Here is a 97,995-nt window from a genome sequence, read left to right as displayed (position 1 = left end):
AAGCTCCGGAGGAAGCCGTCCACGTTGGCGACGCAGTCTCGGTCGTCGTCATCGACGTCGACCGGCAGCGGCGCAGGCTGTCCTTGTCCCGACGCCAGGACTCGCCCGACCGCCGCTGAACCCTGCACATGGCTCCACGACGGGAGTTCACCGGGATCAGCGTGACCCTTCGTCCGACTGCGGCGCCTGCCCCTCACCGAGCGGCTGACCGCCGTACGCTCCGGGGACCTGGATGCCGCCCTCGTCCGAGCCCTCCCGCCGCGCCGAAGCTGAACTCCTGCCGGTATGGACTGGCCCGCTGTACGTGCACCAACTTCCAGGAGACCTCACCGCGATCGGGACCAGCCCGCCCTCCTGGACGGTCTTCTACGAAGTGGCCGGCTTGCCCCCGTCCCACTCGCCCATACCGACCCAGGTGCCTGGGCCAGGTTCGGTGAGACTGGCCAACCTTCGCTGAGACGGTCGTGCTCGCAGGCGATGCGCGAAGCCGTGTTGAGGACTGGAGCAGGGGGGTGCTAACGCCGTTAGCACCCCCCTGAGTGCTAACGGCGTTAGCACTCAGGCAGGAACTACCGCCGAAAATCGGCAAAACGAACCTTATGGATCACCGGAATCACGCGTGGCGGCAGTATGCTGCCGTCCATGTCATCTCCGAACCCGGGAGCGGAGCGGGAGAAGCTCGTCTCCAAGCTGCCCGCTCACCTCCAGCAGGCCCTCAAGGTCCGTGCAGCGCAGCTCCAGACCGACATGCAGGACGCCGTCGCCCATGGCATCCAGGCTTGGCGTGACTGCACGGACGAGCTGCCCGTAGTCAACACCGCCGGCGCTGATTCGTTCGGCACCTACCTTCCTGAAGGCCTCTACGAGGACTTCAAGACCGATTGCCGAGAGCGCGGTGTCTCCTACATCCAGGGGCTGGCGCAGTCCGTGGTCCTCTGGCTGGCCGACAACCCCGCCGGCGTTAATCCGAGCACCCGAAGAATCGTCATCTGTAACCAGAAGGGCGGCGTGGGCAAGACCGCCGTATCCGCGGGCCTCGCCCAGGCCTTCGCAGAGGACCCGGCTGCCATCGGGGCGGCAGCCGACGCGGCGATCAGTGGGCTGCGAGTCCTCCTCGTCGACTACGACCCCCAGGGCCACCTCACCCACCAGCTCGGCCTCACCGCCATTCCCGCTGGCGCGGAAAGCCTCATCACGCACATGCTCGACCGTCAGAAGGCCCAGCAGCCGCTACTCGACCTGACGGTTGCCATAAGCGGTGACCGGTTCGGCGGCCGGCTGCGCATTCTGCCCGCCGCGTTCGACGCGTTCCTTCTCGACTCAGGGCTCACTACGTTCCGCGGCCCGCGTGAAGCAACGCTCGAGCGCGCCCTCGCCCCGCTTGAGGAACACTTCGACGTCATCGTGGTGGACTCGCCCCCCAGCCTCGGCCTCGCCATGGACGCAGCCCTCAACTACGCCCGCCAGCGGACCGATGAGAAGCCCGGCTCGTCCGGCCTCGTCATTCCCGTGGAAGCAGAGGACACCTCAGCGCAGGCGTACGGGATGCTCATCCAGCAGATCGATTCCCTCTCGCGGGACTATGACATCGCCATCGAGCAGCTCGGCCTCGTCGTGAACAAATTCGACAGTCGGCGCGGCTACATCGCGACCTCGTCGCTCGACAAGTGGAAGTCGCTGGGTACTCCCCCGGTCTTGGCCGTGGTGCCCGACGTCAAGGAACAGCGTGAGGCCGTCCGCAAGCAGCGCGCGCTGCTGGACTATGCGCCCGACTGTGAGCAGTCCCACCAGATGAGGCAGATCGCCCGGGGAGTGAGGACGGCGTGAGCAAGGCCGACATGCTGGGGGACTCTCCCACTTTCAACGCCGTGGCCCAGCCGATGAGCAGCCGCGCGGCATCCTTCGCACGCTTCGCCGGACAGGACGGAACCCCCGCAGAGCCCGCTGCCGCCGGCCACACCGGGACGCTGCGCGCTGCGCTGGACCAGCTGGCGCACAACCCCTACAACCCGCGTGAGGAACTCAAGTCTGTCGAGGACCTCGCCGACAGCCTCACCTCCCGAGGCGTCATCCAACCCCTGGCGGTCGTCACCCGACAAGCCTTCCTCGCTGCGCACCCCGGCCATGACGACCAGCTGGGCACGGCAGCGTACGTCGTTGTCGATGGCAACCGCCGCCTCGCTGCCGCGAACCTCGCCGGCTTGGACGATGTCCCCGTCCATGTCGACGACTCCCTCGCCCAGGACGCCGACACACTCCTGGAAACAGCCCTGACCGCTGCTGTCCAGCACGAGAACCTCGACCCGCTCGACGAGGCGAAGGCCCTTGAGCGGCTCGTCCATGTTCACGGGTCCCAGCGAGCCGTGGCTCGGGCGCTGGGCAAATCCAGTCCCTGGGTAACCCAGCGCATTGCCCTGCTGAAGCTCACGCCAGAACTCCAGGAAGCGGTCGAAGACCGGAGCCTTCCGGTGGAGATCGCCCGTAACGTCGGGCAGCTCCCCGCGCAGCAACAGCAGAGCGCTGTCGACGAGGCCCTTGCCAAGCGCGCCGAGACCAAACGACGCAAGCGGACCACCCAGGGTGCTAACGCCGTTAGCACCCCGCAGCCCGAGGCCGCACCCGCACCCGCACCCCCACCCGCACCTGTCGTCGGCTCGGCCGCGTCTATCAGCGTCGAACCTGATGGGGCCGATGTCAGCGACGCCGACAATCGCGAGGAGCAGGAGCAGCCCACCGAATCGTCCTCACAGCCCACCCCCCACCTCGTTGACATCCGCTCCCTTCCCCGCGTGCCGTGGCATGACGGCAACGGGGTTGCCGACCTCATCTTCGAGAAGATGGACGAGACACAGCGGGAAGTGCTTCTGGAGCGGCTCCTGGCCGCACACGGCGACGGATAGCCCGCACCAACTTGATCGAGCCCGACCGGCTTACCGGTCGGGCTCGTCACGTTTCGTCGGGGTGCTAACGCCGTTAGCACCCCCCGTGCTCCAGCTTGTCCTGCCGACCCCCTGGGACGCAGCCCTCAGGCAGTGCATCAACGCCTTTCAGTGTTCGGCCTCGGAGGTGAGGTCTTCAGCGAGGAGTTCCCCATGGTGGCCTTCACCGCACCGGCCGACGCGGACTTCGCCGCAATCAAGGCGCTCCTGGTGCAAAGGGGAAGAGCAAGGATGGTGGCACTACGCAGTCGGCGGTGGCACCGACGAGTGGTGGAACGCCTGAGCTCGGGCGAGGTCTCAGGTCTTCGAGACCCACCTTCGATCGCGCGGATGCCTGGACAAGTACCGGTGGACGGTGGCGTAAGCGGCCGTTGTGCCGTGTTCGTCCCGCAGCTTCTCCCAGACCAGTCCCATGGCGGGGACCTGGCCGTCGTTCATCGCAGCGTGATCGTCGAGGATGGGATCGATTAGTGACCAATGCCTTCCTTCGCCGGGCCTTCGATGGCTGGGTGCGTCTTGCGGCTTGACGATGTTGGTGAGGGAAGGGCCTGGCGGACCATGTAACAGCTGACGCGATACTTCCTCGCTAGCTGTCGGAGAGACCGGTTCACCTGCCCCGTGATCCCCGCCGCATGAACACAACGGCGGCAGACACGACGCTCCAGGGACCACATCCGTTGAGCGAGGGGCCTAACCAAACAGGTTGACCCCGGCTCGCGTCCGCCGCGGGTTCCGGAACCTCCAAGCGCGGCTGCCCTCGCCAGCGGCTGTCCTCAAACCCCCCGCCCAGGTCCCGGACGGCCGCCCGGCTCGAAGAACCAACGGCCAGCAACACGCCACGACGTCGGCCTCGAACTTGTCACCGGCCAGCCCACCACAAAACCGGCACCAAAACCCACCGCGGCACCTGAGTCACGACCCAACACCGGGGCTGTCTGCCCCGCCATGTTGGATGGCCCCGTGGCGAGACGACAGAAGGAGAGACGGCCGCCCTTCGGCCTGCCCAAGGGGATCGTTTTGCTGGCGACGCCGGACGGCTGGCGCCACAGCGTCCTCACTGCGGAAGGCAGCATGCTCTGCGGACGCCTCAGCGACGAGTTGCTCGACCCGGAGGCGGCGTTGAGCGCTGCCGGCACGATGGTGACGGACCTCGCACGCGACTTCCATGACACCAAGGTGGAAGTGACCTGGGATCCACGTCAGGAACCCTGGACGTGGACCGGTCAAGTCACCCCTCTCATGGACGACGAGAAGGACCCCAGTCCCGGCGGGAAGCGACAAGCTTAAGAGACTCGGCGCTCAGCCGGTGCGATCAGCGCGTACGGTCCGGAGATGAACATAGTCAGCGGTGTCGTCAGCATCGCGTACTCGCACTTCTACATCGCCGAGTACATCGAGCAGGGGTTCGAGAGTGTCGACGTTGTGCCGGACTTTCATACCGACGAGCCCGTGATCGTCACACCCGGCAAGCTCACCATCGTCAGTTGCGTCCAGGAGCACAGGGCCTGGGTGACTCTCATGCTCGCCGAGGCTCAGCCTGTGCAGCAGGCAGAGCAGTGGCAATCGCTCGGTTCCTGGCCGTACCGGCCGGTCTACAGGGGCCGGATGGGAATCTCCGGCCCCACCACCGGTCCTGCCGTGCCGGCCGCGGACTGGCTTCCGGGGAGCCAGGGGTATGCCCCCACGCTGACACTCCCCCCAACGGCGATCTACACGGTCCACGTCTACGCCAGAGGCCGCAAGGACTCCCGAGCCCGGTACGAAGCCGCAATGACCCGTGAGGAATGGGGACTCCATGAGGGGTTCGAAGACTATGTAGCCATCTTCATCCCGGCCGGAGAGCAGGCCGGCCCTCAGGCCACAGGTTGAACGACAACCTCAGGGGGTGCTAACGGCGTTAGCACCCCCGTGCTCCAGTCGTGCCGTCGATGATGAGGTCGCGAAGGTCGCGAGCGCACCGGTCGATGTCCTTCGCCGACGTAGGCACCGGTTGAGGGGCCGGAACCGCAAGCTCGTACCGCGGGGCGTAGGCCGCGTACGCGGTGAGACGGGGCTCCCCCTTCCCGACTTCCCGACGGCACCTTTCCCGGATCGCCCAGGCGCACGCTCCAGAAGGGGCAGCCCTGGTTCTCCTTGCGGAAGCACAACACACCCTCGAGGTTCTCGTGCACGAAAATGTCTGACGGAGCAGCATCGGAGTCTGATGCTCGAACAACTCCGGACGCCGACCGACGAGCAGGCATGCCTCATGCAGAGCGGTAGGGAGCGACAGAGCTGACTTTCGATCTGCTTGAGCTCCTCCTCGCCGATGCCGTCGCCATCCGTGAGCTGGCCGAGTGCCGGTACGCGGCTGCGGTTGGATGACGCGAAGCGGCTGCTGGGTCACAAGGTCGACATCTCGGTCACTGTCGAGGAGAAATCAGGGCAGTCACCGATCTGACCAGGGACGGCAAGTCGAGGCCGTAGTCACGGCGGACCTTCTGCTCAGGCCGACCCCGGCGGCTCAGGTCAGTTTCTGATCATGTGGAGAGAGACGGCCCTGCAGGCCTTTCCTGGCGTCGGCTTCCGGGAGCCAGCTCATGACTCCGAACTCGCTGAGGCCGAGCGGCGGCTTGGGTGTGAGATTCCTCCAGAGCTGAAGCACATGCTCCTAGAGAGCAACGGGGTGATCGGACAGACCTCGGTGGACACCGTCTGGGCACTCGACCAGATCGTCGAGCAGAACCGTCTCTTCTGGTCCGACCCGTCCTTCGCGCAGTTGTATATGCCGTTCGATGCCCTGTTGTTCTTCGGAGACAACGGAGGCGGTAATCATTTCGCTTTCGTGCAGAGACCGCAGCGTCCCGACATCTTCGTGTGGGAGCACGAGACCGACAGCAGGCGGTGGGTGGCCAGCGACCTGCGGAACTACCTCATGCGCTCCCTTCGCGAAGGTGGCGACGACTGGTATCAGCTGTAGTCCGCTGCCTCAACTCGTGCTCTGTGCTTCGCGGATGCTGTATCTGGTCCAGTGTGAGGCGGCGAACGTTCCAGATGAGGCCGGTCACGTCGACGGCGACCTCAGACGCCGACGCCGTCCGGTCTTGCAGCGTGACGCCGGTAAGTGCGGCTAGGTCGTCGGCGCTGATGCCGAGCACGATGGCGGAGTCGGCCAGGAGATCGGGTGTCAGCTCCGTGCGACTGTGGCCGGTCTGCCCGTACGTTGCCGCAGACCAGTACCGTCCGGTCAGGGGCAGGAATGTCTGCGTTGCCGCCAACCACCCGAGGTTCCGGTTGGTGAGCAAGCGCAAAAGCAGTCCACCAGGACCCGGCAGGTACTGCAGATACGCGCGGTTTGGGACCGGCTGGGTGCGGCGCTCCTGCTGGAGCGACTCCGCGAGCCGACGCAATTGGTCTGAGGCGGACTCCGCCTACGCGGGCCAGCTCGTCGGCTGGGCCCGCGACTTCCTCAACATCACCTTCGGACCGTCTCCCGACCTAAGGCAACGAAAAGGTTCGTCGTCCTTCTCCGGCGCTGGCGCGTGGAGCGAACCATCAGCTGGATCATGAACGCCCGCCGCAACGCGAGAGACTACGAACGCCTGAACCCAGCACAGTGAAGCCCACCTGAACTGATCACTCATCCCCCTCATGACCAGGCGACTCACCCACAAAGCCGCCCGGTGGACCAAGAAGGCCCCAGCAACCGACGGGCCTTGACCGGCCAGACTTCGTCGGCAAGGAACTGCCATGGGCCATTCAGTCCCACCAGAACGTCCAGTGGGTGTTGCCCACCAGAGCTTCCTCTGCGTATACCCGGATGCTCTCGTACCCCTGCCAGATGTTGTCGGGGCAGAACGCGAAGTGCTCCGCGGCGACCGCGAGAGCTTCGTCCAGCGTCTGCGGAGGGGCTGCTACGGACAGGTCCAGCCGCGCGTACGACAGAGCAACCACACGGACTCCGAAGCGGTCCTCCCAGGAACGGAGAACGGCACATAGCCGGGCCACATCGTTTTCATAGTTGACCGGCCCCGACCAGCCGATCGCCGCGGGAAGATCCGCAGCCCGACCCACTGGAACCAACGCCAGCCGAGGGCTCTTGAGTGAGTTCGTGGCCGGATCTGCCGCCGGCCGGCCTGGCGACGCAAGCCCAGGCCAGGTGCCGGTGAACGGGGCTATGGTCTCTCCCGCGTTCTCTTCGTCTTCGTTCTCCTCGGTTTCCGAGGCCGCGGAATCCCAAAAATCTTTGAGAACCTCCTCGACCTGATGGTCGCCGGGGTCCGACATCATGCCGGGATCCAGCTCGCCGTCCCACCACTCCTCGATACCGGATTCGTCCTGGAGAAGTACGGGCTGCAGTCCCACCTCCCGGGCCGGCAGGTAATCGGCCCACGCACCAGGTGCTGCGACCCCGTCGGCCACCCAGAGCAGCGGCTCAGGCCAAGGACCATCGTTGGTCTCGGTCACTAGCGAGCCCGGCGGCAGGCCAAGACCCAGGGTTCCGCCCATGGGGTCGGTCAACAGCACCGTAAGCGGCTGAGAATGTGTCGTCATGACGGTGAAAGTAACGGCCCCCACTGACAGACCTCAGCTGGGCTCACGCTCCAGGTTCAAACCAACCACTAGTCTCAACCGGCAGCTGAGCCGTGCAGTGTGCTTGGGATCAGGTGCTCAGGAGAAGAAAAGCCGTGTGTGGCCCGCAGGAGGGCTTTCAGGAGAAGGAACGTCCCATCACACAGGCAGGCTGGAGATCGGCGGCTAGAGGTGCCGTTCTGTGGGTCGGTTTTCAGCCCGTATGCCGGAAATTCAGGGTTGAGCCGCTGTCGCCCGCTCTCATTCCATCGCGCCTGGCGGGCTTCGTAGATGTGTTCGCGGTCTTCACAATGGGCCTCTCGCCTAGGGTCGGTAGCTCCTCAGCCCTGGCGGGCTTGCGGTGCCCCGCCGGGGTGATGGCGCGGTGTTGGCGACTGCGGGCCGGGCATGCAGTGAAGACCTGAAGCGTGGTTGAGGTCGGTGGGTGGTGCGGCTGGCCACTGGTCGTACTCAGTCGTCGCACCCGCCACTGGGGCTGACTTTCGAGGGCACAGGTAGCAGACCTCCGGGGAAGCAGCAGTCGCGGGTCGTCCCGTTGGAACACAAGTGAGCCGGTGAGCACAAAAAGTACAGCTCCGGTGAAGTGACGGGGAGTCGGCTCGAGCATCAGTGGGGGAGAAGCAGGGCAACCATGTCCTGCGGGACCGTCAGGAGGTGGGATGTGCCTGTCAGGGGCCCAGACAACGACGGGGCCGGTGCTTGCTGATGCCGGTGGGTCAAGTTGCTCTTTTAGTAAGAGGGCGCGGCTACCGAAGGGCCTCTGACCTGCAGGTTTGCCGGAGTGAGTGTGTCCGCCAGGGCACATTTGGACCTCTGAAATGTATACCTGGCGAGCACATTTCAGAGGAAACTCAAGCACCGCTTTACTTTCGTGAGACGTCAACAGGCGCTGGATCGCCGCAGGTCAGAGCGTTGTCCACAGGGGAACGCGGAGCCGTTGGGCACGCGCAGACCCTCTGAGATGTGCTGCCATTGCGACAACCGAAGTCAAGCAGCCGTGTACTTTCGGGGCTTGACCGCAAAATAACTTCACGTACCGTGTACTTTTGGCGCCGCGTTCGAACAGGCCCGGATCAGAAGCAACTTTTGGCGCGTCGACAGCCCGAAAGACAAGCACACGTTGATTTTTTGGATAGTCTCGGACCGCCTGAGTAACAAGGAGGTCCTGTGACATCTGATCCGCCCGCACGTCGCCGACAGCGCGGGCCCCGACCTGTACCCGTCCCCACCGCCGCGGGGAACGAAGCCGAGTACGGAGACATCCTGGCCGTCCTCGGCCAGCAGCTCGGGGAGAAGGTGGCCGATGCCGCCGACCCCAGCGGCCGACGTCGGCTCAAGGGAGTGCACTTCGAGTACGCCGCCGACCCGCGCTCCGTCCACGACATGGCCGGGGGCGCCGGCTACAGCCTGGCCAGCAACTGGTTCACGCAGCTGCTGGCGCAGCTCGCCGTCGCGAACAGCATCACCAAGTCCCAGCTCTGCGTCTTCCTCTTCGTGGCCGGGGGACAGGTGCCGGGGACCGGCATCACCCAGTACACGCAGCAGGAGATCACGGACGGGCTCAACAAGATTGCCGCACAGAAGGGCGGCAAGATGATCACGCGTTCCACGGTCAATCGTGCAGTCCAGGCACTGTGCGACTACAACTGGGTGGAGAAGGCCGGCAACGGCCGGATCCAGATCAACGTGCGGCTGTGGTTCCACGGCAACAGCACGGCCCAGCACGAGGTGCTCGCCGAGATCGCGGACCGACACGACCACGACACCGAGGCGTTCCCGTACGCCGTGGGGCCGGAAGGCGCCCATCAGGAGGAGTTGGACCTCGACTTCGGGACCCAGACCGAAGTTCGCGGAAGGAGACGTACCGGGTGATAGTGCTGCCAGGCCCCTGCACGGGCGACCGTTCTCGAGGAAGGCTGTCCCATGGCTAACGTCATGTCTCCGATCGTTGCGGAGCGCATTTGGGCCCTGCCGCTGTCAGGGTCCGCCGTCAAGTTCCTCCAGTACCTCGTTGCGCGCAGCGACTTCGGGGGAGCGCTGCCGGTACGGCAGAAGGACATGGCGGCCGAGTACGGGGTCACGCCCCAGGCCGTCAGCGGCCTGATGGCGCCTCTGTGCGACTTGAACATCGTGCTCAGGCCGCGCAGCGAGGAGCGCAACGGCAACTCCTACCGGCTCCATCCGCTCGCGGCGAAGTACGAGAGCCCCGAGGTCATGGAGGCGGCGTTCCGCGCGGCCCTGGTCCGTATCCAGGGCGGGGAGCTTCCCAACCTGAAGCTGCCGACGTACCACCAGGCCCCGCCTGCCCCGACGGGCCGCCCGAAGCTCCAGGTCGCCTGACCGGGGTGCGGGAGCCCGTACATGACAGAAGGCCCTCCACCTAGGTGGAGGGCCTTCCGCGCCTGAGTAACTTGGTGCTCCCACTATATCCGCTCAGCCCCGGCCACGGACAGCTGGATTGCGCCGCGCTACCCGACCGTGTCCCGCGCCGTGCGCTGCACGCAGCCCTCAGACCGACGGACGCCTGCATCCGCCACTCCCGGTGTGCTGATCACACCGCCCCGCCTCCACTGAGCCACATGGCGGTCAGGTTCGTCGCAGCCAACTGCGGTGAGGGGTGCTGCCACGCGCTGGCCGACGAGGGGGGTTGAGGAGGAGGGCGTGGTTCAGGTATCCGGCGGTGTTGCGCTCGACGGTCACGGCGATGTCAGAGACACCCAGGAGGTGCTGGCACCGGCTATGGCAAGGGCGATTGTGGCGAGGGCGGCGGCGAGCGTGGTGTCCCAGCGGTGTACGGGCCGTACGGCGGTGGCTTCGGCGGCTGTGGTGGCACGCCCTGTGCCGTTCAGCCACATGGCGGCGGGCAGGACCGTGAGGACGTCCGCCAGGAGGAGTGCGCCGACCTGGCCCACGAGCACGGATATGGGGAGTTCGGCCTTCCCGAAGACAGCCCGCCACGGCCGTCAGCGTGGTACTGGCGGCCAGAACCGACAGGGCGCGTGAGCGGAGCCACGACGTCACTGTGCCGCTCCGGTCGGGGTCGAGGCGCGGAGACTGGTCGCATGTCGTCAGGGCATGGTGGTTTCATTCGTACCAGACGCGGCGTGTCTCGCGGGGCTGCTGCAGCACCTTCTGGGCCAGGGCCGCTTCATCGGGAGTGAATCGCCCCGGCCGGGGTGGGGACTGGCTGGCAATGGACATGACGTCGACCCACACGTAGACGTAGTCCGTGCCGGACAGGTCGCGCTCCTGGAACGCCTGGTGCTCTGCTTGCCACTGGGCGGACAGTGGGGTCACGGTGGCCGGCGACAACCCGGGCGGTGGAGGCACCGGGGAACTGCTCCATCGCCGGGACGATGTCGCCGGTGGACAGACCGTGCAGATAGAGCAGTGGCACCACCTCGGCGATCTTCGGGAACTTCCCAGCCTACGGCGGCAAGATCGCCGACGAGCACCGCTTGCGCTCTCCGGTGTCCGCGTCCACACGTTTGTCGTTGATCGGCGGAGCCCGGACCTCGACCGGTCCAGCGCGGCGGTGGTGACCTTCCTTGGGTGGTAGCCATTGCGCACGACCAGCTGGCGGCCGTTCTCATCCCGCTGATCGGATAGCTCGGCTATGTAGGAGTTGACCTCGGCCTCCAGCGAGGCGGCCCACATCCGGCGTGCGCCCTCCCGGGCGATCTCGTCCAGCAGCGATGCCCCGCCAGGGGTGGTGCCGTCAGTGTTGACTGCGGTGAGCACGGACGTGCCTTCCCGGCCGACGCGCCAAGGTCGGCATTGCCCGGAGACCTATCGATCGATCACCAGGGAAGGTACGTCCTCCCCGGACCGATCCACAGGTTCTGAGCATTGCTCCACTGGGGTGACGTCTGCCTGCCGTCCGCGGCGGTAGGCAGTATCGATATAAGTTGAATGCCGGTTTCGGTGAAAGTGCTCGAGAACGGCACGCCGAGGGCATAGAGTCCCAGGTCAAGAAGCATGCTCCCCGCGCCCGCGGGGATGACCCCCGAAATCGAGCGCTTGTGACGGGACCGCTGAGATGCTCCCCGCGCCCGCGGGGATGACCCCTCCATCCCCTGGCCCTTGTCGTCCTGGTCGGCATGCTCCCCGCGCCCGCGGGGATGACCCCCGGCTGACCGCGGCTGACTTCGACCTGGCGCAATGCTCCCCGCGCCCGCGGGGATGACCCCGCTGCTGTCGAACTCGGCCCGTTTCCCGTGATGCTCCCCGCGCCTGCGGGGAAAGCGGCGACTCTCATGATCCGGTTGGCGGGCCAGGCCAGCGGCCCAGTGGCACGGCCGATTGCGGCAGCAGTAATCGCGTTTCAACCTCCGCGGCCGCCGCGCCGGCCGTTGCCGCCCTCCGTGCCATCGAACACGGTTGCGGGAGCTAGGTGAGATCCTCCATGAATGAACGATCTCGGCGACGCGCACCTGCGCACCTGGACGCTGCACTTTATGGCCCTCCTGGCAGCCGACACCCAGGATCAACTTGCCTGGGCTGGGCAAACGTGAGCTGGAGACGAGGGACGTTGTTGAAGAGGTGGAGCTCCTGTGCCGCGTCTCCGAAGGACTCGCGGCGCGCGGAGTCTTCGAGTCCGAGGATCTGCGCGGTCTTCGGCCCATCGGCCGTCGACTCCGCGAGATCGATGTCACCTGCCGCGTCGGACTCTGGCACAACGCCCTGGCCACGGACTCGGCGTGGAACGATATACGTTCTCTCGCCCGCCGGTTCCTCCTCACGAGACTGGGCGACTGGCGTCAGCCACTGCCACGTCCCGTGCGCCCACACACGGGCGATCACTGAGCCGGCCAGGCCGCCTGTACGACTCTGACGCGGTCGGCGCCGCACACAGCCTGCCAGACCTCGGCAGCCGCCTCTCGGGTCAAAACCCAAGCAGCGCGCGAATCATCGGTGTGCTCTGGCCCTCCCGAAGTCGTGGAACATCTGCTGTCCGTTCTCAGGCTCTGGCTCAGCTTCTGTGGAACCTGCTGTTCTAGGAGGCCGATGCCCGTTTGTCAGCCTCGATCTTCCAAGGCAGCGAGGTCGTGTCGGTTGCCGACGACCGCTCGACCGCAGTTCGGAGGCAGATGGCCGGCCACCATCTCCACAGCCGCCTCAGCCGTGTCGGCCTCACCGACGGACTCCACCCTGGACGGTCCTGCCACGATGAAGCCCCCACCTTGCCGTGGGGCGATATAGGGCACGTCCCACGTGCAGGGATGCTCGGTACACCGACTGAAGTGCAGCTCCCACATACCAACCCAGGGGAAGAGCTGCCGCAGCCGGGGCTCGGCATGGGCAGCGCGCACCACGTCAACGTCCACACGGTCCGAACCGAGGAGCCTTGTCCACTCGGCCTCAATGATCTCTGCCGCAGCACCCGTCGTGTTCATGGGGAGAGAGTGTCAGAGCGTTCATCCACCGGTGCAGCCGGTGACGACTGCCTCGCCTCCGCAGGCGCAGTACCCGCGACTCCACAGAACTTGAGCCAGAGCCCGTTCTCATGAACAAAGCCAGCGGGCGGACGCTCGGGGCGATCAGCGATGTCGTGCTGACAAGCGACCGAGCCAGCCTCCACGCGCCGCAGAAGGATGAGGGCGGTGCGCCTGGCGACGCCCCGGCCGTGCGGCAGGGCCTGCGAAAGCTGGTGGCGCGCGGCCGTCCGCGAGCGACATGATGCGGACATGCACCATCCTTACGCGTTCGTCGGCAGGCAGTGACGTGCTGCCCCACGTTTACCGCATCACCAAGCACGATCCTGCCGATCGCGATCAGCGCGGTCACTACACAGGTACCGAAGAGGTGCACAGCGACCATGGGCCGGTCGAAGGTGCCTATCTGGAGGCTGTTGCCGTCTTCGCGGCGGAGACCGGAATCGACTGCCTTGTCGTACGCGAACCGGAGGTCGCGGCGGGCTTCGTCGGTTTCGGGGCGGAATCGGCTGTCGAGGGTCACGGCCTGGGCGGTCTCTTCCCGCCCGGCCGTGCGGGCTACCACGATGGCGCGCAGGTCTCGCTCGGCGTCGCCCTGGAACTGGTCCGGGCGATGCTGCGCGGCAGTGGCGGCTGGTGCCGTCTGGAAGTGGAGGGCAGGTTCACGATTCACGTCGGATGGGACCAGTACGTCTACGTCGGCAGTAGTGATCCCTGTCCGGTGGCGGTGGCACGTACCCGCGCACTGGGACTGTTCCCCGAGCGTCTGGACGCCTCTCCCTACGAAGCGGAGGTCGATGGGCCGGGGGTACAGCGGCCCGCCGATGACGTCTTCTGGGCCCGCGTGCGCTGGTGCGTCGCGACGCGCCAGGCGGCGCTTCTCGAGGAGAACCACGTGGGCAACGCCGCTCGCTGGCACCGACTCGAGGCCGACTCGCTGGACGCGGTTCGCGCCCGGCTGGCTCCTCGCTCCCGTTTGGCCGTCTGGCCCGACCTTTCCGCCGATGTGGGCGCCGTCCTCGCCGATCTGCCGGAGGAAGGTTTGATCGAGTTCGTCTGGGAGGACGAGGACGGCCGGATCGCGAGCATCGTCGCTGACGAGAGCCAGTTCGCGGAACTGGCGGCGCATGTCTGCGGCGCCCGTGCAGCATCGGCCCTGTCCCTCTGCATCGTCGGAAGGCAACCGCTCATGACGGCCGTCCTGCCCGACGAGGACGGCGTCCTGCGGGCGCGCTGGAGGACCGAGGCGACCTCTGACGACCGCAACTGGGCGTTCCTCACCACCTTGCACCGAGGACAGATCTGCACCGGCACCGTCGTCGCCATGCCCGAGTTCGGCGTCACCTTCGTCGACATCGGTAGCTTCACCGCGATGATCAATCTGCCCGAGGTGTCCTGGCGCCACATCGACCACCCCTCCGACGTACTGACGGTGGGCCAAGAGGTCACCGCTGAGATCCTCGACGTCGACCTCGTCCGGCAGCGGGTGCCGTTGTCGCTCAAGGCGCTGGAGGAAGACCCGTTGTCGGTGCTTGCGCAGCAGGTCGGCCGGATCGTCAGGGGACCGGTCACGCGGCTCACCCCGTCCGGTGCCTTGGTCCGCATCGAGGACCGGGACCACGGCTTGGAGGGACTGCTGCACCGCACCGAACCGGCCGAGATGTCGGTGGACGAGCCCGAGGAGGGAATCCAGGTCGGCGACATCCTTACCGTCGAGATCATCGATGTCGATCCGGGGAACCGTCGCATCAAGCTGTCGCGTGTTCAGGCCCGGTCGGCAGACGCTCAGTAGCTGGCCCCTGCGACATGGAAGGGGCGTGCTACTGGAGGTTCAGGCGGAGCGGGTGCGAGGCGTCCACGGGGCATGTGAAGATGCGCAGTTCACCGAACCGGCCGACATTGAGATCCGGATCACGGCCGCTGTCGACGGTGAGGAACAGACGGGTCGTCGCACCGCAGGCGCAGTCGATCGGGACCAGGTCCGTGAGGTGCCAGCTCGGCCAGCCTCCGGCCTTCCATCCCTCCAGGCAGGCCAGAGTGCGGTGGTACTCGATACCGTGCTGCTCGGCCCAGGCCTCTGCTTCGCCGAAGAGGTCCGCGGGCAGTTCGTCCTGGGCCGGGAGCTCCGTCACCTCGAGCGGATCGAGCAGGCAGGGCCGGGGCACGTACGAGGCCACGGCGTCGACCGGCACGGGAACATCCCGTACGGCGGCAAGCGAAGCGGCCCAACGGTAGTGCACCTCGACGGCGGGTCCCCAGTAGTGCGCCTGCCCCGGCAGTTCGGCATGCTCCTGGGGGCACCACAGAACCTGCAGCACGTCCATGCCCTCCGGCCAATCGGCCACGGGTACGTCCTGCTTGAGGAGCTGCAGGACCCCGATCAGCGGTACGCCGGGGACGCTGGACACCGGCACCCGCCGGATCCGCTCCCACGTGACCTTGTCGAGCCCCTCGGCACCGTCCATGATCCGGGAACGGATTTCGGCTTCCTCCCGAATGGTTTCGTACGCATCATGGGCCTTCCCAGCCCGCCGGGCTCGCCAGTCCCGGTCGATCCGCTGCAAAGTCTCCCGATCCGCATCGGAGAGCCTTTCCCGCACCTCGACCATGTGCGGCCCCTGACACCGGGGCCACTCCTCATCGCCGGGCCACAGCATCGGACCACCGATATGACTGGCATCCGATGATGGCTCACCCGCCTTGGGACGCAGCAGCACGGCCTTGCGGGCGTACGGGGCAAGGGCGGGTATGCCGGCGAGCAGCGCCTCGACGGTCGGATCCACGGCTGTCATACGGACGACGGTAGTAGCTGTTGCCGGCACCCCGTTCGAACCGGGCAGGGCGGGTGGTGTCGCACAACGGCGGGAGCGCCTTGTTCGGCAACCCCCTGGGGCACCGGAATCCACGGCAGGGCCGATTCGGCCTGAGGCGGGTCTGAAGGTTCTCGCCTACCCGCCTCGACAGTACTCGCGATATGGGTTGAATGCCGGTTACGGTGAAAGTGCTCGAGAACGGCTCGTCGACGGCATAGAGTCCCAGGTCAAGAAGCCTGCTCCCCGCGCACGCGGGGATGACCCCATCGGGCTGTTCTCCCTGTCCGTGGCCCAGCGCTGCTCCCCGCGCACGCGGGGATGACCCGTGGACCAACGGCGTCAAGCCTGCCTTTGACGGCTGCTCCCCGCGCACGCGGGGATGACCCCAAGCCGGCCCCGACCACGCAGGCCCCCGCCGACTGCTCCCCGCGCACGCGGGGATGACCCGCGATCACAGCCGTGTCAGCCCCCGCCGCGACTGCTCCCCACCCGGATTGGAAGCCTCCCGAGGGTCTGAACCCGCGATCGCCGGATTCCGCGAAAGTGCTCGAGAGCGGCGCGTTGGCCCCATAGAGTCCCTGGTCACAAAGACTGCTCCCCGCACATGCGGGGATGAACCCCGGGACGAGATGCAGTTCCGCATGGACCAGGTCTGCGCGCCGCGCATGCGGGGATGAACCCCCGGAGCGCTACGGCGTCCGGGACGGCGACTGCTGCTCCCCGCGCATGCGGGGATGAACCCGCCATTCTGTGGGGTAACAGCGGCTCCACATCCTGCTCCCCGCGCATGCGGGGATGAACCCGTCCAGACCATCGTGTCGGACTTCGGCACGCTCTGCTCCCCGCGCATGCGGGGATGAACCCACCCGCGGCAACCGGCCGATCGACCCGAAGACCTGCTCCCCGCGCATGCGGGGATGAACCCCGGTACACGATCGCGCAGGGCGAGGTCGACGACTGCTCCCCGCGCACGCGGGGATGAACCCGCTGCCCGGAAGCTGCGCGCAAAGACTGGTCGCTGCTCCCCGCGCATGCGGGGATGAACCCACCGCCGTCAGCACCGTGTTGGGTTGGACGGCCTGCTCCCCGCGCATGCTGGGATGAACCCAACCGGCCCATCCGGCGCGGCCGCGCGCCCGGCTGCTCCCCGCGCATGCGGGGATGAACCCGTCTGTCGTCCGCGGCGTACGCGGCGATGTCTGCTTCCCGCGCTGCGGGGATGACCCCGACGGCCGGCCGGGTGGCATCGTCGGCATCGACTGCTCCGCGCGCATGCGGGGATGAGCCCCGAATGTCGAGGCCGCCCTCCAGGAAGCGCGGCGGGTGGTGTCTGCGCGGGCGGCCCGGATGAAGTCGCCCTCGCCGGCGCCGATGTCGTCCGGCCGCATCCACGCCGACTCGGTCCGGACACTCGCTCCCGCCGAAGGGCACCGCCGGCGGAAGCCCCCGACGCCACTGCTCCGCCCGCTGCCGCCAACGCGCCCATCTGCGACGCACCATCGGCGCCCCCGACCTGCGGATACTGCGGGATCGAACTGCCCAGGACCCCGGGGAAGAGCACGCCGTCCTGGTGTTCCCCACGCTGCCGCCGGATGGCGCACCGCCAAGGAGTCGAGCGGCCCCCCGAGCCACCGGCCCCGACCGCCTCCCCGGCGAAACTCTGCACGAAGTGCGGCGAGATCATCCACTGCATCTCCATGAGCCGCCGCGGCCCGGCCGACTACTGCCAGCGATGCCGAGACCAGGACTACCTCCAGCGCCAGCAGAACCCCGCCCAACCCCTCGCCGGCCACAGCGTCCCCACAGGCCCGACATGCGGCTTCTGTCGCACCTCCATGCAGCCGGCCTCAGCAGCCCGACGGTGGTGCTCGCACGCCTGCCGACAGGCCGCCTACCGAGCACGGAAACTCGGTGAGCTCCCGGCGACAGCTCTCTCCCGTCAGAACCGAGCGACCTGAGGCACCAGCGCCCGGTTCGACGAAGAAGCCTGCGTTTCGCTGGACCTGCTCAGTGTGTGGCGGACCATTCGGCACTGACCTGATCCGCTACGGAGAAGCCGGTTTCGCAGTCCGGACACGTCGCATCGCCGAAGACGTAGGTCATCGCGCTGGCGACGTCTTGGTGCCCGTCGGCGAGGGCGATGTCGTGGAGCCGGCGGCCGATGCCATCCATGGCTGCGGGGCTGGCGGGACGCAGGGGCGTCGTCTCAACGTCATCCTCCGACAGCGCGTAGTCACCGCTCGTGGAGAAGAATCCGCGCTCGCCGATGACGATGAACAGGTTGGCTTGGCAGCCAGGACAGGAGACCTCGTACTCCTCGTGCACGAGGCCCCAGGCGAGGTCTTCGCCCCAGCTCACGACGCCTTCGAAGCTCAGCATGGATTCCAGGAGATAGGCGTACTCGTTCCGATCGGACGATGTCCGGAGGTGTTCGTTTACCACTACCAGCAGGGTCTCGACCTCCGCAGCGTGCTGGGCGCGGACGTCGCCGGCCCCGTGCGGCTGGTCAGAGCCCGCCAAGATCGCACCCGCCAGGTTCAAGGCGCTGACCGCCTGCTCCCGGTCATCGCGGCCGGCTACGTCGGCCAGCCATGGCAAGGCCGCGAAGCTGGCCGAGTAGACACTGCCTTGATGGCAGAGCGCCGACCACAGATCGTTCCAACGCTCGGGGCTCGGCTCCGAAGCGATCTGATCCAGCAGCACCGGTATGTCTTCCGCCGAGCCGTAGGCATGGCTGAGTTGCGCCCAATCCGTCATGCCGGAATCCAAGCACGTCGGTCCTATCCGCCGCGACTCCGGCCCTCGGACAGGGAATGCTCCTGACCTGCACGGTTAAGGTTCGATTTCCCGAAACCGGTAGTCATCACGCTTCGATGGCAAACGAGCAAGATCCGATGGCAGAGGACAACTGAAACGGACATAGTGGACGTATTCGAGGCGGCGTGGCGCATTCCGGGTGGCCGTGACGGCCGGTGTCACGCGCACGCTCCGTCAGCGTGACACCGGCTGGTGCCCGGTCAGAGGGCCTCGGGGCGGGCGCGGGTGAGGAAGGTGGCGAGTGCGTCGACGGCTTCGGGCTCGGTTGCGGCGAGCCGGGTCGCGAACGCCAGCTCGCCGGCGCTGGCGCCGGGGACCAGGTGGAGGAGTTCGCCGAGCAGTGCGACGTGGGCGAGGACCGGCGGGGTCAGGAGGCTGTCGACGGCTTTGTGGGCGGCCGGGTCGCGGTAGTGCCCGAGGTGCCCAGGGCGTGGGCGAGCCAGGCGTCGACGTCCGCCTGGACGTAGCCGCCCGCGCGGCGGGCGTACGGCTTCGTCGCTCGGCTGGCTCGGCCTGGTCCAGGGTGCCGAGGTCGCGTAGCACTTGGAGGTGGTTGGCGCGGGCTGCGATCCGGACGGCTTCGCGCAGCTCGGCCTCCCGGGCGGCCGCCGCCGCGGCGTCGGCGGTGAGCTCGGCCTGGACGACGTCGTCGACGTCCGGGTCGTAGACGGTGCCCGGCCCGGCGGCAGCGAGCAGCTGGGCGATGCGCGCCCCGTCGGCGAGCAGCTGGGCGAGGCGTTCCCACTCCGCGTTGTTGTAGAAGCGGCTGGCTTTGCGCTCGTAGCGGGGGCTCAGGCGCCAGCAGCCGGGACAGCCAGGACATCGTCCGCTCAATGACCCAACGGCGGCGCTGGGCCAGCGGCGCGGGGGTCGCCGAGTTCTGCCAGGATCTCGGCGGCCTGCGCGCGGTAGCGCCTTTCCAGGGTGGTGTCGTGAGCCAGACCATGAAGGAGGTCGGCGGCACGTGGGTCGCCGAGTTCCGCCAGAGACCCAGCGGCGTCCACGCGGCCGCCCCAGTTCAGGGTGGTGTCGTGGGCAAAGGCGTAGAGAGGGTCAGCGGCGCGGGGGTCGCCGAATTCGGCCAGGGCCTCGGCGGCCTGCATACGGTCGTCGCTCTCCAGGGTGGTGTCGTGAGCCAGACCATGAAGGAGGTCGGCGGCACGCGGGTCGCCGAGTTCCGCCAGAGACTCAGCGGCGTCCACGCGGTCGTCGCCCTCCAGGAGAGTGTTTTGGGCGAGGCGATACAGGCGGTTCGCGGTGAAGCGGATGGTCTCGTCCGGGAGAGCGGTACCCAGGTTGGCGAGCTCGATGATGAAGTCGCAGCCTTCGAGTCCGGAGCGGGCCAGACGGCTGAGGTACCGGCGGCCTGCGGTGAGGCCGCTGTGGTGTGCGGCGTCGAGGAGGAACCCGACGTAGGAGGGATTCTCACGCGGGGGCATCCAGTACCTACTCCCCCATATTCGCGGCGCGATGCCGAGTCCGCGGTCGGAGGGCCAGTATCTGTATGGCTCGTGAAAGACACGGCGGAGGACTTGGGCTCCGGTGCGCCGGTTGTTCATGAGGTGGCGGGCGGCGAGGTGTTCCTGAATGGTCTGGTGGAGGAAGACGAGGTCGCCGGCTTGGGCGATAAGCTGGCCGCTGCCGCGCAGAGCAGTGCTGAGGAACGCGTTCCAGTCGTCGGCGGGTACCCGGTCCGGCCGCTTGGCACTGGGGTGGGACTGCACGATGTCCACGGCGGGCCGGCTGTTTCCGGCCTGTTGACGTTCGGCTGCGAGATGGCCGGTGATGTCCTCGAGCTGGTCCAGGATGATCTCGGCCTGTGCGGAGGCGGCGGGTCCGTAGCGGTCCACACCTGCGAGCAGGCGGGAGGGGCTGCCTGACGCGTCGGCGGTGTAGTGGCGTTTGTGCAGCAATGTGGTGAAGCTGTCGTAGATGCCCGCGCGTCCGGCGGGCAGGGGCTGCTCGGGGGCGGCGGCGTGGAGCTGGCAGAGCATCGCGGCCATAAGCGGTACCCGGGCGAGCGCCAAAAGGCGGCTGCGGTCCAGTGCCAGGACGAAGCCCTCGGCGGCAGCGTCAGGGTCCGGCAGGCCTGCGGCCCGGAACCAGCCGCTGGCAACCTGCGGCAGGTCGTCGTCGCTGAAGGGCTGAAGGTAGTAACGAGGCACGTCGGCGCCGAGCGTGTCCAGTGTGCCGTCCGGCAAGGGGCGGGTGGCGATCACGAACCGGTACAGGTCCTTGTCGTCGCCGTCGGAGACGCTGGCGATCCTCGTCAGGACTCGGTAACGCGCCGCCGGGTCGGTGACCTCGTCCAACCCGTCGATGAGTACCAGCCAGCGCATGCCCGGCTGTGGGGCGGCAGCGAAAAGCTCCGGAGGGATGCCGTCGCGCAGACCGTGGTGGGTGAGAGCGGCTGTCACGGCTTTTGCCAGTGCGCGCTGCAGGGGCAGTTCAGCGGTCAGGGCGGCGGCGGGAACCAGGATCGGGAGGGCCGCTCCGCCGGAGCCGTTGAGAAAGCGTGCGGCGCCCTCGGCCATACGGGTGCGCAGCAGGCTGGACTTGCCGCCCCCCGGCCCGGCCACAACCACACAGGTCGGCGGGTCGGCTAGGACAACGTCGGCTCCCGTTGCCCTCGCGGTGACGGCGGCATGGGCTTCGCGGTCGCTGTCGGCAGCGTCGTTATCCAGTCGGCGGACTTCCTGACGCAGGTAGACCGTGGCCAGCGGGGGCGCGGCGCCAGGCAGGACACCGGCATAGGGGTGCTCGCTGGCGGCGCGGTGCGCAGCGGCCAGATAGTCCGCCAGATGCCGGGCTGCCGGACTGGCGTGTTCCAGCCGCAGGCCGACCCCATGCGCGGCCAGGGTTTCACGGAAGCCCGGCAGCTCGGCCAGGGCCGTCATGGGGACCGCTCCCAGCACACTGGCGTCCTGCGCGACAGGGCGATCGGTGGCCAGTACCCCGACGAGCAGGGACCCGCAGAACACCGCCGTGCCCGAACTGCCCGCCCAGCCCGACTCGCCGGCGAGGCGGCGGGGCACGACACCCTCGTCGACGTGCACGGTCAGCATTCCCGATCTGCGCGCGTGCAGGGCGTCCACGTGGCCGCGCACCGGCATGGTGTCGCGTCGGCTGCCGGGACGTGCCTCTGCGTCGGGGAAGCCCAATCCCATGCAGGGGACCTTGTCCTGGCCGGTGATCCGCCCGAAGCGGACCGCCCCGGCCGATGGGCACGCCCGGTCCGGGCCGTCGATCACCAGCAACGCAGCATCATGGTTCGGTGCGGCATCCAGGTCTACCGGCTCGTGCGGCCAACACCACGCCGCTGCCAGCCACCCGGTGCGCTGCGGGACTTCCAGAGGCCGGACCTCGACCCGCCCGCCCGGCGCCACGTCCTGCACCACGTGGTAGGACGTCAGCACCAGACGGGCGGTCAGTAGATACCCCGTACCTACCCGCCCGGTGCCCGCCTGCCCGGCGCCGGGAGCCCATACCTCAACGACCCGGGCCTGATCCATCCCTACCCCTTACGGTCAGTGAGCCCGACGGCTGCGTCGCTCACAAGGGCCGCTGTGCGGCCTGGGCGTGGATGCGCGCGTCCACGCCCGCATCATCGACCGGCTGCAGCGTGAGCTTGATCCGGTGAACCATGCCGGAGCCGGCCGTACCACGGGCCTCCGCCGACCACGGCAGCACGAACACCTTCGCCGTGGCCCCGGCCTCCTTGCGGACCTCGACGCTGAACTCCAGCTCCACCGGCCCCGCACGGAACGCCAATGCCTTGCCGGCACCCTCCTCCATGGCCTGCTGCAACTGAGCACGGATCGCACCGACCGCCTCACCCAGCTCCGCCCACGGCTCCGACACCATCAACCACCCCTCAACCTCATTGATAACGCTGCGGAGTTCACCGTAGGGCAACCGCCACACGCAAGGAGGCCGCAACCGCCAGTTTGCCCACCCGCCGGAAACCGGCGGCCGCGTTACGCGAGGTTCTGGTACTGGCCCGGGCGCTGGTCCCGCGGCTAGCAAGGCGGCGGCGCAGCCGCCGTCCGTGCCAGGACGCGGTCAGCTCACTCAGCGGAACGTGGCAGCTCGGATGAGACCGGGTGCGAATCCGCCAGCTGGACTGCGACAGGACATGAACGGTGACCGCCACCACCACGCGCCGAGGATCTTGGTGACAACAAGCCTGCCTTGGTGACAGCTATCGTGCTTCGGCTCACGAATACGGTTTATAGCAGCCCCGGAATTCGGTCGTGTCAGAACCGGAATTCTATGGACACAACGTGTGTGAAATCCGCACGCAGGCCCTTGGCTCGGGTGCCCCATTCCGTGAAATAGGACTCGGTGATGGCCTCGGCGACGAGCGGATGGAGGTCCTCCTCCGTCGCTCCGGCTGCCTGCAGCTCCAGGATCTGCTTGGCGTAGGTGGGTGAGATGTCCGTGGTGATGGAGCGCTCGCGGCCGTCGTCCGAGCTGCCCTTGCCGACGAATCCGAAGTACGCCGTGACGTCCACCATCATGCCGCTGGTGGTGGACGCCTGTTCGCGGACCTGGGCCCTGACCTGCGGTTGCCACTCGGATTCGGTCTCCTCCACCAGGGCGGCCTGGAGCCTCTTCTGCGGGGTCGTCAGGGTCCCGGCGCGGTAGCGCTCCACCGTGCGGCGGGAGACGCCCAGACGCTCCGCCAGGGTCCTGGTCGAGCCCTTCGCCCGCGTGAGGAGGAATTTGATCTGGGCCTTTGCGGATTTCGGCGCGGGCCGGGTGAAGACCTTCCGCTCCGCCCGCGCGAGGGCCGCCAGGACCGTGCCGCGGCCCGGGGCCGGCTGCTGTGCGTCATTGATCGTCATAACCGCAGGGTGTGGGACCGGGCCTGTGGACAGAGTCCGCGTTCGTGCAGGTCAGTGCGGGTTCTGTCGGGGTCGGCGCCTACGGTGGAGGCATGACGTCGTCCTCCGCCCCCTCCGAGCCGGTTCCGGTCCCTATCCGGGTTCTGCTGCCTGGGGACCAGGACGTCGTCGGACGCCTGTGGTCCAAGCGCCAGGTCCGCGACGGCTGGCTGTACGAGGTGGGCCTGCCCGCGTACCGGAACGGTCCCGGGGACACGGTGGAGCCGGCCGAGTACCGGGTCTGGGTGCGCGCGCCGCAGCACGTACGGCCCCTGGACGGCGTCTCGTACGACGACGTGCCCGTCGAGTACCTGGAGCAGCCGTCGGTCGTGGAGCGGGAGCTGGGGCCGCGCCGCCCGTCTGGCTGGGTGCTGGCGAAGGCCGGCGGCCGCGGGCCCGGCCGGGGCACCGTCCATGCCGTCGATTGCGCGGAGGCGCCAGCCGGGGCGCCGGTGCTTACCCTGGAGCACGCCCTGGACGTGGCGCAGCACCCGGGGACGAGGCTGTGTTCGCTGTGCGGAGCTGCGGCCGAACTCGACCCGGTCCTCAAGGGCTTCGACCGTGGCTTCGACGGCGAGGACTGAAGCCCGAGCGGGCCGCGCACAACGGCGTAGGGCGGCAGGCGGTCCCCGTCTAGTCTTCGATCAGTTCCTTGAACTGCGGGCACCCGACGGCGTGCCACTCCCTTTCCGTGTCAAGTTCCGGCGTGTTGCCGGAGTGTGGAGGCAGCGTAAGCGTGCGCCTACTAAGTCCTGCAATCAGCTCTCACCATGTTCTGGATCCGAGTCGTGGACCATCGAACCTTCGAGGTCAAGGTCCTCGTTGTTCAGGCTCTCGGCTCCCAGGCGTCGGAGCATCGCGTCGAGTCGTTCCTGCCCCTGCTTGAGAGTGACGCGGAGCTTTTGGGCGACGGTGGCAGTCAGGTCCGTGGCAGGCGACATGGCCGCCAGTTTGCCGTCCGCAGTCTGCTGCCCAAGCCGTGCAGGCCGCCTGGGTCTCAGCAGGCCTCTCCGGAGCTCTGTGCAGCTCTGATTGCCCGCGCCAGGGCTCCCCCCAGTCTGACGTGGCCGACAGGCGGGCCAGCACCGCCGGTGAGATCATGGAAGGACACACGCGCACCCCCACCGCGGAGGTCCGCCATGTCTAAGAGTGCGTATATCTATACGACGGGCCGCGACGGGCAGCTGGACCGGACGAAGTCCGCCCCGGTGAAGCAAATCGGCGACGCGGTCAAAGCCGGGCAGTGCATCGTAATTCATCTGCACGGCGGCCTCGTCAATGAGGAGGGCGGCACCCGCAACGCCCTTCGACTGACTGACGAATACACCAAGACGGGCGCCCACCCCGTGCTCGTCGTCTGGCGCAGCGGGCTGCTGGAGATCATGCGCGGCAACCTCAAGGAAATTTTCAACGAGGACGTCTTCCAGCGCATGCTCAAGTGGGTCATACAGTTCACCGTCGGCAAGCTGAGGCAGGAGGCTGGCGAGCGCGCCGTGGGCGGTATCACGCTGCCCATGGACGATGAGGTCGACAGCGAACTTGCCCGACGCGACAGGGAGATGGAGCCGTTCGCCGCCACCGTCGCCCCAGCCGACCGAGCCGACCTGGAGGTCACCAGGCTCGAAGAGGACGAGCTTGTGCTTTCCATCACGGAGGACCAGGACCTGCGGGCCGATCTGGATGCGATCCTGGCGGCTCGGCACCCGGAGTCCGTTGTCGAAGGCGCACGAGGAATCGTCGTCCGCAGAAGCGTGTCCGGCGTCAGTTTAATGGACCCTGATGCTCTGGAGCCCGTAGACGAAAACGGAACGCGCGGACTTCTCACCCTGGTCGGCCTCGCTCTGAAGTGCGCGAGCGTGCTACGGCGGGTTCTCAAGCGCTTCCGCGACGAGAAGGACCACGGGGTCTATTGCACTGTCGTCGAGGAGCTGCTGCGCGAGTTCTACCTCGCCAACGCTGGTGGCGCGATCTGGTCTGCCATGAAGAAGGAGACCCAGGACACCTTCGAGGAGGGTACCGACCGCTTCGGCCGGGCCCTGCTGGACGAGCTGAGCGATGCCCTCCGCGACGCCCACGCGGCAGGAGCCTCTCCCCGGATCACCCTGGTCGGGCACAGCACGGGCGCCATCTACATCAACCACCTGCTCGGGGAGATTGCCCGCCGCCGCGCCGAGAACGACCGGCCCTGGCCCGACGATGCCCGCGTCCAGGTTGTGTTCCTGGCGCCGGCTTGTACGTACGAAAACTTCGCGGCGGCCCTAGACAAGGGCGAGAGCCTTATCTCGGACCTGCGGATGTTCACTATGGACCGTGAGACGGAAGAGGCCGATCGTCTCGTCGGGGCGCTCTACCCGCGCTCCCTGCTCCACCTCATCTCCGGAGTCCTCGAACGGAGTACGGCTGGAGGTTCCGAATGGGCACCCCTGGTGGGCATGGCCCGCTACCGGGAAGCCGTCTACAGAGACAGCAAATACCAGAACATCGCCGGTCTGGCGGCCGGCCAGCAGTACTTGACTGACGAACGAGTGGTCCTCTCACCCAGCGGCGACGGCGCTGCCCCCGGCCGAGCCGCCGGAGCCACGAGCCACACCACCTTCGACGAGGATCGGCAGGTACTCGAAAGCATCGCCACCATGCTCCGAGGCTACTGATGAACAGCCTTCACTTCGCTCTGGTCATCGGGATAAGGCGGTACCCCGGCATCGGAGACCTCGCAGCGCCAGTGCAGGACGCACAGATGTTCCGCGATTGGCTGGTCCACCCCACAGGGGGGCAGGTTCCCCAGGGCCAGGTCACGCTGATCACGACGTCGGCCGCCGCAGCTCTTGCCACCGAGGCCTACGACGCCAGGCCCATCAAGCGTGAGATCGACAATGCACTTGAAGAGATCAACGACACGGTCACGGCGGCGGTCCAGGCGGCAGCCGCGGCCGGGTGTCCGGAGCCCTGGAAGCAGACCCGCCTCTACATCTATGTGGCTGGCCACGGGATCATGCCCGGCGGGGGCGAGACGGCACTGCTGCTCGCGGACGCCCGGGCGGGCCGGTACGAAAACCTCGAACTCAGTAACTATGTCAAGTGGTACCGCAGGTGCGGAGTCGTTCGCGAGCTGGTTGTGTTCGCCGACTGCTGCCGTCAGCACCTCCGGTTGGTCGAGCCGTCGATCGTGGGCTTCGACCTCTGTGCCAATCCGACAGCCGAGGTACACACCCTGGTGGGCTACGCGGCGGGCGAAGGCAACCTCGCCTACGAGGAAACAGAGGAAACCATTCCGCCCGACGAGCGCCGTGGATACTTCACACGCGCCCTCGTGGCGGGGCTGCGACAGGCGCGCAAGGACCCCGCCCACGGGGCCGTCACCGCAGTCACCCTCGCCGAGTACGTTGCCCCCGCTTTGGAGGAGGCGACTCAAGGGAAGCCGTTTCCGCAGCGCTCGCAGATGCCCTCCGACCCCGGCCGCCCCATCGTCTTCGGCACTGCCCTTGAGGCCTGCAGTGTGACCCTCCACTTCCCGCAAGGCTGGACCGGCGGTCCGGTGGAGCTACTGCTCCAGGACGGTACGCGTGCGTCGCATGATCCGGCGGCGGGGCCCTGGTCGCTGTCGCTACCGCCGGGGGCGTACGGGGTCGTACTTCCTGGCACATACGACGGGACTCCGTTCCAAGGCCGGGGGCTGTTCATGGCTGTCGGAGACACCTATGCCGTCAAACTTTGAGAACTCCGCCACGGCGAGGCTGCGGTTGGACAGCCGTGTCCCGACTGAGCTGCTCAGCGTGTTCGACAGCACGCTGAAGTTGGTCCGGGCCACGGAGGGGAGTCTCGACGTGATGCTGGCGCCTGGGGTCTACCGGATCCAGGGCAGGGTGGGCGTCACGGAGGAGACTCAGCTGATCATGCTGGCCCCCGGCGCGGATGAAAGGCGGGACCTCTCGGTCGAGTTCGCCGGTGGCGCCCCGGTATACGGCACCCGCACGATGAACGAGACCCACGGAGCACTAGCCCATCACCTGAGCACCAATGTCGGGTACCGCTCCCAAGAGGAGTCGGGTGCCGTACTGGTCCTGCGAACACTTCGCGACAGCCCATCCTCCTCCGCGTACGCCGACGCCGACCGGGTGCGCCTGCTCAACGCGGATCTGCGGCAAGTCTCCCCACCCGGCGTGGACTGGACCATCGCCGATTCCGGCACCCTCGGCTGGGGCGGGCGTTTGGCTCCTGGAGCCTACGTCCTACGCACCGACCGCGGCACGGAAGAAGGGTCCGCGGCGTGGGCCGAATCCGGGCCGACCGACCAGACCATCTGGCTCTGCCCAGGCTGGCAGACCCTTGTGTTCGTACCGAACACCCCCTTCGGCCCGGATGCCCGCGGGATCTCAGTTCATATGGTGCCGCTCTTCGAGCCCTGGGAGCCGACGGATCCCACCGCGCTGGCCGTGGAGGCCTCGCTAGCCGGGCTGCGGGATGGCGTTCCGCCCTCGCCGAACTCAATACTCGACCTGAACCATGAGGAGAAGGCCAACCCCATGCTGGCCATCCTCGCGCTACACAGGGAGCCGCAGCACACCCTCCTGAAGAGCTCTTGGGTGGCCTACAGCGACGTCATCAGGAGGCTGGAGGGGCGGCTGCGGACAGCGCACCCGGATGTGCTTGCCGCGGCCACGCGGCTGCCAGGACGGGCCCGGGAACTGCCGGAGGTACGGTGGCCGCCCATGCTCGCGACGTCTTACCGGCACTGCCTGCTGCCCGCCGATGCTGAGGATAGCCGGGTCCTTCTAGCAGGCAGCCCCGCAGAACGGGTGGCCGCTTTCCTCCGCCCCTCGCAGCCATGGCTCCAATGGGTCGCGACCCGGGAACTGCTGGCAGGGAGGTACACCACGAGCGAGGACAGGCAGCTGTTCATGCCACCGAGACGCGCCCCTGGTGCGGCGGTGGACCGGGTGCAACGCGCGGTGAGCGAAATCGCAAGTTTCCAGGAGGTGGACCACCGACAGGTCGTCGACCGGCTGGGCAGCTCGGAACTCGCCCGCCGGTGCGAGCTCCCCGAGACGCTTGTGGCCGAAGCGCTGCGCGACCCCCGTCTACAGCGGTTCCTCGACCTGCCGGGCGAGCCGGGCGGGAAGTGGTCACGTGATCGTCCGGACAGGCCCCAGTAGCGTCACAATGCTGGAGATCTATCCCTGTCTGCCACTTGCCGTTCGCGTCGCGTACGCGTTGCCCTCATCGTCGAATGCCCGAAGGTCCACGCAGCCGACTGGCGCCCGGTAGGTGACGTCCCGGTCCGAGCCTGAACCGTCAGCCATCTGCGCTGCTCCTTGCCCTGATCAGCTCGTTGGTGAGCTCCACGGTGCCCAAGTACCACCAGAAGATCCAGTCGAGGAACGCCTCGTCGTACTCACCGCGCTGGTCGGCCCGGCGGTGACGAAGGTCGAAGCGGTTGGCGATCTCGAAGAGGGCGCCCTCGTCCTTGCCGAGCTGGTCCTTGATCAGGGCGCGGCGCTCTTCGAGGACGCGGCCCAGGTTGAAGATGGCCGACCGCTTGCTCTCGGGAGAGGCGTCCCGGCTCCGGTAGAGCGCGATGGCGTGGCGGACGCCAGCGGTGACGTCGGGTGGGCTGTCGTTGATGGCGCGGTGCACGAGCTGGCTGCGGGCGTCGTCGGTGACGGCAACCAGGCGCCCGAGGTCTTCCCCCTCCATGGCGAGCGCGTAGTGGATGCCGGCCGCTTCGAGGAGCTCGTTGACCTTCGCCCGGTACAGGGTGCGGGCCGGCCCGTTGTGGAACTCCGAGTGATGCCAGCCGCAGCTGTTATACGGGTGGTAGCGCCGCATCCGGGGGCGGCTGACGAGGTCGTGGAGGACCTCGATCAGGCCGTAGAAGGTGTCTTCGTCCCAGGTCTCCGGGGCCAGGGGCCACAGGCTCGGAATGCCAAGGCGTCGTTCGATCAGGGCGGAGGCGTCGGGCAGCGCGTTCGGGTCGTCGATGCACTCCTCGCCGAAGTGCTCGACCAGGTAGCCGTTGTCTACGAAGTCGCCGATGATCCTGGCGAAGTCGCGTCGGGCATCGCGCGCGGTGCTGCCGTCGGTGGAAAGGCCCCGGCCCTGCCGCTGCGGCCAATACGGCCTGGGCGCGGCTGCGGGCCGGATCTCCGAGGCACGGCTGATGAGCTCGGAGAACCATTCGTGCTTCGTCATTACCGCGGGCGTGGACCGGCCCCATCCTGAGGCCGTGCCGGCCCAGGGATCTACCTCGTTGTGGTTCGGCATCTCGTCGAAGTCCGCCACGGCCGTCGACCCCGACAGGGCCTCGGTCATGAGCCATTCGGCGCGGTCCGTCCAGGACGATCCGTTCGACGCGATGATGCGCTCACCTTCGGACACGAACAGAGATACGGGCCAGGTCAGCTCGTAGTTGCTCAGATCCAGACTCACCGCGTCATCATCACCCATTTGCCTGCCCGCCGGGACGGCATCGGTCAACATGCCCCGCCCTGTCCTCAAACGGTCGTACGACGATCCGTTCAGGTGTGCGGGAGCTGAGCTGGCGCTGTCAGAGCCCGCTGTCACCATCCAGGCATGCCCAGATCAGCCCCAGGCTCGCCCGCACATACTTCGCGGAGATCGCCGCCGGATCCGCCGTCCCGCTCGACCTGGACGACCTCGTGAGCATGGCGTGGCTGCGCGAGCACGGCCACGTCGTCCTCGGCGACATCGCGGTCCGCTGCTACAAGTTCAGGTCGAAGTGGACCTACGACGAACGCGACATCTGCCGCGCCGCCCAGGTGTTCGCCGACTTCGTTCTGGACCCCGGCGACATCGTCGAGGTCCAGGTGCCGCCCTACTGCGAGCGCGACGACCAGGACCCGGAGGATTGGGGCCGGGCCGACTGGCGGGGGCGGATCGCCTCCTGGATGTACTGGGACGCCCGGAACAAGCACCGGCAGGAGCGGCCGTACGAAGAATGGGACGACAGCTGGCAGCGCATCGGCGCCGGCGGGCTGCCGGGCGAGCTGAGCTGGAAGGAGTTCATCACGGCGTCCAGCGGGAGCCGGTGCAGCATCGGCAACACGAGGCCGCTGGAGTTGATGACCAGCTCGGAAAGCGGCCTCTTCCTGCCGAGGGCCTACGCCGACCTGCTCGACCGCTGGGAACAGGTGACAGAGGAACTCGTCGGCCGGGCCCGGATCTGCAGCCGCTGCCGTGCCCAGGGCCCCCGGTCGGGCGCCTGGCGCACACCAGGCCCGCTCGGCTACGTCACCCTGTGCCCGCCGTGCTCGGGCGCCACCTTCCAGCGGTACACCGGTCACCTGCGCGGTGTGCTCTACGCGTCGGCCCGCACGCGCAGCACCCGCGCCGACGGCTACCTGTGCCGCATGTGCGCGGAGACCCGGGCCTCGGTCTGGGACCACTGCCGCGACCACGGCTACGTGCGCGGCCCGCTGTGCGCCAGCTGCAACACCTACGAGGGGAAGAGCACCGCCCACTCCTTCCTGCGGGACAAGGAAGGCTCCGCGCTGCACCTGCTGGAGTGCCGCGGCTGCCTGGAGCGGCGCACCCTGCCCGGCCGCTACCACGCCGCCCTCGCCCGGATGCATCTGGAGGCGACCGAGCGCCACGTCATCCGTTCTCGCCGCTGCAGGCGTGAGCCGTGGTTCGAAGACGTCGAACTCGACCACGGCGCGTACCGCTTCGATCTGTCCTGCTGGTGGCACGACGCACGGTGGACGAAGACCGTCACGGTGATGGAGGCCGCGATGCTGGTGCGGGAGTTCGTCGACCGGGCGCTCGCGGCCGCGCAGCCGACCGCCGTGGTGCCGGCCCCGCGCGCAGCATCGGACACACGTCCCCTGCGTGACCGCGGGAAACGGAGCGAGCCCGGACCGTCGGTCCGGGCTCGCTCTCGTTCGGGGTACGGCCCTACAGGTCGAACTCCAGGTCCAGCACGTCGTTGATCTCGACTTCCTCGAGGGAGCCGGCGCGGCGGCCGCCGTCCTGGAAGTAGACCTCCTTGAGGGCCTCGGCGGTGAGCTGGCGCAGCGTGTTCTCGCTTGCTCCCTGCTGCTGGGCGTCGAAGAGCCGGGCGGCGTGCTGCGGGGGCAGGGCGACGGTCAGGTGCCGGATGCGGTCCTCGTCCGTCGTGTCGATCGGCGCCCCGGCGTACCCAAGGCGGGCGTGGACGTCGATGACGATGCCGCCGGTGGTCGCCGCCTTCTCCCGGGCCTTGGCCCGGATCTGCGGCTGCCAGCGCTTCTTCACCTCGCGCTCCAGGCGCGCGGCGAGGTCGGCCCGCGGCTTCTTGGCCTTGCCCGCCACGTACCGCTCCACCTGCCGCTGGGAGATCCCGAGCACTTCGGCGGCCGACTTCGTGCCCTTGAGCTGCTTGACCAGGTACCGCATCTGCGTGCCCGCGCCCTTGGGCGCGGGGCGGGTGAACGCCTTCTGCACCGCCTGGTCCAGGCCGTCCCCGAACTCCTTGGCCATCGCCTGTCCGCTCCCCTACTCGCCGTTGTCGTCGTCGGTGACGTTGCCGTCCTTGATGTAACGGGCGAGGTTGAGCTCCGGGGCGTTGAACCGCTCACGGACCTCCTCGCCCCACAGCACGCTCTGGGTGCCCTCCCACTTGACCAGGCCGGGGTTGACCCCGAGCTTGAACCCGCCCGGGAGCGGCTTGCCCTCCCGGTGTGGCAGGAAGTCCAGCGGGGTTTCGCCGCCTGCGGCGTAGACAACGCAGTCGGACAGGATCGCGATCGGGTACTGCCCGGTGAACGCCGCGTGCTTGACGATCTTGCGGTGCAGGTTGATCCGGGTACGGGAGATGACCGCCGCGCGGATGTCCGGCCGCCACGTCGGGCGGGCCAGCGCCCGCCACGGCTCGCCCGGCCGCCAGCCCTCGCCCCGGGGCCGCTCGCGCAGCTTCCCCAGGCCGCCCTTGACGGTCGCCTTGATGGCCGAGGCGACGATCGCCATCTGCGGGTCGCGGCCCTTGTAGCCGTCCATCGCTGCCAGGAAGTCCTCCGGCGACAGGTCGGCGTCGACGCCGAGGTCGGCCATGGTGGCGAGGTAGGCGTCGCGCAGGCGGTTGTACCAGCCGTCCAGGTAGCGGCCGTTGTCGTACCGGACGTACGCCTCGGTCGGCGCGACGTCGTAGCCGAGCTCCACCGCGTACGCCACCGTCGGCGTCGCGTACCAGGCCGGCCCCGTCGGGGCCTCGCCCTTCGGAGTGAACGGGGAGGGCAGCAGGCTGCCGTCCAGCTGCACCCAGTCCTTGCCGACCTTCACCTTCGACATGTCGACGTGGCTCAGGTCCACCAGCCAGCTGCCGGGCATCTTCGGGTCGAAGACCGGGTTCTTGACGTGCGTGGGCGCACCCAGGCCGACGGGCAGGCCGTTGGCGCCCGCGGCGAAGGCCATGTTGACGTCCAGGCCGACGAGGTGGCGCAGGGTGCACTCGGCGTCGGTCATGGGCCGGGCCCAGTCGTACGCCTCCTCGAAGAGCTTCTCGGCCGGGCCGCGGACGTGGAAGCGCGGCAGGTCCGCCAGGAGCGGGTGGCCGTCGGGGGCCTCGCACGGCGCGCAGTCCACGGGGTGCTTGCCCAGGGAGCCGGGGGTCGCAGCAAAGGATGAGCGCTTCTCACTGAAAGTGGAGCGCCGGACCGAGCGGCCGGCAGTTCCTGGGCCCTGGTCGCCGATGAACTGGTACTGACCGGCAGCACACGGCTTCCTCCGACACTCATCCCGGACGGGATCGTTGGTGAGGTATGTACCCCCCCGACTCAGGCCCTCAAGTCATCCGGGTTCCGTCCCCGACTGACCCTGGTGACGCGATGCACGTTGGCGGGCGTCCGGCCTCAGGAGAACCTGCCTGCGACGACGCAGGAACCGCCCGCGCCTTGGCCCGCCAGGCGTACGTTGCCTGGACCCAGGGTGACCGTGCTGCCGCCCGTGCCTTGGCTGACGTCGCACGCGTCTACGCCTGCCTTGCCGAACGAGCGGACCACACGGCCGCACGCCTGGACCTGGCCACCGCCCAACTGAGGGCGGACGCCGCACATGCCGAGGCTGCAGCTGAGGCCGCCGATGACTATGCCCGGCTCACCCCGCGTCAGCGCTCGGCACGCCGGGTGGCGCGCATGCTGCTGGCCGCACAACCGGACACGCCGGTCGACAAGATCGATCACGAGGCCGTGCCGCTGACCACGGTCATGGAGCGGCTAGATGTCGCTCAGAGCACCGCCAGTGAGATCCGCAAGGAGGCCACAGCGCTGCTGCTGTCCGGCTATGGCCACCAGGACGCCGCCGTCGATGCGGCCTATGAGCCTGCGGGTAAGGGTTGATCAACCGCAGCACCCATTGAAGGGCGGGCCCTGATCCGGCGCGGGGAAAGGGCGGCGGGGCCGTCACCGATCTTCCGCGGACAGGGCCTCCAGCGCCTTGCCGAGTTCCCCGGCGGTGGGCCGGTTGGCTGGGTCGTCCAGGAGCACGGGCAGCAGGACCTCCTGGAGTTCAGGCCAGGGCAGGTTGGCCGGGACGGGAACGCGGCCGGTGGCGATGTGCTGGCGGAGCTCGTGGGGTGTGCAGGTCTGCGGGTCGATCGCGGCGGCCTGGTAGTCCAGCGGCCATGTGCCAGTGGCGCAGGCCCAGAGGGTTCCAGCGAGCGCGTAGACATCGGCGGCCGGGGTGACGACGACGGGCTTGTCCCCGGTGATGATGGCGGCCGCGAGCTCGGGCGAGAGCAGGTGCGTCATGCCGCCGTTGAAGTTATTGCCCTGGTCCCAGCCAGGCCGCCAGGCCCAGGCGAGGTCGATGAGCTTGACCCCATCCGGTGTGTGGATGCCGTGGGAGGGCTGGAGGTCGGCGTGCACCCAGCCGGCCGCGTGGAGGACAGCGACGGCAGAGCACAGGTCTGCGGCTGCGGCCAGGGCGTGCTGCCGGTCGGCACCACCAGCACGGACGGGCGCGAAGACTTCCCATGTCGAGGGTCCTTCGAGCCAGTCGGTCAGCAGCCAGGCCGCGCCGTGGGTGACGCCGCCACCCACGAAGTAGTCCACCTCCAGGGCTGCGAGAGCGGCGGCCTCGCGGGCGGTGACCTCGACGCCGTCGCCGCGGCCAACCTTCAGGGCGGCGGTGCCCTCGGGGCCGGCGGCCTTCCAGACGGCGGAGCCGCGCCGGTCGGTGACCTCGGTGAGGACCAGGTCGCGGCCGCAGTGCTCGGCGGTGGCGGCCTGCGCGGCGGCCGGGATGGGGGAGGGAGTGCTCAAGGGGTGCTCTCCTTCGAGGGTTTCGGCAGTCTGGCGGCCCAGGAGCGGACCGTGGCCCAGTCGCGGTCCAGGCCGTCGAAGACGTTGCGGCCGTCGTCCTGGGCCTCGCGGACGGTGTCGGCCAGTACGGGCGTGTTGTGCAGGAACTGCGGGTCGCGCGGCCGCACGGCGGGCCGGATCGACAGGAACGTGACTGGGGGAACGGGGAGGTCGGCGCCGAGGCGGCTGGTGTCTTCCTCGCCCTCCCAGAACTTGCCGAACATCAGCCCGACGGGTCCGTAGAGGTTCTTCAGGGCCCAGTGTGGCCAGTCCAGGTGACGGCGTGAGGCCCCGCGCACGACCAGGTTCTCGCACACCAGGTGCCCGCGCTGCCCTTTGGACAGAATCCGCACCCGCTCGGCGCAGACGGCCGCGGCTGCGAAGAGGGCGCCCTCGATGTCGAACAGCTCGGCGCCCGGCGCGATGTCGTACGTCGTCCAGTACGTGAGCCCGTTCCTCACGGACGGGCCGAGGTACGGGCAGTGCGCGGTGGTGGCCTCCACGTACCCGGCGAAGACGGGAGTGCTGGTGCGGCCGGTGGCGACGCGCAAAGCCCCCGCCCGGGCGGGCGAGGGCTCCATGGGCGCGGTGCTGGTCACTCCGCGGTCTCCTCGGCGAACTCGGGCCCGCAGTTCCACGACGCCTCGACCCGGCCGCTCTCCCGGTACGCCGCGAACGCCTCGCCGTCGAGGCGGCCGCGCTCGTCGGTGAACCAGACCGCCGGGAGCGGACCGTACGCCTCCTCGTACGCGGCCACCCACTCGATTGCGCCGGACCCGGAGGTCGGGTTGTGGCCGACTACCGCGCCCGCGTGCTCGGTGGAGAACGCGTCGTAGGTGGGGGCGTCGAGCTGTTCGTGCCAGAAGGCGTCGATGGCGCCGGAGAACATCTCGGGCAGTTTGTACCCGGCCCGGTGGCGCTGGCCGGCGATGGTCAGGAAGCGGGCGAGCTCGGTCCGCTCGACGGTGGCGGTGCTCATGGCGGTGCCCCTCTCGGTCGTCGGTGAGTCCTTGGGTGCCGCCCAGGGCCCCAGGGCGGACTAGTTGAGGTCCGCGTTCCCCGGGCGGCTGTCATCGAGTCAACTCCCGCAGGCCCGTGCGAGGTATGTCCGGCCGAAGGGCTGCACAGGATGTGCGTGGATCGGCACACTCTGTGCATGGGCGAAACGCTGGGGAGCGTGCTGAGACGGGCCCGTACGGGCCGCAGGCTCTCGCAAGGCGCCGTGGGCGATCAGGTGGGCTACTCCGCGTCGTGGGTGTCCAGGGTGGAAGCGGACCGGATCCTCCCGGACAACGCCGCACTCGACGCGTTATGTGGTGTGCTGGGCCTGGCCGCTGACGATGTTGGACGCGAAGGAGATGACGTGCTGCACCGCCGAACCATGCTCGGCCTGGGCCTCGGGGTCGGCCTCGGCGCTGTGCTCCCCACCCCGGCCGCTGCGTCCCCCGTCGACCCGAAGGAGCTTGTCGAGCGGAGCCTGTTCCGGCTCCCAGACGCTCGCCCGGCCACCCGCGAGTCCCTGGCCGCCGCGCTCACCACGGCCCGCACCGTCTTCCACGAGGCGCAGTACGCCCAGCTCGGCCGGACCCTGCCGGGCCTGATCTCCGGCTCCCTGGCCTCGAACGCGCACGACATCGCAGCCCGCGCCTACGTGCTGCTCGCACAGCTCGCCATCAAGAACTACCAGGGCATGGCCTGGGTCGCCGCCGAACGGGCCCGTATGCAGGCCGAACTGACAGGCAACCCGGTGGTGATGGGCGAGGCCGCGCACTCCATGGGCGTCACCATGCGCCGCAGCGGCGACTATCAGGCATCCATCGACCACCTGCAGCAGGCCGCCGCCCGGCTCGGCCAGCGGCCGGAAGAACTCGCGATGCGCGGCACCCTCTTGCTGACCGCCTCCTACTCCGCTGCCCAGGCCGGATGGCGAGGGCCGGCCATGGAGTTCATCGGCGAGGCCGAGGAGACGGCCAAGCGCCAGGAGACTGCCGCCCAGCGGCTCTACATCCCCGGAGTCTTCGGCGAGGACCAGACCCGCGTGTTCCGCATCTCGGTCCACCACGCGCTCGGCCAGGACGACCAGGCCCTCACCTACGCCGCGAAACTCGACCCCCGCCGGCTGCCAAACGCCGAACGCCGAGGCCGGATGTGCATGGACGTCGCCCGCGTCTGGCAGAGCCTCGACGAACCCGAGAAAGCCTTCCGCACCCTGCGGGTCCTGGCCCAGTACGCCCCCGAAGAAGCCACCCGACCCAAGGTCCGCGCCATCACCGCCGAGCTGCTGACATCCAACCCCGACATGCCGGGCCTGCGCCGCTTCGCCCAGCGGACCGGCGCCCCGGTCTAGCCGCCCAGCCCTCGCACTAACGTCCGTCTGGGGCGAGATGGTCAGGCTGCGGCGGCAGCCGATGAGGTAGCGGCCAGACGGACAGTGCCCCGGGCGGTGATGTGGGCGGGTCCGGTCAGGATCATCGATCCATCAGCGGTGACGTCAACGAGGAGGCGGCCGCCGGCAGCGTCGACGGTGTACCGGACGGGACCGCCGCGCTGGGGGCCGTGGTGGAGGGCGGCGGTGACGGCAGCGCAGGCGCCGGTCCCGCAGGAGGGAGTTTCACCGACGCCCCGTTCGTGAACCCGGAGTACCAGATGGTTGGAGCCGAGGTCGCGGACGAACTCCACCGTCACGCCGTGGGGGTAAGCGCTGGCCGGTGTCACCGACGGGGCAACCATGAGGTCACCGGCTTCAGCAAGGTCGTCGACAAAGACGACAGCGTGCGGGTTCCCGACGTCAACATGGAGCGCTGGCCAGCTCCCCTGCCCCATGCTCACGGTGATGCGCTCCGGCCCGGGGAGGGTCGGGCGGCCCATGTGGACACTGACCTCGCCTTCCAGGTCGTCGTGTCCGGCGTGGACATGGAGATGACGCAGGCCCGCGCGGGTGGCGAGGGTAAGGCGGCCTGGCGGGCAATGTCCGGCGGCGACGAGGTAGCGCGCCAGGAGGCGGGCGCCGTTGCCGCACATCGCGCCGAGGGAGCCGTCGGCGTTGCGGTAGTCCATGAACCACTCGGCTTGCCCTGCCATCGAGCGGGCTTCGACAACGGCGGTGGTGCGTACGGCGCGCAGCAGTCCGTCGGCACCTATCCCCAGGCGGCGGTCGCAGAGCTGGACCACGTTGGCGGAGGTGAGCCCGAGGCTGTCGGCGGGGTCGTCCAGGATGACGAAGTCGTTGCCAGTGCCGTGCCCCTTGGCGAAGGGGATGTCGATGAGGGTGGTCATGGGCGGGGCTGGTCTCCCGACTCGAAGCGCAGCCAGACCAGCTGGCCGGCTGCGGTGGTGGTCATGCCGTAGGAGGTGCCTAATTCGAGGACGTCGACCAAGCGCTGCCACTGGCCGGTCAGCGCGGGGGTGACGTCTGCCTGGATGGATAAGCCGCTCTGGTCTTCCGTGACGTGCGGCTGGGTGCCGGTGAGCTCGGCGAGTTGGGCGACAGCGTGCTGGACGGTGTCGCTGTGCTGTGCGCTGGTCACGGTCACTCACCCGTCAGCCGAAACAGTTTCACCCAGGGTATTTCTAGTGCACTAGTTTTTATCTAGTGCACTAGATTTGTCAAACTGCACGTGCAATTCAAAGTGCAGATCGAAGTGCACTGACCAGCAGTCAGCACCACAGCGGGCGAGGGAGAACCATGGCCGGCAGCACCCCAGCCCTCTACCAGCGCGTCGCCGACGCCTTCCGGGCGCGCATCACCGACGGCACCTGGCCGCCCGGTCACCGCCTGCCTTCGCGTGCCGAGCTCGGAGCCGAGTTCGGCGGTGGCGACAACGTGATCAGGAAGGCCCAGGAGCTCCTCATCAGCGAGGGCCTCTTGGAGGGCCGGCCCGGCTCCGGTACCTACGTCCTCGCGCCCCAGGAACGCCTGCACATGCTGCGCAGCCCGGCACCCGGCCACCCCAGCGCAAGCCTCGCTCCCGCTGGCATCTCCACCTGGGACGCCCAGAGCACCGCCAAAGTGCCCGCCCCCGCGGCCATCGCCGCACGCCTCGGCATCACGGCCGGCGACCTGTGCGTGCGGACCGAGTACGAGTTCCTCGACACCGGCCGCCGCCCGGTGATGACCTCCACCAGCTGGGAGCCGATGGCCATCACTGGCCAGTCCGCCGTTGTTTTGCCCGACGGCGGCCCGCTCGGCGGCCGCAGCGTCATCGACCGCATGGCCCACCTGGGCATCGCCGTCGTGCGCACCGTGGAGCGGCCGCGCCCCGTCCAAGCCGACCGCGACCAGGCGCAGCGGCTCAACATCCCCGCCGGCTCTCTCGCCCTGCTGATCGAGCGCACCTTCTACGACGACGGCGACCGGCCCGTGGAGACTGCGGACCTTCTCCTTCCCGCCGACCGGTGGGACATCGACTACGACATCCCCCTCGCCTCCGCCGGGCCCAGGTCCTGACCGCTCCCCGCGTTCGCAGGTGTCACCAGAGCTGCTGCTGGACGGCCTCGGCGCCGATCAGGCTGGGACGCGGGAGCGGCACCGAGGCGGGCGGGGATCCGGCGGGGCGGCGTTCGGAGATCAGCCGTTTCGCCAGTTCCTGACCGAGGGCCCGGCCCCCGGCGGTGTACGCGCGGGCCCGGGCGCGTGTGGCGGCCGGCCAGGGCAGCTGTGCCATCAGGTGGTCGAGAACCACGCTGGCCGCGGTGAACGGGTCCGCGAGAAACGGGAGAGCCACGTCGCTGGGTCGGAGCAGCTCCAGCGGGTCCTCCCGGACCCTCACCACCATCCAGCCCTCCTGGTGCTCTTCAATGTCGTCAGCCTTCCGCCGATCACGGGCGGCGGTGTCGCGATGCCAGTAGGAGCCATCGAACTCCACCACGACCCTGCGACCCTCATCGGCGGGGAAGACCATGTCCAGCCGGTACCTGGCGAGCGTGGTCCGCAGCGGGTACTGCTGTTCCCCGCCGGTCAGTACGTGCTCCAGTTCGGCGAAGAGCGCGATCTCCTGGCGTGAGGCATACGTGTGCTTTCGGCACCTCGGGCATTCCTGGTAGCCGAGATAGACCTGCGCGACGTGCGCCGACCACGGCTCGTGGCCGGCTGGGCAGAGCCACCACACGGTGATGTTGGCCCCGGCCTTGACCTGGGCGGGGGTGAGCGTGCCGTTGAGGTCGGGATGCCACAGCGCGGCGACCTGGGGGCTCTCGGTGGCCAGGTCCTGGTAGCGGACACGCTCCGAGCAACCAGGGCATCGTGCGAGACCGCGGACGCGGTGAAACACCTTGGCCCGGTACTCGGCCCCGCAGCTGCAGCACTGCCACCAGACGACGCGGTGAGAACCTGCGGTGACAGCGGCCAAGTCCAGACCCGTGTTGCGGGTCGGATGCCACTCGGCGGCAAGGTCCGGGTGGGCGGCGCGAAGAGCGGGGCTGCGGCGCTTGCCTGCGCACTGCGGACAGCCCGAGCCGGATATCGCGCGGTGCCGGACCCGGGCTTGCCACCGGTGGCCTTGCGGGCAGATCCATCCCAGGCGTTCGCGTGCGTTCGACAGCAGCTGCGACGCCTCGGAGGCGCCGTCGGTGTCGGGGTCGACCTGTCTAAGGAGTTCGGGCAGGTCGGCGAGCAGCACCGGTTCGGAGGTTCGTCCTGCCCGCGCGCACTCTGGACAGCCGGTGCCGCGGCTGCGGTTGGCTATCCGGGCCTGGTACTCGTGGCCGTCCGGACACTGCCACCACACCTTTCGCTGAGACCCCGGACCGAGGCCGTCCGGGGACAGCTCGTTGCGCGGGTGCCACTCGGCCAGCAGGTGCGGCGCCCGCTCCGCCAGGCTGCTCTGCCCCTTCGGCACGTACCCCGCGCACTGAGGACAACCAGAGCCGGCGACACGGGAGTGCACCTGCGCCTTCCAGACATGCCCCGCCTCGCACAGCCAGAAGGGGGCCTTGTGGGAACCCGGACCGATCACCGCTAGGACCAAGTCCTCGTTGAGCGTCGGATGCCACTGAGCAGCGATGACCGGGTGCTCATCGACTAGAAAACGTGTACGACGCGTCATGGGCACGAACCGTAAGCCGAAGCACTGACATGACCACAGCACCATCGACCGTCAGCCGTCGGCCGCGATGAACAGGCCGATGGCGCAGACGAATCCGCCGAATCCTTGGACCCGGCGCAGCCCCTCGTGAATCATGGCTTCCACGGCCTGACCAGGCCGACATGGGGGAGGAACAGGGATGTCCGACGTACGCCCGAGCCCGATCAGCCGGGCCACCGCAGCCCTGGGTTCACCCGCGCTCGGAGCCGCAGTCGGCATCGCCGGCCTCGTCGTCCCCGTCATCGGCTGGGCCGCCGACAAGGTCAACCTGAAACTGCTCCTCATCATCCAGGCCGCGCTCATCCTCGTCCTGGTCGCCGGCCACTACTGGATGCGAAAGACCTTCATCCACCTGCGCCGGGTCACTAACCTTCGGGCCATGGATGACGCCCAGTACTACGACCGGGTCCGCTCCCAGCTCGAGGCAGAGCTGATCTCCGACTACGGCGAGATCGCCGACGGCCACCTGCGCGTGTACGCCTCCGAAGTCCCGCGCCTGTCCACCCTGCTCGTCAACACGGTCACGGAGTCGCAGGCCCAGCCCCAGCGGATCCTGGCCGCCGACCTGACCACCAACCCGACGCTGCTCACCGGGCGTCGCGAGTACATCGCCGCCAACCGCCGCTTCACCGAGGCCGGCGGCGCCATCAACAGGCTCTTCATCGTCTACGCCTCCGACCTCGCGAAGCAGGACTTCGCCCGCTCCCTGCTCGACCTCGTCGGCCAGCACCGAGACCTCGGTGTCACCTGCGGTCTCGCCGTCCGCGACCGGCTGCGCGCGGACCAGGCCGTCGACGTCGTCGTCTTCGCCCAGGCCGCCGCCCTCGTCGAAGAAGAGCAGGGCGACGCCGACTACAACCGCGGCCGCTCCAGCGTGTACTTCAAGGGCATTGGACGCTGGACCGGCCGCTTCGAATCCGTCTGGGGCCACGGCGCCGACTCCGCGCCCCGCATCCTCCAGGCGTACGAAGCCGCAGCCCGCCCCCAGCTCGACGGCGGCACCTGGGACGAGGACCGCATCAGCACCGCCGTCGCCGCCCTGTAGGCGCTGCAGCTCAATCCTGCTGTCTAGAGGCGGCCCTTCATGATGAGGGGCCGCCTTTCGAATTTCTCGTGATCTGGGTCCGCGGTCGGCTACTGCGCTGCAGCTGCCTGCGAGTCGGCCGGGTCCTCCTCACCGAACCACTTCGCCCAGGCCGATGCGGCGCGCGGGGTCTGCGGGCCGGCCCAACGAAGTGCATGGAGCTGCTTGTACGCCAGCTGGCCATGCCTGATCTGGTCGTTCTCACCGCAGGCAGCCAGCAGCTGCTCAAGGTCTTCATCAGTGAGCACGGCTGCGATGTGGACGATGAAACGCAGTACGGATGCAGCAGCTTCGTATGAACCACCGCCCTTGTCCTTCGCAGTCAGGTCGATCAGCGGGGCAATCAGCCGACGATCCGGGTCGTCTCCCAGAAAAATGGGGAGACCGGCTTCGAGCTTGCGCAACGCGCCGGGCCTGGTGACATCCCCCAGCCGGTTCAGCAGCATCTGATCCACAGGAGTACGCGGCAGCGGTCCGTGGAAGAGCATGTGCGTCTCCACGAGGTCCAACGGCGTCACCGTCTGGAGCAGCTCCTCCACGCGTGCTTGGGTCCCCTTGTGGAGCAGGTCCCAGGTACCCGGGACGTAGCACAGACCCGAGACCAAGGCGAGGAGGCCGGCATCGGTCAGCCCGTTCTGCTGGGTATCCAGAACGCCGCGCAGCTGCTCCTCGAACTCGCTGGGCGCGATCTTCTGTAGTTCGCGGGCGGTTCGTGTGCACCTCCAGCGGTGGCGGAGGTCGAGATCAGGCTTGAGGGTTTCCTTGCAGATCACCTTGATCAGGTTGGCGCGCAGCGCCTTCGTGCTGCGATCCATGTATCCGGCCCGCAGGTGGTCGTTGAGTCGCTGGTCGTTGCGGGGGAATGAGTCGGAGGCGACTTCCAGCCCGAACCTCTCGATCGCCTTACGGCCGGTGACAGCCGGCTGGGAGAGCAGCGCGTCTACCGCGGTCGTCAGGTGGGCTCGTACGAGCTCGGGTGACGGGTCGAAGAGGTCTTCACCTCCGGCGACGAAGGCCGGGTGCGCGCAGAGGTTCCGGTCCTTGTAGAGGCGGGTGAGCTCCTCGGCCTCGCGCCGGCCGATCAGCTCCAGGTCCGCTTGCGCTTTCGCGATCAGGCTCGTCTCGAACCTCTGCAAGGCGGGGACATCGTTGGACGCTATCGCTTTGTCCAGCGCATCACGCAGGCTGACGGCCGCGCCCTCCCCCTCGTCCGCCAGCAGGCGGATCTTGCCGATGATGTCCGCGGCCACGGCGATCCAGGTCGACATCAGCGCGGAGCGGTACGCGGACGCGCCGTACGCGGCGATTGCCTCTTCCACGTAGCGGCGGGAGGTCAGAGACCTCACCTGGTTCTTTATGTCTTCCAAGGCGCGCACGCAGCTGCTCCCCCTATGAGATGAGGATCAGAAGGGTAGTGCGGTGCAGCGCACGGAAGGCCCCCAATAACTAGTGCACTAGATGTACGGTGTGTGACAGTCGGTGGGGTGGTGCCCACCCCCTGCCTCCGGGGACCACTTGATGCTGCTCGCCTTATCCCTGCTCGCCCTCGGCATCGGCCTGCGCCAGGCCGACCGCGTCCACTTCACCCGACACCGGCCCCTCACCGCCACTGCGGGCGAGCTCATAGCCCTCCAAAGGGCCCGCGCCAACGACATCACCCCCGCACTGCTGCTAGCCGGGCAGTGGGTGCAGATCATCGGATGGTGGCTACTCGCCGGCCAGGGCCCACTGGGCGCCACGACAGCCGCCCTCGGCATCGCCGTGCAGTTCCGGCATCTCCAGGAGATCAGCCACCATGCCGTCCACGGGGTCCTCGCCCGCACCCGCCGGGCCAACACACTCCTCGCCGAGGTCTTCGCGCACTTGCCACTCGGCCTGGTCCCCGTTCCCGTCCGCAAGCAACGGCACGTGCGCGACCACCACCCTCACGCCACCCAGGCCACCGACCCCAACCTCGCCGACCTGGCCGACGCGGGACTACGCCCGGGCATCAGCCCCCGCCGGTTCGCCCTCGCCCTGGTCCACCCGCTCACCCCGGCCGGTCTGACCGCCACCGTCGCAGCACTCGTGAACGCACTACGACCTGACGCCGGCCGGTACGGACGCCTCCTGATCTTCTTCTGCGTCCCGGCCGCCGCCTACCTCACGGCAGGATGGACGGCAGCCCTCTTCGGCTGGCTGATCCCGCGGCTGCTGCTTTACCCACTGCTCGCCTGGCTCTCCCTGGTCGTCGAACACACCTGGTTCGACCCCGAGCACCGCACCGGCACCACCGCAGAGGTCGAGGCGGGCCGCTGCCTGCGCCTCTACCCACGCAGCCGCTTCCTCGCCGCCTTCGCCACCTCCACCTGGCTCCCCTACGGCGACCTGCACCACTACGCGCACTCCGCCCACTCGAGCCTGCGATGGAACTACCTCCCCGCACTCGAGCGCCACCTGGCGCCCCCGCATTTCACGCCAGCCGGTCTGTTCTTCAGATTGGACTCAGTCGCCCGCCGCCACCACGCTGCCCTGGTTGCCGTCGACCGCCGACCCTTGGCGCGCCGCGTCGGGTAGTCGCTCGGCAGTCGGCCCACGCAGATGCAGGCCCGGACCATCTGGTCCGGGCCTGCATCGTTACCGTTCCTTGGGCGCCGCGTGCTCGTCGTACAAGGCGGGGTCGGGGGCCTCACCCACCAGGCTGGACAGCAGCTCGACCAGCATCGCGTTCACGGTGCGCTGCTCAGCACGGACGCATTACGGCCCCGAACCAGAGCGCTGGTTTCGGGGCCGTGGTACGTAGAGGCAGGTCCGGGGACAGACGCCGACCGGGATCGTCAGCCGGCGTCAGGGCGCCGGCCGACCAGCTGTGTCAGCAGCTCGATGATCTGGGCCTGATTGCGGTCGATCTTCTGGTCGAGAGCCTCGACCTTCTGGTCCAGGCCGTTCAGGCGCTGGTCCATGCCGCTCATCTGGCCGCTGAGGTTGTCGACCTTCTGGTCCAGGTTGCTGACCTTGAGCTGGAGGGTGGTGAGCTCGCTCTTGATGATCCCGAACTCGCGGACGTTCTGGTCCTGGGCCTGCTCGTGGCGTCGAGTCAGCGCGGCAAGCTCGCCGTGAGCGATGGGATCTTCAGGCACCGGTGTCTCCGATCAGGTCAGGCGAAGCCGCAGCCTCGATTGTCGCAGGCCCGGCCGGCTTTCCGGTAGTCGGTCTGATCCAGGCCGTGCAGCTCGCATGGGCCCCGACTCCCACCCCTGTACAGATTTCCGTAGGGCAGGGCGGCCCCGAACCAGAACTCTGGTTCGGGGCCCCCTCGTACGTGCAAAACCTGGCGGATGGTCTACGGGGCGCTTGCGGCGTCCACGGCGCCGGCGGACCGGAGGAAATCGCGGGCCTGAGTGAGGTCCAGCAGTTGTCAGGTCTCCGGGTCACGGGGCTGGCGAATCGATACCTCTGCTGAGGGACACAGATAGGCCGAACTGGTGACGGACACATCGATGCCCACGCGGTGGGGTGGAGGGTGACCCCCGGCAGCGAACCGGATACAGCGGCAGGGAGCGGTCCATGGCGTACGAGGTGATCAGGGTGGAGTTCCGTACGGAGCTCCACGCGCGTTGGTCGGTGTTCTTCGACCACCTTCGGGTGCCGTGGGCGTACGAACCGGTGACCTTCTACGACAGCCAGGGCTCGCCGCGCACGCCGGCGTTCTGGCTGCCGGAGCAGCGGATCTGGTTCACGGCCGAGGTGGAGGCCCCAGCGTGGTGGGGCCGGTTCGCCATGGCGGCCGAGGGCCGCGACCAATGGCTCGGCGGTTGGGGTGAGGAGGCCGACAGCGTTCTGCCAGTGGAGGTCCCGGAGGAGTGGCGCGGTGGAACGTTGCTGGCCGAGGGGCCCTTCTTCCCCGACGACGAGCCCGGTGACATCTGGGATGGGCCCTGGCGGTTCCATGAGCTAAGCGGGATGCGCACCTACGACGACTCGCCCTACCAGTGGACGATGTGTCCGCAGTGCGGGGCCCTCGGCGCCGAGTTCTGCGGGTACGCCGAACGGCTGCGCTGCGACTGCCTCGATGACCGCGAGCACCACAAGGTGGCCAACGGCAGCGACAAGCGCCTGCTGGCCGCTTACCGGGCCGCGCAGTTCGAGGAATGGCATGACGACGATTTCGCCGAGCCCTACGCGACCGTGCTGTGGCCCACCGTGCGCGAGGCCCTGGTCCTGCAGCCCGGCGCCGCAGCCGCCGCCGAGAACTGCGTGGGCGAGTGCCGGTCGGTCGCCGAGCAACTGCGCCAGGACCTGTCCCCGCCCGCACCCGGGGAGAGTGAGGATCTCGAGACGCTGTGCTCGGCGTGCCCGGGATTCGTCTGCGGGCAGTGCGGTGAACAGCCGGCGCCCGCAGCCGATGTCCCATGCCGGACGTGCGAGCCGGTCGTACTGCTCACCGAGAACCAGGCCAGGCAGCGACTCAACTGGAAGGTGGAGCAGCTCTCCGCCGCCACGGGCATCCATGGGCGCCGGGTCAACGGCATCGTCAACGACTCGATCAGGGTGAAGAAGAGGACAGGGGTCTCACTGGCCCAGCTCGGCGCCGCCCTCACCAATGTCGAGCGGTGGCTGGCCGACCCGTCGTCCATGCCGGCCGGGCTCCCTGCCCCCTCCTACGACGATCTCGACAAGCTGCACGGGGCTGAGCTGCGCAAACTCCTCACCACCTACGTGGGGCCGCTGTCGGGCGCGCTCCGCGAACCGATTCCCTTCGTCCAAAGGCAGCTGAACGACTGGATGGGCGCGCCCAGCCGGGCCGAGGCGACGGACGAGCAGCTGCGGGACGCCATCATCCAGGCGCGGGCCTGGGTGGAGGACCCGGACTCGTACCGCACGTACACCCACCCGGAGCCGGCGGAGCCCGGTGGCCTAGTCGCGCCGATGCGAACGAAGGAGGCCGTCTCGGACTCCTCCTGCAACCTGTGTGCCGCCCCGGTGGTGGCCGGCGAACTCATCGGCCGGATGCCCCACCCGCGCCTGCCGTACGTCCCCATGGCCTGGCTGTGCGCCCACTGCCTGGTCGACCGGCGGGCCAAGCCCCGCCTCACCGATGTGCTCCTGCGGATCTTCCACCACACCTTCAGCGGCAGCAAAACCACACCGCTGAACACCACCGAGGCCGCCGTACTCCTCGAAGCGCTTCTGATGATTCCTCCCACGGAACAGGACGAGCACCTCCACGAGGCGATCACCGCGCTCCGGCAGGGCATCGAAGCACCGGACCCCGTGATGCAGCTGAGCTACTACCCCTCCCACGCCGCCGTGGCCGCTCTCCACGCGGCGGCGAAGCCGCAGGAGACGACCTCCGGTGACGCCGTCCTCACCGCCGTCGCCCAGCACCTGGCCGAGTGGCAGCACAACCCCCAGGACATCGACAAGGACCACTACAAGAACCGCACCCTGTGGCGGCAAGCCATCCTCAAGAACACCCTCACCCCCACCGTTCTGTCCCAGCGTGGTGGCCCCTTCTGGGTCTGACAGCCCGTCGGCACCCCTCCCGCATCCGTTCGGGCCGCCGCGGCGCTGTCGTTTCCATTGGAAACGCCCGGCCACAACGTCGGCGCGGATGCCGAGGGGTGCCTGTGCCTTGGTCGACGGCCAGGCTGTTTCTGGCGGGGTGAAGTAGAGCCACTGGGGCGGTGGGTTCGAGAGCCACGTTGCTCCATCCGAGGTGAGGATGGACATAGGCATAGGTCCCATGATCGGCGGCAGGAATGAGAGCCGCCCTGATCGAGTGACGTCACGGTGGGAGTGTCTGCGGTGGCAACGGCTTTGGGGCCAGTAGCTTGCTGATCGGGCCCGACCGGTCCGTGTCCCTGACAGGCGCGGCGTGGAAGAGCCTTCCTTATTCCGTGATCGGTGGCAGCGCGCCTTGTTCAGGTTTGATTCTGACGCCGGAGCGGTAGGCGTAGGAAACGGTTTCGAGGGGGAGCCTGGGGCACTTTTCGTTTGTCATACTCGCCGAGCGATCGTCGATCCCGAAGGGGCTTGTGGCCGAGTAGGACCCGGAAACTACGCTCCAGGTTCATGCGCGCATCCGTGGCGATCTTTTCGAGTGCACGACAATGTGCGGCTTCGCCCTGCTTCCCGAGCTCCAGCATATGGCTGAGCACATACCGCAGCCCACGCGCCTCTTCCCACATCTGATTGGATGCATCAAGGTTGAGGCGGTGATACGTCTCGATGAACTCGTCGTGAGCCAGCTGCGCCTTCTCCTCCAAGTCCTCATCTGTCGAGCGGGTGGCGGCCGACACCCTGCGCACTCGACACTGACGACGCCCCGCGCGAAAGTCGGCCAGCCGGACGGACGCCTCACGGGATCTTCGTTGGGCGACGAGCAGTCGCGCATAGGTCTCACGTAGAGCTGTCCGAGTTTGATGTCTCAGGTCGTACCTCTTGATTGCGAAAGTGGCGGCCCCTCCGACCAGGATCGCTGTGAAGGCTGCGTTAGCTGCCGCCACACCCACTGACTCAGTCAAGTTAAGTTGTGCAAGAAACATCGCACGGTCCTCTAGGAATGATTCGCTGCGGAGTCATTGCTTGCAGGGCCTCGCTGAACCTCAGGCAAGTGCCGGGTCAGGGCGTCCGTCGCCGCTTGTCCCAGCGGATCCGCTCAGAGATCCACTCACGCGACCTGTACACACCGGTCTCCTGACACGACCGTGATCAACAGGCACAGAATGAGCGCCCAAACAGCCCAAAGGGCCCATTACGCCAACAGCGGCATGTCACACACCATCACACTGGGCGGCTCCCAAACTCACCGCCCGAACCAGTGGCTAAGCCCGCCGTCCTGGCTCTACTTCACCCCGCTAGAAACAGCCAGGCCGTCGCGTCGGCGCGGAGCCGTCAATTGCTCTGGTCAGCAGGCCCGTCGAGAGCCTCACGCTCGGGCGGGTGCAGCCTCATGCGGGTATACTCCTTCGCCCTCTCCACCCGCGCGTAGTGAGGGCCACCCGGCGTCGCACAGCGCTCGCCGGGCTCCCGACCACAGTCAGGGCAGGCAAGGTCGTACACCCGCCAGGGACGGGGGCGCTGTTGCTGCTTGGCCTTGCGCTCGTCCACGATCGGCTGGAGCCGCTCGTCGTGAGGGATCCGGCGGACTTTACCGGTGCCGCTCTGATCGTCGTCGCGGCACTCCACACCTTGGCCTGCGTGACAGAGCGGGCAGTCCCTCTTGATCCAGAAACGCCGCGCCACCTGCTTGTGCAGGAGCCGTGGCTTCAGCGGCGCCTCTTCGGCGGCGGCCTCCTCCTTGTTCTTCTCTCGCTGCGCGGCCGCCGCCCGCGCCTCGGCCAACCGCGGCGACGGGACGGCAGCCGGTTTCTCGAAGCCCGCCGACGCCATCCAGAACGCCATCTGCCGTGTCTCCCAGCCGTGGAGCAGACTCCCGGCGCCGGCCGCCACCTCGACCAGCTCCTCCACCATGGGGAGCAGCAGCGTTCGTGGAGCATCCCAGGGTGCGCGGCGGAGATCGGCCAGGAGGGCGCGGGCCCGTTCCGCCGCGGCGGACGCGAGAGCGGCCAGGTAGGCGGCAGCCGCGTCCGCGATCTCGTGTTCTGCCGTGGTGCGGTCGTGACTGGCGTGCGCGTTGACGCGGACCAGGAGCTCGCGGACCTTCGTCTTGGTGCGGGGGCCGGCCAGCTCCTCTTCCAGGCGGGAGAAGAGTTCGCGCCTGACTTCGGCCTGCTGCTCCAGCCAGCGGTGCGCATCCTCGACCGCGGCGACCAGCTGTGCTTGAGTCTCCGGCTCTCCCCCGGTCACGGCAGTGATCTCGTCGCACACCCGGCTGACCACGACCACGGCCTCGACGCGGCGGGCTTCTGCCAGACGTCGCAGCAGGACCGGTGCCTGCGCCTGCGCATCCGGTGCCTTCCTGGCCTTTCCGATCGGCCACCGGGATGGAGGGGGCGTGCGGCGAGAGCTGACAATCCGCTGGACCGCAGGCGTCGACAGGCCGCGATCGGTCATCTCGCACTCGTCCAACTTGAACCACTCGGTGGGACGCGCGAACGCTTCGGTACCGATCCGGACCCGGCGAGTGGTGCCCTCGCGCCGGAGCGACCGCCTGGTCCAGGTGCACGCGCAAGCCGCCGAGCTTCCACTGGATGTCCACCACGGAGCCGATCGGTACCCCGTCCGGCCGCGCGAAGTCGAAGCGGGCCTGCTCGCCCTGGTCCTGTAGCCAGGACGAGGCCGCGGACTTCACGTACAGGTGGTCGGCGCTGGCCACACCCCGCGCGTGGCGACCGCATTCGTGAACCAGGCCGTCCGCGCCCGGATGGTGCGCGAAGTGGCAGACCCGGTCGGTGTACAGCTTCGTCGTCAGCCGGCCCCCGCAGCCGCCGAGCAGCAGCCCGCACCAGAAGGTGTCGTCCCCGTGCCGCCGGCGGAAGGCGTCCAGCTCGATCGCCTCCAGCGGCAGCATCAACGGATCTTCCGACTCCGCGCCGCCCAGCACCGCCGTCTGGATCTGTCGCCTGTCACTCCGCACGGACATCCCGACCCTTCGCTACCAGTACCGCAGGTCCTGGGCCAGCTGCTTGTACCACTCCGCACGGCGCCCCGTACGCCCGGCCGGCTTGTCCCCGAGAGCCACCACGGAGTCCCTGATGCCGTAGACCAGCCGGTAGAGCAGCAGCCCGGTAGCCGTCTCCACCCACTTCTGGGTCCTGGCGGCCGGAGGAACCGATCCGAGGACCGTCGCGAACCACACCGGCGGCAGAGCCCGCGCGCTGATCGCGTCCGTCAGTCGGCTGCGCAGCGCCAGCGTCAGCTTCTGTTCGGCCTTCTCCCCCGCCGTGATCACGCCCTGCTTCTCCGCGCGGACCTTCGCATCGGCCGCCAGGGCCCGCTTCGCCTCCGCCGCCGGATCGGTCTGCCGGTCCAGGTCCTGGCTCAAGCGCCGCTCCTGCCCCAGGGCCTGCCCGAGCTCCGTCACCGCCGCCGCATGCTCGCGGGCGGCACCGGTAGCGACCAGCTTTCCTACCGCGGCGATCACCTCGGCGCGGTGCTCCTGGTGCTGAGCGATCGAAGCCCCGAATCTCTGCACCCGCTGGCGATATGCCGACTGTTCGTAGTCGCTGAGCAGAGCGTCGCAGGCGTCCCAGCCGAGGCTGACCGCCCGGGCCAGCTTCCGCTGCTCGGCGGTGAAGGAGTCCAGATCAGCGGGCTGAGCCCCGCCCGCGGCCAGCAGCTGTCCCTCCAAGAGCCGTACTTGCCCCACCAGCCGCTTCATCGCCCGATCGGTTTCCCCGACGTGGTCGTTCAGCTCGGTTTCGAGTTCCTCGAGCTTGCTCTCCGCGCTGCTGACATCGCTGCGGATGTCGCGAAGCTCGTAGTCGAGATCATCGGTATCGCCGAACTTCCCACTGAGGCTGCTCAGGTCACTTTCCAGGGAGTCGATCCTGTGATCCAGGTCCCGGATCTGGTGGTCGTAGTCGCCGGTCACAGGGTCCGTCCCTTGGCAGCCTCGGTGCCGTCCGATGCCACACCGATCACGAACCAGCCGGCCAGGATGGCGATGATGAACCACGCGGAGAGCACGCCCAGACTCACGAGCGCGACCAGCAGGCACAGCGCGTGCAGGGAGGCCGCGACCTTGGCCTGGGTGGCATGCCGCGCGGCGGTGACCTTGAGCGTGCAGCCGCCCAGGGTGGCCAGCAGATGCGGAACAAGGACCACCAGCCACCACGCCGTGTTCCCCAGGAGAAACACAGCAGCGATCAAGACGGTGGACACCGCCGCCTCCGCGCGCCACGACCACCGCACGAACCGCTCGCTGCGCTCGCGCTTCGGCTCGACAAGCCGGGCCGGCAACTGGTTCTCAAAGTCGATGAGCCGCGCGGCCTCCGCCACCAGCCGCTCGTACTCCGCATCGAACTCGAGGTCATCCTGGTCCAGCCGGACCACTCGCGCGTGCCGCTCGCTGAGCGTCCGACGCAAGACCTCATGTTCTTGGTTGAGCTCGCGCTCCGTACTGCCCACAGCTCCCCCACCCGCGCTACCAGCCCATCCGCCACCGTGAGCGGAGGTCTCAAATCGGACCGAAATTACCGGCCACCGTCGCGCCCTGCTGGATCTTCCTGAACAGTGGCCGGATCCGGCCGATCACTGTCCACGAATACGCGTAGGCACCGGACCAGCGCTGTTACACGAGGGACCTGGGCGTCAGCCCACCCACGCATAGTTCCCTCGGACGTGCCGAAGAGAGAGCGCCTGGCAGCGCGGCTCCGTGGAGGGCGCACGGCAGAATCCGAGGGCATGGCGAAGAAGCGCAAGGACAACAAGGGCGGGCCGAACAAGCAGGCGGCCCGGGTGGCCAAGCAACGCCGGGAGCAGCGGCTGCTGGAGATGGACCCCCTGTTCCACGGCAAGCCTCCCTACGACGGGTACAGGGAATGGCTCACCCCGAATCCGCTGACCGGCAGGTTCGATCTGCAGGCGACAGCACCCATGGACAGCCGGATCTTCTTCGCGCGGATCGAGGAGCTTCTGCTGCCGATCTACCAGGGCAGGGTTCCGATGGCGGCCACCTACCTGGACGACCGGATCAAGGCAGGCTTCATCGTGTACGCCCAGGGCGACAACCCGGACGATGCGGTGAGCGTGGTGCCAGTCGCGGAGTTCGCCGAGAAAGTCGGGGATCACGACGGGGCCGGGCACCAGGACGTGTGCCCACGGCTGAACTGCAGCGGCAAGCAGCACGTGGCCGCCGAGCACAGGATCTGGGTCCACCTGCACCACCTGCACGCCAGCGGCCGGCTCCTGATGAACAACCGCGACGCGATCCGCCTCACGATCCCTCCTCAGTCCCCCGGAGAGAACTGGCAGTTCGTCTCCGCCAGTCACAGCAAAGATCACGTGAGTTGAACGGATGACGGCGGGGGCAGTCCGCCAGAACGCGATCGTTCAGGCATAGGGCGCGAAAGTTCGGCGGTGCCTCGTGCTGCCAGGCATTCGTAGACCGGACGGGCTGATCGCCTTCGCCGGAGCCTGGGTTCAGCGTACGGTCGGAGCAGAGTTGGTGACCGTCCGAGTACGCATGGTCACAAGATCGACCACCGCCTTGAAGGAGAGACTCCGTGGGCATCCTGGGCAAGCTGCTCGGCAACGATGGCTCCGCCACCACGCCTACATCGGAACCGATCGCGGTGGCTTCCTGGCCCCAGGGGCGAGGGGCCGTGTCAACGAAGTGGCTAAGGCTGCCGGGGTCGGAGTGGCACGTGTTCGCTGTCACCACACCACCTGGGACTACCTGCAGGAACAGGCACACGAAGAGCACTGGAGGCGCGGATCCTTCCGTCCCGGGGCGTTCCGCCCGTCGACGAACGGCGATGAGGTCACCACCGGGGCCGACGGCATCGTCACCGTCCCGCTCGGAGGCTCATCCCTCGCGGCGGTCCTGGACTGGTGTTATGAAGTGCAGGAATTCTCAGCACTGATTTGGATCGGGCCATCGGACGGCGGGTCGGCCAGGCCATCTCCAACGCCCTTCAGAACCTGACCCCCTCCGACGCGCAGGGAGACTCGTCCGCTGTCATCTGGCTGGACGACAGGATCGCTGTCGAGAGCCCCGCGCCCATCCCGTAGAGCCGGGCCTCCTGCGCGGCCTGCATCCTCAGCCAAGGGACCGCCACCCGCCCAACTGCGCGTGGGACGAACAGGTCGCAACCCTCGCCACCGAGCTGGCATCCAAGGACGCGGCCGCCGTCTCCCACAGGTAGGACCGCCATGTTCGACGCCCCCGCCCCCGCGACCGCCGACCGGATGCTGGCCGCCCAGCAGCACGCCGCCGACCAGTTCGGCCTGCGAGCCACCGGCCGCCGGGTGTGGGGGTACCGGGGCCGGACCCTGTCGGCAGCCGCCAGCCCACACTGGCTCCGCGTGGTCTGCGCCGAGGCCGGCACCGAGGGCGGCAAACTGTGGAACGGCCCCTCCACCTCCCGCGCCCTACCCGCTTCGGTGCCACGCCCCGACCTGTTCCGTATCCGGGACTGGACCACCAAGGCGTACGCGTACCGGGCGGAGCTGTACGCCTTCGCACCGGACCCGATCGTCTCCCCGCGGCCCGTCCTCGACGAGGACCCCGACCTTCCCGAGGCGTGGTGGAAGGAGATGACGGCCGCTCTGAAGTCCCTGACCGACGTCCCGCCGCCGACGGACCGCGAGGCGGTACGCGAGGAGTACCTGCGCCGGGTGATCCCCGAGTTCACCGGCCACCAGGTCGACGCCGTCACCTGGACCACCGCCCACGGCGACCTCCACTACGGGAACATCACCCGCGGCCCGCATATCGTGGACTGGGAAGGGTGGGGCCGCGCCCCGTATGGCTACGACGCCGCCACCTTGTACGTGTACGCGCTGCTGACCCCCGAAGCGGCTGCCCGCATCCGGACCGAGCTGGCTCCCATCCTGGACCGGCCCGAGGCCCGCACCGGCCTGCTGACCGTGTGCGCCCAGGTCCTCCAGGCCCAGGACCGCGTCGACTTCTACGCCGAGCTCGCCGGCCCCGTCCGTGAGCACCTGGCCCACCTTTGACTTCCGCTGCGCTGGAGCCTCGCGGCCGCCGATGCCGAGCGCCAGGCGCGGTGGGGGTCTTGCCGACTCCTGGCTCATGGTCGACCATTTGTCACCCAACGTAGTTGCTGGCGGTGGGGGTGGGCAGTGTCGAGTGGCACGAGCGGGAGTTACTGGCAGGGCAGGGCACTGCCGAGTGTGCTGAAACATGAGCTGTTAAGGCGATATCTCCCGCCGTTCGGCGGGATGACCGGCACCCAGGCGCAGGACGGGCGGGTGGTCTACCTCGACGGGTACGCGGGCGAGGGTCGGTATGAGAACGGGGAACCCGGATCGGCCGAGATCGCCTTGCGGGTGGCTGCACACCACAGGAGCCGGGGGCTGAACCTGTCGTGCTTCTTCGTGGAGCAGGACGCGAAGTCTTTTGCCCGGCTGGAGGAGGTCGTGGCTGGCTACCGGGCCCGCGGGGTGAGGGCGCAGGCCCGCAAAGGCGGCGTCGATGACGTCCTGGACGAAGTTGTCGACAGCGCGGTGGGGGTGCCGTTCTTCCTGTTCCTCGATCCGTGCGGCTTGTCGCTGCCGATGGACCGGCTGGTGGAGGTCCTGGCGAAGCGCCGCCCGGGCAAGCGGCCGGCCACCGAGCTACTCATGAACTTCAGCATGATGGCGGTCCAGCGACTGGGCGGGCATGTGCGCTCGCCGAAGGGCAACGAGCGGTCCCTGGAGCGGTTCGACGAGGTCTGCGGCGGCCGTTGGTGGCGTGCGTACTTCGCCGACCCAAAGCCTGGTGTGCTGCCCGCTCAAGCTGTGGCGGCCGAGTACGCGCGGCGTCTGGCGGAGCGGACCGGCATGTTCGTTCAGTCTGTTCCGGTGGCGAAGTCCCCCACCGTCCAGCCCGTCTACCACCTGGTGTTTGCCACCAGGAGCCCCTACGGACTGTGGGTGTTCGGAGACGCCCTTGCCCGCGCCCGGGATGAGTGGTGGAAGACACTCGACCTGCAGGAGGAAGACACGCTGTTCTCGACAGCGTCGGTGCTGCGGCCTGACCCGGTGGAAGTCGAGAAGAAGGCGGTCCCGGCCATGGCCGAGAACCTTGAAGGACTGCTGCGACGCTTCCGGCACCCGGTCAAGCTCGTCGATCACACCCTGGAGCTGTTCGGGGAGTACTACGGGCAGGTCACCGAGCCCGTGGCCCGAAAGGCGGTGAAGCACCTCCACGGTCTTGGCCGGACTCCAAGCAGCGGTGTCGGCGAGAAGAAGATCCGCGAGATCACGGTGCATCCCGGCCCCGCGGCGTAGCCCCGACCCCTGGTCCAGCGGCTGCTCCGCCGCTGGACCAGCGAGCCTCAGGCGAGGGCTGGCAGAGGCATCTGGTCCCAGGTTCGGCCCTGCAGAGTCCGGCCGCCGGCCTTGGGCGTGTGGCCACCCCATTGCTTGAAGAAGAAGGCGACCTGTTCCTCGACGCACTGGTCACGGATGTCTGTCACCCACGCCTCTTCCACAGGACGATGCCCCGCCCCGGACTCGCCACCGGCGATCACCCAGTGAATGTCTTCCAGGTTCAGTCCATCGAGCGGCCCGAGCAGCGGCTCGCAGGAGAGGAACCGCACTGCGGCAGGCACCTGCCGCAAGTCGTCCACGCGGGGAAGTTCCTTGCCGGTCTCCACCGATACACCCATCCAGACGTTCGCCGGCCAGTCCAACCGGTCCGCGACTTGCCGCAGACGCCGGGCTCGCTTCGTCAGCACCTGATAGGTGTGCTGCGGCGTATCCGCCATCACCTCGAACACCCGCCGCACGAAGTCCAACGGCACGCGCGCGTGGAACAGATCGGACATCGAGTTTACGAACACGGTCCGCGGACTCTTCCACCCGTACGGAACGCCGAGCGCATCCGGATGAACCGTCAAGTCGAAACCAGGCCCGGAAGTCCTCGGGTCACCATCGTTCTGATACTTCGCTGCTCCCATCGACTTCAAGCGCTTGGCCAGCGTTAACGCGTAGCAGTTGTCGCACCCGGACGAGACGCGATCGCACCCGGTCGTCGGGTTCCATGTCGCCTCAGTCCACTCGATTGAACTGCGGTCACTCATCTCCCACTCCCATCACCCTGTGCCTCGCTGCCCCGGCGAAGCCGTCACCCTCAACTCCCTTGCCAGGAAGGGCGCACCCGCCCATCCAAGCAGCCCCAGCCCCACGCCTCAGCCCAACCGCTCGGTCGAACGCCCGAGAGAGCCGTGTACACGCAACCGGACGCGTGCGTCTGGAGTTACCCATGGCATGGCACGTAAGCAAAATGACCTCACCCGACGCCGGGCCCGGGAGGCAGCGCGCCGGGCTGCGGCCGCCGAGCGGATCGGCCCGCGGCCCAAGCGAACCCCGCGTCCCCGCAACACGGCCACGCTGTACAGCCTCAACCCGCCTGGCGCCTTCTATCAAGAGTGGGCCAGCCCGGCGCTGCCCCACGGCACGGACGCCACAAGCCCCCTCGAGGCGGTGGTGGCCCAGTTCGGACCTGACTCCGGGCAGGCCGACACGATGAGAACTCTTCTCAAGTACGGCGACCTCTACGGCACGCCGATTCCTGTTGTTGCGGCCCGCCATCTGGAGAGGCTGGCACGACTGTCCGGTCTGGCCGCGGACGCGGCCGACAACCAAGGGATCACTGAAGATGAAGCCATTGAGTCGCTGCACTCTCTGCACGCCGAAGGGCTTCTGCTGGTCGACGATGACGGCTCGGTGTGGATGACGGTCCCGCCCGGGACGCCGTATTCGGCACCTGACGGCGTGTGGGCCTTTATGGAGAAGCGACTGGAAGCTCCGAAAGGTGCTGTCGCCGCTCTGAACGACCGCTGACGCCATCCTGGCCTGGCTCTTTCCGCGCCTCACGCGGTCCGTCCCAGCTTCAGGACGTCCCGGGCAGTGCCAGCACGTTCGGCACGGGCGTGGCTCGAGAGCGGGGGCAGCGCCTGGCCCCCGCACACGCATCCGCAGTCGCGCCCAGTCACGCCGAGAGGTCCAGGCGCCGGGGCCCGGTGGCCACGGGCAACGAGGTGAGCCCGGCCTTCTCAGCCCGGGCCCGGGCCACGGCGAGGGCGTACGACGAGCTCCTCGCGCACTCACGGTCGGCCTGCTCCCGCAGGCGGGCGAACTCGGCCAGGCCATCCGCGAACAGGTGCTCGGGCTCGCGCAAGGCGTTGCGGATCTGCCCCTCGGCCGCGGCCTGGTACGCAGGGTTCACCGTCCTGGTAACCCTGGCCTGGCGGTGCGCGGCGATGGCCTCGCGGTACCCGGCGGGAGCCTCGTAGGGCTCATCGGGCACCGGGCCGGCCGTCGGCGGAGTGCCGGAGGCTTCTGGGGCCAGGGGTGGTGCGGCGGGGGCGGTCCCGGGCGGCAGGATCCGGATGGTGCGGACGGCGGTGGCGGAGCCCAGGACCTGGTTGGCGGCGTCGATGAGTTGGCGGGTGCGCAGCCGGACGGCGGTGGCGTATGGGGAGGAGACAGGGCGCACCGCGAGTTCGCCGGTGGCCGGGTCGTATCCGGTGAGAGCGACGTGCCCGGTGAGGTCGGTGGCAATGGTCGGCCAGTCGTCGACCAGGGAGCCGGCGGCCGAGGGGAGTTCCCAGGCACGGTCGGTGACCAGGTTGGCGAGGAGGGCGGCGAAGCCGATGGGTTCGCGGCCGTCCGGCTGCCGCAAGGTGCGGGCACGGTGGGCCTTGCGGGAGCCGCTGGGGCGGTCGCCTCGCTGCCGGGCCGCGGCGCGAGCAGCGGCCAGGGCCTGGCGGGCGAGGTCGACACCGGATGCCGGGGCCTGCGGAAGGTTGATCGCTTCGGTCATCAAAGGCTCCTTATCAGCGGTTCGCAGTGGCCATGTGGCGGGTGGGGCGGGGGATGTTTAGGGCGCGGTGGACGAGCTCGGCGCCGAAGATGACCTCGGCGGCGCCCCGGCCGGAGCCGGTGATGATGACGCGGACCAGGTCGTTCTGGCCGTTGCTGTACTCCGCCTTGGCCTGGGCCCGCATCTCCTCGACCTCGTGGGCGCTCATCGCGTGGCCGACGTTCTGGTCGGCGACGGTGCCGGAGGTCTTGTCGTAGTCGGCGGGCAGCGGCTGGCCAGCGGTGACGTAGGGCATCCACTCGGCCTTCGCGGCCTGGCTGCGCGGGCCCTGGGGTACGGCCTCGAGTTCTTGGTGGCGGCGGGCGGCCGCGCTGCGAGAGTCGCGCCAGTCGGAGACCATCCCGGCCCTGGCTTCGGGGGTGCGGACGATCTCGTGGGCGCCGCGCAGCAGTGTCGCGAGGAGTCCCGAGGCGCGGTGGACTGTGTCGACCTCTCCTCGGGCGTGCAGCCATGCCTGTACCTCTGCGGAGCTCCAGCCCGCATCAGCGACGTGCCGGACCACCCAGGCGATCCGGGGCGTCGATGCCCGGCCCAGCCAGGGGATCTCCCGGATCAGCTCAGCGGCCAGCTGGTGGCGGCGCCCCACGCTGTTGATCCCCCGACGAGCCTTCTCGCCGGACTTCTTCCTGGTGGACGACTCGCTCTTCCCGCTGGCGACGTCTGTCGTCTCAGAGGGAAGCGAGGTAGTAGCTGCAGTAGAAAGTCCTGAGCAACTACCCCCCATTGGGGTGCAACGGGCCTCATCAGAAACAGCCGCCCCAGAGGCCGCGACAGACCCCTCCGGGGACGGCTTCGGCTGGCCCTTCGCGGTCGCCTTCCGGGGCCTGCGGATCTGCCGAGCGGCCTTCTTCGCCAGCTGCGCGATCAGCTCCCGGCTGGCCTCCGCGATCCCGGTCACAGCGCGCGTGTACGTGGGCGCCGACTCATCGCGCTGGACCGTACGGATCCGCAGCGCGGCATCGAACTCGATCGGGATCACCAGCGCGAACTCGCTGGCTTTGCCGCCCTCCCCGGCAATTCGGGTGCCCTTGACGATGTAGGCGAGCAGGCCGGCCTCGCGCAGCATCCCCAGGTGGTACTCCACCGTCCGCTCGCCCAGACCGGTACGCCGCATCAGGTACGCGGTGCCCGGACGGCACGGGGACAGGTGAGCGAGCTCCTGGGCGACACGGACTGTCGTGCAGCCGAAACTGCGCGGGCCGTGCGCCTTGTGGCGCCGCGGATCGTAGACCCCGGCCCCGGCAACCCAGTGGACCGCCTGCATCCACGAGTAGCCGTCGCCCGCGACCCGGCCCGTCGAGGCCGCCAGCCACTGCTGTGCCTCCGGAACGTATAAGGAGGGGAGCACGGACGCCCCGTCGGCGTCGACCGACGAGACGGAACGGCGCGGAGCAGGAATCAGCACAGCGGACAGTGCCGCCGTGCCGTTCATCGGCCCGCCCGGAAGTGCGAGATGTAGATCATCTCGACACCCTTGGGCAGGACCCCTGTGGACAAGGGACGTGCAGCAGCGAGCACCCTGAGCGCTCCCGCCGGGCGGGCAGCAATCTTGGATCCCGCCCCGCCCCACGGGACGGAGCTGCGGATGACCACGGCAGCCTCTGCCGCCAGGGCAGACACCCGGGCCTTCTCGGAAGCCGCGTACTTGTGGGGTTCTACGGGAAATCTAATTTCCGGGACGAACCGTAAAAACCGGTGTGAACAGGACGCCGATCCCGTCACACGGGAAGCCCGAGGAGTTCGAACCGGGGTGAAACGGACAGGGCTGAGCTGACAGGGGACACCACTCTCGTGCACTATGAGAAACGACCTTGCCTTCCGTGTAACTGGACCGATCGAGCCCCTCGGGGCCGGCCGAGCCGGGTGTGCGGATGTGCCGGGTAGCCCCCTTTGTGAGAAGCGGGCGGACGCCGATCGGGCGGGGGGGAGATTTCTCCTCTCCTCTTGGTTCCGCGGAAGCGCGAAGCCCCTGTGGTGGGGGCTTGCGGTGAAGCGGACTGGTTCTGCTGTGGCTGTGGTGGCCGTGGTTAGGGGCCGGTGGTGCAGTGGCCCTGATGAGGGGCCGACTTGGAAATGAGCGGCTTGATAAGCCGCAGCTCAGGACCAGCTACGAACTGGGACTTGAGCGGCCGACACGGGTTAAGAGCCCGGTCGGTAGACGGGCCGCGCGAGGCCAGCGGGAGGTTAGTCCGCTTCTTGGTACGCGCGGTCGATGGCCTTAGGTCATCCCGATCCCCTCTTGGAGACCGGCGTCGGCATGCCCTCATCCAGCTGTGCGGCCTCGGGGAAACGCTCCGCGAGTCGCTTGAGCAGGTGGATGTAGACGGCCCGGTGAGGCCGGCGCGGCTGAACCTGCCCCAGCTCCCAACGGGCAATAGCGAGACGTTGGACGCCCACGGCCTCGGCGACCTCCAGCTGGGTGAGCCCCGCGGCGAGGCGCAGCTGCTGCCGCACACGCGGCGGCGGCAGGACGTCGTCCAATAGGGCGTTCACCCGCTGCAAGGGGTCCGCGTCGGTCATGGCCCAGCCTCTCATGATCGATGTTTCCCCGAAAGATACACCACGGGAGCGGCCTGGGTGGGCGTCAAACGATCCCTCGATAGGGTCGGTTGCATGCTCGCCCTCTTTGACCTGGACGGCACGCTGATCGACCGTCAGGCGGCGCTCAGCGATGCCGTGACCGCCCTCTGTCGCGCCCACGCCTTCAAAGCCCCCATCGAGCAGTGGTTGCGCGCCGCTCTGGCCGACCGCGCGAACCCCAGCGACTTCGCCCGGCTGCGCACCGACTTCGGACTGACGGAGCCCGCCGAGCAACTGTGGAAGGAGTACGTCGACCTGATCGCCGAGGCTGCCACCTGCCGACCTGAGGTTCTCGAGGGCCTGCGCCAACTTCGCGCGGCAGCCTGGACCATCGGCATCGCCACCAACGGGGCCAGCGACATCCAGCGGGCCAAGCTCGACGCAGCCGGCCTCACCGACCTCGTCGACGGCATCGCGGCCTCCGGGGATGTGGAGATCCGCAAACCAGCTCGCGAACTCTTTGAACTCGCGGCGAGCCGCTGCGGCCGGTCCCTGGCCGACGGCGGCTGGATGATCGGCGACAACCCGGCCGGAGACATCGGCGGCGGGCGTCAGGCGGGCCTGCGCACCATCTGGCTCCGTGGCCAGCCCTGGCCCGACGGCCTTCACTCCGCAGACCACACCGTCGATGCCGCCACCGACGCCATCACCATCCTGCTCAACGAGACCTCGGAGTAGCACCGTGGACCAGCCCACCGTCGGCATCCTCCACCCAGGCAGCATGGGTGCGGCCGTCGCCGCCTGCGCTGCGACCAACGCGACCGCCGTCCTCTGGTGCGCGGCCGGGCGTAGCACTGCGTCCGCGGCGCGCGCTGAGCAGTTCGGCCTGACGCCGGTGGGCACGCTGCCCGGGCTGTTGTACCCCAGCGACATCGTCATCAGCCTCTGCCCGCCGGCGGCCGCTGAGGACCTGGCCCGCGACGTTGCCGCGCACGGCTTCACCGGGGTGTACGTGGAGGCGAACGCCATCAGCCCCGAGCGGGCGTCTCGGATTGCCGAGCTGCTCGAACCGGCCGCGACCGTAGTGGACGGCGGCGTCGTCGGCTCCCCGCCCGTGCGCGGCAAAACGCCGACGCTGTACCTGTCGGGCCCGGCCGATGCGACCGCGCGGATCGAGGCGCTCTTCGTAGGCACCTCCGTGAAGACGAGGACGCTGGGCCCGGAAGTCGGGAAGGCGTCTGCGCTGAAGCTGTCGTACGCGTCGTTCCAGAAGACGAGTCGCGTGCTGGTGGCGCTCGCGGTTGGCATGGCGCGTGAGCACGGCGTCGACCAGGAGCTCATCGACATCGCTTCCCGGCGCACCGACTCGTACCTCGCGGAGCCGGAGTACGTCGCTAAGACGGCGGCCCGGGCTTGGCGATGGGGCCCAGAGCTGGAGGAAGCTGCCGACACGCTCGCGGCCACCGGACTGCCGCCCGAAATGCTGCACGCTGCCGCGTCCACGCTGGCACGGTGGAATGACGTCAAGGACGACAGCGAGCTCACGCTCGCCGACGCCCTGGATCGCCTCGCGCGGCCGTAACCCGCGCTCATGCCGTCGCTGCCCCAGCCCGCTGCGCCAGCAGCCGGTCGATGAGCCGTGCCGCGTCCTGCGGAGACGACGCCTGGGTGTCCACAGTCAGGTCCCAGACCATGTTCGGGTGAGCGTCCAGGTCTTCTCTGGTCGCCGCCCACGCCGACAATCGCGCCGTGGTGTCACTGTCGCCCCGGCCCGCAGATCGCTGCGCGGTCACCTCGCGGGGGCACCACAGCAGGACCACGGTCCAGTCGGCTGCGTAGCCATTGACTAGGGCCCGGATGCCGTCGACCTGCCCCAGGTGCACCACCGGCACCCCGGCGGCGAACGCGACATCCAGGCCCGGCGCGTCGATGACGTAGGTGTTGCCGTACCTGGAGTTTGCGTAGACGACGGCGTCTGTGGCCTCCAGTGCGCGCAGCTGCTCCGCCGTGCCCATCCGGTAGCCGGTGGACTTACCCGATCCGACTTTGAGTCGCTCGAACTGCGTGTACGTCGAGCGCAGCTCGGTAAGCGCGTTGGTGACGGTGTCCTTGCCCGCCGCCGGCGGGCCGTAGAGGATGACTCCCTGCTTCGCGGTCATGCGTACATCGCACCCATCGCCTGGCGGGCCTGGTCGGCGAGCGTCACCGCGGTCCCTAAACGGTTGTCGACGACCAGGTGCGGCACCGCTGGCCGCAAGTCCAAGTCGATCGTTTTCATGTACTCGTCCCAGCGCTGGAGCTTCCATGCGTCCCGGGCAGCGGATCGGAAGCCGATGTATTCGCGCATCGACTCCTCATCGCAGCGGACCCACACCGGGAAGACGTCGACACCCATCGAGCCAGCGCGGTTGGTCAGGCGCTGCATCCAGGCCGGGTCGGTCATCTCCGCGATGAACGGCGCGGTCAACACCGTGGAGATGCCGCACTTGATGTTGGCCATGGCCGACTGCATCAGGCAGTCGTACTCGACCGCCCGGACTTTCTCCCGGTAGAGATCAGTGTGCCGGTCATTCGGATCACCACCCAGCGCGGCCAAGAGACGCTCCACCAGCGGGCGGGTGAGCGGGTCTTTGTCGAGCAGCGGCCAGCCCGTGAGCTGGACGAAGAACCTCGCCAGTTCAGTCTTGCCGCTGCCTGCGTAACCGCCGACCAGGAGCAGAACGGGGCGGTGAGGATCGCCTCCGGTGTGCCTACGCTTCCAGGCGTCGATGATGCGCTGCTGGAGATTGAAGTGACCGGCGTCGTCGGTGCCGGGCGAGATGTGGTGGATCGCCCGTTCGACGGCCAGAACATGCGCGCCGTTGAGGCGGTCGTCCATCGGGGTGAGCTTGAAAGACGTCTCCTCCCCTGGAAGGGCGGCCCGAAAGCCAAGGTCCGGCTCGGTCGCGCGGTACAGGAGGCAGTAGGCGCGCCGGTAGTGCGGGCCCGGGTAGACCTCGCCCTGCTCGTGCTGCCACAGAGTCTGCGGGTTCGCGGCCGGGATGCCCTTGAGCTTGGCCTTCTCGGCGACTTCACGGAGACGCTCGCCAGCCTTTTCAAGGGTCAGTCCATGGGCCTCGCGCTGCTCGCGCAGCTTGTCCGGTCGCCACCCTGAACGGTGCTTCCCCACCCTGGTCCCCTCCGTCATCGTCATGGCCGCGAGCCTAGGGCTAGGCCCCGAAATCCCGTGTGTATGCAGATGTTGAAAACCCGTGAATGAAGCTGCTCACGGCGCTGTGGTGGTCTGTTTCCTCCGTCGAGAGTGGGATGGCCCACGTGAATAGCCGCTCGTGGGAGGTCGAAAATCAATGAGGGTCGCCATCCATGGAAGGGCGTGCACGGCGCAGCTCCGCCAGGACGTGCTCGGGGACACCGTCGTACACGATGTGCGGCTCTTCCTCCGTCGGCGGGACGAAGCGGCCCGCGTGGCGCAGCAGGTCCTCCTCGCTGAACTCGATCGCGTTGGCGTCGACCAGCGACTGCTCGTTTCGCTGCCGGATCCGGTCCCAGCGCACCTCGTGTGGCACCGGCAGGTAGATCAGGACAGGCGCGCCGCCGGCCTCCATCACTATCGCAGCCCAGTGGGCCCGCTCTTCGTGAGTCCAGAACCCGTGATCGACCACGACGTCGTGTCCGGTCTCCAGGAGCTCCTGGAGCTCAAGAGCGATGTCCTTCAGCACAGGGGCCTCCCGGACCTTGAACTCGCCCCGGGGGAAATCCCTGCCGTAGTGGCCGTACCGGCGGAACATCTCTTCGTCTGGGCAGAGGCGCCGGAACCCGGTCTGCTCCAGAGCGCGGGCGAGGGTCGTCTTGCCGGATCCCTGCAGACCGGACAGAAGGATCGCCCGTGGTACGGGTCCCGGCCGGCCGGACAGGGCTGCGGAGATGCGTCGGATCTCGAATCGTCCTTCCAGAGGCAGGGTGTCGGTGCGCTGCGCGTGCAGGAGCACGTCGAGCCGGTGCTCAAGGCACCCGACGAGGGTGTCGTCCAGAAGCCCGGAGCTGTGTGGGGTCACCGCACGACCTCCGACGTCGTCCTTCGCGTGCGACCCGGAGCGCCCAGGTCCACGCCGTACTCCAGCACCTCGCCATCGTCGTCCATGAAGCGGGCGGTGAGGACCAGGATCGCCGCGGTGGTACCGGCCTCCAGCTCCAGGAGCTCGAGGTCGTCCGCGGTGGCGATCCGCGCCGACTCCTCGTCGATCCGCCTATCAACCTGGCGCCCGGTGGCCCGAGCGATCAAGTCGAGCGACAGCCCGCCCTTGAGTCGCGCGCTGCGTGCCAGATCCGGCAGCACCCGAGCGAACTCGGCGGGGATCCAGGACGTGGAGTGGGAGACGATGCCGTGATCGTCCCGGTAGACACGGCTGCGGCGAATCACGTCGTCACCAGGCGAAATACCAAGCGCTTGCGCAACGTCCTCAGGAGCTTCGACTATGCCGGCGGTGTGGCCGGAGGATTTCTCGCCCACACCCCAGGAGGACTGGGTCTTGCTGCTGCGGTCGTGACGCTCCGATCCGGAGGACAGCGAGATGGGGCGGCCCATCACTTCTGTGCCCACGCCCGGGATGCCCTGTACGAGTTTCTCCTCGCGCAGCAGCCTCATCGCACGATCTGCGGTAGCGGTGCTGACGTTCCACTCGGTGGCCAGCGTCTTGATGCTGGGCAGGAGGTCGCCGGGCGCGAGGTCGCCAGAGCTGATCAGGTCGCGGTAGTGGCCCGCGATGCGCGCGTACGGCGGCCGGTTGTCGGCTCGGGGTGGCCCGGACATGTGCCTTCGCCTCCTTCAGGTTCATCTGGTTGCCTCACTATACCGCTTGACACATGAGGGTACCTGAGGCAACCTGATGTATGTAAGGCGGTGGTCCTCCGGGAGCACCGAGTCAGCACCACCGCAGTTTCTGCAGCTCGTCTCTTCGGAGGCGGGCAGGTGGCCGGAGGCGGTAGCCAAGACCAAACCCCCCGGCCTGGCAGGACTGCTTGCACGACCTCAGCGTTGATGCGCTGTCTATCCGCCGGGACGCGGGCCGATGGCTCGTGGACCTGGTGGGTGGAGAGAGCATCCGCCCCCGCGAACCCCCTCCCTCTTCCTGCCGAGGAGTCGCCATGCCCGAGCTCGCCATGCCCAAGGCCGCCAAGCGCCGGGGCCGCACCCGTACCTCCCGCGTCAGCCCCCTCGACGCGATCGTCCTCTCGACCCTGTCGCCCGGACACATCGACATGCGGACCGTGGAAACCACGCAGACCCGCCGCATCTCGGTGGTGTGCCCGGACTGCGGTACCTGGGTGGCCGTGACCCCCCACCGCGGCACCTACCTGCTCAAGACGGTCCCGCACCACACCGGCAAGGCCGGCGTCGCCGACGCGATCCGCTGCCGCTCCAGCAACCGCCTCGTCAACGTGGACATCAGCGGCGACACCTGGCGCCGCCAGTACAGCGACTGGGCGCGCGAGGAGCGCCTCGCCGTCGACGTCACCAGCCACCGCCGCGCCACCGTCCAGACCCTCAAGGTCGCCCGGCCGCAGCAGCGGCCCGCCGACCGACGAGCCCAGTGGGAGCGTGCGGTGCCCGCCGCCCGCCGGGCCGACGACGCCCGCACGGTGCCCGCCGACGCGATCCCCACCACGCGCGGTCGGGCTGTCGACGGACCCGCCGGCGCCCCGCTGGCCATGACCCCCCAGACCGCTGGGGACCGCCGCTCCGTCAGCGCCCTGGCCACCGGCACCCTCCGCGCCCTGGCCGACGCCACCCAGGACCGCTCCGCGAGCGACGTCCTTGAGGAGCACCTCACCCTCGCCGCCTACACGCACCTGGCCACGGTCTGGCGCCGCCCCCTGACCCCGGCGGACCAGCCTGCGCACACCGCGCTGGTGGCTGCGGTCAGGGCCGCGCTGCCCGCCCCGGCCCCGGGCGAGACCGCCGCCGCGTACACCGCCCGCTGCAACAGGTCAGCGCTCGCCGCCTGACCAGCACGACCGCCCACGGCCCCGGCCCCGACTCCCGCTCCGCGCGGGGGACGAGGTCGGGGCCTTCTGCTCCCGTCCCGCCTGACGCACCGCGACCTGGAGGCCCTGATGCCCGCCACCTCGACCTGACGTCCCACCGGCCCAGCACCCGCGAGGTGTTCGACGCCGAGACGCTCGCGCTCCTGGACGCGCTCGACGTCCCGCTCTCCGCCGACTTCGACGTCGACCTCGACATCGCCTTCGGCACACCGCTGGAGATGCACGAGCCCGCGGGCACCGCCCGGGAGATGCGCCGGTACGCGGCCGCGGTCCTGACCGTCCCGCCCGACCACCGCCAGGAGCTCGCCCTCACGTACGGCGCCGAGATCACCGCCCGCGTCGACGCGTCCCGCGACATCCTCGCCGCCGACCCGGCCATCACCGCCCGCGTCCGCGAGCGCCTGGTCGACGTCCTGCTCCCCTACGCCGACCGCCTGCGCAGGACGGTCCGCTCCGGATGCCGCCCCGAATACACCGCCGCCTGACCAGGTGGCCCTGGACGGACGCCCGCGATCACCGGCCACCCCCTACTGCACCACGGGGATGGCCGCTGGTCGCGGCCGGTCGTACGACCCGCCAACACGACGACAGCCCCGGTGACTTGGAACCCCCCGGGGCTGTCCAGGACCTACGTGGAGGACCTGATGCAGGACAGCATCGCACGGAACAACGGCGACTCCGACACGGACATGGACGAGGCCCTGCGCCGCGTCCGGCAGGGGAAGTGATCGGCATGGACTGGCGCCACAACGCGGTCTGCCGCGAAGAGGACCCCGAGCTGTTCTTCCCCATCGGCAACACCGGCCCGGCGCTCCTGCAGATCGAGGAGGCCAAGGCCGTCTGCCGTCGTTGCCCGGTCATGGAGCAGTGCCTGCAGTGGGCGCTGGAGTCCGGCCAGGACGAGGGCGTCTGGGGCGGCCTGTCCGAGGAGGAGCGGCGGGCGATGAAGCGCCGCGCCGCCCGCAACCGGGCCCGGAACGCGAAGGCCGGGTCGGCGGCATGAGCGAGGCCGACCAGAAGCGCCTGGAGGACAACCTCCGCCGCACGAACGAGAACCACGACCTGGGCCGACGCCTGCACGGCTGACGCCCCGTACGACTGACCGCGGTGCGGGACGGAAACCCAACTCCGCTCCCGCACCGCGCTGCTCACCCAGGCCGGACGCCCGCCAGACGGGCAGCCGGCCTTTCGCACGCCTCCAGCCCGGGAGAGTCTCGGGCCCGCATCCCCGCAGGAGAGCCCATGCGTACCAGCACCGACACCGCGACGGCCGCCGGCACCACCCGGCTGCCGGACTCGCTCTGCACGCACACCCCGACCTGCCCGACGGCCGACAGCCCGGACCGGGAGGCCGCGAAGGTCGTGGCCGCCCACCCGGAACAGGGCTGGAGCCTGCTCTGCAACGCGTTGGTGGTCTTCGACGACACCGGCGAGCTGCTCCCCGACGGCCGGATCGTCGCCCCGCACCGGCCCACCGGCGCCGTGGACACCGCGCTCCCCCTCTTCGCGGACACCCACCCGCTCATCGGCGGCACGGCGCGCAGCGGGAAGACCAGCGCGGCCGCGTTCCACGCGGCGGCGTCCCTGGCCAACAGCAGCGCGTGGTCGGCCTGACGGCTGCCTGATCCGCCCGCACCGGCCCGCCGAACCTCGGCGAGCCGGGTCGGGCGGTGACTGGGAGCCGGACAGTCCGGACCACTGATCCAGGGAGCCCGTATGCACGCCTTCTCCGAGCCCGCGACCACCAAGGGCAAGGCCGTCGCGTACCAGCGCGACGACTTCGTGCTCTACCGAGACCCGGAGCGGTTCTGGCGCGGCGAGCCGAACCACACGTTCGTCTGCCGGGTCAGCCGGGTCAACACCTACGTCTCCGGCGGCATCCGCTACACCCTGCTGCCCGTCAAGGGCGGCGTGATCAACGACGCGCAGGGCGACTACATGCGTCTGCTGCCGCCGGCCGACGCGATGCGCGACATCGACACCGCCCCGCTCAACACCGCAGGCGCGGCGGACGAGATGACGGCGGCCGCGATGGCCTGGCTCACCCAGCAGCACCAGACGGCCAACCGCTGCCCGGAGCTGCCCGCCAGCGACTGACCCACCAGCCCCCGCAGCACAGCGGTCCCCCGAGCCCCCGGCATTGAAGCTGCCGGGGGCTCGGAGGACCTGGTCCCGACCCTACCGACCGACGCTGCCCCCGCGGTGCCCTTCTCACGGAGGCGCCGGAACGTACGAGAGGACATCCCCGTGGCCACCAAGACCACCGCCCGCCGCCGGGGCCAGCCCAAGCGGCAGCCCCGCACCGCCGCCGCCCGGCCGTCGACGCCGCCGACCACCGTCCCGGACCAGGCCGCCGCCCCGGCCGCCGAGAACACCGTGCCGCTGGTGCACGAGGAGGCCGACCCGGTCCTGGCCGACGCCCCCGACCGCGCCGCCGACCTCCGCGACCAGGCCGCCGCCGACGCCGCCCGGATCGTCGCCGAGGGCGAGGCCCGCGCCGCCGAACTGCTGGACGGCGCCCGCACCGAGGCGGCCACCCTGACCGAGGAGGCCACCGCCGAGAAGTCCCGCCTCCTGGCCGACGCCGCCACGGCCGCCGGCCAGGCCCGCACGGCCGCCGAGACCACGGCGGAGCAGCTGCTCGCCACCGCCCGGGAGCAGGCCGAGGCCCTCACCACCGAGGCCACCGGCAAGGCCGACGAGCTCCTGGCCGACGCGGCCAAGGCCGCCGACCGGCTCCACGAGGACGCCGCGACCACCGCGGCCGCCGACGCCCAGCAGGTCCGCACCGACGCCGAGACGACGGCGGAGCAGCTGCTCGCCGCCGCACGCGGCGAGGCCGACGCCCTCACCACGGCCGCGGCCGGGAAGGCCGAGGAGGTCCTGGCCGACGCGCGCCGCCGGGCGCAGGAGGCCCAGAACGCGGCGGCCGCCGACGCCGAGCAGGCCCGTACGGAGGCCGGCCGGGCGGCGGAGCGGGTTCTCGCCGAGGTGAAGGAGAAGGGCGCCGAGCTCCTCGCTGAGGCCGAGCGCACCGCCGCCGACACCCGTACGGGCGCGGCCAAGGACGCTGAACAGGTCCTGGAGCAGGCCCGGTCCGACGCGGAGCGGACTCGCCGGAGTGCGGACGAGCAGGCCGCGCAGGTGCGGGCCGGGGCGGAGAAGCTGGCCGCCGGCCTTCGCGCCGACGCCGACCGCGCCCTGGGCGACGCCCGCAAGGCCGCCGAGGAGCTGCGGGCCGCCACCGACACGGACGTCGCCCGGCTGCGGGAGCGGGCCGAGACGGACGCGAAGACGGCCCGGGAGGCGGCGGCCAAGGCCACCACCGACCAGGCCGCGGCCACGCAGGCCCTGGCCGAGGCCGAACGGATCCTCGAGGCCGCGACGCAGCGCACCGTGCGCAGGGCGCGGCGCCGGGAGATCCGGGCCGAATCCCGCGCCAAGCGGCGCAAGGTCCGCGACGAGGCCCGGCCCGCCGGTGGCGTCCCGCCGCTGTCCGGGCAGGAGCTGCTCCTGGTCGTCGGGATCGTCCTGGCGGCCGCGGCCGTGTCCACCCTCGGCCTGCTCTCCTCCTACACCGCCCTGGAGGCCAAGGCCGCCGCGTGGGGCTGGGAATGGCCGTGGCTGCTGCCAGTCGGCATCGACGTCGCGATCCCCGCGTTCACCGGCGCCAACCTGATCCTGATCCGGATGGGGATGGAGCTGCGCTGGATCCGCTGGGTGCCGCGGGTGCTGACGGCGGTGACGGTGTACCTGAACTGGAACGCCTCGGACTCCGCCTCGGGCCGCATCGGGCACGCCGCCCTCACGCTGCTGTGGGTGGTGTTCTCGGAGATCGCCTCCCACGTGTACGCGACGCGGATCGGCGCGGTCACCGGCAAGGTGCGGATGGAGACGGTGCGCCGCAGCCGCTGGCTGCTCGCTCCGATCCCCACCGCCCGGCTTCGCCGCCGGATGATCCTGTGGGAGATCCACTCCTACGAGGAGGCGCTCACCCGCCTCCAGCAGGAGACCTGGCTGCGAGCGCGGCTGCGTGAGGAGCACGGTCTGCTGTGGCGGTGGAAGGCTCCGTTGGAGCAGCGGATGGCGCTCAAGCTCGGCAGCGCGCCCGCCGCGCTCGCCGACACGCTCACCCCCGAGGACGCTCACACCGTGGAGCGCGCGGACATGAGCGCCGACGCTCACCCGGCACCGGGCGACGCTCACCCCGAGGTGAGCGCGCTCACCTTCGGCAACGGGGAGGGTGAGCGTGAGCGCCCGGCGCTCACCGTAGGCGCTCACCCCGGTGAGCGCTCCGTGGAGGACGACGACGCTCACCGAGCGGAGAGCGTCCGGACGCGCAGCGAGCAGGGTGCGCTCACCGAGCGCCGCCACGAACGGATCCGGCTCCTCTACACCGAGCTTGGGCGCCGCCCGCAGTGGACCGAGATCCGCGACGCGCTCACCCAGGCGGGCCTGTCCGACGAGCCCGTCTCCCGCCCGACCGCCCAGCGCCTGCGCGAGCAGGTCGAGGAGGGCACCCCGAGCGCCCCGGCGAGCGCGAGCGTGAGCGCCGGGGCGAGCGTCCCGGTCAACGCCTGAGCGCCCACCCGGCGCTCACCCTCCCTGCCGCTCATGGTCGCCCCCCGGCCCGCGCCCACGCTCACACGCGTGAGCGCGGACCGGTGACGGCCACGGCCGGCAGGCCCGCTGTCCGCACCCGCCCCGCGCGGGGCGCGGACCGCCCGCCCGAACCGAGCACCACCCCGGCCCCGCACGCACGCCTCGGGGACACGGACCCACGAACCCTTCCCCCTCCCCACCCCCGAGACCTGGAGGTCTTCTGCCATGCCCGAGAACAGCAACCGGTGGACCTCAGACCACCTGATGAAGCCCGGCGGCACCGCCCTGTACGCCGCCCAGCAGCGCGAGCGGCTGCGGCAGATGGCCGACGAGGTCAGGGCGCTGCTCGGCGAGTACCGGGCCGACCTGGAGAACATCAAGTTCGACGGGGACAAGCCCTACGAGGCCCGAATCCGGGCCTATCTCGCCTCCCGCCCGCTGGCGCAGCTCGAAAAGGACCTGCGGGACGCCGTAAACCACGCCGGAAAGCTCGACGCCGAATTCCAGCGGCGCTACGTCGAGCTGCCCGAGAAGCGCGAGAGGAAAGCGGAAAAGAAGGAGCTGGAGAAGGCCCAGAAGAAGGGCCTGGCCACCGCCCGCGCGGTCAACACCGCCGGTCACCTGAACGGCCTCACGAGCGCCCTGGATGAGCCGAGCGGCGACGGGAAGGGAGTCGTGCAGAAGACCGGCACGGGCGGCGGTCAGAACACCTTCCTGGACTTCCTGGAAAAGAGGGCCTGATAAGTGACCGGTCGCCTTTCCAAGGGTCAGACGGCGCGCTGGAACAAGCGCCTGGCGGAGACCACCACGAACAAGGCGCGGGCGACCGCGCTGTGGGACCTGGCCCGCCTCCTGGCGGGCACCGACGACAAGGCGTGGGCCGACTTGGTCCTGCTGCTCCAGCGCTGGACGACGGAGCAGCAGGGCCGGCCGACCTCGCCGTAACGCTCCGCGCTCATCACAGCTCATCATCACCGCTTCACCCCGTGAATCCGGGGGGCCCAACATGCGCGCCTATAAGCGCGCGTGAGGCCCCCTGGCTTCGTGACCCGGAGTGACTGATCGAATGGAGACGGCCGATGGCCGACGACGACGCCGGGGGGACCGTCCTCGGCTTCCCCGGCGGGCTGACGATCCCGGGGCCGGTGGGCAGCGGCCCGCCGGCCCCCGGGGCCGACGCCCCTACCCTGACCGCCCTGCCCACCCTGGCGCCCCCGCCCTCCCTTCTGGTGGCCGGGAATTCCGACGTCGGCGCAGGCGGTGACACCACGACCGCACACGCGGACCCCGGGATCCCGGACAGCCCGCACGGGACCGGAATCGCCGCCATGTCGGTGGTGATGATGGCCGGAATTACCGTCGCCGCAATGCGCGGTGCATGGAATGCCGCCGCCTATTTGAAAGCCCGGCACGAACACCACCGGGCCATTGCAGATCAGCAGCGGGCGGCGGCCGATAAAGCCGAGATCGCAGTGGAAGCGGCCCGCCAGAAAAACCGCTTGCAGCCCGGTCCGGAATTCGGGCGCAGCACCCGCACGTCGGGCGGCGGAGGCGGCCGGACAAACTCCGGAAAGAATTCCGCGCCCAGCACGTTCCGCTCCCCCAGCGGCTCCAAGTCGCCGGGCGGCTCCGGATCCAAGACGCCCACGAAGGCCCCTGGCGGCGCCTCTGGCGGCCGTACACCCTCGCTGGGCATCGGCGGGCGCGGAGGCGGCGGCGGAGGCCGCAGGGGCGCCCTGGAGCCCTCCGGGACAAAGGGCGGCGTAAAGCCCGGAGTTGGGGGCGGGAAGACCCCGACAACCGGCACAAAGAATAGCTCCGGCAGCCTCTCCGGAGCCGTCCGCGACCGGGCCGCCGACCGGATCCGCAACGGCCCCAAGCCGAAGAACGGCACCGGCACGACCGGCACCTCCGGCAAGTCCGGCGGGGGCGGCGGCGCCACGCCGTCCTCCGGCTCGAAGCCGGGCCGCGGGCCCGGGGCGAAGACCAGCCCGACCGGGTCCAAGCCCGGCACGGGCACGAAGCCGGGCTCCTCCGGCACGAAGCCCGGTACCTCGGGTACCAAGCCTGGCCCGTCCGGGACGAAGCCCGGCTCGTCCGGGACGGGTTCGAAGCCGGGCCGCAAGCGGCCGTCCTCGCCCGCTCCGTCCACGGGCCGCAAGGGCAAGGGCAAGAAGGGCGGAGGGAAGCCGGGCGCCGCCGGCCCCCCGAAGCGCAAGGGCAAGGGCCGGGTCACGCTCCCGGCGGCCATCGCGGCGGAATCGGCGCGGCGGCTGAAGAAGCGCCGTAAGCACCTGACGCCGGTCCTGACCACGTTCCCTAAGGGCAAGAAGAAGAAGCCGGCCCCGGCCGGGACGGCGACACCGGGCACGCCGAAGGTCGACCTGACCAAGAAGCCCAAGCCCAGCACGACCACGGCGAAGCCGAAGGTCAGCCTCACGAAGAAGCCCAAGCCCGCCACCACCACGGCCCCGAAGGTGAACCTGCGCAAGAAGGTCCGGCTCACCAAAAAGCCCCGCAAGCCGGGACCGGGCGCACCCGCTGGCCCCACCGGGACGGCGTCGAAGGTGAACCTACGCAAGAAGGTCAAGCTCACCAAGAAGCCCCGCAAGCCGGGACCGGGCCCGGCCGCCGGCCCCACCGGCAGTACGGGCCCGACCGGTTCGGCCTCCAAGCGGAAGGGCGACAGGCGCCGTTCCCTGCGCGGCTGGTGGGAGCGGGCGGGTGCGCGCCGCTCCGGGCGGCCGGATCCCGAGCCGTCCAGCTCCACCAGCTCCACCACGACGTCCGGACCGGACGCGGCACCGGCCGGAGGGTTCGGCCCTCCCCCGGGCTGGGGCTACGCCGAGGGCACCACGATCACCGTCGAACAGACCGGCGGCCAGGTCTGGGAGGCACGCCAGCGCGAGGCACGCCGCCGAGCCAGTGTTCCCGCCGGAGCGATTCCCGCAGCAAGAACAGGAGGAACCGTAGTGACCGTGCCCATCCCGACGAAGGCACCGAGCACCCAGTACGCCGACAGCGACCTGACGATCTACGACGTCATCGACTCCGACGCCGACATGGCCGAGGAGATCATGGCGGGCGTCGACGAGGCCCGCGCCGCCGCAGACGGCTGCGAGCAGATGATGACGCGGCTGGAAGCCCTCCACGCGAAGATCGTCGAACTCAAGGTGCCCGGCGTCCTGGAGGGCTGGGTCCTGATCCTCGCCGAGAAGGCCGTCAGCGTGAAGGCGAAGGCGGAGGCCCTGGCGGAGAAGCTGCCCGCCGCCTCCGAGGCCATCTGGACCGCCGGCGAGAACGCCGAGCGCCGTCACAAGCCGCTCGCCGACGCTGTCCGCGACGCCGGACACGCCGCCCCCGCCGAGCGCGACTACCACGTCGAATAGGAGAACCCCACCGTGTCCGACCTCGTACCCGTCATCGGCGGCGCTCTTCAGAAGACCGGCTCCGCCATCGTCGGCGCCGTCCGCTTCGGCATCGTCGTCGCGCAGCTGACCGCAGCCAGCGCCACCATGGCGGGCCTGTCCAACCAGGTCCGCTCCACCTTCAAGTACGTGGAGGACTGCGCGAACGCGGTCGACAAACTCGCCGACCTCGCCGCGTCCAAGGCCGTCGACCAATCCACCGTCAACGAGCACCGCGAGGCAGCGACCGTGATGCGGTCCTGCAAGGACGAAGCCGAAGCCATGGCCGTGGAGTGCGAGGAGATGTCCACGCTCTTCCACGAGACCGCCGACGGGCACATCGCCGACTACGGCGCCGTCGCGGACGCCGCCAACACCATGCCCGACGGCATCGAAATGGCCGACCGCACCTTCTACAGCAACCGCTGACCCACCCACCCTGCACCAGCACGAAGGGCGGCGAACCCCGAGAGGGTTCGCCGCCCTTCCCTATGCCCTGACAAGGAGAGCTCACCGATGATCCGCCTCGGACCCCTGCGCAGCCGCTTCGCCCTGGCACGCAACGCCGTCGGCCGCGTCGCTACCGTGGCCGGCACCGGCGCGCTCGCCACCGGCGCCTTCACCCACGACTTCTACGGCCCCTCCGTCCTGGCCGCCCTCGGCTGCGCCGGCTGGGGCGCCGCCTGGTCCCTGACCCTGCGGCGGGACCCGACGGGCAACACCGCCATGGGCCTCTACATGACCCCCTCCGTCTCGATGGCCGTGCTGCTCACCGCGCAGCGGATCATCCCCGGCATCGACTGGTACTGGGAGCTCCTCGCGGACGCCGGCTGGACCGCTGCCGTGCTCTACGTGCGCCCGGCCCGCGTGGCGCGCGTCCTGGTCGGCCGGGAGAAGTCCCTGACGCCGGAAGCCATCGAGCAGACCCGCGAGCTCCTGGTCCAGGAAGACGTTCAGGCCGGGCCGCAGCACCCGCAAGCCGTGTTCTGGGCGCAGCACGTCGCCATCGAGGGCGGCGCCGCCCCGAACACCGTGCTGGAGCAGATCGAACGCACCGGTGAGAGGTCGATGACCGCCGTCATCCGCTCCACCCTTCCCGGCAAGCCGGTCCCGAAGATCGACCTGCTGGAGCTGTCCGCGGCCATCAACTGGCCGGAGGACGAGATCGCCATCACCCCGGTGCCTCGCCAGGGCGCCGGCGTTCGGCGGCTGACCGTCGGCCAGGCCCCCGAGGAGGCCCTGGACATCTACACGGCCTGGGAGAAGCTCATCGCCCCCAAGGGCATGCCCTCCACCGTCATCACCGCGATCCGCACCGTCGACATCCCCGACGAGGAGACCAAGGAGCTCCCCGCATGAGCAGGATCTACGAGCTGACCGTGGAAGCGGCCGAGCCCGGCGACATCATCACGTACCACCCGCAGCGCCTCGCCGCAGCGCTGCACATCGCGGACGTCAACCGGCTCGCGGTGGAGACCAGCGTCATGGGCACCAAGGCGCTGGTGACCATCTACCCGCACGACCCGCTGGCCCGCGTCATCCTCGCCGACCCGCAGATGCTGGTCATGGACGCCCGCGGCCGCATCTGGATCGGCCGCTACCACAACGGCCGGCCCTCCCTGCTGCGGCTGTACGACCCGGCTTCCGGGTCCGCGCAGCGCCTGCTGCTGTTCGGCACCACCGGCGCGGGCAAGTCCACCGCCGGGCAGATCATCCTCGCCGCGATGAAGCGGTCCGGGATCGCCGTCCTGTACGCCGACCTCAAGGGCGGCCAGTCCGCACCGGAAGCCTTCGGGCAGGCCGGACCCGGCCTGGACGGCAACGTGGCCTGGCGGGTCACCACGCAGGAAGGCACGATGGCGCAGCTGCGCACGACGTGGCTGACCATGATGGACCGCCAGGAGCGCTACGCCCGCCTGGGCCGCTCCAAGTTCCTGCGCGACCGGCCCGACCCGCTGATCTACCAGATCATCGACGAGGCCAACCGCCTCCTGGAGAAGGGCGCGCCCTACCGGGACGAGGCCACCTTCTACATCAAGGACATCGGCCGCACCGGCCGTTCCCTCGGCGTCGGCATCGGCCTGTTCGCGCAGGCCGGCCACCTCGAGGAGATGGGCGGCAGCGACACCCTGCGCGCGATGTTGAAGGAAGGCGAAGTCGTGTTGCTTCGCTGGACCAGCTCGATGATGAAGCAGCTGGTGACTGATGGCCTGCTGCCCGCCGGGCAGGTCCTCGCGCCGATCCCGAAGTACGCGGGCGAAGTCGATCTCGTCTCGCAGTTCGACGAGGAGCACGACGACAGCGACCTGCCCGGCACTCAGGGCACCGCGTACAACGTCAACGGCCGCTACCCCACCAGCAAGATGCGGTTCTGGAACATCGGCTCCGACATGCCCACCGACGGTCTGGACCCGATGGTCCTCGACCTGTACGGGCCCGGCGCCCCGCCCGAGATTGAGGAAGACGCCTGGGGCCTCATCGGGGACGCCTACTGCCAGCGCCTGGACGGCATGGAGGCGTACCGGGCCGTCTTTCCCGAGCCCGAAGAAGACGAGGACGGCGAAGGCGGCGGCAAGAAGAAGGGCGGCGGCGGGGCCAAGGCGGCCCCCTCACCGGTCCCGGCCGCCGCGGCCAAGCCGCGAGCCCGCACGCTGCGCGACCGCATCCAGTCCGTCCTGGACGCGCACGACGACCCGCTGGACGCCCTCCAGATCCTGGAGCTCGTCAACGCCGACGGCGGCCGCGAGGTCAAGCTCGGCAGCGTCCGCAACACCCTGACCGCGATCAGGAACTGACCCACACCCTCACACCGCCCGGCCGGGCCGGGCACCGAGCCCAGCCCGGCCGCCGGCCTTCCCGAAGGAGCTCACCCGCTGTGGCGCTGACCATCTCCCTGGTCTTCTTCGCCGGAATCCTCGTCGTGGTCCTGGTGCGCACCGGCTACCTGCGGCTGTGGCCCGCGCTCGCCGCCGTCCTGTTCGGCTTCTCCCTCGCCTCCACCGGCATCGCGCCCGCCATCAACGGCGCGATCAGCGGCATCGCCGGATGGATCAGCACCCTCGGATAACCCGCCCACGAACCGATCGGAGCCCACCATGGACCGCCCCCTGTTCGTCATCGACGAAGCCGCCACCGTCCTCGCCAACGACCCCGAGGCCCACCGGCTGCTGACCGAGCTGCTGCTCGCCGGACGCAAGAACGACATCCAGGAGCAGCCCGAGCCGGAGACCGGCCCGCGGCTCGCCCTGCGGCTCCGGCAGTACCCGACGCTCGCCGAACTCGAGGCCGCCGCCCACCGGCAGTAGCCCGACGCTCCCCAGCCCCGCCCGTCCCTCGCGCCCTCCCCGCCACCACGGCAGGGAGGGCGCTCCCGTACTCGAACGGAGAACACCATGGACTTTCACCCCACAGCTGGCCGCCCGATGTCCGACGCCGAGGCCGCCGCCGAAGCCAAGCGGATCATGGACGCGAGCTTCCGGACCGAGCAGCCGGCCCACTTCCCGACGTCGTACCGCGACCACTCCCCCGTGCCCGCCTACGGCGACACCCCGCCCGTCCATCAGCCCGACCACCGGATCGTGCCCGCCTGGGCGGCCGGGATCGCGGTGGCCTCCATCGGCGTCGGCGCCGGGGTCACCGGCATCGGCTGCGGCGCCTGGCTGGTCCTGCAGGGCCTCGCCTCCGTCAGCCTCGCCGGAGTCCTGATGGTCACCCTGCCGTTCGCCGGCCTCGCCATGGCCGCCACCGCGATCGGCGGCGCGATCAACCGCGCCCGCTCCGCCGTCACCAAGAACATCTACGAGGGCCCGGTCACCATGCGGACCGAGATCAACAGCCACAGCACCACGCGCGGCATGTTCTTCGCCCGCACCCGCAACGACATCCACAACTGACCGGACACCCTGCCCCGTACTCGAACCCCGCCCGCACGGCCGGGAGTCGAGTACGGGGCAGGCCGCCCGGGCAGCCCTCGCGCTCAGTCGTCCAGGTAGATCAGCAGGCGGCCGTACTCATCGACCTCCGCCTCGTAGATCACCCCGTCGACGATCGCGTGGTCGACGACCACCTCGTAGTCATCTTCGTCGTCGATCCACAGCACGCCGTCGTCGTCCGTGAACGCCGGATAGATCACCCCGTCGGCGATCACCGAATCGAACTCGACTGCCATCGCGCCCCCTTGCTGCTCCCTGGCCTCGCCCCAGCCTGTCGCACCACCAGGCCCCGGCAACAGAACCATGCCCATCCCGTACGCGCCGTCACCGCCTCCGAAGGAGAAGCCGACCGTGGCTGACCACAACGACCGCACCCCGAACATCCCCGGCCCGCGCCAGGAACACCCGTCCGCCGACCGCGCCCAGGCCCTCGGCCTTCCCGCGCCCGCGCCCCTGCTGCTGGAGGAAACAGAAGAGCAGCAGCCGCCCGGTACGGCCCTGCGCGCCTGGTGGGCCGGCGCCTGGGACGACGGCGGCGTCCTGCACGACCGATGGGAGGACCTGCACAAGGCTCCCGCGCTCGGCTGGCACGGCATGGCCAACTGGCTGAAGGCGGCCATCGGACTCGCCGGGATCTGCTTCGTCATCCTGCTGCTGGACAGCGCGACCGACGCCCTGGCCGCCATGCTGCACGGCCTCCTGACGGCCGCGCCCCGCGTCCAGGTTGGCACCGACACCTCCACCGGCGTCTTCGCCGCGATCGACCAGCCGATCCGCACGTACGTCGCCGCGCACTCCGACACGCTGCCGATCAGCGCCTCCACCGTCTACACCGTCTGGCAGCTCGTCGGCCTGTTCGGCCTGATCGGCGGCTTCGCCCGCAGCAGCGGTGCCCGCCTCACCTGGACCGCGTGGGGCGCGGCCAGTATCGCCATGGTCTGGGACGCCGCTCCCGACGAGGGCCGCACCATCGCCACCGGGCTCGCCGTCCTCGCCTGGACCGCCGCCTCCGCGTTCGCGCTGCGCGGCCTGACCCTGCGCCCGGCGTTCTTCACCCACATCCACAACGCCGGCCACCAGATCGAGCCGCACCTCCACCTCCCGGCCCCGGCCTCCGACGCCGCGCCGGATGAGGAAGACGACGCCCCGGACAACGTGCACCCCCTCCAGAAGCGCTGACCCACAGCCCGTCACCGAACCCGAAAGGCACCCCGATGAAGCTGGACAAGAACGAGCTCTGGGCTGGCACCTTCCACGGACGCCACGACGGCGCCCCGGCGAAGGTCACCGCCACCCGCGACGACACCCGCCCCGAGCTGTACGCCTGGACCTGCACCTGCGGCGTGTCCCGTTCCTTCCCGACCAAGGACCACGTGTTCGACACCGCCTGGCGGCACACCCACCCCACCCGCCTCGACCGGCTGCGGCAGTGGGCCACTCGCCTGCTCCGCACCCGCGCCGCCCGCTGACCCGACGCCCTGCCTGGCCCTCGCCCACCCCGCCCCGCGGGCGCGGCGAGGACCGGACAGGCCGCCCGGCCGCACGCAACACCCCACCGTCCGCTGCGCCCCGCCGACACCAGCACGACGTCGGCGGGGCGCAGCGCTGACCACAGCCGACCGGATCCGGAGAAGGACGCGATGTACACCCTCGACGCGCACACGCCTTACCGGCACGCCCGCTACCAGTTCACCCCGCTCCCGATGATCCAGCGCGGGCTCGCCTACCACGAGGCCGGCCACACCGTGCTCGGCCAGCTCGTCGGCTTCACCTGCGAGCGCACCCGGATCCACACCATCACCCGCGACGGCGTCACCGGCTGGACCGGCGCCACCACTTGGGCCAGGTCCTTCGGGACCTACCTGGACATCGCCGTGGTCTCCGGAGCCTCCGGCGAGGCCGCCGACCTCCACCAGCTCGCCGAGTCAGGCCGCCTCACCCCCGAGACGGCGAGCCTCACCGTGGCCGACCACGACAAGCAGATGGCGCTCAGCATCCTCACCGCCGAGGGCGTCCAGGTCACCGAGACCGGCCCGGCCCCCGACGGCGGCCTGGCCTGGGACCACGTCATGGCCACCGCCCAGCAAATCGTCGACCGCGAGTGGGACCGCATCACCGCCGTCGCCGAAGCGCTCCTCGCCGCTCCCGACTTCACCCTCACCGGCACCCAGGCCGCGCAGATCGCCGGCATCACCACCGCCTGATCCGAGCACCGCCCACCGACGACTGGAGGAACAGCCCGTGCTCATCCCCCGCCCGCGCCGCCGGATCGGCCGCCCCCGCCCGCAGCGCCCCGGCCCCCGCTACCCGCACCGCCCCGACCGCCTGCCCACCGCCTGGAGCAGGTGATGCCGCGCCTGCGGAAGAAGCGCCGCCGCCGCGAGGTGAACCGGGTGCCCCGCTGGGACGCGGCGCTGCCCGAGTACGACCGCAACACGGTGCCCGACGGGCTCGTCACCCGCAGGCAGTTACGAGAGATGGGCCTGAGCCCCGGCAGCAACTGCGGCCCGGTCGCGATCCTGCGCTGCAAGCTGTGCGCCACCCGGCCGCAGTGGTCCTGCACCCACCCCACCCGCGGCTTCCTGCTCCGCGTCGACTTCGCGAAGCCCAAACGCGTTCCGACGCTCGCCCAGGAGCGGGCCCTCGATCAGGCAATGGCGGCCAGGCAGACCTGCGGCGAGTGCGGCCGCCGGTTCTACATCTGCCTCTCCAAGAAGCTCGGGTGCTGCCTGGAGTGCTTCGACGGCACCCCCGTGGACCCGAGCAGCTGCATGACGGCCCCGGCCCCGGCCACGCACCGGCTGGCCGCGTGAGCCAGCCCCGTCCCGACCGCACCGGCCGGGACGGGTCCGCACTACCGGGCGGCCGCAGCACCGGCAAAGGCCGGCCGCCCGCTCCTTCACCCTTCGAGATCAGGAGAGATCCAGCATGACGCACCGTCCCGCCGTCTTCGCCGCCCTGCTCGGACTGACCCGCGCCGGAAGCGCCATCGGAGATTTTTGGGTCCAGTCCGATTTCTGCGCCCGCGTGAAGGGCGCCTCTGACGAGCACCCGGTCACCTTCACGGATCCCGTCACCGAGGAGGAGACCACCCACGGCACGGCCAGCGGCCGTGCCGCGTGCCTGCACCACTGCCTCACCTATGTGGCCACGCAGGCGATCGTCGCCGGGCTCGGCGCCCGCGCGCTCGGCATCCGGGTCCACCCTGCCGCGGCCGCCGCCGCGCTCGCGGTGTCCTTCGGCACCCACTACGCCGCGGACCGCCGCGTCCCCGGCAAGGGACTGCTGGAGAAGCTTGCCGACAAGACCGGCAAGGGCGGCTTCTACCGCCTGGCCGACTTCGGCATCAACGGCGCGTTCCACCTCGACGGCGCGTTCCACCACGGTTGCGAGACCGTCGCCGCGTTCATCGCCACCACCAAGGCGACCACCCGGTGACCCGCCCCTCCCGCACCCGTCTCAGTCCGTCCGCACCCGAGATCCAAGGAGCCCCACGCATGACGTCGCTGACCTTCCCGTACCTGCCGGACGCCTGCCTGGTCGTCCTGATCGGAGCCAGTGGAGCGGGCAAGTCGACGCTCGCGCGGACCTGGGCCGCCTCCCAGGTCCTGTCCTTGGACGCCCTGCGCGAGGTGGTCAGCGACGACGCGGGCGACCAGGAGGCGACCGGCGACGCCGTCGCCGCCCTGCACCTGCTCCTGGAGGCCCGGATGCGCCGCCGCCGGTTCACCGTCGTGGACGCCACGAACGTCACCCCCGCATCCAGGGCGCCGCTGGTCGCCGCGGCCAAGCGGCACAACATGCCCGCCGTCGCGGTCATGGTCTCCACCCCGGTCTCCTTCTCTGGGGGTTCTGAACCTGTGGCGTGACGTTGTTGGAGGCCCCTTCGTTGGGAGCCGCAGGCAGGTTCTCAGGGGGTGCGGCTCTGTGGCCGGTCGTTGCACAAGTCTCAGAGCAAGGGGTGAAATGTGAGGGCTTTCCCAGTGCGGATGCCGTCCGGAACGCGGTACTGGACGGTCATCGATGACGGGTTGGACGTGGTGCGGCCAGCGGATCACTGGCTGCGCCACCTCCGCTTCGGCCAGCACCGCGCGGAGCTGACCACGAAGGCGTACGCCGGTGACGTCGCCCTGTACCTGAGTTGGTGCCGAAGGACCGCGCGGGACTGGCGGGTAGCGGCACGGGATCTGGGTCTGTTCATGGTGTGGCTGAAGTACACGCCGGTACAGGCTGATGGGTCGGTGGGCACCGTGGTGTCCGGGCCGGGAGCGGTGCCGGTGCGGGGCGAGCGGCGGGTCAACCGCGTCCTGACCGGGGTGCGGGGGTTGCTGGCTCATGCGATCCGGCTCGGCGAGGTCCCGCCGTGGGTGCTCGGTCAGATCTACGAGCTGGCCGACACCCGGGATCTGCCGCACGAGGCCCATGTCGAGGGGGCCGGGCTGGAGTACCGGCTGAAGGCACGGCACCGGCTGCAAGAGCCGGCGTCGCAGGTGGATCGGGCCAGTGATGAAGCGGTGGTCGCGATGTTCCAGGCGTGCCGCAACGCCCGGGACCGGCTGGTCGTGCTGCTTCTGGCCCGGGTCGGGCTGCGGCGGGGCCAGGTGGCCGGGTTGCGCCGCGAGGACTGCCACCTGCTGATGGACTCCCGCGCGCTGGGCTGTGATGCGGAAGGCCCTCACCTGCACGTCGTACGGCGGCAGAACTCCAACGGGGCGTGGTCGAAGTCCCGCCGCGCCTGGGTGATGCCGGTGGACTTCCTGGTCGTGCAGGCTTTCGATCAGTACGCCGCCGAGCGGCACGAGCGGATGGGTGCCGGTGGCAGCGACTTCCTGCTGGTCAACCTCTTCCGCCCGCCGCTGGGGTCGCCGGTCACGCCGGACGCGATTGGCGATCTGATCGAGGCCCTGGCCCGGCGGGCCGGAGTGCAGGAGCATGTGGCGCCGCACCGGATGCGCCATGGCTTCGCCAGCAACGTCGCGGACGCCGACGGCACGATCGACGAGATCCAGAATCTGCTGGGGCAGTCGCAGCCGGCATCGGCTCAGCCGTATCTGCACCCCTCCCCCGGGCGTTTGCGCGCCGCGATCGAGCGGGTGCCGGTGCCGCGTGAGCTGGTCGACGGGGTGGGCCGGTGACGATCAGCCTGCCAACGTCCCTGTCGCCCGAGACGGACGAGTCTGCCCCGATCGCTGCAGAGCTATGGGCGGCTGTCGACCCGGACTTCCTGGCGCTGCTGCGCTGGGAGCCGCAGATGCGGCTGCTGCACTTCCCACACGACCACCTTTACCTGGGTGTGAAGGCCTGCATCGTGCCGAGCTGCTACCGCGCCAGCACCTACGCCTGTGGGTTGTGCTCTGGCTGCCGGAGCCGCTGGAAACGCCAATGGCAGGACCTCAGTCCCGAGGAGTTCGCCGTGTCACCTGCGGCCCAGGCCGGGCGGTATCTCGGCATCGAGCACTGCGTGATCACCGACTGTCCGCGGCCCTGGAAGGGCGCACGCGTCCGGCTGTGCGCGGCGCACCACTACCAGCGGACGATCACACTGAAGCTGCCGATGGAGGATTTCCTCCTCCATCCCGACGTGAGGGCTCTGGAATCGTACGGGTTGTGCCAGACCTCGGCCTGCGTGCGGCAGCGGCCGGGGAAGACCTCGCCCTACTGCGAGGCGCATAAGGCCCGGCTGCGTCACCTTCGACGCCGTGTCAGGGATCTCGACGAAGATCACTGGCGGCGCACGGAGACGCCGATCGACGAGGCCAATGAGGTCAATTTGCGCGGTCTGCCCGATCGGGTCGTGGCCGAGGTCCTGTACGGCCTGCAGGAGCGGATCCGGGACTGTGTGCGGACCCCGTACTACAAGCTGCGCCCATTCTGCGACCTGCTGCGCCGACGGCAGGTGTCCTCGGTCGAGGAATTGGAGCTCACTGAGCAGAGCAGCGGAATGCACCGGCAGTTGCGCGACGCCTTCGTCCGGTACGCCAACCGCCGCAGCCTGTCCCCCGAAACCGAGCGTCATAAAGATCTGTGGGATCTCCAGGCGTTCGGCCACACCAAGTGGCTGCGGTTCGCCGGCATTACCCAGAGCTGGCTGCGGCAGGCCGCGAAGATGTGGGCCTGGGACGACCTGCCCCGGCGCCGCGGCGACAACGTCGGAGACACGGTCCAGTCCCGGCTCAACTCGCTGGAGAAGCTCGCCGAGAGCCTGCGCCTGCAGCGCCAGGACCACGGCGTCCACCCGGCTGCTCTGAGTCGCGGGGACATCGTCGCGTTTGGCAACCGCCTGGCCTTCCTCGAACAACGCGGGGACATCACGCTCAGGAGCCGCCACGACCACTGCATGTATCCGCGCCAGGTCCTGATCCGGATGCGGGCGATGGGGCTGACCCGGCCGGGCCAACCCCTGCACGGACTCCCGGACGACTTCGCCATGGGGCTGGAAGACGTGCCCGCCCTGCCCGACGATGACGAGGCCGGTCATGACCTGCCTCCCGAGGTCATGGAGGTGCTCTGCGCGCATCTGCCGCAGCTGGAGCTGGAGCACGGCAGGGAATCCCGAATCACCGCCGAGCTCCTCATCGACACCGGCCGGCGGCCGGTCGAGATCTGCAAACTGCCCTGGGACTGCCTGCAGCGGGACGGTGACGGCAAGCCGGTCCTGGTCTATGACAACTACAAATCGCACCGCTATGGCCGCCGCCTTCCCATCCCGGAAGCGACCGCCGGCCTCGTCACCGAACAGCAAGAACGCGTCCGCGCCCGGTACCCAGACACGCCGCTGAATCGGCTGAAACTGCTGCCGACGACCTACCGATGCGTGGACGGCACACGCTCTATCAGCCCCGCGTGGGTCTCCGGCAAGCACCGGATCTGGGTGAACTCGCTGCCCGACATCCACGTCGTTGCCAAGGTCGAACTCCAGGGGCAGCTCGTGACGAAGAGGCTGCCGTTCGACAAGACCAAGATCTTCCCCTACGCCTACCGGCACACCTACGCGCAGCGCCACGCAGACGCCGGAGTCCCTGTGGACGTCCTGCAACAGCTCATGGATCACGAGCAGTTGGTCACCACACAGCAGTACTACCGTGTCGGGGAAGAACGCCGCAGGGAGGCGGTCGAGCGGGTCACCCAGATGCAGTTCGACCGTCACGGCAACCGCGTCTGGAGGCAGGTCAAGGCCCTGCTGGACACCGAACACCTCCGGCGGGCCGTTGGCGAAGTCGCCGTCCCCTACGGCGTCTGCAGCGAACCATCCAACGTCGCCGCGAACGGCCAGGACTGCCCCGTCCGATTCCGCTGCGTCGGCTGCGCCCACTTCCGCACCGACGTCTCCTACCTGCCCGACCTGGAGAGCTACCTCGCCGATCTGCTGCGCAACCGCGAGCGGCTCCTGGCCACGGTCGACGCCGACGAGTGGGCGAAAGCCGAGGCCCTGCCCTCCGACGAGGAGATCCGCCGCGTCCGCCGCCTGATCCGCCGCGTCAAGGACTCCGTCGACGAGCTCACCGACGAAGAACGCGCCGAGGTCGACCACGCCACCGCCCTGGTCCGACGTGCCCGCAACAGCGTCGTCCATCTCGGCCTGCCCCGCATCCGCCAGCCCCTGCCCGACATCCGACCGAACCGGACCGCATGAACACCAACCCGCTGATCGAGGGACGCAAGGCCGACTCAGCCCGCCGACGCCAGCGCGTCATCAAGGCGATCAACGTCGCCAGGCGAGCTGGCACGGTCATCAGCGTCTCGGGCATCGCACGGCAGGCCGGAGTCGACCGCGCCTTCCTCTACCGCCACAAGGACCTACTCGCTCAGGTCCATACCGCCGGCGCCGAACCGCCTGGTGACGTCGCTGGCCCCGTCGTCAGCCGGGCCTCGCTCCAGGCAGACCTGGCGAATGCGCTGGATCGCGGCACCCGTCTCGCCGCCCGCGTCAGGCACCTGGAGACCAAGCTCTCCGAAGTGCTTGGCGAGCAGGCGTGGCGGGAGTCCGGGCTCGGGGCCCCCGATGACGTCGAACAGCTCAAGAGCCGGATCACCGCGCTAGAACAACAGGTGATCGACCTGACCGGCCGGCTTGAGGAACGCGACGAGGAACTGCAGGCCGCACGGGCGGCCAACCGCCAACTGATCAGCCGACTCAACACCGCCCGTCCCACAGAAGGGTGAAGCACGGCAAGGGGCCCGGCTGACGCCGGGCCCCTTGCGAGGAACCGACGAAATGCGGTTCGCGGGGTGACGGAATGCGCGGAGCGAATCATCGGCCGGGCGTCGGCCGAGGGTTCGTCCTCGCTTGGGCCGAGGAGAGTCCCAGTCTGGGAACGCGAGCAGCTCGGGGGTCTTGGGACCTGTCGGCCCGAGGCTTCTATCTCTGGCCCCGGCCGCGAGTGCGGTCGGAGACAGAATCTGCGGCCCTCTACAGCCGGTCGAGCCCCGTAACGCCTGAGTACTTTTTCCATGATTGGAATGCCGCCTGGACTGCGTGATTCGGTTCTGGGATGGGCTCCCCCCGCTGGTATGCCCCTAGGCAATCCAGTGCGTCGTCGCAGATGCGCGTGTCGCGGCTATGACTGGCTGAAGCAGACGTTTCCGTGGGAAGGGTATAGATCATCCCGATGTCCAACTGGATGCGCAGTCGTAGGCGAGTGTCAGGAACTCGCAGTATCGCGATCTCGATCCTTTGACGGCGGTCCTGCATGAGATTGAAGCGTTTCATCTTCTTCTGCGTGGTGAGGGTCTCCGATCTCCAGAAGGCGCTTGGCCATGTGTGGCGTGTGTCTTCCGCTGGCCATTCGTAGCTGCCTGTTTTTAGGCGGATGGCTTTCTGGATCTCCGAGAACTCGGTCATGACCTGGTCGACAGCTGCCTTAGCCATCTCCGTCCGGGCAGTCCTTCGCTGCTGATGTAGCTCCCAGACCGTGCCGGCAAAGGTCGCAGCCCCGCCGACGAGAGCACCGCCCAGGGCGAAGATCCCTGCCGTCAGATCGCTCATGAGCTGCATCCTGTCGCTGACCGCGGCCCAGCTACGACCCGGAACGGCGGCTGGCCGGGATGACGGTCACGGTACGCGGGCGCTACGACGACCAGGGGGGTCTGGTGCTCGGGTCCGGATGGAGTGACGGGCAAGGGCTCAACAGCGTCGGACGCACCAAATTGCTTCTCCATGAAAATCGGCCCCCGAAGGCTGGATGTTGCGCAAGTTTTGTGATGCACACAGCACAGCGCGCTTGGTTGTTCGCCGTGCCCTCCGACACCATCCCGGCGGCTTTCCGGGGGAGAAGGACACCCGGATGCGCCCGACAACGCCCGTCTCGGTGAGGTATTCCTCAGCGCGGGCGGCGCCAATGGCGTCCGTGGGCGTGGACGTAGCTCTCCACCCATCCGGATGACGCCATACCTTGCACCACAGGTGTTGCGATCAATACAGTGCTCACCCATAGCCACTGAGCTGCGAGAACGCCGTAACGGGTCCGCCTCAGGCTCGGCAACCTCCAAAGAAGCCTCCGTGTGCATGGAGCGCCAGGCCCCGCGGCCGGCCAACCGGACCGTGCCGGACGACACCGTCCGCGCGCAGCACACCGCGATGGTCCGCTCCCACCCGAAGCTGCTGGCCGAGGGCTTCAACGAGGTCGTCTTCTCCGACAGCCTCTGCCAGCTGCTCCCGTTCCTTCAGCGCCTGGGCGATGCCCGGAACGCCGACCTCGGACTCGACGGCGGCGACGGCCTGGGCGAGCTGCTGCTCGTCCGCCGGGTGTTCGGCGAGGAGATCCTCCCGCTGTGGCGGTGGAAGCCCGGCTCGACGGCCGCAGGCGGCGACCGCGTCGCGGAGATCCGCCTCGGCCAGCAGTACCTCACCCTCGCGTTCCGGACGAACGTCGACGGCCAGGGCGACTACGGCTTCGACGTCGCGCTCCCCTGCCCGCACGACGACGAATGCACCGGCTACGCCTGGGCGCCCGCGTACAGCGTCGCCTGCCTCGCCCGCGCACTGGCCGGAGAGCTGGACGACAGCGAGGACATCGTCTGCTCGGTCCACGGCGGCTTCGACGACGCGGACCGGGAGCTCGACAAGCACGCCGATGAAGTGCTCCGTGAGACAGCCGGGAGCGTGCGATGACCTTCCTCCAGGAGAGCAGCAACCCCGGCCGGAGTGACTGGGAGCTGGCCCGCCTGGCGGTCCACCTGCGCGGCTACGCCAAGTACGCCGACGACCCGCAGGCCGACGCTGTCCGGCGCCTCGGAGAGGTGTTCACGGAGGACGAGGTCCGCCGGGCCGACGCCTTCCTGGAGGCGGGCCACCAGGACGCCGACCGCCTCGCCGCGATCGCAGCCCGACTCGGCAACGACGCCGCCAGCGATGAGGCGTGGCTGGTGCAGCAGCTCGCGACGGCATGGATGCGGTTGGACGAGCTCCGGGACCGGATTGACGACGGCGGCAGCCTCATGGCCAACACCCACGTGGCCAGCGCCATCGACTACGTCCGCGGGTCCCGGCCGTGACGAACCGGCCATGCCGCGTGTGACGGTCCTCCGTGCCGCCCCGCCCCCTGCCGATCCGGCCGGGGCCGGGGCGGTCGCGGTGGTCCCTCACCACTGAGCACAGAGAGGAGATGGACGTCATGCGCCTGCGGATCTACGAGGTGGACGTCCCGATACACGACACCCGCCACCCCGACCGGCATGGTGTGCACGTCTTCACCGGCGTCGCCGACTCCCCCACCACGGCCCTGCGCCGCGCGCACGAGGTGTACGACGCCGCGCTCGCCGCGCACACGGCCGGACTGGAGATCCCCGGCAAGCAGCCGGACAGCTGGGGAGTGTGCGGGCTTCGGCCCGGCTGGCAGCTGGAGTGGCCCGCCGCGAAGGCCGGCCCCTGGCACAACCCCGTCAGCTGGACCGTCCGCAGCGACTTCGCGCTGTAGCTCTGCCCCGGGACAGGCGCACATCGGCGTCCAAACCAGTCGCCTGCCCCGGGCCTACCCACCCCGTACGAGACGAGAGAGGGAGATCCCAGTATGGACTCCGTCCTGCGCACACACGCCCGGTTCGGGCAGCGCGCACTCTTACTGACCACCGCCGCACTGCCGTTGACCGGCTGGGCGGTCCACGCCGTCGCGCTCCACAAGCGGCTCGCCGCCACCCGCCGCGATCCGCTGACCGGCCTGCTGCGCCGCGACTCCTACACCGCCCGCGCCCGCCGGCTCCTTGCCCGGCACGTCGACGTGGCCGTGGTGCTGGTCGACCAGGACCACTTCAAGGCCGTGAACGACACCCTGGGCCACGCCGCCGGGGACGCCGTCCTGGCCGCGACCGCCGCCCGGCTCACCGCCTGGGCTGGCCCGCGTGCATCCGTCGGCCGCCTCGGAGGCGATGAGTTCGCCGTCGTCCTGGAGCTGTCCGCCGGGCGCCTGGAGCAGCGCCTCGCGCAGTTGGTCCGGATGCTGCACACCCCGGTCGTCATGGAAGACGGCCGCACGGTCGACGTCGGCGCCTCGGTCGGCGCCGCCACCCCGCACACGGTCGGCTCCCGCGACCTGAGCCTGCTGCAACGCGCCGCCGACGCTGCCCTGTACGACGGCAAGCACTCCGGCCGGGCGATCCTCGCGGCGCGGCAGCACGTCACAGTGCCGTCCATCAACGGGCGCCGGGCCGGGCGTCCGGGCACGGCGGTGTGGGGGCGGGCCGCATGAGCGCCGCGCCCCTGCCCGAGGGCGACTGGATCCGCGGCATCAGCATCCGGCAGCCGTACGCGGCCTGCATCCTCGCTGGCGCCAAGACCGTGGAGAACCGGCCCGGCCGGTGGCGGACCGGCTGGGTGTCTGCACACGAGCAAGACCGTCGACCGGCCCGCCCTGCGCGTCCCGCTGATCGGCCGCACGATCCGCGACCGTGAGCTGGTCACCGGCGCGGTTGTCGGCATCGCCCGGATCGCCGACTGCCACCAGGACCCCGAGGTAGCTGTTGGTAAGCCCGGCTATCAGAAGTTGTGGAATGGTCCTCCATCCCATGAAGATCCACGGACTTCACTTGGCTCCCAGTCCGCGTAGAAGTCGGTTGGTGACTCATCCAGCTTGACCTCCTCCGCAAGCCCCTCCAGCTCTTCAAGTTCCTCGTGCTCGACACGCAGGTCGCAGGCTGGGCAGGTGAAGACAAACGGGGTGAACATGACCGCCCACTCATCCTCGTCAACGTGCGTGTCACCACTAAGCCAGCCCTGCGAGTCGCATGCCGGGCAGGTGGCGGGCTCGTCGTGTTCGATGTAGCCGGGAGGGGAGACTCGTGCAATCGTGCCGAGGACGAGCTCGCGTTCCTTCTGGGGCAAGTGGCCGTAACGTTCAGAGAAGACATCCTTGGCCCGAGCAAGTTTGCTCTCCAGCCGGACACGGACAGCTTCCACGTTCTCTTCGAGAAGCCGGTCGTGCAGGGACTCGTAGCGGCCCCAGTAGGAAGTGTCGATCTTGAGCTCGACGAGCAAGGGGTCGATCAGCCGGAGACACGTGGTGAAGACGGCATTGACCTCTGACCGGTCGTACATGCCACTGTGTGCGACGCCGTTACGAGCATTGGCTAGCGGTCCAAGCGCCCGCTGATCGACCGGCATCTTCTTCCGCAAGATCTTCTGCGCTCGGGCATGGGCTTCGGCCAAGCCGATGGTCTTGACCTGCTCCGCGGGAACCGAAGCGTGTGCCCCGTGACCCGTCGCGTGCAGCAAGGAGTTGAAATCCTTGCCCTCGACTACGAGGGCCGGGTGGAGGCTGGCCAGGTATGACTTGAGGAGATGCTCGGCAGCGATCCCGGCGTGGTGGACCGCCAGGTCATGGGACGACGGGCCTTCGGCGAGCGCGGCGAAGGCCGCGATCATCCATTTGCGCGAAGAGAGCTTGAGTCGTTCAGAGTCCATGGCCAGGACACTAGGCGGCTGGAGCAAACCCATGGTCGGAATTTCGGTGGCGCTCAGTAGTGCCACCGGCGACATGTCCGCTTCTGCCCCAGCGCCGAGCAGGTCGAGGTCTCAACGGCAGCCGTTCTCGCAGTCCGGACCGTGTTCGGGCAGGAGAACCAGGCCGCGGATTGAACTTGCTCGCCGCCTGTCAGCTCTGCCATCTGCGGATTGATCACGGGTACCACCGGGTCACCCGCTCTCTCACCCTCGCCGCTCGCGCGGCCGCCGCCGGACAGCTCGGCCTCCTCCCCGAGACCACGCTCACCCGGACCGAGCCGCCCACCCCGCCGCGCCCCACCCGGGGCCGCACCCCCGCGGCCGCGCTCCACCAGCTGCCCTTCCCCGACCCCGAACAGGAGCCGAAACCCGTGGCCCGAATCAGCGTGAAGATCGCCCCGTTCCACCCGGACGGCACCGAATGCACCCACGCCGTGCGGCCCTCCGGCAAGCCCCGCGACGCCGACTCCGGCTGCACCGGCCGCCGCAACTACACCGTGGTGTGCAGCGGCTGCGGCCCGGTCGGCGAGCCCCACGGCCTCCGCGTCCTCGCCGAACCGGCGCAGAGCGCGCACCGCGACAGCCACAAGGCCGCGCTCACCCCGGCCACCCGCTGACCCCCACCCGCCCGGCCGCCGGGACCAATTGGTCCCGGCGGCCCCGGCGAATGTGAGGGCCGATGCCCACCACCGTCTTCGACCAGTTCACCCGCCGCACCGCCGACGTCACCGCCCAGCTCACCACCCTCGGCATTCCGCTTACCGCGCCGGCCCCGCCGCCCACCGACCTCAACCCCACCGACCCGTGGGCCAGCAGCTACGCCGTGCCGGTCGACCGCTCTACCCTCGCCTGTGCACCGCCGTCCAGATGCTCGCCGACCACCACGACACCGGTATCGACCGCCAGGTCCTCGCCGCTGACGCGCTGCTGCGCGAGCTCGGCGTCCGCGGCCTCGCCCAGCTCCACTCCGACCTCCACCACAGCGCCCCCATCGACTACCGCTTCACCCGCTGCCCGTACTGCTCCGGCATCGGCGAGGACCCCACCCGGCCGGACTGCCAGGACCTCGGCTGCGCGCCGTGGCACGAGTTCGCCGGACACGATCACCTCTGCCCGGTCTGCCACGGCGACGACTACCAGCCCCAGTGGCTCGCCGAAGAGCACATGACCGAGCTGGAGGAGCTGCTCGCCGACGCCATCGAGGAGCGCGCAGAGCGCGCCTCGCTCCGCTACCGGATCCGGACGCGGCTGCACCGCCGGACGGTGCGCACGTGACGGCCCGCTACCGACGCTGCGGACACGGCACCGGCCCCCTGCACCCCGGCGACCAGAAGGCCGTCGCGGAGTTCACCGCCATGCTCGCCGCCCGCCAGAGGCCGGCACCCTGGACCGGCCGCGGCGACGTCGCCGTACGGATCGGCGAGCGCGGCCTGGAACGCGGACGCCCTCTCCCCGATCAGCAGCCCGACGCCGACCCCCTCACCCTGTTCCTCATCCACCCCGACACCGAGACCGCCGTCACCGGCACACTCCACTGCGCCAGGACCCGAATTCACGGCGCCTGGACGACGGCGTACCGGCTCCTCACCCACACCCACGCCGGGCGCAACCTCCCACCCGGCATTGACCTGAGCGCCTGAGTACACGAAGCGGCCTCCGCCATCCGGACCTCGATCCGGGCGGCGGGGGCCGCCTTTTGCGTTTCCGGACCGGTCAGCCCTTGGTTGGTTTTACGGCCGTAAAACTCGCTGTGCGGGGACTGCTCGATGCGGCAGCCAGCTCGTCGCCTGACTCGCTCGGTTTTACGGCCGTAAAACCACGGCGCTCCGCACGCCCTGCTGGACGCCTTCTGATCATCTGAGAGGATGCTTCCCGTCCATCCGAAGTACCGGGTTCCCGGGAAGTAGTCGGAGAGCAGTACATGCCCTACATCACCGTGCTCTTGAACCGTAAGGGCGGGGTCGGCAAGTCACTCTTGTCGGTCAACCTCGCTGCGGTCTACGCAGAAATCCTCGGCTGCGATGCCGTCGACGCCGAGACTGCAGGCGACGGCCCGTCCGTAGCGGTCGTCTCAATAGACCCCCAAGGCACCAGCATCGAACACGCCGAGAAGGTAAGGAAGGCCGGCAGGCCAGTCCCCTTCCGCGTGGTCGACGCAAGCCAGAGCCTCGACAAGCTGCGCCGTCTGCGCAGCGCCAAGGCCGACATCATCATCGTCGACACCCCCGGCTTCATGCCGCTGAAGGCAGACGACGACGAAGACGAGTCCATCGACCCTCTCGGTGACGGAACCACTGGAGACGCACTCCGGGCGGTCCTCGACGTCGCCGATGACGTCATCGTCCCCCTTGAAGCCGAAGGATCGGCCTTCACCCCGACCAAGGTCACCGTCGAGCGCGTCCTTGTTCCCCGCCAGATCCCCTACGGGGTCGTCGTCAACAACTGGGACCCCCGCGACGGCACCGCGGACCGCGACCGCACCATCAGCCTTGTCCAGCGAAGGGGCTGGGAGCTCTACAACGCCACCGTCCGCCACTACAAGCCGCACACCCGCGGCATCACCAACGGGCGATTCTGCACCCAGTACGAGTCCAACCACATCGCCACCAAGGCCAAGCAGGACTTCGTCTCCCTCGCCTTGGAGCACCAGCTCCGCCGCCAGAAGTACGCGGGGGGCCGATAGATGGCCAAGCGCGACGAGTTCGACGACTTCTTCGGCGATGAAAATGACGCCCCAGTCGTCGACACCCGAGCCGACGGCCGACTGCTCCGTGTACCGCTCGGCCGGCTTGCCCCCAACCTGGTCAACCCGCGTACAGACTTCGGCACCGAAGCCGAGCTGATCGACCTCGGGAAGAGCCTGCTGCGCCGCCAGATCCAGGCGTGTCCCGCCGTCAGCCGCAGCGCCTACCTGAAGCTGTGGCCCGACCACGCGGACCACATCGGCGACGTCGACTACGTCCTCGTCACTGGTGAGCGTCGATACCGTGGCGCCACGGCCGCCGGCAGCCCCAGCCTGAACTGCGTTGTCGATGACGGGCTGGCCAAGGACCGCAAGACGTTCATGGAAGCCGTGGTCTCCGAGAACGTCGATCGGCAGAACTTCAACCCCATCGAAGAGGCGTACGCCGTCCAGTCCCTCGTGGCCGAGTTCGGCTCCAACCGCGCCGTAGCCCAGCACTTCGAGCGGGTCGACGGATGGGTCACTCAGCGCATCCTCCTCACCCACCTGGCGCCCGAGGCTCAGGACCTGGTGCGGAAGAAGTCCATGCCGCTCGATGCCGCGCGGTCACTGGGCAAGCTGGCCAGGGACAACGACTGGAGCGGCCCGCAACAGCTGGCATGGTGGCAAGACGAGCAGAAGCAGCGCACGGCAGCCTCTGCTGAGCGGTCGGCCGCGAAGAAGGCCGCCAAGGCGCCTGTCGTTGCCAAGCCGCTGCCGAGTGGGCCGCCTGCCGGGGCGAGTGAGAAGGGGGCCGATCTGTTTTACGGCCGTAAAACGGATATGGCCGACCGGGCACCGGGAGAGCCGACAGGCACGGAGGAGGAGCCGCTGCCGAACGCATCGGGGGAGGGCGTTCCATCCGTTCCCGGGCAGGCCAACCCAACCGAAGCGACAACGGGGGGAGGGGGCCAGCCGCTCAAGCTGTTCCCCTACAAGGACGGTGTCGAAGCGGCGCAATTCCTGATCCTCAAGATGCCGACTGACGAGTTCGACAAGATGCTGGATCTGCTCAACAAGCACAGAGAACACCAGGCTGTGTCTGCTGGATAGCCCACCCGGCTCGCGCGTTCCCACCAGAAACGGCGGCGGCCCCCACCCTCTGCGGGTGGGGGCCGCCGCCCTGTCTGCGGTCCTCGTACGGCGGCTGGCATGCCCGGCCGCTGGTCAGCTCTGGAACTCGGTGCTCTTCACGCCGTAGAAGGTGGGCTTCGCGGGCCGGACCTCGGACTGCGCCATGCTGTCGGCGAGCGGGGCGAACGTCTGGCAGCCTTGACGCTGGGACTGTGGCCGCGGGGACCGGGAAGTCATCGACACATCCGGACCGACGCCATACGACCGGTCCGGGACGCTCCCGGACCGGTCCCACCATACGAATCAACGACCCGCGAAGTACGGGACTAGAACCGTGTCGACCAAGATCACTGTCAGGCGGCGGTCAGGCGGCGCAGCCGTACTTCTTGGCGAGCTTGGTGGCGGCCTCCTGCACCACGGCCGCATTGTTGCGGATCGCGGGGGCGTCCCGGTCGACGAGGTCCTTCTCCTCCTCTTCCCCTTTTTTAGCGGGCGTCATGAGCGTCACCGTGATGTTCGGCGCGGTCGAGCCCATGCGGGCAGCACAGCCGGCGGGCAGGTTGGCCTCGGCCTGGTCGGGAAGCGCCCAGCCGGTGAAGCCGGGGCCGAGGGGGACGGAGTTCTTGGGCTTGTAGTGAGGGTCGTTCCGGTTGTCTTCGATGATCAGGGTGTAGACCCCTCGGGGGTAGTCGCTGTCCGCGTTGGCGCGCAGCACCTGGCACCCCTTGAACACCGCGTGATCGGTGCTCTTGCCCTTGCTCTCCCACTCCTCCGTGCTGACCTCCCCCCCTTTGCCGTCGTCGATCAGTTCCGCCGTCTGCCGGCTGAGCGCCCCATGACACAGCGTCTGCGGTAGCGGCGGCTTCTCGTCGTCAGGCCAGAAGCTCGCCGTCACGACGGCCACCCCGGCGGCGCCGAGCGCGATGGTCAGCGGCAGCCACTTCTTGTTCATCGGTACCCCTCGGAGGACGACGGCGGTCGCTGCGGTACCCCGCATCACGCTGCCGACGACGGACCGGCTCGTAGCTTTCTGCCGTCGTCGGCGAAATCCAGTGAGGGGTGAATCCACTCGCTTGAGCGGGGCGGTTCACGGGGGAAGGACGCTGCCCTGTCGCCGAGGTTCCCCGGGCACGTGGCTGGTGTTGGCTGCGGTGCGAAACGGTTCTGCGGTGTCCGGTCGGCGGCCACAGGTCGGACGGATGCCGCCGCAAGGGTCTGCTTCGTGGCGGCGGCGCAGGCTGCGCCTTCTCGCAGTGAAGCCTGAGGGCTCAGTGCTTCCCTTCCTCGTGGGCGTTGCGGGCGCTGTTTTCTACTTTGGCGAGCAGTTCCTGCCGGGTTGGCTCGTCCATGGTGCGGGCCTGGGCCCAGGTGCGGGCCATGTCAACGCCCTGGGTATGCAGGCGTTCCGCGCGTTGCTTCTCGGGGGTGTTCTTGAGTTCCTGGAGCCACGTGGCGGTGAGGCGACCGGCCGACTCCGCCTGGTCCGCCTGTTCGCTGATCAGACGCTCCAAGACCGTGGTGTGCCATTTCCGGGCCTCTTGGGCGTCCTGGCTTACGGCTGCGTCGGCGATGCCGTCCAGGATGCCGAGTGCGCGGGCGTTCTTTGTCGGCGCCAGCGAGAGATCTACGCCGGTCGCGTCCGCAGGGACGGCTGCAAGCTGTCCAGCTGCGGTGTGGGTCTCTGCCATGCGCAGCAGGGCGTATGCCTGGGGGTCCACCGCCACAGCGCGCAGAGTTTTTGTGAGCACGCTGTTCCAAACCGACAGGTGGTAAGTTCCCCCGGCTTTCCAGGGCGACTTGTTGTCGCCTGCGTTCGCTATGTACTCGTTGTCAAGACCGGCGAGCATCTCATGTACATCGGGGGCGTAGCCGGCTAGGGCAGTGGCAAGGGGCACCCTCAATGCGGGGTCGAGCTCGATTTTCTGCGACTGCACCCAGCCGAGCGCAAAGATGACGTCCTTCATCGCCTGCGCCTGCTCCTGGGTGTGATGCCCCGGTTGGCTGCCCGCAGTCGCCTTTACGATCGCCTCTCCGAGTGCCGCGCAGCTGATGCCGGGGTGGACAGCAGCCCCCACTGCTTTCTGTACGCTCGCGTTCTCGGCCAGGCCATTGCAGGGTGGGGACGTCTCACGCCCGAGGAGGAACCAGGCCCCGAATGCGCCCAGCAGCGCCAGGCATACTCCTGCCCCGGCCCACGCTTTCACTGGAACGGCTCGGCGTCCCGTGCTCCCCGTCATCGACGTCCCCACTTTGCTCTCTCGCTGCCCGGTCAGTTGGTCGTGTCGGTCAGGTACTTAGAGCCGGTAACAGGATCTTGTTGAGATGTGCTGGTCGGGCGTAACCGGTGCGATGATTCGGCCGTTCGTGGTGGTGTGAGTACTCGGCCGTGGATCGT

99 protein-coding genes, 5 pseudogenes and 1 CRISPR repeat array are annotated in these 97,995 nt (G+C 69.2%); of the genes and pseudogenes, 64 read left to right on the top strand and 40 right to left on the bottom strand.

Annotated elements, in window-relative coordinates; translation table 11 throughout:
* The 9 genes and pseudogenes from IF09_RS0124390 to IF09_RS44800 form a co-directional block, all read left to right on the top strand.
* The coding region (locus IF09_RS0124390; protein ID WP_030299127.1) for a S1 RNA-binding domain-containing protein at positions 1-119 on the top strand (119 nt) is incomplete at its 5' end.
* A gap of 523 nt (positions 120-642) precedes the next feature.
* Positions 643-1,827 carry a ParA family protein gene (locus IF09_RS0124385; protein ID WP_030299125.1) on the top strand — a complete coding sequence of 395 codons (1,185 nt, stop codon included), beginning with the start codon at positions 643-645 and terminating at the stop codon, positions 1,825-1,827.
* A complete protein-coding gene (locus IF09_RS0124380) occupies positions 1,824-2,900 on the top strand; it encodes a ParB/RepB/Spo0J family partition protein (RefSeq protein ID WP_051832822.1) in 1,077 nt (358 codons plus the stop codon). Before IF09_RS0124385 ends, IF09_RS0124380 begins: the two co-directional genes overlap by 4 nt.
* A 132-nt stretch (positions 2,901-3,032) precedes the next feature.
* Complete coding sequence (locus IF09_RS48510) at positions 3,033-3,410, top strand: DUF4265 domain-containing protein (RefSeq protein ID WP_418953071.1); 378 nt, start codon at positions 3,033-3,035, stop codon at positions 3,408-3,410.
* Positions 3,411-3,633: 223 nt separating this feature from the next.
* Positions 3,634-3,788 (top strand): annotated as a pseudogene (locus tag IF09_RS48265) (transposase); the annotation flags it as partial.
* A gap of 111 nt (positions 3,789-3,899) precedes the next feature.
* Complete coding sequence (locus IF09_RS45740) at positions 3,900-4,226, top strand: hypothetical protein (RefSeq protein WP_158710031.1); 327 nt, start codon at positions 3,900-3,902, stop codon at positions 4,224-4,226.
* Between the two features lie 45 nt (positions 4,227-4,271).
* Entirely contained in the window at positions 4,272-4,808 is a 537-nt protein-coding gene (locus IF09_RS0124365; protein ID WP_030299120.1) for a hypothetical protein, read from the top strand.
* Between the two features lie 652 nt (positions 4,809-5,460).
* Positions 5,461-5,898 carry an SMI1/KNR4 family protein gene (locus tag IF09_RS0124360; protein ID WP_030299118.1) on the top strand — a complete coding sequence of 146 codons (438 nt, stop codon included), beginning with the start codon at positions 5,461-5,463 and terminating at the stop codon, positions 5,896-5,898.
* Positions 5,899-6,338: 440 nt separating this feature from the next.
* Positions 6,339-6,626 (top strand): annotated as a pseudogene (locus tag IF09_RS44800) (IS5/IS1182 family transposase); the annotation flags it as partial.
* A gap of 51 nt (positions 6,627-6,677) precedes the next feature.
* Here the strand turns inward: IF09_RS44800 and IF09_RS0124350 are convergent.
* Positions 6,678-7,472 carry a DUF4253 domain-containing protein gene (locus IF09_RS0124350; RefSeq protein ID WP_030299115.1) on the bottom strand — a complete coding sequence of 265 codons (795 nt, stop codon included), beginning with the start codon at positions 7,470-7,472 and terminating at the stop codon, positions 6,678-6,680.
* A gap of 1,206 nt (positions 7,473-8,678) precedes the next feature.
* Between IF09_RS0124350 and IF09_RS0124345 the strand changes: the two genes are divergently transcribed.
* Positions 8,679-9,383, top strand: coding sequence for a hypothetical protein (locus IF09_RS0124345; protein WP_030299110.1), 705 nt, complete (start codon positions 8,679-8,681; stop codon positions 9,381-9,383).
* Between the two features lie 63 nt (positions 9,384-9,446).
* The gene (locus IF09_RS0124340) at positions 9,447-9,851 is read left to right on the top strand and encodes a hypothetical protein (protein WP_234321128.1); all 405 of its coding nucleotides are present in this window, start codon (positions 9,447-9,449) and stop codon (positions 9,849-9,851) included.
* 356 nt (positions 9,852-10,207) lie between these two features.
* Here the strand turns inward: IF09_RS0124340 and IF09_RS0124335 are convergent, their stop codons facing one another.
* The 3 genes and pseudogenes from IF09_RS0124335 to IF09_RS0124320 form a co-directional block, all read right to left on the bottom strand.
* Positions 10,208-10,423 (bottom strand): hypothetical protein, encoded by a 216-nt coding sequence (locus tag IF09_RS0124335; RefSeq protein ID WP_030299106.1) that lies wholly within the window; start codon positions 10,421-10,423, stop codon positions 10,208-10,210.
* 292 nt (positions 10,424-10,715) lie between these two features.
* Positions 10,716-11,252 (bottom strand): annotated as a pseudogene (locus IF09_RS40535) (transposase); the annotation flags it as partial.
* A 1,277-nt stretch (positions 11,253-12,529) separates the two neighbouring features.
* Positions 12,530-12,907 (bottom strand): DUF6193 family natural product biosynthesis protein, encoded by a 378-nt coding sequence (locus IF09_RS0124320; protein ID WP_030299104.1) that lies wholly within the window; start codon positions 12,905-12,907, stop codon positions 12,530-12,532.
* A 328-nt stretch (positions 12,908-13,235) separates the two neighbouring features.
* On the opposite strand from IF09_RS0124320, the gene IF09_RS0124315 reads away from it, so the two are divergent.
* Complete coding sequence (locus IF09_RS0124315; protein ID WP_030299101.1) at positions 13,236-14,738, top strand: S1 RNA-binding domain-containing protein; 1,503 nt, start codon at positions 13,236-13,238, stop codon at positions 14,736-14,738.
* Between the two features lie 28 nt (positions 14,739-14,766).
* Here the strand turns inward: IF09_RS0124315 and IF09_RS41915 are convergent, their stop codons facing one another.
* Positions 14,767-15,738 (bottom strand): hypothetical protein, encoded by a 972-nt coding sequence (locus IF09_RS41915; protein WP_158710030.1) that lies wholly within the window; start codon positions 15,736-15,738, stop codon positions 14,767-14,769.
* A 611-nt stretch (positions 15,739-16,349) separates the two neighbouring features.
* Positions 16,350-16,928: a CRISPR direct-repeat array (repeat unit 29 nt; unit sequence CTGCTCCCCGCGCATGCGGGGATGAACCC).
* An 838-nt stretch (positions 16,929-17,766) separates the two neighbouring features.
* Entirely contained in the window at positions 17,767-18,528 is a 762-nt protein-coding gene (locus tag IF09_RS0124305) for a hypothetical protein (protein WP_234321127.1), read from the bottom strand.
* A gap of 227 nt (positions 18,529-18,755) precedes the next feature.
* Here IF09_RS0124305 and IF09_RS45735 point away from each other — a divergent pair, with 227 nt between their 5' ends.
* A complete protein-coding gene (locus IF09_RS45735; protein WP_030299094.1) occupies positions 18,756-19,043 on the top strand; it encodes a hypothetical protein in 288 nt (95 codons plus the stop codon).
* A 363-nt stretch (positions 19,044-19,406) separates the two neighbouring features.
* Here the strand turns inward: IF09_RS45735 and IF09_RS0124290 are convergent, their stop codons facing one another.
* From IF09_RS0124290 to tpg (IF09_RS0124280), 3 genes are all read right to left on the bottom strand, one after another.
* Entirely contained in the window at positions 19,407-22,088 is a 2,682-nt protein-coding gene (locus tag IF09_RS0124290) for an NACHT domain-containing protein (protein WP_030299092.1), read from the bottom strand.
* Positions 22,089-22,128: 40 nt separating this feature from the next.
* Positions 22,129-22,440, bottom strand: coding sequence for a trypco2 family protein (locus tag IF09_RS0124285; protein ID WP_030299091.1), 312 nt, complete (start codon positions 22,438-22,440; stop codon positions 22,129-22,131).
* 392 nt (positions 22,441-22,832) lie between these two features.
* Complete coding sequence (tpg, locus tag IF09_RS0124280; RefSeq protein ID WP_030299089.1) at positions 22,833-23,423, bottom strand: telomere-protecting terminal protein Tpg; 591 nt, start codon at positions 23,421-23,423, stop codon at positions 22,833-22,835.
* A gap of 92 nt (positions 23,424-23,515) precedes the next feature.
* Here tpg (IF09_RS0124280) and IF09_RS0124275 point away from each other — a divergent pair, with 92 nt between their 5' ends.
* Complete coding sequence (locus IF09_RS0124275) at positions 23,516-24,046, top strand: DUF6233 domain-containing protein (protein WP_030299088.1); 531 nt, start codon at positions 23,516-23,518, stop codon at positions 24,044-24,046.
* A 174-nt stretch (positions 24,047-24,220) separates the two neighbouring features.
* Here the strand turns inward: IF09_RS0124275 and IF09_RS0124270 are convergent, their stop codons facing one another.
* On the bottom strand, positions 24,221-24,403 hold the full coding sequence (locus IF09_RS0124270) for a hypothetical protein (protein WP_030299087.1): 183 nt from the start codon (positions 24,401-24,403) through the stop codon (positions 24,221-24,223).
* 198 nt (positions 24,404-24,601) lie between these two features.
* Between IF09_RS0124270 and IF09_RS0124265 the strand changes: the two genes are divergently transcribed.
* The 3 genes from IF09_RS0124265 to IF09_RS0124255 are packed head-to-tail and all read left to right on the top strand — an operon-like array spanning position 24,602 to position 28,615.
* On the top strand, positions 24,602-26,113 hold the full coding sequence (locus tag IF09_RS0124265; protein ID WP_030299085.1) for a hypothetical protein: 1,512 nt from the start codon (positions 24,602-24,604) through the stop codon (positions 26,111-26,113).
* Positions 26,113-27,177: a caspase family protein gene (locus IF09_RS0124260; RefSeq protein ID WP_030299084.1), complete on the top strand. Its 1,065-nt coding sequence runs from the start codon at positions 26,113-26,115 to the stop codon at positions 27,175-27,177. Before IF09_RS0124265 ends, IF09_RS0124260 begins: the two co-directional genes overlap by 1 nt.
* Before the next feature lie 58 nt (positions 27,178-27,235).
* Positions 27,236-28,615 (top strand): hypothetical protein, encoded by a 1,380-nt coding sequence (locus IF09_RS0124255; RefSeq protein ID WP_158710029.1) that lies wholly within the window; start codon positions 27,236-27,238, stop codon positions 28,613-28,615.
* A 139-nt stretch (positions 28,616-28,754) separates the two neighbouring features.
* Here IF09_RS0124255 and IF09_RS0124250 read toward each other — a convergent pair whose 3' ends face one another.
* Complete coding sequence (locus IF09_RS0124250; RefSeq protein ID WP_324606861.1) at positions 28,755-29,888, bottom strand: hypothetical protein; 1,134 nt, start codon at positions 29,886-29,888, stop codon at positions 28,755-28,757.
* A 95-nt stretch (positions 29,889-29,983) separates the two neighbouring features.
* Between IF09_RS0124250 and IF09_RS43270 the strand changes: the two genes are divergently transcribed.
* Entirely contained in the window at positions 29,984-31,408 is a 1,425-nt protein-coding gene (locus IF09_RS43270; RefSeq protein WP_234321126.1) for an endonuclease domain-containing protein, read from the top strand.
* Here IF09_RS43270 and tpg (IF09_RS0124240) read toward each other — a convergent pair.
* Positions 31,374-31,937, bottom strand: coding sequence for a telomere-protecting terminal protein Tpg (gene tpg, locus IF09_RS0124240; RefSeq protein ID WP_030299076.1), 564 nt, complete (start codon positions 31,935-31,937; stop codon positions 31,374-31,376). The genes IF09_RS43270 and tpg (IF09_RS0124240) overlap by 35 nt on opposite strands.
* 15 nt (positions 31,938-31,952) lie before the next feature.
* Positions 31,953-33,146: a telomere-associated protein Tap gene (gene tap / locus IF09_RS0124235; RefSeq protein WP_418953072.1), complete on the bottom strand. Its 1,194-nt coding sequence runs from the start codon at positions 33,144-33,146 to the stop codon at positions 31,953-31,955.
* Positions 33,147-33,346: 200 nt separating this feature from the next.
* Here tap and IF09_RS0124230 point away from each other — a divergent pair, with 200 nt between their 5' ends.
* The gene (locus IF09_RS0124230; RefSeq protein ID WP_030299072.1) at positions 33,347-33,790 is read left to right on the top strand and encodes a hypothetical protein; all 444 of its coding nucleotides are present in this window, start codon (positions 33,347-33,349) and stop codon (positions 33,788-33,790) included.
* Positions 33,791-33,853: 63 nt separating this feature from the next.
* Here IF09_RS0124230 and IF09_RS0124225 read toward each other — a convergent pair whose 3' ends face one another.
* The 3 genes from IF09_RS0124225 to IF09_RS0124215 are packed head-to-tail and all read right to left on the bottom strand — an operon-like array spanning position 33,854 to position 35,732.
* Positions 33,854-34,714, bottom strand: a complete 861-nt coding sequence (locus IF09_RS0124225) for a hypothetical protein (protein ID WP_030299070.1) — start codon at positions 34,712-34,714, stop codon at positions 33,854-33,856.
* Positions 34,711-35,352: a hypothetical protein gene (locus IF09_RS0124220; protein ID WP_063607417.1), complete on the bottom strand. Its 642-nt coding sequence runs from the start codon at positions 35,350-35,352 to the stop codon at positions 34,711-34,713. The genes IF09_RS0124225 and IF09_RS0124220 overlap by 4 nt, the downstream gene beginning before the upstream one ends.
* Positions 35,349-35,732, bottom strand: coding sequence for a hypothetical protein (locus tag IF09_RS0124215; RefSeq protein WP_030299067.1), 384 nt, complete (start codon positions 35,730-35,732; stop codon positions 35,349-35,351). Before IF09_RS0124215 ends, IF09_RS0124220 begins: the two co-directional genes overlap by 4 nt.
* A 177-nt stretch (positions 35,733-35,909) precedes the next feature.
* Here IF09_RS0124215 and IF09_RS0124210 point away from each other — a divergent pair, with 177 nt between their 5' ends.
* Entirely contained in the window at positions 35,910-37,100 is a 1,191-nt protein-coding gene (locus IF09_RS0124210) for a helix-turn-helix domain-containing protein (protein ID WP_030299065.1), read from the top strand.
* A 41-nt stretch (positions 37,101-37,141) separates the two neighbouring features.
* Here the strand turns inward: IF09_RS0124210 and dapF are convergent, their stop codons facing one another.
* Both dapF and IF09_RS0124200 read right to left on the bottom strand, forming a co-directional pair.
* On the bottom strand, positions 37,142-38,029 hold the full coding sequence (gene dapF, locus IF09_RS0124205) for a diaminopimelate epimerase (RefSeq protein WP_030299063.1): 888 nt from the start codon (positions 38,027-38,029) through the stop codon (positions 37,142-37,144).
* Positions 38,026-38,280 (bottom strand): hypothetical protein, encoded by a 255-nt coding sequence (locus tag IF09_RS0124200; protein ID WP_158710028.1) that lies wholly within the window; start codon positions 38,278-38,280, stop codon positions 38,026-38,028. Before IF09_RS0124200 ends, dapF begins: the two co-directional genes overlap by 4 nt.
* 158 nt (positions 38,281-38,438) lie before the next feature.
* On the opposite strand from IF09_RS0124200, the gene IF09_RS0124195 reads away from it, so the two are divergent.
* Positions 38,439-39,200 carry a GntR family transcriptional regulator gene (locus IF09_RS0124195; protein ID WP_030299059.1) on the top strand — a complete coding sequence of 254 codons (762 nt, stop codon included), beginning with the start codon at positions 38,439-38,441 and terminating at the stop codon, positions 39,198-39,200.
* A gap of 22 nt (positions 39,201-39,222) precedes the next feature.
* Here IF09_RS0124195 and IF09_RS41910 read toward each other — a convergent pair whose 3' ends face one another.
* Together IF09_RS41910 and IF09_RS47195 are read right to left on the bottom strand one after the other, a co-directional pair.
* A complete protein-coding gene (locus IF09_RS41910) occupies positions 39,223-40,590 on the bottom strand; it encodes a zinc-ribbon domain-containing protein (protein ID WP_158710027.1) in 1,368 nt (455 codons plus the stop codon).
* A gap of 15 nt (positions 40,591-40,605) precedes the next feature.
* A pseudogene (locus tag IF09_RS47195) lies at positions 40,606-40,797 on the bottom strand (zinc-ribbon domain-containing protein); the annotation flags it as partial.
* A gap of 178 nt (positions 40,798-40,975) precedes the next feature.
* On the opposite strand from IF09_RS47195, the gene IF09_RS0124180 reads away from it, so the two are divergent.
* Positions 40,976-41,881, top strand: a complete 906-nt coding sequence (locus tag IF09_RS0124180) for a hypothetical protein (protein WP_051832816.1) — start codon at positions 40,976-40,978, stop codon at positions 41,879-41,881.
* A gap of 89 nt (positions 41,882-41,970) precedes the next feature.
* On the opposite strand, the gene IF09_RS0124175 is transcribed toward IF09_RS0124180, so the two are convergent.
* Positions 41,971-43,296, bottom strand: coding sequence for a hypothetical protein (locus IF09_RS0124175; RefSeq protein ID WP_030299048.1), 1,326 nt, complete (start codon positions 43,294-43,296; stop codon positions 41,971-41,973).
* 142 nt (positions 43,297-43,438) lie between these two features.
* On the opposite strand from IF09_RS0124175, the gene IF09_RS0124170 reads away from it, so the two are divergent.
* A complete protein-coding gene (locus tag IF09_RS0124170) occupies positions 43,439-44,476 on the top strand; it encodes a fatty acid desaturase (protein ID WP_030299046.1) in 1,038 nt (345 codons plus the stop codon).
* 260 nt (positions 44,477-44,736) lie between these two features.
* Here the strand turns inward: IF09_RS0124170 and IF09_RS0124160 are convergent, their stop codons facing one another.
* A complete protein-coding gene (locus tag IF09_RS0124160) occupies positions 44,737-45,039 on the bottom strand; it encodes a hypothetical protein (protein WP_030299044.1) in 303 nt (100 codons plus the stop codon).
* 427 nt (positions 45,040-45,466) lie between these two features.
* On the opposite strand from IF09_RS0124160, the gene IF09_RS0124155 reads away from it, so the two are divergent.
* Positions 45,467-47,425, top strand: coding sequence for a hypothetical protein (locus tag IF09_RS0124155; protein ID WP_030299042.1), 1,959 nt, complete (start codon positions 45,467-45,469; stop codon positions 47,423-47,425).
* Positions 47,426-47,823: 398 nt separating this feature from the next.
* On the opposite strand, the gene IF09_RS45730 is transcribed toward IF09_RS0124155, so the two are convergent.
* The 4 genes from IF09_RS45730 to IF09_RS0124140 all read right to left on the bottom strand — a co-directional run bounded on the left by IF09_RS45730 (position 47,824) and on the right by IF09_RS0124140 (position 51,934).
* On the bottom strand, positions 47,824-48,201 hold the full coding sequence (locus tag IF09_RS45730; RefSeq protein WP_158710026.1) for a hypothetical protein: 378 nt from the start codon (positions 48,199-48,201) through the stop codon (positions 47,824-47,826).
* Positions 48,202-48,796: 595 nt separating this feature from the next.
* The gene (locus IF09_RS43265) at positions 48,797-49,918 is read right to left on the bottom strand and encodes a hypothetical protein (RefSeq protein WP_234321125.1); all 1,122 of its coding nucleotides are present in this window, start codon (positions 49,916-49,918) and stop codon (positions 48,797-48,799) included.
* Positions 49,919-50,459: 541 nt separating this feature from the next.
* Positions 50,460-51,398, bottom strand: a complete 939-nt coding sequence (locus tag IF09_RS47190) for a hypothetical protein (RefSeq protein WP_234321124.1) — start codon at positions 51,396-51,398, stop codon at positions 50,460-50,462.
* The gene (locus tag IF09_RS0124140; protein WP_158710025.1) at positions 51,395-51,934 is read right to left on the bottom strand and encodes a hypothetical protein; all 540 of its coding nucleotides are present in this window, start codon (positions 51,932-51,934) and stop codon (positions 51,395-51,397) included. Before IF09_RS0124140 ends, IF09_RS47190 begins: the two co-directional genes overlap by 4 nt.
* A gap of 276 nt (positions 51,935-52,210) precedes the next feature.
* Between IF09_RS0124140 and IF09_RS0124135 the strand changes: the two genes are divergently transcribed.
* From IF09_RS0124135 to tcmP, 3 genes are all read left to right on the top strand, one after another.
* Entirely contained in the window at positions 52,211-52,819 is a 609-nt protein-coding gene (locus tag IF09_RS0124135) for a hypothetical protein (protein ID WP_030299036.1), read from the top strand.
* 861 nt (positions 52,820-53,680) lie between these two features.
* The gene (locus IF09_RS0124125; RefSeq protein WP_030299034.1) at positions 53,681-54,487 is read left to right on the top strand and encodes a phosphotransferase; all 807 of its coding nucleotides are present in this window, start codon (positions 53,681-53,683) and stop codon (positions 54,485-54,487) included.
* 126 nt (positions 54,488-54,613) lie between these two features.
* Positions 54,614-55,765 carry a three-Cys-motif partner protein TcmP gene (gene tcmP / locus IF09_RS43260; RefSeq protein ID WP_324606860.1) on the top strand — a complete coding sequence of 384 codons (1,152 nt, stop codon included), beginning with the start codon at positions 54,614-54,616 and terminating at the stop codon, positions 55,763-55,765.
* Positions 55,766-55,812: 47 nt separating this feature from the next.
* Here tcmP and IF09_RS0124115 read toward each other — a convergent pair whose 3' ends face one another.
* Positions 55,813-56,559, bottom strand: a complete 747-nt coding sequence (locus IF09_RS0124115) for a DUF5131 family protein (protein ID WP_030299030.1) — start codon at positions 56,557-56,559, stop codon at positions 55,813-55,815.
* 187 nt (positions 56,560-56,746) lie between these two features.
* Between IF09_RS0124115 and IF09_RS0124110 the strand changes: the two genes are divergently transcribed.
* Entirely contained in the window at positions 56,747-57,322 is a 576-nt protein-coding gene (locus tag IF09_RS0124110; RefSeq protein WP_030299028.1) for a hypothetical protein, read from the top strand.
* A 148-nt stretch (positions 57,323-57,470) separates the two neighbouring features.
* Here the strand turns inward: IF09_RS0124110 and IF09_RS0124105 are convergent, their stop codons facing one another.
* The 3 genes from IF09_RS0124105 to IF09_RS0124095 form a co-directional block, all read right to left on the bottom strand.
* Positions 57,471-58,304, bottom strand: a complete 834-nt coding sequence (locus IF09_RS0124105) for a DciA family protein (protein WP_037635835.1) — start codon at positions 58,302-58,304, stop codon at positions 57,471-57,473.
* A 13-nt stretch (positions 58,305-58,317) separates the two neighbouring features.
* Entirely contained in the window at positions 58,318-59,769 is a 1,452-nt protein-coding gene (locus IF09_RS40520) for a helix-turn-helix domain-containing protein (protein ID WP_234321122.1), read from the bottom strand.
* An 818-nt stretch (positions 59,770-60,587) separates the two neighbouring features.
* Positions 60,588-60,899, bottom strand: a complete 312-nt coding sequence (locus IF09_RS0124095; RefSeq protein ID WP_234321121.1) for a helix-turn-helix transcriptional regulator — start codon at positions 60,897-60,899, stop codon at positions 60,588-60,590.
* A 78-nt stretch (positions 60,900-60,977) separates the two neighbouring features.
* On the opposite strand from IF09_RS0124095, the gene IF09_RS0124090 reads away from it, so the two are divergent.
* Positions 60,978-61,622: an HAD family hydrolase gene (locus tag IF09_RS0124090; RefSeq protein WP_030299019.1), complete on the top strand. Its 645-nt coding sequence runs from the start codon at positions 60,978-60,980 to the stop codon at positions 61,620-61,622.
* A gap of 4 nt (positions 61,623-61,626) precedes the next feature.
* Positions 61,627-62,466, top strand: a complete 840-nt coding sequence (locus IF09_RS0124085; protein WP_030299017.1) for a DUF1932 domain-containing protein — start codon at positions 61,627-61,629, stop codon at positions 62,464-62,466.
* A 7-nt stretch (positions 62,467-62,473) separates the two neighbouring features.
* Here IF09_RS0124085 and IF09_RS0124080 read toward each other — a convergent pair whose 3' ends face one another.
* The 4 genes from IF09_RS0124080 to IF09_RS0124065 form a co-directional block, all read right to left on the bottom strand.
* Positions 62,474-63,043 (bottom strand): phosphotransferase-like protein, encoded by a 570-nt coding sequence (locus IF09_RS0124080; RefSeq protein WP_030299016.1) that lies wholly within the window; start codon positions 63,041-63,043, stop codon positions 62,474-62,476.
* Complete coding sequence (locus IF09_RS0124075; protein WP_030299015.1) at positions 63,040-64,077, bottom strand: AAA family ATPase; 1,038 nt, start codon at positions 64,075-64,077, stop codon at positions 63,040-63,042. The genes IF09_RS0124080 and IF09_RS0124075 overlap by 4 nt, the downstream gene beginning before the upstream one ends.
* Before the next feature lie 151 nt (positions 64,078-64,228).
* Complete coding sequence (locus IF09_RS0124070) at positions 64,229-64,939, bottom strand: ATP-binding protein (RefSeq protein WP_030299013.1); 711 nt, start codon at positions 64,937-64,939, stop codon at positions 64,229-64,231.
* Entirely contained in the window at positions 64,936-65,694 is a 759-nt protein-coding gene (locus IF09_RS0124065; protein WP_030299012.1) for a GntR family transcriptional regulator, read from the bottom strand. The genes IF09_RS0124070 and IF09_RS0124065 overlap by 4 nt, the downstream gene beginning before the upstream one ends.
* 335 nt (positions 65,695-66,029) lie before the next feature.
* Between IF09_RS0124065 and IF09_RS41900 the strand changes: the two genes are divergently transcribed.
* The 16 genes from IF09_RS41900 to IF09_RS0123980 all read left to right on the top strand — a co-directional run bounded on the left by IF09_RS41900 (position 66,030) and on the right by IF09_RS0123980 (position 78,831).
* Positions 66,030-66,890, top strand: a complete 861-nt coding sequence (locus IF09_RS41900; RefSeq protein WP_051832813.1) for a hypothetical protein — start codon at positions 66,030-66,032, stop codon at positions 66,888-66,890.
* Between the two features lie 155 nt (positions 66,891-67,045).
* The gene (locus IF09_RS0124055; protein WP_051832811.1) at positions 67,046-67,414 is read left to right on the top strand and encodes a hypothetical protein; all 369 of its coding nucleotides are present in this window, start codon (positions 67,046-67,048) and stop codon (positions 67,412-67,414) included.
* A gap of 111 nt (positions 67,415-67,525) precedes the next feature.
* Positions 67,526-67,657, top strand: coding sequence for a hypothetical protein (locus IF09_RS48010; protein WP_267882170.1), 132 nt, complete (start codon positions 67,526-67,528; stop codon positions 67,655-67,657).
* Positions 67,658-67,662: 5 nt separating this feature from the next.
* A complete protein-coding gene (locus IF09_RS0124045; RefSeq protein ID WP_030299005.1) occupies positions 67,663-67,932 on the top strand; it encodes a WhiB family transcriptional regulator in 270 nt (89 codons plus the stop codon).
* 239 nt (positions 67,933-68,171) lie between these two features.
* Positions 68,172-68,543, top strand: coding sequence for a DUF5999 family protein (locus tag IF09_RS48260; protein WP_037635834.1), 372 nt, complete (start codon positions 68,172-68,174; stop codon positions 68,541-68,543).
* Positions 68,544-68,645: 102 nt separating this feature from the next.
* Complete coding sequence (locus IF09_RS0124030) at positions 68,646-69,026, top strand: hypothetical protein (RefSeq protein ID WP_030298996.1); 381 nt, start codon at positions 68,646-68,648, stop codon at positions 69,024-69,026.
* A 150-nt stretch (positions 69,027-69,176) separates the two neighbouring features.
* The gene (locus IF09_RS0124025; RefSeq protein ID WP_037635833.1) at positions 69,177-71,510 is read left to right on the top strand and encodes a DUF2637 domain-containing protein; all 2,334 of its coding nucleotides are present in this window, start codon (positions 69,177-69,179) and stop codon (positions 71,508-71,510) included.
* Positions 71,511-71,756: 246 nt separating this feature from the next.
* Entirely contained in the window at positions 71,757-72,272 is a 516-nt protein-coding gene (locus IF09_RS0124020) for a hypothetical protein (RefSeq protein WP_030298992.1), read from the top strand.
* A 3-nt stretch (positions 72,273-72,275) separates the two neighbouring features.
* A complete protein-coding gene (locus IF09_RS0124015) occupies positions 72,276-72,476 on the top strand; it encodes a hypothetical protein (protein ID WP_030298990.1) in 201 nt (66 codons plus the stop codon).
* A 134-nt stretch (positions 72,477-72,610) separates the two neighbouring features.
* Positions 72,611-74,920, top strand: coding sequence for a hypothetical protein (locus IF09_RS44795; RefSeq protein WP_030298988.1), 2,310 nt, complete (start codon positions 72,611-72,613; stop codon positions 74,918-74,920).
* A 12-nt stretch (positions 74,921-74,932) separates the two neighbouring features.
* Positions 74,933-75,367, top strand: coding sequence for a hypothetical protein (locus IF09_RS0124005; protein ID WP_051832809.1), 435 nt, complete (start codon positions 74,933-74,935; stop codon positions 75,365-75,367).
* Between the two features lie 87 nt (positions 75,368-75,454).
* Entirely contained in the window at positions 75,455-76,297 is an 843-nt protein-coding gene (locus IF09_RS0124000; RefSeq protein WP_030298980.1) for a hypothetical protein, read from the top strand.
* Positions 76,294-77,733 (top strand): hypothetical protein, encoded by a 1,440-nt coding sequence (locus IF09_RS0123995; RefSeq protein WP_051832804.1) that lies wholly within the window; start codon positions 76,294-76,296, stop codon positions 77,731-77,733. Before IF09_RS0124000 ends, IF09_RS0123995 begins: the two co-directional genes overlap by 4 nt.
* A gap of 80 nt (positions 77,734-77,813) precedes the next feature.
* Positions 77,814-78,005 carry a hypothetical protein gene (locus IF09_RS0123990; RefSeq protein ID WP_030298976.1) on the top strand — a complete coding sequence of 64 codons (192 nt, stop codon included), beginning with the start codon at positions 77,814-77,816 and terminating at the stop codon, positions 78,003-78,005.
* 28 nt (positions 78,006-78,033) lie between these two features.
* Positions 78,034-78,243 carry a hypothetical protein gene (locus IF09_RS0123985; RefSeq protein WP_030298974.1) on the top strand — a complete coding sequence of 70 codons (210 nt, stop codon included), beginning with the start codon at positions 78,034-78,036 and terminating at the stop codon, positions 78,241-78,243.
* 87 nt (positions 78,244-78,330) lie between these two features.
* Positions 78,331-78,831 (top strand): hypothetical protein, encoded by a 501-nt coding sequence (locus IF09_RS0123980; protein ID WP_030298972.1) that lies wholly within the window; start codon positions 78,331-78,333, stop codon positions 78,829-78,831.
* An 83-nt stretch (positions 78,832-78,914) separates the two neighbouring features.
* Here IF09_RS0123980 and IF09_RS0123975 read toward each other — a convergent pair whose 3' ends face one another.
* Entirely contained in the window at positions 78,915-79,106 is a 192-nt protein-coding gene (locus IF09_RS0123975) for a hypothetical protein (protein ID WP_030298970.1), read from the bottom strand.
* A gap of 115 nt (positions 79,107-79,221) precedes the next feature.
* On the opposite strand from IF09_RS0123975, the gene IF09_RS41895 reads away from it, so the two are divergent.
* The 9 genes and pseudogenes from IF09_RS41895 to IF09_RS40505 all read left to right on the top strand — a co-directional run bounded on the left by IF09_RS41895 (position 79,222) and on the right by IF09_RS40505 (position 87,033).
* Positions 79,222-80,049 carry a hypothetical protein gene (locus IF09_RS41895; protein WP_051832803.1) on the top strand — a complete coding sequence of 276 codons (828 nt, stop codon included), beginning with the start codon at positions 79,222-79,224 and terminating at the stop codon, positions 80,047-80,049.
* Positions 80,050-80,084: 35 nt separating this feature from the next.
* On the top strand, positions 80,085-80,339 hold the full coding sequence (locus IF09_RS0123965) for a hypothetical protein (protein ID WP_030298968.1): 255 nt from the start codon (positions 80,085-80,087) through the stop codon (positions 80,337-80,339).
* A 171-nt stretch (positions 80,340-80,510) separates the two neighbouring features.
* Positions 80,511-81,074 (top strand): hypothetical protein, encoded by a 564-nt coding sequence (locus IF09_RS0123960; protein WP_030298967.1) that lies wholly within the window; start codon positions 80,511-80,513, stop codon positions 81,072-81,074.
* 144 nt (positions 81,075-81,218) lie between these two features.
* Positions 81,219-81,683 (top strand): RRQRL motif-containing zinc-binding protein, encoded by a 465-nt coding sequence (locus IF09_RS0123955; RefSeq protein ID WP_030298966.1) that lies wholly within the window; start codon positions 81,219-81,221, stop codon positions 81,681-81,683.
* A 115-nt stretch (positions 81,684-81,798) separates the two neighbouring features.
* Complete coding sequence (locus tag IF09_RS0123950) at positions 81,799-82,308, top strand: hypothetical protein (protein ID WP_030298965.1); 510 nt, start codon at positions 81,799-81,801, stop codon at positions 82,306-82,308.
* A 59-nt stretch (positions 82,309-82,367) separates the two neighbouring features.
* Positions 82,368-82,709: pseudogene (locus tag IF09_RS0123945) on the top strand (AAA family ATPase); the annotation flags it as partial.
* Positions 82,710-82,859: 150 nt separating this feature from the next.
* The gene (locus IF09_RS0123940; RefSeq protein ID WP_037635826.1) at positions 82,860-84,005 is read left to right on the top strand and encodes a tyrosine-type recombinase/integrase; all 1,146 of its coding nucleotides are present in this window, start codon (positions 82,860-82,862) and stop codon (positions 84,003-84,005) included.
* Positions 84,002-86,503, top strand: a complete 2,502-nt coding sequence (locus IF09_RS46385; protein WP_199920471.1) for a site-specific integrase — start codon at positions 84,002-84,004, stop codon at positions 86,501-86,503. The genes IF09_RS0123940 and IF09_RS46385 overlap by 4 nt, the downstream gene beginning before the upstream one ends.
* Positions 86,500-87,033 (top strand): DUF6262 family protein, encoded by a 534-nt coding sequence (locus tag IF09_RS40505; protein ID WP_030298959.1) that lies wholly within the window; start codon positions 86,500-86,502, stop codon positions 87,031-87,033. The genes IF09_RS46385 and IF09_RS40505 overlap by 4 nt, the downstream gene beginning before the upstream one ends.
* A gap of 247 nt (positions 87,034-87,280) precedes the next feature.
* Here the strand turns inward: IF09_RS40505 and IF09_RS0123925 are convergent, their stop codons facing one another.
* Complete coding sequence (locus IF09_RS0123925) at positions 87,281-87,856, bottom strand: hypothetical protein (protein ID WP_030298957.1); 576 nt, start codon at positions 87,854-87,856, stop codon at positions 87,281-87,283.
* Between the two features lie 519 nt (positions 87,857-88,375).
* Here IF09_RS0123925 and IF09_RS0123920 point away from each other — a divergent pair.
* The 4 genes from IF09_RS0123920 to IF09_RS0123905 all read left to right on the top strand — a co-directional run bounded on the left by IF09_RS0123920 (position 88,376) and on the right by IF09_RS0123905 (position 90,554).
* Complete coding sequence (locus IF09_RS0123920) at positions 88,376-88,981, top strand: hypothetical protein (protein WP_324606859.1); 606 nt, start codon at positions 88,376-88,378, stop codon at positions 88,979-88,981.
* Positions 88,978-89,364 carry a hypothetical protein gene (locus IF09_RS0123915; RefSeq protein ID WP_030298952.1) on the top strand — a complete coding sequence of 129 codons (387 nt, stop codon included), beginning with the start codon at positions 88,978-88,980 and terminating at the stop codon, positions 89,362-89,364. Before IF09_RS0123920 ends, IF09_RS0123915 begins: the two co-directional genes overlap by 4 nt.
* Positions 89,365-89,483: 119 nt before the next feature.
* Positions 89,484-89,786 (top strand): hypothetical protein, encoded by a 303-nt coding sequence (locus IF09_RS0123910; RefSeq protein WP_030298950.1) that lies wholly within the window; start codon positions 89,484-89,486, stop codon positions 89,784-89,786.
* A 93-nt stretch (positions 89,787-89,879) separates the two neighbouring features.
* The gene (locus tag IF09_RS0123905) at positions 89,880-90,554 is read left to right on the top strand and encodes a GGDEF domain-containing protein (protein ID WP_030298948.1); all 675 of its coding nucleotides are present in this window, start codon (positions 89,880-89,882) and stop codon (positions 90,552-90,554) included.
* Between the two features lie 287 nt (positions 90,555-90,841).
* Here IF09_RS0123905 and IF09_RS0123895 read toward each other — a convergent pair whose 3' ends face one another.
* A complete protein-coding gene (locus tag IF09_RS0123895; RefSeq protein ID WP_051763393.1) occupies positions 90,842-91,765 on the bottom strand; it encodes a hypothetical protein in 924 nt (307 codons plus the stop codon).
* Positions 91,766-91,935: 170 nt separating this feature from the next.
* On the opposite strand from IF09_RS0123895, the gene IF09_RS44785 reads away from it, so the two are divergent.
* The 5 genes from IF09_RS44785 to IF09_RS41890 all read left to right on the top strand — a co-directional run bounded on the left by IF09_RS44785 (position 91,936) and on the right by IF09_RS41890 (position 95,579).
* Positions 91,936-92,421, top strand: coding sequence for a hypothetical protein (locus IF09_RS44785; RefSeq protein ID WP_106975122.1), 486 nt, complete (start codon positions 91,936-91,938; stop codon positions 92,419-92,421).
* A 250-nt stretch (positions 92,422-92,671) separates the two neighbouring features.
* Positions 92,672-93,079: a hypothetical protein gene (locus tag IF09_RS40500; RefSeq protein ID WP_234321120.1), complete on the top strand. Its 408-nt coding sequence runs from the start codon at positions 92,672-92,674 to the stop codon at positions 93,077-93,079.
* Positions 93,076-93,444: a hypothetical protein gene (locus tag IF09_RS0123880; protein ID WP_030298943.1), complete on the top strand. Its 369-nt coding sequence runs from the start codon at positions 93,076-93,078 to the stop codon at positions 93,442-93,444. The genes IF09_RS40500 and IF09_RS0123880 overlap by 4 nt, the downstream gene beginning before the upstream one ends.
* 281 nt (positions 93,445-93,725) lie before the next feature.
* A complete protein-coding gene (locus tag IF09_RS0123875) occupies positions 93,726-94,487 on the top strand; it encodes a ParA family protein (protein ID WP_030298941.1) in 762 nt (253 codons plus the stop codon).
* Positions 94,488-95,579: a ParB/RepB/Spo0J family partition protein gene (locus IF09_RS41890; protein WP_051832801.1), complete on the top strand. Its 1,092-nt coding sequence runs from the start codon at positions 94,488-94,490 to the stop codon at positions 95,577-95,579. It begins immediately after the preceding gene.
* 114 nt (positions 95,580-95,693) lie between these two features.
* Here IF09_RS41890 and IF09_RS45725 read toward each other — a convergent pair whose 3' ends face one another.
* From IF09_RS45725 to IF09_RS0123855, 3 genes are all read right to left on the bottom strand, one after another.
* Positions 95,694-95,837 carry a hypothetical protein gene (locus tag IF09_RS45725; protein ID WP_158710023.1) on the bottom strand — a complete coding sequence of 48 codons (144 nt, stop codon included), beginning with the start codon at positions 95,835-95,837 and terminating at the stop codon, positions 95,694-95,696.
* A gap of 127 nt (positions 95,838-95,964) precedes the next feature.
* Positions 95,965-96,552, bottom strand: coding sequence for a hypothetical protein (locus IF09_RS0123860; protein WP_030298936.1), 588 nt, complete (start codon positions 96,550-96,552; stop codon positions 95,965-95,967).
* A 316-nt stretch (positions 96,553-96,868) separates the two neighbouring features.
* Positions 96,869-97,564 carry a hypothetical protein gene (locus tag IF09_RS0123855; protein ID WP_030298934.1) on the bottom strand — a complete coding sequence of 232 codons (696 nt, stop codon included), beginning with the start codon at positions 97,562-97,564 and terminating at the stop codon, positions 96,869-96,871.
* Positions 97,565-97,995: the final 431 nt, after the last annotated feature.

Origin of the sequence: Streptomyces katrae (genome assembly GCF_000717655.1) — a bacterium.
Taxonomy (GTDB): Bacteria; Actinomycetota; Actinomycetes; order Streptomycetales; family Streptomycetaceae; genus Streptomyces; species Streptomyces katrae_B.
This window is presented reverse-complemented; position numbering and strand designations above follow the sequence as displayed.

What these genes read in the sequence shown, in the direction of transcription:
- IF09_RS0124385 (WP_030299125.1), top strand. Translation starts at nt 643, where the DNA reads ATGTCATCTCCGAACCCGGGAGCGGAGCGGGAGAAGCTCGTCTCCAAG.
- IF09_RS0124365 (WP_030299120.1), top strand. Translation starts at nt 4,272, where the DNA reads ATGAACATAGTCAGCGGTGTCGTCAGCATCGCGTACTCGCACTTCTAC.
- IF09_RS0124360 (WP_030299118.1), top strand. Translation starts at nt 5,461, where the DNA reads ATGTGGAGAGAGACGGCCCTGCAGGCCTTTCCTGGCGTCGGCTTCCGG.
- IF09_RS0124350 (WP_030299115.1), bottom strand. Translation starts at nt 7,472, where the DNA reads ATGACGACACATTCTCAGCCGCTTACGGTGCTGTTGACCGACCCCATG.
- IF09_RS0124340 (WP_234321128.1), top strand. Translation starts at nt 9,447, where the DNA reads ATGTCTCCGATCGTTGCGGAGCGCATTTGGGCCCTGCCGCTGTCAGGG.
- IF09_RS0124320 (WP_030299104.1), bottom strand. Translation starts at nt 12,907, where the DNA reads ATGAACACGACGGGTGCTGCGGCAGAGATCATTGAGGCCGAGTGGACA.
- IF09_RS41915 (WP_158710030.1), bottom strand. Translation starts at nt 15,738, where the DNA reads ATGACAGCCGTGGATCCGACCGTCGAGGCGCTGCTCGCCGGCATACCC.
- IF09_RS0124290 (WP_030299092.1), bottom strand. Translation starts at nt 22,088, where the DNA reads ATGGATCAGGCCCGGGTCGTTGAGGTATGGGCTCCCGGCGCCGGGCAG.
- IF09_RS0124285 (WP_030299091.1), bottom strand. Translation starts at nt 22,440, where the DNA reads ATGGTGTCGGAGCCGTGGGCGGAGCTGGGTGAGGCGGTCGGTGCGATC.
- tpg (WP_030299089.1), bottom strand. Translation starts at nt 23,423, where the DNA reads ATGACGATCAATGACGCACAGCAGCCGGCCCCGGGCCGCGGCACGGTC.
- IF09_RS0124275 (WP_030299088.1), top strand. Translation starts at nt 23,516, where the DNA reads ATGACGTCGTCCTCCGCCCCCTCCGAGCCGGTTCCGGTCCCTATCCGG.
- IF09_RS0124270 (WP_030299087.1), bottom strand. Translation starts at nt 24,403, where the DNA reads ATGTCGCCTGCCACGGACCTGACTGCCACCGTCGCCCAAAAGCTCCGC.
- IF09_RS0124265 (WP_030299085.1), top strand. Translation starts at nt 24,602, where the DNA reads ATGTCTAAGAGTGCGTATATCTATACGACGGGCCGCGACGGGCAGCTG.
- IF09_RS0124260 (WP_030299084.1), top strand. Translation starts at nt 26,113, where the DNA reads ATGAACAGCCTTCACTTCGCTCTGGTCATCGGGATAAGGCGGTACCCC.
- tpg (WP_030299076.1), bottom strand. Translation starts at nt 31,937, where the DNA reads ATGGCCAAGGAGTTCGGGGACGGCCTGGACCAGGCGGTGCAGAAGGCG.
- IF09_RS0124215 (WP_030299067.1), bottom strand. Translation starts at nt 35,732, where the DNA reads ATGAGCACCGCCACCGTCGAGCGGACCGAGCTCGCCCGCTTCCTGACC.
- IF09_RS0124210 (WP_030299065.1), top strand. Translation starts at nt 35,910, where the DNA reads ATGGGCGAAACGCTGGGGAGCGTGCTGAGACGGGCCCGTACGGGCCGC.
- dapF (WP_030299063.1), bottom strand. Translation starts at nt 38,029, where the DNA reads ATGACCACCCTCATCGACATCCCCTTCGCCAAGGGGCACGGCACTGGC.
- IF09_RS0124195 (WP_030299059.1), top strand. Translation starts at nt 38,439, where the DNA reads ATGGCCGGCAGCACCCCAGCCCTCTACCAGCGCGTCGCCGACGCCTTC.
- IF09_RS0124180 (WP_051832816.1), top strand. Translation starts at nt 40,976, where the DNA reads ATGTCCGACGTACGCCCGAGCCCGATCAGCCGGGCCACCGCAGCCCTG.
- IF09_RS0124170 (WP_030299046.1), top strand. Translation starts at nt 43,439, where the DNA reads ATGCTGCTCGCCTTATCCCTGCTCGCCCTCGGCATCGGCCTGCGCCAG.
- IF09_RS0124155 (WP_030299042.1), top strand. Translation starts at nt 45,467, where the DNA reads ATGGCGTACGAGGTGATCAGGGTGGAGTTCCGTACGGAGCTCCACGCG.
- IF09_RS43265 (WP_234321125.1), bottom strand. Translation starts at nt 49,918, where the DNA reads ATGACCGATCGCGGCCTGTCGACGCCTGCGGTCCAGCGGATTGTCAGC.
- IF09_RS0124135 (WP_030299036.1), top strand. Translation starts at nt 52,211, where the DNA reads ATGGCGAAGAAGCGCAAGGACAACAAGGGCGGGCCGAACAAGCAGGCG.
- IF09_RS0124125 (WP_030299034.1), top strand. Translation starts at nt 53,681, where the DNA reads ATGTTCGACGCCCCCGCCCCCGCGACCGCCGACCGGATGCTGGCCGCC.
- IF09_RS0124115 (WP_030299030.1), bottom strand. Translation starts at nt 56,559, where the DNA reads ATGAGTGACCGCAGTTCAATCGAGTGGACTGAGGCGACATGGAACCCG.
- IF09_RS0124110 (WP_030299028.1), top strand. Translation starts at nt 56,747, where the DNA reads ATGGCACGTAAGCAAAATGACCTCACCCGACGCCGGGCCCGGGAGGCA.
- IF09_RS0124105 (WP_037635835.1), bottom strand. Translation starts at nt 58,304, where the DNA reads ATGACCGAAGCGATCAACCTTCCGCAGGCCCCGGCATCCGGTGTCGAC.
- IF09_RS0124095 (WP_234321121.1), bottom strand. Translation starts at nt 60,899, where the DNA reads ATGAGAGGCTGGGCCATGACCGACGCGGACCCCTTGCAGCGGGTGAAC.
- IF09_RS0124090 (WP_030299019.1), top strand. Translation starts at nt 60,978, where the DNA reads ATGCTCGCCCTCTTTGACCTGGACGGCACGCTGATCGACCGTCAGGCG.
- IF09_RS0124080 (WP_030299016.1), bottom strand. Translation starts at nt 63,043, where the DNA reads ATGACCGCGAAGCAGGGAGTCATCCTCTACGGCCCGCCGGCGGCGGGC.
- IF09_RS0124075 (WP_030299015.1), bottom strand. Translation starts at nt 64,077, where the DNA reads ATGACGATGACGGAGGGGACCAGGGTGGGGAAGCACCGTTCAGGGTGG.
- IF09_RS0124065 (WP_030299012.1), bottom strand. Translation starts at nt 65,694, where the DNA reads ATGTCCGGGCCACCCCGAGCCGACAACCGGCCGCCGTACGCGCGCATC.
- IF09_RS41900 (WP_051832813.1), top strand. Translation starts at nt 66,030, where the DNA reads ATGCCCGAGCTCGCCATGCCCAAGGCCGCCAAGCGCCGGGGCCGCACC.
- IF09_RS0124045 (WP_030299005.1), top strand. Translation starts at nt 67,663, where the DNA reads ATGGACTGGCGCCACAACGCGGTCTGCCGCGAAGAGGACCCCGAGCTG.
- IF09_RS48260 (WP_037635834.1), top strand. Translation starts at nt 68,172, where the DNA reads ATGCGTACCAGCACCGACACCGCGACGGCCGCCGGCACCACCCGGCTG.
- IF09_RS0124030 (WP_030298996.1), top strand. Translation starts at nt 68,646, where the DNA reads ATGCACGCCTTCTCCGAGCCCGCGACCACCAAGGGCAAGGCCGTCGCG.
- IF09_RS0124020 (WP_030298992.1), top strand. Translation starts at nt 71,757, where the DNA reads ATGCCCGAGAACAGCAACCGGTGGACCTCAGACCACCTGATGAAGCCC.
- IF09_RS44795 (WP_030298988.1), top strand. Translation starts at nt 72,611, where the DNA reads ATGGCCGACGACGACGCCGGGGGGACCGTCCTCGGCTTCCCCGGCGGG.
- IF09_RS0124000 (WP_030298980.1), top strand. Translation starts at nt 75,455, where the DNA reads ATGATCCGCCTCGGACCCCTGCGCAGCCGCTTCGCCCTGGCACGCAAC.
- IF09_RS0123995 (WP_051832804.1), top strand. Translation starts at nt 76,294, where the DNA reads ATGAGCAGGATCTACGAGCTGACCGTGGAAGCGGCCGAGCCCGGCGAC.
- IF09_RS0123985 (WP_030298974.1), top strand. Translation starts at nt 78,034, where the DNA reads ATGGACCGCCCCCTGTTCGTCATCGACGAAGCCGCCACCGTCCTCGCC.
- IF09_RS0123980 (WP_030298972.1), top strand. Translation starts at nt 78,331, where the DNA reads ATGGACTTTCACCCCACAGCTGGCCGCCCGATGTCCGACGCCGAGGCC.
- IF09_RS0123975 (WP_030298970.1), bottom strand. Translation starts at nt 79,106, where the DNA reads ATGGCAGTCGAGTTCGATTCGGTGATCGCCGACGGGGTGATCTATCCG.
- IF09_RS0123965 (WP_030298968.1), top strand. Translation starts at nt 80,085, where the DNA reads ATGAAGCTGGACAAGAACGAGCTCTGGGCTGGCACCTTCCACGGACGC.
- IF09_RS0123960 (WP_030298967.1), top strand. Translation starts at nt 80,511, where the DNA reads ATGTACACCCTCGACGCGCACACGCCTTACCGGCACGCCCGCTACCAG.
- IF09_RS0123955 (WP_030298966.1), top strand. Translation starts at nt 81,219, where the DNA reads ATGCCGCGCCTGCGGAAGAAGCGCCGCCGCCGCGAGGTGAACCGGGTG.
- IF09_RS0123950 (WP_030298965.1), top strand. Translation starts at nt 81,799, where the DNA reads ATGACGCACCGTCCCGCCGTCTTCGCCGCCCTGCTCGGACTGACCCGC.
- IF09_RS0123940 (WP_037635826.1), top strand. Translation starts at nt 82,860, where the DNA reads ATGCCGTCCGGAACGCGGTACTGGACGGTCATCGATGACGGGTTGGAC.
- IF09_RS40505 (WP_030298959.1), top strand. Translation starts at nt 86,500, where the DNA reads ATGAACACCAACCCGCTGATCGAGGGACGCAAGGCCGACTCAGCCCGC.
- IF09_RS0123925 (WP_030298957.1), bottom strand. Translation starts at nt 87,856, where the DNA reads ATGAGCGATCTGACGGCAGGGATCTTCGCCCTGGGCGGTGCTCTCGTC.
- IF09_RS0123920 (WP_324606859.1), top strand. Translation starts at nt 88,376, where the DNA reads ATGGAGCGCCAGGCCCCGCGGCCGGCCAACCGGACCGTGCCGGACGAC.
- IF09_RS0123915 (WP_030298952.1), top strand. Translation starts at nt 88,978, where the DNA reads ATGACCTTCCTCCAGGAGAGCAGCAACCCCGGCCGGAGTGACTGGGAG.
- IF09_RS0123910 (WP_030298950.1), top strand. Translation starts at nt 89,484, where the DNA reads ATGCGCCTGCGGATCTACGAGGTGGACGTCCCGATACACGACACCCGC.
- IF09_RS0123905 (WP_030298948.1), top strand. Translation starts at nt 89,880, where the DNA reads ATGGACTCCGTCCTGCGCACACACGCCCGGTTCGGGCAGCGCGCACTC.
- IF09_RS0123895 (WP_051763393.1), bottom strand. Translation starts at nt 91,765, where the DNA reads ATGGACTCTGAACGACTCAAGCTCTCTTCGCGCAAATGGATGATCGCG.
- IF09_RS40500 (WP_234321120.1), top strand. Translation starts at nt 92,672, where the DNA reads ATGCTCGCCGACCACCACGACACCGGTATCGACCGCCAGGTCCTCGCC.
- IF09_RS0123875 (WP_030298941.1), top strand. Translation starts at nt 93,726, where the DNA reads ATGCCCTACATCACCGTGCTCTTGAACCGTAAGGGCGGGGTCGGCAAG.
- IF09_RS41890 (WP_051832801.1), top strand. Translation starts at nt 94,488, where the DNA reads ATGGCCAAGCGCGACGAGTTCGACGACTTCTTCGGCGATGAAAATGAC.
- IF09_RS45725 (WP_158710023.1), bottom strand. Translation starts at nt 95,837, where the DNA reads ATGACTTCCCGGTCCCCGCGGCCACAGTCCCAGCGTCAAGGCTGCCAG.
- IF09_RS0123860 (WP_030298936.1), bottom strand. Translation starts at nt 96,552, where the DNA reads ATGAACAAGAAGTGGCTGCCGCTGACCATCGCGCTCGGCGCCGCCGGG.
- IF09_RS0123855 (WP_030298934.1), bottom strand. Translation starts at nt 97,564, where the DNA reads ATGAAGGACGTCATCTTTGCGCTCGGCTGGGTGCAGTCGCAGAAAATC.